Raw genomic sequence first — 115104 nt, 5'->3', positions numbered from 1 at the left:
GGCTGTAGAACACCGGTGATGCCAAAGACCCGAACGTTCTATAAATGGAATGCTGGGAACTCTTTCTGTACCCGGCAGTCCAATAGTTCGACTGCTAAGATGGTGCCTATGAACCAGACTACCTCGACTGCCCTTGTGGCAAACAATCTCCCGATTCCCAGTGCGCTCGGTTCGCTGGACGCCTACATCGGTGCCGTGCACCAGATCCCGGTGCTGTCGGTCGATGAGGAGCAGGATCTGGCCCGTCGCTTCCGCGACGAGCTGGACCTGGACGCCGCGCGCGAACTGGTCCATTCCCACCTGCGCTTCGTGGTGCACGTGGCCCGCGGCTACAACGGCTACGGCCTGCCGCTGGGCGACCTGATCCAGGAAGGCAATATCGGACTGATGAAGGCGGTCAAGCGCTTCGACCCGGACATGGGCGTGCGCCTGGTCAGCTTCGCGGTGCACTGGATCCGTGCCGAGATGCACGAGTTCATCCTGAAGAACTGGCGCATCGTCAAGGTCGCCACCACCAAGGCGCAGCGCAAGCTGTTCTTCAACCTGCGCAAGTCCAAGACCCGTCTGGGTTGGCTCAATGCGTCGGAAGTGACTGCGGTTGCCAAGGACCTGAACGTCTCCGAGCGTGAAGTGATGGAGATGGAGTCGCGCCTGGCCGGTCGCGATATCGGTTTCGACGCGTCGTCGGACGAAGACGACGATCACGGCCCGCCGTCGCCGGTGAGCTATCTGGTCGCCAATGAAGAAGACCCGTCGCAGGCGTACGAGCGTCACGACAGCGAAGACAACCAGCTGCAGCTGCTGCGCGAAGGCATGGCTGGACTGGATGTGCGTTCGCGCGACATCGTCAAGCGCCGTTGGCTGGATTCCGATTCGAAAGTGACGCTGCAGGAACTGGCAGACGAATACGGCGTCTCGGCCGAGCGTATCCGCCAGATCGAAGCCAATGCGCTGAAGAAGATGAAGGCGCTGTTCGTCGCCTGACCCTGTCGGTCTTGCGCGAGTGGTTGTACAGACGGCCCGGTTTTCCGGGCCGTTTGCATATGTGGTGTTACGCGATTGCTACTCCGGCGGGCGCGCCACCGGCAGATGCCAGCCGTAGCGGATGGCCATGAAGCGCAGGCCGAAACACACGCCGGCGCCGGTCGCCAACGACCAGGCCTGCGGCACATCCAGGACGTGCCCGATCGCGACCAGCCCGCCACCGGCGAGCGCGGCGACCGCATACAGTTCGGCCTGCAACACCACCGGCGTGCGTGCCACCAGCAGATCGCGCGCGATGCCTCCGCCGATGCCGCTGAGCATGCCCAGCAGCGTCGCGCTGAGTGGGCTGAGGTGATAGTCCAGCGCCTTGCTGGTGCCGTAGACCGCAAACAGCGCCAATCCGGCCGCATCGAAGAGTTGCACCGGGTTGCGCAGCCGCTCCACCGCTGCATGCCAATAGAACCCGGCCACGCCGGCCAGGCAGGCCACCAGCAGATACTGCGGCTGCACCAGCGCGGCCGGCGGGGTGGCGCCGATCAGCACATCGCGCACGATGCCGCCGGACACCGCTGCCGCGCAGGAGAGCACCAGCACGCCGAACAGGTCCAGGCGGTTGCGCACCGCCAAGGTCGCTCCGCTCAGGGCGAACACGAAGGTGCCGAGCAGATCCAGCAGGAACAGGACAGTTGCCACGATCGGGTCGTCGAATCAGGCCGCACAGCATCGCACGGCCTGCGCCGCTATCACCCGTCCTTGCTGCTGGGCGGCGGGTCGTCGGCGGCGCCGCCGAAGATGATGCGTGCGGCGCGCTGGTAGCTCCAGTACGCCATCGCCCAGTTCACCAGCACCACGAACCGGTTGCGGAAGCCGATCAGAAAGTACACGTGCGCAGCCAGCCAGAACCACCAGGCGACGATGCCGGACAACTTGAGCTTGCCCACATGCACGATGGCGGCCATGCGGCCGATCGTGGCCAGGTTGCCGTAGTCCTGGTAGCGAAACGCCGGGGCGGTCTGGCCGCGCTGCCGCGCCCGGATCGCCTTGGCGATGTGCTTGCCCATCTGCTTGGCGGCCGGCGCCACGCCCGGCACCGGGCGGCCGTCCTGCTGCACCGAGGCCAGATCGCCGCCGACGAAGATGTCCGGGTGGCCCGGTACGCTGAGGTCGGCCTCGACCAGCACGCGGCCGGCGCGATCCAGCGGCACGCCCAGCGTACGCGCCAGCGGCGAGGCGGCCACGCCGGCGGCCCAGACCACGGTGCGTGCCGGCACGAAGGTGTCGCCGAGCTGGTAGCCCAGCGCATCGATCTGCGTGACCGGAGTCCCGGTGTGCACCTCCACGCCCAGACGTTCCAGCTGCTTGCGCGCCTTGGCGGTGAGATCTTCCGGAAACGAGGGCAGCACGCGCGGACCGGCTTCGACCAGGCGCACGCGCGCCTGCCGCGGGTCGATGTGGCGGAACTCGTTCTTGAGCGTGTGGCGGGCGATTTCGGCCAGGGTGCCGGCCAGTTCGACGCCGGTGGGCCCGCCGCCGACCACGGCAAAGCTCAGCCAGGCGGCGCGTGCGGCAGGGTCGGATTCGGCTTCTGCGCGCTCGAAGGCCAGCAGCAGCTTGCGCCGCAGCACCAGCGCGTCGTACAGCGTTTTCAGGCCGGGGGCGTGTTCGGCCCATTGGTCGTTACCGAAATAGGCATGGGTGGCGCCGGTGGCCAGCAGCAGCATGTCGTAGCCGAGCGTGCTGCCATCGGCCAATACCACCTCGCGGCGGTCTGGTGCGATATCGGTGACATCGCCGAGCAGTACTTCGACATTGCGTTGCTCGCGCAGGATGTGCCGGAGCGGCGCGGCGATGTCCGGTGCCGACAGGCCGGCGGTGGCCACCTGGTACAGCAGCGGCTGGAACAGGTGGTGGTTCTGGCGGTCGACCAGGGTGATGCGGATGCCGGGGTCGTCGAGCGCGCGGGTCGCCCATAAGCCGGCGAATCCGCCGCCGACCACAACCAGATGCAGCGGAGCTTGGGAGGGGGGAGAGGTCATCGTGAGGTCCGATGGAGTGCGACGCGGGCCCATCAGGATGCCGCATCGGCAATGAACATGCCGCGTGAGCGCGGCCCGCCTGCGGCATCATGTCGCATCTCCCGCTTCCGGCCAGCCCATGTCCTCGCTCCCGCCGCCGTTGCCGCCGTTGTCGTCTGTGCAACCCGCTGCACCGTCGCCGGCAGCTGTCGCCCCAAAGTCGCTCAGTAGTGTGGCGATCGGGCTGATTGGCGTGGCGACGTGCGTGGTGCTGATGGCGATGCTGGTGTTTGGCGCGCTCATCTGGCTGATGTCGACCGGTTGGTCGTTGTTTGCCGATCAGGCGCGCAGTGCGCTGCAGGCCGATGCCGTGGTGCAGGAACATATCGGGCAGATCCGCGACATGCGGGTGGATCTGTATCGAACCAGTCTGGCACCGGGGAGCGATGAGTTCGTGTTCGATGTGCAAGGCGATCGCGGCACCGGGCGCGTGCACGCCACCTGGGTCAGCGACGGTGCCGAACGCGAGATCCTGAGTACGGGCGTGCTCACGCTGCGCGATGGTACCGAGTACACATTGCCGGCCGAGACCGACGTGGAGGAGAGTGAGATGGACACCGACACCGACACCGACTTCAAGACCGAATCTGCGAACTCCCTGGAGCAATGAGCATGATCGACAACCCCGACAAACGCATCGCGCTGCTGATCGATGCGGACAATGCGCCGGCCGGCAAGATCGACGTGGTGCTGGCCGAAGTGGCGCGCTACGGCGTGGCCAACGTGCGCCGCGCCTACGGCAACTGGAAGAGCCCGCACTTGAAAGGTTGGGAGGCGGCATTGCACGACTACGCGATCCGGCCGATCCAGCAATTTGCCTACAGTTCCGGCAAGAACGCCTCGGACATGGCGATGGTGATCGATGCGATGGACCTGTTGTACGCGCGCAATCTGGATGGATTTGCGATCGTCTCCAGCGATGCCGACTTCACGCCGCTGGTGATGCGGCTGCTGACCGACGGCATGAAGGTCTATGGCTTCGGCGAGAAGAAGACACCGGCGCCATTCGTCAATGCGTGCTCCAAGTTCACCTATGTCGAGGCGCTCGGGCAACAGGCTGCAGCGGCCAGCGAAACGGCTGCCGGTCGCAAGGACGCCACGGCATTACGCAGCGATACGCGTCTGGTCCAAATGCTACGCAATGCGATCGTCAGCGCCTGCGAAGACGATGGTTGGGCGCTGCTGAGTGCGGTCGGCAAGCAGGTGGCCAACCAGGCCTCGTTCGATCCACGCAACTATGGCTATCGCAAACTCAGCGATCTGGTACGCGCGATCGGCTTGTTCGAGATCAGGCAGGACGAACAGGCGTTGTGGGTGCGCGACGCGCCCAAGGGTGGGGGCAGCGGCGCGAAAACCGCAGTGCCTGCCGCAGCGGCGCCGTCACCGGCCAACAAGCGCGCGGCGCGCGCACCCGCCAAGCCTGCTCCGGGGAAATGACGATGACGCATGCAGCCAGCGACCACGCACCGCCGACGATCACGCTGTGGGGGCGGCGCAATTCCAGCAATGTACGCAAGGTGCTGTGGTGCGCCGAAGAAGCCGGCGTGGCCTACGCCTCGATCGAAGTGGGCGGCGCGTTCGGGGGCAACACCACGCCGGAATATCGCGCGCTGAACCCGAACGGGCTGGTGCCGACACTGCAGGATGGCGCGCTGGTGCTGTGGGAATCCAACGCGATCGTGCGCTATCTGGCCGCGCAATATGCGCCGGCGTTGTATCCGCATGCGCCGGCCGAGCGCGCGCTGGGCGACCGCTGGATGGATTGGACCACTTCCACTTTCGCTGGAGTGTTTCGCGACCTGTTCTGGGGCGTTTTGCGCACGCCCGAGGCCGAGCGCGATCACGCACGCATCGCTGCGGCGTTGACCCACTCGGGTGAGTTGCTCGCACGTGCCGATGCGGCATTGGTGCAACAGCCGTACCTGTCCGGCGAGCAGTTCGCGATGGGCGATATTCCGCTGGGCAGCTTCATCTACGCGTGGTTCGAAATGCCGATCGAGCGACCGGAATTGCCGCATCTGCAGGCGTGGTATGCGCGCCTGCGTGCGCGGCCGGCGTACCGGCGCGCGGTAATGACCGCGCTGACCTGAGTGTCGCGCCGACGCTGAGTCAATGCGATTCATGACAGGCACCGCCTGAGCTGCCGACCCGGCACGTTGCTGCAAGCAAGTGGGCCTTGTACATCACGCAGACAGGTAGCCTGCAGTGCTGTAGGAGCGCACCCGGGCGCGAGGGCATTCCCGTCATGCCGCATCGCGCCCGGGTGCGCTCCTACCAAGGATCACGCCACGTGCGCTCAATGACCTGGGCACAGCGCGCAAGACGTGGGTCTGGCTTCTGCTCCATGGTCGATACGCCGTGCGCTAATACAAGTCGATCGGGTCCACATCCAGCGACCAGCGCACACGGCGGGCTTGCGGTAGCGCATAGATGGCCGGCAGTTGGGTGTCGAGCAGGCGATGCAATGCCGCGCGTTGTTGCGCCGACAACAGCAGCTGCGTGCGCTGGAAACCGGCGCGGCGCGGCATCGGTGCCGGCATCGGGCCGTAGCATTCCACTGCGGCAAACGCCGGCGATTGCGTGCCGGGGTCGGCGCTGGTCAAACCGCGCACCGCCAGCAGGAATTGATTGGCTGCGGCCACATCCTTGGCTTCGGCACGGAACAAGGCCAGGTGCGCGAAGGGAGGGAATCCGGCCGCTTCGCGCTGCTGCAGTTCGGCGTCGGCGAAGGCGTGGTAGCCGCCATTGACCAGGGTCTGCAGCAACGGGTGTTCGGGGTGATGGGTCTGCAACCAGACTTCGCCCGGCCGGTCGGCACGCCCGGCGCGTCCGGCCACCTGGATCAACTGCTGGGCCAGTTTTTCGGCGGCGCGGAAGTCGGCCGAGAACAGGCCTTCGTCGATGCCGACCACCACCACCATGGTCAGCCGTGGCAGGTCGTGGCCCTTGGCCAGGATTTGCGTGCCCACCAGGATGCCGGCCTCGCTGCCCAGGCGCGCCAGCTGGGTCTCCAGTGCGTCGCGACGCTGGGTGGTGCTGCGGTCGATGCGCACCACCGGGACGTCCGGAAACGCCTCGGTCAGGCGTTCTTCCAGTCGCTCGGTGCCGATGCCCTGCGGCTGCAGCGCGAGGCTGGCGCAGGCCGGGCAGGCCAGCGGTGCAGGTTGGCGCGCGCCGCAATGGTGGCACTGCAGACGGCGGCCGCCGGCATGCACGGTCATCGGGGTCTGGTGCAGCGGCGTGCTGCAGCGCTGGCAGGCCGCGGTCCAGCCGCAGTCGTGGCACAGCAGCACCGGTGCATAGCCGCGGCGGTTCTTGAACACCAGGACCTGTTCGCCGCGCGCCAGGGTGGCGCCGATACCGGCCAGCACCTCGGGCGACAGGCCGTCCTTGAGCGGGCGCTTGCGCACGTCGAGCACGCGTACGCGCGGCGGGCGCGCTTCGCCGGCGCGCCGCGACAGGCGCAGATGCTGGTAGCGGCCGGAATAGGCGTTGTGCAGGCTTTCCAGCGATGGCGTTGCACTGCCCAGTATCACCGGCACATCCAGCGCCTTGCCGCGTACCAAGGCGAAATCGCGCGCGTGATAGCGGATGCCGTCCTGCTGCTTGTAGCTGCCGTCGTGCTCTTCGTCGATCACGATCAGCCCGGCGTTGGGCAGCGGGGTGAACACCGCCGAGCGGGTGCCGACGATCAGCTTTGCCTCGCCGCGCCAGGCCGCCGCCCACACCCGCGCGCGTTCGCCATCGGACAGACCCGAGTGCAGTGCGTGCACCGGCACGCCCAGGCGGGTACGGAAGCGGCCCAGGGTCTGCGGGGTCAGGCCGATCTCCGGTACCAGCACCAACGCCTGCTTGCCGGCGGCCAGGCAGTCGGCGATCGCCTGCAGGTAGACCTCGGTCTTGCCGCTGCCGGTGACGCCGTCGAGCAGGTAGGTGGCAAAGCCACTATGCGCGCGGATCGCGGTGGCGGCGGCCTGCTGTTCGTCGTTGAGCGGCGGGCCGCTGCCGGGACGGGGCGGGATGCTGTCGGCCGGCACCGCCACGCGCTCGGCGTAGTGGCGTTTGGCCAGGCTGCGCGCTGCCTGCCGCCATTGCGGCAGTAGTGGATCCAGTTGCTCTTCGCCCACTGCGCCGGTGAGCAGCAGGGTCGCCAACAGGGCGGGACGGCTGCCCGCGCGCAGGCTGGCGGCACCGCTGTGGCCGGCTTCGGTCAGCTGCCAGGCCCAGGCGTGGGTGTCGGCCAGCGGTTCGCCGCGGCGCAGCGGGCCGGGCAAGGCGCTGGTCTGGGCCTCGCCGAGCGGAGCGTGGGTGTAGCGGGCCAGCCAGTGCAGCGAGCGGGCCAGTTCATCGACCAGCAGCGGGGCCTGGTCGCACCACGCCAGTGCCGGGCGCAAGCCGTCGGCCGCGGGCAGTTGCCCGATGTCCACCACCACCCCGACCAACTCGCGCGGCCCGAAAGGCACCCGCACCCGGCAGCCGACCCGCGCCGGGTCCGTCAACGGCGCATCGGTCGGAGGCAGATAGTCGAACAACTGGGGCAGCGGCACCGGCAAGGCGACGCGCAGGGTGGCGACGGTCGAAGTCATCCGACCAGTCTACCGACCCTGTCCAGAGGCCGGCGGCCGCCCCCGAATCGGCCCGAATCCAACCCGAGGCAGCGGCCGCGTTTCTGTGACGGAAGTGATAAATACGACGTAAACCTATGTGAGGGTTAAGGAAACGGGTTTATCCACACTGGCTGTGGATAAACCTGTGAATTAGTGTCGTGCTCCACGCTGTGACGATGGATTCACTAGCCTCTGCAACCTCTTGGACATTTTTTAGCCAACATGCATAAGTCAATAAATTTCAATCACTTAGGCGTGAAACACGAATGCAACAAAGAAAAAACAACAGTTGACAGACGCCTGCGTATCGGTATGTCTGCCGCTGTGCACAACCCGCCGCGGCGGCAGGCACGGCCGGTGTGAAGGCGGAGCGGGGCCGGGCCGATCTGTCAAGCCGTCGGCGGGGGCCAATCGCGTCGGTATCATGCCGGCCGATGCTGGAGTTCTCATGACCGTAGTCCCCGACGCCCCCGTGACCCCTGCCGCGCTATCTGCCTTCCTGCGCGGTGTCGAACGCCGGGGTCTGGTGCTCGCACAATTGCAATGCGGCGACGTGGCCGCCGCCGAGCGCGCACTCGCAGCGGCCTTGCGCGCCTTCAGCAGCCAGGCGGCAGGTCGGCCGATGGCAAGCTGGCCGATGCGCTTCTGGAGCCTGCTGGCCACCGCGCCACCGCTGCGGCGCGAGCCGATGCCGGGCACGTGGCTGCCCCCGTTCACCGTCTTGGGCCGGATGCAGACTGCCGACCGCCTGGCGCTGCTGCTGCGGATCGTGGCCGGGCTGGAAGAAGGCGTGGCCAGCGAGGTGCAAGGCGTCGAAGCGGCGGACTACCGGCAGTCGCTGGCGCGTGCCTGCCCGCGCGATGCCGCCGGCAATCCGGATGCCCAGGCCTGGCGGGCCCTGGCAGAAGCGGCGCAAGTGGAACTGCGCGACCTGAGCCCGGCCCAGTTGACCCGGCTGAGCCAGCTCCGCGATTCGGCCCTGGCCGGAATGCCGCTCACTGCCGCGCCGTCCGAGCCGGCACCGGCGCCGCGCCGTCCTGCCGCTGCCCGGGCCCGACGGCAATGGCGGTGGCCGCAGCTGGAGCGCCGCCACGCCGGCATGGCGCTGGGCGTGCTGGCGGTGGCACTGCTGCTGGCGGTGTTGGGCTGGTGGTGGGCCCACCGCCGGCCCGCGCTTCCTCCCGAGCCTGTCTCCCAGGCGCCTGCCGGCGTGCTGCACGTGACCGACGCGGCGCCGGTACTGGTGGAGGAACTCCCGGCGGCCGACCTGCCGGATGCCGTGGCCACGCCGGGCCTGGATCCGCGCGACCAGGCGATGCTGGCCGACCCGGATCTGGAGCTGGCCCGCGCTGCGGACTTCTATGCCTGGTATGCCGCCGGCCACCCGGTGCCGGTTGATGAATCCGGTGCGCATGCCACCGCAGCCGAGCAACCTTCCGCCGCTTTGGAGACGGTCGATGATGAAACCAACTGACTGGTGCGGCCTGCTGCTCTGCGCGTTTGCCGGCGTCGCCGGCGCGCAGCGCTTGCCGACGCCGCTGGAAGAATCGGCCGCTGCGCCGGCCGCGTCCACTTCCGCTGCCGCAGTGCCGAGTACATCGCCGAGCGCCGCGCAGCAACGCGCACGCTGGGCAGCGATGACGCCTGCGCAGCAAGCCGAGCTGCGTGCCCGCTATGCCGCCTGGAAGGGGCTGACGGCCACAGACCGCGTGGTGTTGCGCCAGGCACGCGAGCGGCTGCAGGCCTTGCCGGAGGATCAGCAACGCGCGCTGCGCACCCAGTTCGGCGCGATGGATCGCCTGCATCGCGACGGCTGGCGCCTGGGCTCGCAGGTGGGGGCGTTCTATGCCCAGTTGCAGCCGTTGATCGGCTACGTGCAGCCCGCCCAGCGCGAGGCCATGCTGGCCGCGCTGCGCAGCCTGGACGCCGGCCAGCTGGAGCAACTGGCGGTGCTGGCACAGCGCACCCCGCCCCAGGAGCGCGACAGCCTGCGCGAGGCCTTCCTGGCCGAAGCGCCGGCCACGCGCAGCATCTGGTTGAAGCGCCAACTGGCGCGTTGATCGCTCGCGTGCCGTCGGCGCGCGCAATGCCTTTCAGTGTTGCGCCGGTCATATCCGTTCTAGCGGTGCCTGCCCCATAGCGCCGCTTCAGACGCGCCGCACCCAGGCCCGGCATCGCTGCGTCGCGCTGCAATGTGGCTGTCTTCGCGCAACCGTCTGCGCAGTCAGCGCGTCAAAGACGCGCCAGACTGGCCACCATCAACAGCGCCGCGGCCACCGTCACCAACACCAGATACACCCCGCTCAGGCCGATGTACTTGAGCACGGTGACCAGCCAGGACTGCGCGTACACACGCCGCTGCATCCACAGCAGATACACCGGCATCCAGAGCGTCAGCCCGAACTGCACGACTCCGATACTCCAGGTGATCGGGCTGGCGACGTGCGCCAGCGCATCGCTGAGCAGCGACAACAGCAGTTGCGTGAGCAGGTTCAGGCACAGGAAGGCGTGGCTATACAGCGCCACCACCAGATGCTCCAGATACACCTGCCCGCTGCGCACGTAGAACACCCGCAACAGCAGTGCAAACAGCGGCACCAGCACCAGCAATGCAGACGGCACCGCTGCGAAGAATGCGTTGTAGAGCAGTTGCGGGTCGCTGCGCAGCCGCGGCAGGTTGTCGCGGATATGGCGAAGTTGGGTATTGATCCAGCGGTTGGCGAACTGCGGTAGTGCCGCATAGTGCAGTGGGTTGCTCACCGGGTCCCACGGCTTGCCCATGACCGAAAAGAACGTGCTATCGCTGTCTGCCTCTGCGGTGGGCACGGCGCTGGTCGGACGCGCGTCGGCCTGCAGCTGCGTCAGACGACGTTGCGCTTGCGCATTGGCACGCGCGATGCCGGCGTCCACGCGCTCGCGTGCGATGCCGCTCGGCACGGCCGCGCGCGTTTGCGTCAGCGCGTCGACCAACTGCCTGCGTACCGCTTCCACCTGCGCCGGCGTGCGTGCCTGTGCGAAATCCTTGGGAACCGTGGTCTGGCTGGTGCCGGGCGCGGCGGCGATATCGCTGTCTGCGGCGGACGCATGCACGGCGATGCGCGCGATGAAGAACGTCAACAGGCTCAGTACCAGGAACAGCCGCATCGGCGCCACGTACCGCACGCGTTGGCCGCCCAGGAAGCGTTGGGCCACGCGTCCGGGCACCAGCAGGTCGCGCAGGGTGCGGAAAATGCGCCCATCCAGATGCCAGAACGACTCGAACACTTCTTCCACCGCATGGGCGACGCTGCGCACCGGGTTGTGCGCGCTTTGCCCGCAGGCGTGGCAGTACGCCCCCTGCAAGGCAGAGGCACAATTTTTGCAGTCTGTGGGAGGGTGCGCGGTCGAATGCGGTGACATGAGCCAGGTCCGGTTGGCGAGTCGGGGAAGGCGCGTTGCCGTCGACCTGATCCCGAAAGAACGGCGTTGGCGCACGCGTACAACTGTCTCCCGCGCCGGCCCGGTTGCAGCAGCCTTCGCGTTTTGCCCGCGCGCGCAGTCGCGCAGCGGGCTCTACCCAGCTGCGCGGCAAGGTCGCAGTCGGAAAGTAGGCGTAAGATAGCCGGCCCGCGCGACCCGGTGCCAGCGCCTCCCGGCACGGCCGTAGTCCGCGCAGCGATCGGTTGTCATGTCTGTTTCTTCTGCACCCCCGTCCGCGACGCCAGGCTTCGCCTCGGAAGTGCGCACCACCGGCCTGCTTGCGTTGCCGCTGGTGCTCGGCCACGTTTCCACCGGCCTGATCGGTTTTGTCGACAACGTCATCGCCGGCCACCACGGCACCGCCACGCTGGCTGCAGTCACCATCGGCACCTCGCTGCTGTGGCTGCCGATGCTGGTGCCGATCGGCACCTTGATCTCGTTGACTGCCTCGGTCTCGCAATTGCTTGGCGCCGGCCGCGAGCGCGAGATCGGGCCGCTGTTCCGGCAGGCGCTGTGGCTGTCGCTGGGGCTGAGTGCGCTGATGTTCGTGTTCCTGAGCGTGGTGCCGCCGTTGCTGCCCACCTTCGGGATTGCAGCGGACATCGTGCCCGGCGCCACCGCGTTCCTGCACGCGGTGCGCTGGGGCGTGCCGGCGCTGACCTTCTACTTCTGCATGCGCTATCTCAGCGAGGGCATGCACTGGACGCTGCCGACCATGCTGCTGGGTTTTGGCGGCCTGCTGGTGCTGGCACCGGTGGGCTATGCGCTGACCTATGGCAAGTTCGGCTTCGCCGAACACGGTGCCGAAGGTCTGGGCATCGCCTCGGCCATCACCATGTGGGTGCAGGCGAGCGTGTTTGCGCTGTATCTGTGGCGCGCACGGCGGTTTGCGCATCTGCACTTGTTCGCCCACCTGGAAGGACCGCGCTGGCGCGCCATCGGCGAGTTGCTACGCACCGGCTTGCCGATCGGCATCACCGTGTTGATGGAAGGCGGGTTGTTCATCGTCACTGCGTTGTTGATCGGCCGGCTGGGCTCCACCGAAGCGGCCGCGCACCAGATCGCGATCAACGTCGCGCAGTTGTGTTTCATGATCCCGATGGGCGTGGCCGAGGCCACCACCGTGCGCGTGGGCCACGCAGTGGGCCGCGGCGACCCGCTGGCGATGCGGCGCGCGGCCTGGGCCGGCTATGCGATCGTGCTGGGCACCCAAGCGCTGTCGGCCAGCGCACTGTTGCTGGGCCACGATGCCATCGTCGGCGTCTATACCGACGACGTGGCCGTGGCCGCGCTGGCGTCGGTGTTGCTGCTGTTTGCCGCCACGTTCCAGTTTCCCGACGGCATCCAGGTGCTGTCGGCCGGCGCGCTGCGCGGGCTCAAGGACACCCGCGTGCCGATGTTCCTGGCGATGTTTTCGTACTGGGGCGTGGGCATGCCGATCGGCGCCGGGCTCGGCCTGGGGCTGGGCTGGGGACCGAAGGGCATGTGGGTGGGCCTGATCCTGGGCCTGACGGTGGCCTCGATCCTGATGGGGCTGCGCTTCCGCCAGACCAGCCGGCGGCTGACCGCCACCGTGACACCCTGACTTCCAGCGCATGCCGCGCGCGCTGCGCAGCCGGTATGCTGGGCACCATCGATCTGTATGCAGCGTCTTTCGACGGAGCTTTCCATGAACCACCCCGTGCGTCGCAATCCCATCGCCAGCTTCTTCGTCGGCCTGTGGGATGTGATGAATTTCACCCGGCGCCTGATTTTCAACCTGGTGTTCTTCGGTTTCCTGTTCCTGCTGCTGCTGGTGTTCGTGGTGGCGCTGGCGCGTGGCGATGGCACCAAGCCGCTGGCCGAGCGCACCACCCTGGTGATCAACCCGGAAGGCACGCTGGTCGAACAATTCAGTGCCGACCCGGTCAGCCGGTCGCTGGCCAAGGCGGTCGGCGACAAGAGCGCCGAAGAAGTGCAACTGCGCGACCTGGTGCGCGTGATCGAGGCGGCGGGCAAGGACCGCAAGATCGAGCGCGTGCTGTTGAACCTGGACAAGCTGCAACCGTCCGGATTTGCTTCCCAACGCGAAGTGGCCGTCGCATTGCAGAAGTTGCGCGCCTCCGGCAAGCAGATCGTGGCCTTCAGCGAGAGCATGAGCCAGGGCCAGTACCTGCTCGCCGCACAGGCCAACGAGGTGTATCTGGACCCGATGGGCAGCGTGTTGCTGGAAGGCCTTGGCCGCTATCGCCAGTACTTCCGCGAAGGCCTGCAGGACAAGCTCGGCGTGGACGTGCATCTGTTCCGCGTCGGCGAGTACAAGTCTGCAGCCGAGCCGTACATCCTGGACGCGGCCTCGGCCGATGCCAAGGAAGCGGATTTGTTCTGGATGAACGATGTGTGGCAGCGCTATCTGGCCGACGTGGGCACCGCGCGCAAGCTGAGCCCGGCGCAGCTGGCTGCCGGCATCGACACGCTGCCCGAAGGCGTGGCCGCCGCCGGTGGCGACCTGGCCAAGTTCGCGCTGCAACAGAAGCTGGTGGACGGGCTCAAGACGCGCGAAGAAGTCGATGCGCTGCTGGTCAAGCGCGGTGTGGCCGACAGCGATGCCGACAGCGGTTTCCGCAATATCGGGTTCAACGATTATCTGAGCCAGCTGCAGGCGCAGCGTTCGCCGATGGACAGTCGCCCGCAGGTGGCGGTGGTGGTGGCGGCGGGCGAGATCAGCGGTGGCGAACAGCCGGCCGGACGCATCGGTGGCGAGTCCACGGCGGCGCTGCTGCGCCAGGCGCGCGACGACGAGGAAGTGAAGGCGGTGGTGCTGCGCGTGGATTCGCCCGGTGGCGAAGTCTTCGCCTCCGAGCAGATCCGCCGCGAAGTGGTTGCGCTCAAGCAGGCCGGCAAGCCGGTGGTGGTGTCGATGGGCGATCTGGCCGCGTCCGGCGGTTACTGGATCAGCATGAATGCCGATCGCATCTACGCCGACCCGTCGACCATCAGCGGCTCCATCGGCATCTTCGGCATGGTGCCGAACCTGACCCGCGCGCTGGACAAGATCGGCGTGCACACCGACGGCGTGGCCACCACGCGGTTCGCCGGTGCGTTCGACATCACCCGTCCGCTGGATCCGGCTGCCGGCCAGGTCATCCAGGCGGTGATCAACAAGGGCTACGCCGACTTCACCGGCAAGGTGGCGCAGGCGCGTCACCAGTCGGTGGAGGCGATCGACAAGGTGGCGCGTGGCCGTGTGTGGAGCGGCGCGCAGGCCAAGGAGCGTGGATTGGTGGATGCGTTCGGCGGCATGTCCGAAGCGGTGGCCGATGCGGCCGACCGCGCCAAGCTGAGCCGCGGCAAGTTCCGCGTGCGCTATGTGGAAAAGCCGGCCACGCCGTTCTCGCAGTTCATGAGCGGGTTTGCCGGCAGCCGCATGGGCGCCTGGATGCTGGGCGACTCGGGCATGGCGCGCGCGCTGCTGGCCCGCTCGTTGCCGGAAGTGGATACGCAGCTGCGCTTTGTCGAAAGCGCCGTGCACGACAGCAAGGCAGGCGGCACGCCGGTCAAGTCGCTGGCCTACTGCTTCTGCGGGTTCTGACGCGTTGCGCTCAGTGCGCACTTGATGCATCGACAACGCCGGCGATGTGCCGGCGTTGTTGTGTGCGCGCGGATGATGCGGTGATTTGAACGGCCGAACGAACGAAGCAGGCGGCAAGACCCACGCAGCAATCGTCGAGCGCGCAACCATCGGCCACTCGTATCGCGCATGTCGTGCTGAGTGCAGTTACAGCCTTGGCAGGCGTTCACCGGTGGCTATTGGCACATCCGTGCGCTGATTGGCACCAACTGCAGGCGCTTCAGGGCGCCAGTTCACCGGTTGCCGAGGTTTTGCTACTGCGTGGCGGCATCGATCGCCTTGCGCTGATCGTCGGCCGCCTGGTCGGTTGCGGCCTGCACCGCGTGCGCCTTGTTCAACGGTTGCTGGATGTGGTCGCGCAAGGCGGTGGCTTGCGGATCGGGCTTCTGATCGGTGGGCGCGGGCTGCGGCCGCTGACAGGCGCCCAGCGACAACGCCAGACCAACCGCAAGCATCCAATGCATCTTCATCGTCGTGACCTCGCTTGGGGTGGCGTTATCCTAGAGCGTGTTATGTACGTTGAGGTGATTGCTTCCCGGCGGGTTGGCCGCCAGCGGCATGGAGCAGGCGCCGCGCGGCTTGCCTTGGCGCCAGCCAAGCCGGCGCCGCGCAGCACCCGCTCCGCACCGCTGGCGGCCAACGCATCTCATCTCAACGTGCACAACACGCTCTAACGCCCGGGCCACGCATGCGCGTCAACTGCGTTGCAGCGGCCGTTTCCTGCGCTTTGAAGAGGATTACCACGTGACAACGCACCGTTGGCGGCTGGATGGACAGACCGCCCTCATCACCGGCGCCAGTGCCGGGATTGGTCTTGCCATCGCGCGCGAGCTGCTCGGCTTCGGTGCCGACCTGCTGATGGTGGCGCGCGATGCCGATGCCCTGGCGCAGGCGCGCGATGAGCTTGCCGACGAGTTTCCCGAGCGCGAACTGCACGGGCTGGCCGCCGATGTCTCCGACGATGAAGAGCGCCGCGCGATCCTGGATTGGGTGGAAGACCACGCCGACGGCCTGCATCTGCTGATCAACAACGCCGGCGGCAACGTGACCCGCGCCGCGATCGATTACACCGAAGACGAGTGGCGCGGCATCTTCGAAACCAACGTGTTTTCCGCATTCGAACTGTCGCGTTATGCGCACCCGTTGTTGGCGCAACACGCAGCCTCGGCCATCGTCAACGTCGGCAGCGTCTCGGGCATCACCCATGTGCGCAGCGGCGCGCCGTACGGCATGACCAAGGCGGCGTTGCAGCAAATGACGCGCAACCTGGCGGTGGAGTGGGCCGAAGACGGCATCCGCGTCAACGCAGTGGCGCCGTGGTACATCCGCACCCGCCGCACCTCCGGTCCGTTGTCGGATCCGGACTACTACGAACAGGTCATCGAACGCACGCCGATGCGCCGCATTGGCGAACCGGAAGAAGTTGCCGCGGCAGTGGGTTTTTTGTGTCTGCCGGCTGCCAGTTACATCACCGGCGAATGCATCGCGGTGGACGGCGGCTTCTTGCGCTACGGGTTCTAGCGCAGGCGACACATACCGCCTGGTTCCGAGTGGATGCGCATGGACGCAGAGCCGGCATGTTCATGCACCATGTTCATGCACCCGCCCATGCTGCGCGTCGTCTTTCAGCCAAATGGCGATTGCCCGCCAACCGTCCAGACCCGTTGGCTCATCGCGCGACAGGCGTGCTCAGGGCGTGGCGGCCGGATTGGCGCAACGGCTCTCGTCGAGAACCCGGCGCATCTGCTCATAGCGTTGTTTGCGTTCGGCCGACTGCGCGTCATCGGAGAAGCGCCAGGTGGATTCGGCCTGCTCGGCGCGTTTGCGCCAGGCCTCGCACAGGCTCTGGTCCGGCACCGGCGCGCAGCGGTCGGTGACCACCTCGCAGGCGCTGCCGCCCCCGGTGGCCGGGCCGCCGGCCAGATTGGTGGTCTGCATCGGCAGGCAGCGCGTGGCCGGTTCGCGGTCTTCGGTAAAGTAACGCCCGTTGTCGTGTGCGGTGCACTCGAACAGCGGCGGCGGTGGCAGGGTCGATGTCGAGGTAACCGTCGGTGCTGGCGGTGCGGCGGGCGTGGCCGGTGCGGCGGGTGCCGATGCAGCCGCCTGCGCAGCAGCCCGTGGTTGCGCCGCTGGCATCGCAGGTGCAGGCGCTGGGTTGGTAGCGCCGCCGGGCGCGAATGGCACCGCCGCCGGTGCGGTCATCAGCTTCTTCTGTTGTTGCATGCCCTTCGGGCACGGCATGTTCTGCACCGTCAGTGCGCCAGTCGGATCGGTACAGCGATAGATGGCCACTTCCTGCGCGCCGGCCAGCGAACCGAGCGCCATCATGCTGAGCGTCATTGCGCCCAATAACGGCCAGCGCCTCATGCGCCGCCGCAGTCGCGTTGCTGGCGTGCCTCGATGCCGCGCTGTTCGCGGCTGAGATCCTCGCGCTCGCTCTGCAGCGCGCTGTTGTAGCGGCGGATCAGCTCCCAACGGCGGTCGGCCAGCCGCGCGCAGACTTCCTGTGCGGGCAGGGCGTGGCATTCGTCGCGGATCTGCACGTTGCCGTACGGCACGATGACCGTGCCGCCGTATCCGCCGCCGTTGTAACCGCCCTGATAGCCGCCTTGGTAGCTATCTACGCCGAAGCTTGCGCTGCCGCGAACGCTTCCTCGTCCGGAGCCACCCTGCACCGAGATCGCCGGACGCGGGCTCACCGAGATCGGTGGACGCTGGATGCCGCCACCGCCGCGGACCGGGGGAGCAATGGTGTTGCCCACATAGGCGGGCCCCCAGGTCGGCACCCAGCGCGGATTGCCTTCCGGGCTGTCGCTTGTGTAGCGGTTGCCGTCTTCGGTGGTGCACTCGTACATCGGCTGTGGCGGTTGCACGGTAACGATGCGGACCTCATGCGTGGGCGCTGCGGCGACCGGTGCCGGCGGCTCCACGCGCGCTGGACGCGGCGGCGGGTCTTGCGGCCGTTGCAGATCCAGCACCTGCTGGCGACCGCTGCTGCAGGGTGCATCCTGCAGGGCGACAGTGCCGGTGCTGCTCACGCAGCGATAGACCCGCACATTCGGGTCGGGTTTGCTCGCGGTGGTGGCGGCCGACGCCGGCAGCGCCGCGGCGAGCAGCAGAAGAGTCAGGACGGTACGCATGGCTGCAGTGTGCGCGTCCGTGCGGCCGCCGCAAAGGGGGTGCGGCTGAACGAACGGTGTGCAGGGGCGAGGCGACAACGCACCGGATGGCTGCGGCCTGCTTCCGGAATGCCAGGCAGTGGCCAGGTAGGCCGCCAAGGGCGACGGCCCGGAACATTCGGCGTGGGGATAGACGACCAATGGACCCGCCGCGCGCGCCTCATGGCTGCGCGGCCGTTTCTCGGCCGCACTCAGTCGCGCAGGATCTGCCCGCTGCGTGCGTCGCGGATCTGGGTCGGCTGCGCCAGGGCGCCGGTCTCGCCATCCACCACGCCGTCGATCGTCGCCAGCAATGCCGGATCCAGGGCGGCGCGGCTGCGCGCCGGCGGCTCGCCGGCCAGGTTGGCGCTGGTCGACACCAGCGGCGCCCCCCAGGCCGCGCACAGCGCTGCCACCACGGGATGCGCGCTGATGCGTACCGCTAGCCCGTCATGTTCGCCGGTGACCCAGCGCGGCGCCCGAGCGGTGACCGGCAGGATCCAGGTGTGCGGGCCGGGCCAGCTGGCCAGCACGTCCTGCCGGCGTGCCGGCTCCAGTGCGTCGATGTCGACCCAGTCGCGCAGCAGGTCCACACTCGACGCCACCACGATCACGCCTTTCTCCACCGGGCGCCGCTTGATCTCCAGCAGCCGCAGTACGGCCGCCTCCTGGCGCGGGTCGCATCCCAGTCCCCACACCGCTTCGGTCGGGTAGGCGATCACGCCGCCCTGCGTCAGTGTGGCGACGGCGCGATCCAGGTCGAGTGTGTCGGTCATGCTGCGCCTCTCAGCCTGCGGCCTTGCTCACGGTTTTCTTGACCACGCGCTTGGCGGCCGTTTTGGCAGCGGTCTTCTTGGCCGGCGCCTTCTTGACAGCGGTCTTGCTGGCCGCGGTCTTGGTCGCGGTCTTCTTGACGGCAGGCTTCTTCGGCGCCGAATCCTTGACCGTATTCTTCTTCAGGGTGGCCTTCTTGGCGCCAAAGCCCTTGCGCACGGGCTTGCCGGTGTCGGCCAGCAGCTGCTGCACTTCTTCGAACGTCAACGACGCCGGCTCACGATCCTTGGGGATCTTGCCATTGAGCTTGCCGTCGCTGATGTACGGGCCGAAGCGTCCGTTGAGTACCTGGATGTCGCTGCCGTCGAATTCCTTGATCACCCGGTTGCGTGCGATCTCTTCCTTCTCTTCGATCAGGAAGACCGCGCGCGCCAGGTCGATGGTGTAGGGGTCGTCTTCCTTCTTCAGCGAGGCATAGGTGCTGCCGCGGCGCGCGAACGGGCCGAAACGGCCGATGCCCACGCTGACGTCCTGGTCCTGGTCCTGGCCGAGCAGGCGCGGCATCTTGAACAGTTCCAGCGCGTCTTCCAGCGAGATCGAATAGATGCTCTGGCCAGGACGCAGCGATGCGAAGGTGGGCTTGTCCTCGTCTTCAACCGTGCCGATCTGCACCATCGGGCCAAAGCGGCCGATGCGCGCGCTGACTTCCTTGCCGCTTTTCGGGTCGGTGCCGAGCACGCGCACGCTGCCGGCATCGGTCTTGTCCAGCGAGTCTTTCTTATCTTCGACCAATTCCTTGAACGGGCCCCAGAACTTCTCCATCAACGGGATCCACTCGGCTTCGCCGCGCGACACCGCATCCAGATCGTCTTCCAGATTGGCGGTGAAGTCGTAATCGACGTAGCGGGTGAAATGCCCGGACAGGAACTTGGACACCGCCCGGCCGACGTCGGTGGGGCGGAAGCTGCGGCCTTCCATCTCGACGTATTTGCGGAACTGCAGGGTCTGGATGATCGAGGCATAGGTGGAGGGACGGCCGATGCCGTATTCCTCCAGCGCCTTGACCAGCGCCGCTTCGGTGAAGCGCGGCGGCGGCTGGGTGAAGTGCTGATCGGTGACGATGCGGTCCAGCGGGACGTTGTCGCCGGCCTTCATCAGCGGCAGCTTGCGGCCCTCATCTTCGTCCTCGCTGCTCTTGGTGTCCTTGCCTTCTTCGTACACGGCCAGAAAGCCCGGGACCACCACGGTGGTGCCGCTGGCGCGGAACACGTGCTCGCTGCCGGCCGACAGGTCCACGCTGACCGTATTGAGCGTGGCCGGAATCATCTGGCAGGCCACTGCGCGGCGCCAGATCAGCTCGTACAGGCGGCGCTCGTCCTCGGACAGGAAGCGCGCCACTTGCGCAGGCGTGCGCAGCGCGGAGGTCGGGCGCACCGCTTCGTGGGCTTCCTGCGCGTTCTTGGACTTGGTGGTGTAGGCGTTGGGCTGGTCGGGCAGCGAAGCGGTGCCGAAATCGCGCGCGATCACATCGCGGATTTCCGCCAGCGCGTCCTGCGACAGGTTCACCGAGTCGGTACGCATGTAGCTGATCAGACCGACCGAGCCTTCGTCGCCGAGTGCCACGCCTTCGTACAACTTCTGCGCCACCTGCATGGTCTTGCGGGTGGTGAAGCCGAGCTTGCGCGAGGCTTCCTGCTGCAGCGTGGAGGTGGTGAACGGCGGGGCGGGGCGGCGCTTACGCTCCTTGCTGGCCACGTCGGTGACATGCAGCACGCCTTGCGCGGCCTGCTGGATGCGCAGGCGCGCCGCCTCGGCGGTGTCGCCGTCGGTCACGGTGAACTGCTCGAACTTCTGCCCGTCCAGCTTGATCAGCCGCGCATTGAACGCCTGCGAGGGATGCCGACAGTGCGCATCGATGGACCAGTATTCGCGCGGGATAAAGGCTTCGATCTCTTCTTCGCGCTCGACGATCATGCGCAGCGCCGGCGATTGCACGCGGCCAGCGGACAGTCCGCGCTGCACCTTGCGCCACAGCACCGGCGAGAGGTTGAAGCCGACCAGGTAATCGAGCGCGCGGCGCGCCTGCTGCGCATCCACCAGGTCGCCTGCGATCATGCGTGGCTTTGCCATCGCCTCCTTGATCGCGCGCGGGGTGATCTCGGTGAACACCACCCGCTGCATCGGCTTGTCCTTGAGCAGGCCGCGCTCTTTCAGGATCTCGGCGATGTGCCAGCTGATCGCCTCGCCCTCGCGGTCCGGGTCGGTCGCCAGAAAGATGTCGTCGGCACTCTTGGCGGCACGCGCAATGGCTTCGACGTGCTTCTCGTTCTTCTCGATCAGGTCGTAACGCATCGCAAAGCCGTTGTCCGGATCAACCGCGCCTTCCTTGGGGACCAGGTCGCGCACGTGCCCATACGAGGCCAGGACGGTGAAGTCCTTGCCGAGGTATTTATTGATCGTCTTGGCCTTGGCGGGCGATTCGACGATGAGCAGGTGCTTGGGCATGGTGGCAACTTCTTGGGGCGGAGCCCGGGGGGCGGGTAGCGTGGCCTAATTGGCCGGTCGAGGGAAGCAGATCGACCGTTTCCCACGCGTTAACGCCCGGGAAGGACTCCCGGGCGTTCAGTTCTCTTATTAGAAAGATCACGGCGGACGCCGCCGTGTCAAGCGGCCGGCGCCGCGAATTGCTAGCGCTGGCTCATTCCGATCGCCGCCAGCATGAAGGCGACGGCCACCACCGAGAGCACCAGGATCACCGCGTAAATGGCCAGAACCACGATGGACACGGTATCCAGACCCCTGGATTGCCGCTCCGGATGCTCGGTGAATGCCCAACGGTCCACCACCAGGGTGTCGCAGACCTTGTCGTGCGGAGCCTGCTTGCGCGCGGTCATGCCGGCCATGAAGGCCGCCACGATCACGCCGATGCCCAGGGTGAGCACGCTGATCAGCATGTAGGCCAGATAGCGCAGCACATTGCGCCAGAATCCGACCCGCCCGCCGTTGCTGTCGGCGCGCACCAGCTTGATGCCGCAGGCGAGCTTGCCCAGGCTGGCCTGATGCCGGCTGGACTGCATCCAGGCGAAATACAGCGTCGGGATGGCCAGGCCGATGCCGTAGGACATCACCACGATGGCGATGCCGAGCGCACTGCCGTCGTCCAGCGCCGAACCCGAATCGCCGCGCGTGGTGACCAGCGCCACCACGAACACCAGCGGAATCACGATCAGGTACACCGCAAAGGTGGTGATCAGGCTATCGAGAATGCTGGCGGCCACGCGCCGCCAGAGCCCGGCGTAGACCACTGGCGCATCCTGCAGCGCCGTGTCTGCGGCGGGCGCGGCGAGGGCCGGGGCATCCCAGGCCCCTGGAGGTGGCGTGGTCGCCGCTGCCGCGGTGTAACCCGGTGGCCACGTGGTGCCCGAGGGCGTGGTCGGGCTTGGATCTGACGCCAGCGGCGTGTTGGACCATGCCGAGGTGTCTGATGAAGGGGATTGATCGTGTGGCCGGTGTAATGGGGCGATTGCCGGGCGGTGATCGGCACCGGCAGCCGCGCCGGTATCGCTGGCGCTGGTGCCTGCACCCGCACCCTCAATGCCGCCATCGGCAGCTGCCGGTTGCCAGTGCGATGTCCCCCTGGCGTGGTCATCGATCGGCAGGGTCGCGGTGGGCGAACCTGTCGCCGGCGCGTCGTGGCCGGGATGCGCAGCCGACAATGGTGCATGGCTTGCCGCATCCGCCGGCATCTGCCCGCCGGCTTCCGGGGCCGCGGCCGCCGCCGCGCTGTCCAAGCCCAGCTCGCCCTCGATCTCGTGCAGTGCCACCCACTGCGCCAGACCTTCGCGCCAGACCAGGCTGGAACGGTCGATGATGCCCTGCGACAGGCGCGCGCGAAGCGTGTCCGTGTCCACCGGCCCCTGGCGCTGCCGCTGTGCGTCGGCGTAGTACCACTGCGTCATGTTGTCCCCTTAACGTGTAGCGATCGGCATGCAGCAGGCAGTCAGCCGCGGCAATCCGGTGGAAGTTGGGTGTCGTCGATTTCGGAACTGCAGTGCCAGCTGCCGGCATCCGCATCCAGCTCCAGCCACACGGCCTTGCCGTCGATTCTGGCCGACTTGGGCGCATGGAGCACGGCTTCGATGCCGCATTCGCTGCCCTCGAAACGGCCGATGCGCACGCTGCTCAGCCGCTCGCTCGCGTACTGCTCGGGTGGCTTGAACCCCGCGTCGTCATTGACCGGGCAGCGGCCCTCACTGGCCAGGAATCCGGTGATCTGCGGCTTCAATGCGGCCAGTTCGCCGACCGCCTCGGCGACCTTGGCGCGGCTCAGGTAATCGTTGTAGGCCGGGAACGCGATCGCAGCGAGGATGCCGATGACGCCCACCATCACGAAAACACCGGCCAGCGCACCCAGCACTGCAACCAGCGGCCAGCCGGGGCCATTGCGACGCGGCTGCACTGGTGGCGCGACAGACGACTGGGCAGGCGCAATGTGCGCCGCGGCAGGCGGCAACGGCGGCGGAACCGCGCCCGCACGCACATCCGTGGAGACTGGCGGGCCCAGGGTGTCGGCGCACGCTGACAGCGGCAACCAGTTGTCCAGGCCTTCGCGCCAGACCAGCGTATCCAGGGCGATCACGCGATCGCGATACAGGCCCAGCAAGACGTCGTCGGCCACCGGACCATGCCGATGGCGGTGGCCATCGGCGTAATACCAACTGCGCATCCCCGTTCCCCTGCACGCACATCCGTGGCGGCTTCAACGCTCAGTGTACGGGTTCAGGCTCGTCCAGGAACATCTGGGTTTCCATCCAGGCGTAGGCCGCTTCCGCCCCGGGCTGGTTGAACAACACCATCAGCACCACCCACTTGAGGTCGTCCAGATCCAGTTCGTCCTGATCCAGCGCCATGGCGCGGTCCAGCACCAACTCGCGCTGGTCGGCGTCGAGAATGCGGTGTTGCTCAAGGAACAGCAGAAACCCGCGGCAGTCGACATCGAGCTTGTCCAGCTCCGGCCCGTGATAGATACGCACCGGTCCATCGACATGCGGGCGCGCGACGCTGGGCCGCTGCTCGGAAAGCGCGTCCAGCCAATCGAAGGCCTTGCTGATTTCTGCGGGACTGAAACCGGCCTGGATCAGGCCATTTTGAAGCGAGTCACGGTCACGGACCAGGTCCGCGTCTTCGCTGAAGTAATGTTCAAACAGGTACAGCAGTACATCGAGAATGCTCTCTTTCATTGCCCTCGGCCTGCGTCGCGCGACGCTGTGGAGGTGAAGAAACTAAGGATTGCGGGTATAGCGACCGTGCTCGGTGACCACGTCTCCCTCCAGTTCCATGATGAGCAGCATGGAGGACAGCGCGGCGGCCGTCAATCCGGTGCGCTGCACCAATGAATCCATAGGGGTTGGGTCGTGGCCCAGCGCTTGCCACAAGCGCTGGTAGTCGGGATCGGAGCGGGCGGGACCGGCGCCAGCACTGGTGGTTGCCTTGCTGGGCAATTCAGTGGGGGCGGCCAGGCGCTCGCGCAAGGCGCTGGCCAATTCGCCAGACAGCTGGCCCAGTCCTTCGATGACCTGTGCAGGCTCCTGCGCCAGCGTGGCGCCCTGCCGGATCAGGTGATGGCAGCCGCGCGCGAGCGGATTGTGCAGCGAGCCGGGGAGGGCGAACACCTCGCGCCCTGCTTCGGCCGCCAGCCGGGCGGTAATCAGTGCGCCCGAACGCATCGCCGCTTCGACCACCAGCGTCCCCAGTGCCAGCCCGGCAATGATCCGGTTGCGGGCCGGAAAGTGCGCCGCGACCGGAGCAGTGCCCGGCAGATATTCGCTGACCACCGCGCCGCGTTCGGCGATGCGATCGCGCAAGCCTTGGTGCCGCTCGGGATAGGCGACATCGACACCTGTGCCGACCACCGCCACGGTGATGCCGTCGTGCTGGGCCAATGCGGCCTCGTGTGCGATCGCATCCACGCCGGCGGCCATGCCGCTGACGATGCTCAGCCCGGCGCAGGCCAGGCTGGAGGCGAATGCGCGGGTATGGTCGCGGCCGCCGGCAGTGGCCGAGCGGCTGCCGACCACCGCCACGCCCGGGTGCCAGAGGACATTGGGGTCGCCGTCCACGAACAAGGCCATCGGCGGATTGGCGATATGCCGCAACAGGGCCGGGTAATCCGGATCGCACCAGCCGATCAGGTGGTGGCCGGGCTGTTCGCACCAGCGCAGCCCGGCCTCCAGCGCCTGTGGATCGGGGCCCTGCAGCAGCGCAGCCTGCACCTCATCGCAACCAGCGGCGCGCCACGCCCCAGGCCCGGCTGCCAGCATTTCGGACGCTGACCCGTACGAGGTCAGCAATTTTCGGCGCGGCGGGCTGCGGCCGCCTGCCAGCAGCAGGATGAGCAGTGCGCGCAGGTCGGGAGCGGTTTGGGCCATACACCCAGGCTAGGCCGCAAACGACGACGGCGCCCTCGGGCGCCGTCGCGTTGGTGCATCGGATCTTTCGCTTATTGCGCGTCAGGATGCTTGACGAAATAGCCCAGGCCGGTCGGCTTGACGCTTTCCATCACCAGCGCATAGCTGACCTTGTCGAAGGTGCGGAACACCATCGCATGCGAGGCGTACTCGTCGGGCAGGCCGACGGTGGAGCCGGACGGGCCGCTGAAATCGTCGTCGGTCCGCGAGAAGCGCGAGTGCTTGACGCGGTCGCTGACCGTGCGGCCCTTGCGCCAGATCGAGAACACCGTGCCGTTGTTGATGCCTTCGCGGGCGCCGCCGGAGATGGCGATCACATCGCGCGTGCCGCCGACGGTGAAGGCATCGGAGATGGCCAGCACGCGCAGTTCGGTCTGCAGCGCCTGTTCCGACGGCGGATGCGGGATGAACTGCAGATCGTACGGCTGCGCTTCGACCGCAACGATGCGATCGCCGGCGCGCACTTCGCGGCCGCTGTCCTGCAACAGCAGGGTCGCCGCCTTGGAGTTGCCGCCTGCCGCGCTGCGGGTGATGGTGCCGACATTGACCTGCGCCATCTCGTAGCCGAGGAACTCGCGGCGCGTGCTCGGCGCGATGAAGTTCTTCCAGATGTTGCCCGAGCCGGCGGTGATGTTGCCGGCCATGTCCAGATCTTCGTTGTGCTTGGGCAGGCTGAACTTCACGGTCGGGCGAACCACCGCAAAGCGCTGGCCCGGCTGCGCGTTTTCCAGGCCGACCACGTAGGCGACCTGGCCGGTGGTGGCACGCGTGCGACCGCCTTCCAGACCCACCACATACGGCAACTGGTCGAAGTCGTCGACCACGCGCAGGTTCTTCAGGAACGGCTCGACGTCGGCCAGCGGAATGGCGTTGATCGGCGCTTCCTGGCGCGGGCCGGGCTGGATCGTGCCTTTGCCGACCCGGTCCAGATAGGCCAGGCTGATCACGTCACCCGGATAGATCAGGTGCGGATTCTGAATCTGCGGATTGGCTTGCCAGATTTCCGGCCACAGCCATGGTTTTTGCAGGAAACGCCCAGCGATGTCCCACAAGGTATCGCCCTTGCGGACCACATAGGTGTCTGGATGCTCGCCCACCGCTTGCGCGGCAGCGTAGGTCGCGACGGTCAGCATCGCCGCAGCGACGACCGTACGAAGTCGGTTCAACATAGGTGCCTTCTTGCCTGATTCCCCAACAGGTCTGCGCACTATAGTCTAGAAACCGGGGCGTCACGCAAGCATTGCGCTAGAATGACAGCGTCTTGCCGGCGCCGCGCCGGTGTTTCCAGACGGGTAACCCCATGGCTTTGCTCCCAATTCTTGAGTTTCCCGACCCGCGGCTGCGCACCAAGGCGGTGCCGGTCGATGCTGCCGAGGTCACCAGCCAGGTGTTCCAGACGCTGCTGGACGACATGTTCCAGACCATGTACGAGGCGCCCGGCATTGGCCTGGCCGCCAGTCAGGTGGACGTGCACAAGCGATTCATGGTGATCGACATCAGCGACGAGAAAAACCTGCCGCAGGTGTTCGTCAACCCCGAGATCGTGAGCAAACAGGGCGAGCAGCTGTATCAGGAAGGCTGCCTGTCGGTGCCCGGCATCTATGCCGATGTCAGCCGCGCCGACGCGATTACCGTGCGTTATCTCGACCGCCAGGGCCAGGCGCAGGAACTGCAGGCCGACGGGCTGCTGGCCGTGTGCATCCAGCACGAGATGGACCACCTGGACGGCAAGCTGTTCGTGGATTATCTCTCGCCGCTCAAGCGCGAAATGGTGCGCAAGAAGCTGGCCAAACAGCGCAAGCATGTGGCTTGAGGGCCGGGATTGGGAATTGCGGATTCTGGATTGGCAAAAGCGGGTTTTTGCAGTGTTTTGAATCTGCTGGTGTCGAATCCTCGAATGCGAAGTCTGCTGCGATCTGGCTCGTGGGCTTTGCCCGCGCATCGCGATACCGGCCCGTCTGTAGACGGATGGTCTCAAAGATCGGGATTCGGGATTGGATAAGGCACTGCCGTAGCAGGCATCGAATTGCCGGCTGCGATTCCCGCCTCGCGCTCGATGGTGACGGGCAACGCCGGTTCTGGCGCCAGGTTTCCAAATCCCCCACAAATCTGCTCCTACCTCTCAGCTCCACGCCATTCGCGCCCCGGCCAGCACACCTGCCGTTGCGAATCCCTACTCCCGAATCCCGACTCCCAGCCTTATGAGAATCATCTTCGCCGGTACGCCGGATTTTGCCGTTCCGTCGCTACGTGCCGCCGCGCAGCGGCATGAGGTGGTGGCGGTGTACACGCAGCCGGATCGCCCCGCCGGGCGTGGCCGCGGGTTGACGCCCTCGCCGGTCAAGCTGGAGGCGATCGCGCGCGGCATTCCGGTGTTCCAGCCGCAGACGCTGCGTTCGCCCGAAGCATTGGCGACGTTGCGCAAGCTGGATGCGGACCTGATGGTGGTGGTGGCTTACGGGTTGATCCTGCCAAAGGCAGTGCTGGCCGCGCCGACGCACGGCTGCTGGAATGTGCATGCCTCGTTGCTGCCGCGCTGGCGTGGCGCCGCGCCGATCCAGCGTGCGATCGAGGCCGGCGACACCGAGACCGGGGTGTGCCTGATGCAGATGGAAGCCGGGTTGGACACCGGCCCGGTGCTGCTGTCGCAGCGCATCGAAATTGGCGAGCAGGAAACCGGTGGGCAGCTGCACGACCGGCTGGCCGCGCTGGGCGCGCAAGTGCTGTCCGATGGCCTGGGTCTGTTGCGCGCCGGCATCCGTCCGGTGGCGCAACCGCAGCCGGCCGACGGGGTGACCTATGCGCACAAGCTGGACAAGGCGCAGGCGCGGCTGGATTGGGCGCAGCCGGCGCAGGAACTGGCGCGGCGCGTGCGAGCGTTCAACCCGTGGCCGGTGGCCGAGGCGATCCTGGCTGGCGAGCGCGTGCGCCTGCATGGCGCGGTGGCGCTTGAACTGGCCCATCAACACCCCCCGGGCACCCTGCTGGCGGCCAGCAAGCAGGGCATCGATATCGCCTGCGGTGAGGGTGCGCTGCGGGTGCGCGTGCTCCAGCGCGAGGGCGGCAAGGCGATCACCGCCGCCGATTACCTCAACGCGCGACGCGACCTGCCGGCGCTGCGCTGATGTCGGCCGATACCGCAACCGCCGGCGTTGCCTCGCGCCTGGCCGCCGCACGCGTGCTGACGGCGGTGTTCGATCAGGGCCGGTCGTTGAAGGCCGAACTTGCCGCCACCTTGCCCGGCATCGGCGATCCGCGCGATCGTGCGCTGGTGGAGGCGATCTGCTTTGCGGCCATTCGCCGGCGTCCGGCCTATGACGTCGCGTTGCGGCAATGGCTGGAACGTGCGTTGCCGCCCCGCGATGCCGAACTCAAGGCGCTGCTGATGGTCGGTTTCGCCCAACTCGACGTGCTGCAGCTGCCCGCGCACGCCGCGTTGTCGGCCACGGTGGATGCGTGCCGCGCATTGGGCCGGCCCCGTCAGGCCGGCATGGTCAACGCGATCTTGCGGCGCGCCCAGCGTGAAGGATTTCCGGCGGTGGCCGACGATGCCGGTTGGCCGTCGTGGCTGCGCAAGCAGCTGCGCGCGGACTGGGGCGATCGTGCCGAAGCCATTTTTACCGCCAGTGCGCAGATGGCGCCGATGTGGCTTCGCGTGCAGCGTTCGCGCACCGACCCTGCGAGGTATGTCGCGCGACTGGCCGAACTGGATATCGTCGCGCACACCGACGCGGTACTGCCGGATGCGGTGCGCCTGCACAACGCCGTGCCGGTGAGCCAGTTGCCGGGCTTTGCCGAAGGCGATGTTTCGGTGCAGGACGGCTCTGCCCAGCAGGTGGCCGATGCGTTGACCCTGGCGCCGTCGGCACGCGTGCTCGATGCCTGCGCGGCGCCGGGCGGCAAGGCGGCGCATCTGCTGGAGCGCCACCCCGGCTTGCAGCTCACTGCGCTGGATGTGGATGCGCGCCGCCTGGAGCGCGTGCAGCAGACCTTGCAGCGCACAGTCCCCGATGCGCAGATTGCATTGCAGGCGGCCGACGCCGCCGATCCGGACGCGTGGTGGGACGGCCGGCCGTTCGATGCGGTGCTGCTGGACGCGCCATGTTCGGCCACCGGCGTGGTGCGTCGTCAACCGGATGTGCTGCTGCACCGGCGCGCCGACGATATCGATGCGCTGTGCGCGCTGCAGGCGCGGCTACTGGATGCGACCTGGCGCACGCTGCGCCCGGGTGGACAATTGCTGTACACCACCTGTTCGCTGTTGGCGCGCGAGAACCAGGCGCAGGTCGAGGCATTTCTGCAGCGCACTCCCGATGCACAGGCGCAGCCTTTGGGTGCGCAGTTCGGGCATGCCGCCGGCGCCGGACGTCAGCGGTTTCCAGGCGAGGCGCACTGCGACGGATTTTTCTACGCGCTTTTGCTAAAAGCCTCCTGATCGCGCGAAGTCCAGCGCTCCACCCTCTGCGTCCGACTGCCGCCCGACATGTTCAAGAATCGCGCTTCCACCGATGTCTGGTTGCTGGCCATGACCGCCGTGCTGGTAATTGGAGCCGGCCTGGGGTTGCGTGACCCATGGCCGGCGGACGAGCCGCGCTTTGCGCTGGTGGCCAAGCAGATGGTGTTGAGCGGCGACTGGTTGTTCCCGCATCGCGGCAACGAGCTGTATTCGGACAAGCCACCGATGCTGATGTGGCTGCAGGCGCTGTTCTACACGCTGCTGGGCAATTGGCGGGTGGCGTTCCTGCTGCCGTCGTTGCTGGCCGCGTTGGGCACATTGGCCTGCGTCTACGATCTGGGCCGGCGGCTGTGGACCCGGCGCGTGGGCGTGTATGCGGCCTGGATGCTGCTGTTTACGCTGCACTTCACCTTTCAGGCCAAGAAGGCGCAGATCGACCCGCTGGTGGTGTTCTGGATCACCCTGGCCAATTACGGCTTGTTGCGGCATCTGCTGATGGGTCCTGCCTGGCGCTGGTGGACGCTGGGCTGGTTCGCCGCCGGGTTGGGCGTGATCACCAAGGGCGTTGGCATCATCGCGCTGCTGCTGCTGATCCCGGCCGGGATTGCAGCGGCGCGTGGCTGGCCGGGCGTGCGCGTGCACGTGCGCGACCGGCGCTTCTGGCTGGGGCCGCTGTTCTTCTTCGTGGCGATCGCGCTGTGGTTCGTGCCGATGATGGTGACCGCGCTGACCGCCGGCCAGCCCGAGTACCGCGTGTATCTCAACGACATCCTGCTGCGCCAGACCGCCAAGCGCTACGCCAACTCCTGGGATCATGCGCAGCCGGTCTGGTACCACCTGCAAAGCATGGCCACGATGTGGCTGCCGACCATCCTGCTGCTGCCGTGGGCGATTCCAGCGTGGCGGCGCCGGCTGAAGCGACGCGATCCGCGCTATCTGCTGCTGCTGGCCTGGTGGCTGCTGGTGCTGGTGTTCTTCACCATTCCAAGCGGCAAGCGCGATGTGTACATCCTGCCGGCGCTGCCGATGTTCTGCCTGGGGCTGGCGCCGCTGGTGCCGGGCCTGCTGCGCCGGGCTGGCGTGCAGCGGCTGCTGTTCGGGTTCGGGCTGCTGTTGGCAGTGGCGTTCAGCGCGGGCGGCGTGGCGATGCTGATCGGCCACCCGGGCTTCGAGCAGAAGATCATGGACAGCCGCGGGGTCGGCAGCGAAGCCACCGACCCGCTGGGCTGGCTGCTGCTGGCGGTGGGTAGCTGGGGCATCGTCAGCCTGCTGCTGGTGCGCGTGCGCCGCTCCGCGTTCGCGGTGGTTTCGCTGCTTGGCGCGTGGTGGGTGGCGTTCGGGCTGGTGTGTTACCCGATCTTCAACGATTCCAGTTCGGCCGGTGCGGTGATGCGCGAGGCCGGGCGCCGCATCGGCCCGGATGCGCAACTCGGGCTGGTGGCGTGGAAGGAGCAGAACCTGCTGATGGCCGACCGGCCTGCGCAGACCTTCGGCTTCAAGGTGCCGTGGGAAGCCCAATTGCAGCGCGGCGTGGCCTGGCAGGCAGAGCAACCCGGCCAGCGCTGGCTGATGGCACAGGAGACCGCATTGCTGGCCTGCGTGGATCGCAGCCGCAGCCAGTTGGTGGGCGTGGCCAATCGCCGGCGCTGGTGGTTGGTGCCGGCCGATGCCGTGCGTGGCCCCTGCGTGGCCAGCTCCAGCGAGCGTGCGGTGGAAGCAAAGGAGCAGGGCAACCTGGATACCGAATGAGCCGGCCGACTCCACCGGCACACACGCGTATCAGGTGCCATTGGCACGGCGTCAATGCAGCGGCCGGTCGCTGTCTAGCAGGGATTCATGCGTCGCATCGTTAGCTTGGCCGGCGCTGCCGAAGCCCGCGCACTGCGTCGCCTCCCTTTTCCCACCGATTTGTAGATGAATTCCTTGCGTCCCCAACCCGCGTCACTGTCGCCCTCTGCCCCGACCACCTCGCGGGCAGGCGTGCGCATTGCCGAGCTGGGCGCGTTCGCATTGACTGCGCTGGTGGTGAGCATGCCGAGCGGGTTGCTGCCGTTCGGCCTGTGCCTGCTGCTTAGTTCGTTGATGGGCTGGCGCAGCTTGCGTGAGGCCATTGCCGCGCGCGAGTGGTCGTTGCGCGTGGTGGGCTGGCTGACGGTGGCGGTGATTGCGATGTCGCTGCTGTCGATCGCGTTGTTCGAGCACGGGCTGCGCGATGTGGGCAATCGCTCGCGCTTCCTGGTGCTGCCTTGGGCGGCGCTGTGGGCCTATGCGTTGCAGCCGCGCCAGCTGTGGTTGTGGCGCGGTGCCTTGGTCGGCGTGTTTGCGGCCATGCTGATCGCGCTGCTGCAGGTGATGAACGGTGCCGACCGCGCCGAAGGCTTCACCAACGCCATTGTGTTTGCCGACATCGTGCTGATGTTGCTGGTGGTGGCGGTGTTCTGCCGCCCGCTCGGCAGCGTGCGCTGGCTGGTGGGCGCTGGGGTCGCCAGCGTGGTGGTGATCGTGCTCAGCGGCAGCCGCGGGGTGTGGCTGGCGATGCTGGCCACGCTGGGCGTGCTGATCTGGGGTGCGCCCTGGCACAGCACGCGCGTGCGCCTGCTGACCTTCATCGGCGGCGCGGTGCTGGCGGTGGGCGTCGCGCTCAGCGTGCCGGCGCTGACCGATCAGATGCGCCTGGGCGAATTGCAGCGCGACCTGCAGCGTTACGAAGTGGGCGACACCGATTCGTCGGCCGGTGCCCGTATCGAACGCCTGCATGTGGCTTGGGACACGGTGACGGCGCATCCGCTGACCGGTGTGGGCGTTGGGCGTTTCGACGATGCGATGCACGACCTGCCGGCCTGTGCCGCCGACCCGTCGTTGTTCCGTTGCCAGTTGGGGCATGCGCACAACGATCTGGCCGAATGGAGTGCCACCCAGGGCGTGCCCGGGCTGTTGCTGCTGCTTGCCGTCTACGGCGTGCCGCTGTGGATGTTCGTGCGACTGCATCGGCGCAGCGGGCAGCAGCAGTTCCGCGGCCCGGCGGCGGCCGGGGTGATGCTCGTGATCAGTTATGCCTTGTGCGGCCTGACCCAATCGATGTTCGCGCACCAGGTGGCGGCGAGCTTCTACACGGCCATGGTCGGCGTGCTGGTGGGTCTGTCGGCGCGGCAGGCGCAACAGGTGCAGTCGGACGTGGCACGCGCTCGATAGCGGCGGATGATCCACCGGCTGCATGTGGCGCATGCCCCGGCAGCGCGCTTTCGGTGCCTGGGCACACGCCCGTGCACATACAGAAGGGGGCGGTCGTTGCCGGAGTCGGCATGCGTTGGCTTGCACATGCCGACTTCCACTCGCCGTTGGCGGCGTTCGCAGCAGCGTGCCTGCAGCTCGGAGTTTTTACCGGTTCTTATTCGCTGCGCCGATCCGGCGCCCATGGCGGGTCCTGCACCGGCTGATCGTTTTGCAGCAGCCACAACATGATGGTTTTCTGGCGGACGTAGTTGGCGCGCACATAGGCGTAGATCAGCCCATGCCAGCCATCGCGAAAGCCGCCGCGCAACAGGTAGCCGCGCCAGAAGCGCCAGGCCGGCGCCAGCACCAGCTTGCTCCAGGTGGCGCGTTTGCCGCGTGCATGTTCGTGCTCGGCCATCATCTGCGCGTAGCGCTGGGTCTTGGCCAGCTGCTGCATCAGCGAGCGGTACGGGTAATGGATCAGATCGCCCGCCAAGGTCTCCACGGGGCCATCCACGCTGGCCGCCTCGTGGATCTCGCGCTTGCCGCGCCAGCCGCCGCGACGGCGATCGAACAAGCGCAGCACCCGGTCCGGATACGCATTGCCGTGGCGCAGGAAGCGACCGAAGTAGTCGGACAGGCGTGCGAAGCGGTAGCCGGCCGCCGTGGCGAAACCGGCGTCGCGCGCAGCGATGATCGCCGCGCGCAGGGCATCGCTGACGCGTTCGTCGGCGTCCAGGCACAACACCCAGTCGTGGCTGGCCTGCGCAACGCAGAATGCCTTCTGGCTGCGGTAGCCATCGAAGGTGCGTTGCAGCACGCGCGCGCCGTGTGCGCTGGCGATGGCGGTGGTGGCATCGGTGGAGCCGGAGTCCACCACCACGATCTCGTCGCAGAACGCCAGCGAGGCCAGACAGTCGCGTAGGCGATCGGCCTCGTTGAACGCGATAATGCAGGCGCTGATGCGCGGCCGTTCGTCGGGTGCGGTCGAAGAGGACATGTGATGGCCGATTACCTGCTGTTCGCAACGGAGCGTTACGCGTTGCCTATTCTGGCGCCATTGGCGCAGGCGTTACAGGGCTGCGGGCACGTGGTGTCGGCCTGGTTCGAAAGTGGCGCGCGCGGGCTGGCGCTGCCGGGCGTGCGTGAGGTTGGCCTGCGCGAGGCGCTGGCGCTGCGCCCGCGTGCGGTATTCAGTGCCGCCAACTGGGTGCCACCGTTTGTGTCGGGCGCGAAAGTGCAGCTGTTTCACGGTTTCAATGTGCAAAAGCGCGAGGACAACCGCGGCCATTTCCGGGTGCGTGGCCTGTTCGATCTGTACTGCACGCAAGGCCCCGCCACCACCGCGCCGTTCCGCGCGCTGGCGCAGCGCGAGGGCCATTTTGCCGTGGTGGAAACCGGCTGGCCCAAGCTCGACCCGGTCTTTCGCGACGATGGCGGCCGCAGCGCGGCCTTGCGTGCACCGGCCGCCGGCCGCCCGGTGATCCTGTTCGGTTCCACCTTTACCGAGCGCCTGAGCGCGGCGCCCGCACTCTACGACGAGATCGCCGCCGACATCGCGCGCGGCGCGCATTACTGGTTGCTGACCTTGCACCCGAAGTGCGCGCAGGAATTGTTCGATCGCTATCGCGCACTGGCAGGCGCCAACGCACGCTTCATCGAACCCGAAGAGGTCATGGCCGCGCAACGTGCGGCCGATGTGCTGGTTTCCGATACCTCGTCGATCGTGTCCGAGTTCGTGGTGCAGCACAAACCGGTGGTGACCTTTCGCAACCGTGTGCCGCAGCCGCACATGCTCGACTTCCGGCAGGCAGAGCACTTGCCGCAGCAGCTGGCGCGCGCGCTGGCGCCGGATGCGGCTTTGCGTAGCGCGCTTGCCAGTTATGCCGATGCGATTCACCCGTATCGCGACGGGCATTCTTCCGAGCGGGTGATTGCCGCCACTGAAGACTTCATTGCCGGCAAGCTCGGCGGGCTGCGTCGCAAACCGCTGGGTGCAGTGTGGCGCGGGTTGCAGATCCGTCGCGAGTTGGGCTACTGGGGGCCGGCGCAGCGCTGAGCGCGATCAGCGGCAACGAGCGGGTGGTGATGATCGGCGACGTTTTGCCGAACTTACGTCCTTGTCATTGATCAGACCACTGACCCGGATTGCGACTGACGAGCAGCACAAGGCTGATCGCGGATGTTGATCAGTGCAACTACTGAGCGCTAACGCTGATCACCAGCGCAGCTTGCGCCGTGCCAGCGCGGCACCGAGTTGCGCCTGCAGCGCCTGCGCCTGGGCAAGCGGCACAAAGCGCAGCCGCAATGCCGGGCCGGTGGCACTGGCGCCTGCTGTATCCAGCCATAGCGTGGCGGTGCCGGATAGGCGATCCAGCGGCGAGCGCTGCAGTTGCAGCGCCTGCAACTTGTCCAGCTCGGCCAGCCGCCACCAGCGCTTCCACCAGCCGCCGCGCACCGCAACGTAACGCGCATCCACCGCATAGGCCATGCGCTGCACCTGGCGCTGCGCCTTGAACGCGCTCCACGGCAGCCACACCAGCAACCACAAGGCCTGGCTGCCGAGCTGCCACGCCAGGCCCGCCGTCAGCGGCAGCAGCATCAGCGCGGCAGGCAGACTCAATCGCCACCAGCAATGCGTGGCGATCGTCTGCCACTGCGTCGGCGGCCAGGCGATACCAGTCAGCAGGCGTTGCAGCAAGGCGTCGCACTGCTGCGGGTCGGCAATGGGCGCGAGTTCCTTCAACGCGCTGCCGTGGGTGTCGCCAGTGCCGGCCACTGCGGTGTCCACCCGCAACTGGCGACGGCCGAACAGGCGATGCAGCAGGCCCTCGTACAACGTCCACGACTGGATCCGCCGCAAGGCCACGCTGCTGCGGATGCGCGTCAGCAGCCCGCGCTCCACGGTGAGGCGGCGCTCGGATTCGCTCAGATGGAAGCCGTGGTACTGGGTTACCGCCAGGGCGACCGACAGCGCGCGCATCGCCAGCAACAGGGCGAGCGTGGCGAGGATCGCCAGCGTTGCGGTGACCGCAACGCCGGGATGGATCTGGCTGACGTAGCGATAGGCCAGCTCGCCGTTATGCTCGACGAAGTTGGACACCGTACGGCGTGGAATCATCTGGTAGATCACGCCAAAGCCGGCCGCCACCACCACCATGCCGCGATTGGAGATCAGGCCCAGCCGGATGACCTCGGCCATCGGCAGGCGCAGCAGGCTGCCGCTGTCTTCCTCGATCTGCGGCGCCGGCACGCCTGCCTCGGTTGCACGGCGCCGTATCAGATCTTCCAGCGCAAGCGCCTGATCCAGCCGCAGCACGCGCATTTCCGCTTCCGGCTTGTGCCCACCGGCCGATTCCAGCCGCACCTCGGCCACGCCGGCCAGACGGTGCAGCAGCGATTGATGCACCACCACGTTGTGGATGCGCGCAAACGGAATATCGCGCCGGCTGCGTTCCAGCAGGCCACTGCGAATGGCCACGCTATCGCTGCCGATCCGGTAGCGGTAGGTGAAGTAGCGCAGCACCGAAATCGCCACCAGCACCGCAATCACTACCCCGGTGGCGATCTGGTCGGCAACATCGCGATTGCCGTCGCGGCTGCCGAACAGGATCAGTGCAGCCAGCGGAATCAGGAACTGACGGATCTGCTGCAGCAACACGAACACCCACGACAACGGATGCAGGCGCTGCTCGTCGTTGCCGGGATGTGCAACGGCGCTCATAGCGCGTCGTCGTCGTGATCGAGCTGCCGGGCCAGGCGGTCGCGCAGGCGCTCGGCATCGTGTTGATCCAGCCCCGACAACGCCACCGCGTTGAGCCGGCTGCCGGCGGTGTGCACCACCAACGTGGTCAGGCCGGTCGCGCGTTCGATCGGCCCGCGGCGCAGGTCCACATGCTGCACGCGCGAAATCGGAACGCGCGTATCGCTTTGCCATAGATGGCCGCGCTGTAGCGCCAGGCCGTGCTGATCGAGTTTCCAATGTGTCAGCCGATGCCGTTTGACCGCCAGCCATGCGCCGAGCAGGGCAATGACCGCGGTCACGCCCAGCGCCATCGGCCAGTAACGCCAGGCGTGCAGCCAGACAATCGTGACGCCGGCTGCGATCAGGCCTGCACATCCGCCGCCGAGTGCGCCATTGATCGCCGCCACATACGCACCGCGCCGCGGCAGCGACTGCCACTGGCCGTGCGTCACGGCTGGGGTTTGTGCCGGAGCGGGCTGGACCATGACGTCGGGGTGCGGCGGTGGAGCGTCGTGCACGTGGCTGGCCTGCAGAAGCGGTGCGCAAGCATAGCCGGCTGCCCAGTGCAGGCGCACCCGGCGCCGGGCGCGTTATTGCGCGGCCAGGATCAACGCATCCACATCTAGCGCGTGGCCGGCGCGTGCGGCCTTGGTGCGCAGGTACTGCTCGTTTTCGGCGGTGATGTCGCCGGTGATCGCGATGCGGTCTTCGACCACGATGCCGGCCGCGCGCAGGCGCTCGGCCTTGGCCGGGTTATTGGTCAGCAGCCGGATCCGGCTGATGCCCAGCCCGCGCAGCATCGCCACCGCACTGCCATAGCGGCGCTCGTCCGGACCAAAGCCCAATTGCGCGTCGGCATCGATGGTGTCCAGGCCTGCATGCTGATAGCCGTAGGCGCGCATCTTGGCGGCGATGCCGGTGCCGCGACCTTCCTGGTCCAGATACAGCAGTACGCCGCCACCGAGGTCCTTCAGCTTGGCCAGGCCGTGCCGCAGCTGGTCGCCGCAATCGCATTTGAGCGAGCCGAACAGGTCGCCGGTGAGGCACGACGAATGCACGCGCACGGGCACGGCAGTGCCCAGGTCAGGCTGGCCGACCACGATCGCCACCTGATCACGTTGCGCCACTCCGCCGCGAAACACCACGAACTCGCTCATGCCCAGGCCGCGCAGCGGCACCGGAGTGCGGGTCACCAACTCGTAGCCGGCAGCCGAGGAGGTGGCACAGCCGCGGCTCAGATCGTCCAGCGCCAGCGACTGGCAGCCGGCGAACGCGGCATGGTCGTGCACATCGCGCAGCTCCACCGCCAGCAGCGCCGGCAGCAGCAGGCCAAGCCGCGCGATCTCCACGCCGCCGGCATCCAGCGCATCGCCGGCCGTCCACTGCGCGGGCACCGGGGTGTCGCGCAGGTAGGCCAGCGCGGCGAGCTGGTCGTAGCTGTGATCGAGCAAGCCCACGCGCGCGCCCTGCGGCGCACTCAGCCCCAGCACCTGAGCGCGGGTGGGCGTCACGAAGAGATAGTGGCGGCCCCGCGCGGCGCGGGCGAAAGCCGCATACGACTGCGCCGTGCTGCTATCCAGCGCCAGCACCGCACGCGCCTGCCCATCCGCCGCCGTCAGCAGGACCGGGCGCCCGGCGCGCAGTTCGGAGGCGGCGCGCTCACAGCGAATGGCCGCCGGATCGCCGAAGGCCTGTGCGCTGGGGGAGGGGAGGGGGCTGCTCATGCACGACTCCAAATGGGGATTGCCACGGCCGCTTCAAGGCGGACGCCGCCGCGGTCACTGCCTGATCGCATCTGCCCATTGTCGCGCGCCTGGCAACAGGCAGTCGCCACAACCGGGTAGAACGCTGCATCCAGCCGCTGCCGATTGAGTGGGCGGGCCTGCGCCGCTTGGTTGCCCTGCGGCCCGCGTTGTTCAGGGTGCGGCAATGCTTTCTAATCGGGCCACCTCCATGTTCGTCGGGCCTCATGCACATTGTCGATTGCAGCCACGCGCGCCACGCCAGCGCCATCCTGGACATCTTCAACGAAGCCATCGCCAATTCCACTGCGCTGTACGACTACCGTCCCCGGCCACCGGAGAGCATGGTCGGCTGGTTCGCCACCAAGCAGGCGGGCGGCTTTCCGGTGATCGGCGTGGAGCACGACGACGGCACCCTGATGGGTTTTGCCAGCTACGGCACCTTTCGCGCCTGGCCCGCCTTCAAGTACAGCGTCGAGCATTCGATCTACGTGCATCGCGACCATCGCGGCAAGGGCCTGGGACGTCTGCTGCTGCAGGCCCTGATCGCAGCGGCGCAAGCGCGCGGCGTGCACGTGCTGGTGGGCGGCATCGATGCCAGCAACCAGGCCAGCATCGCGTTGCACGAACAGTTCGGTTTCACCCACGCCGGCACCGTGCGCGAAGCCGGTTTCAAGTTCGGGCGCTGGCTGGACCTGGCGTTCTACCAACGCATCCTGGACACACCTGCCGATCCGCACGACGACTGAGCTCGGTCGCTAGTGCGGATGCCGCTCGGTCGCATACGGGTTGGCCTCGCCGCTGCCCGGCGGACGCAAGGTGTAGCGCTTGTAGGTCCACTGATATTGCGCCGGGTCGCGCCGGGCGATCTGTTCGATGCCGGCGTTGAGCGCGCTGGCCGCACGCACCGGGTCCGCATCGGCCACTGCCGGGTCGGCCGGTTGCACATGCAGCGCGAACTGCAGATCGTCGCCGGCACGCTCGCACCAGCCGTACAACACGATCGCCCCGGTCCGCTCGGCCAGCCGGTTGACCAAGGTCATGGTCAAGGCCGGAATGCCGAAGAACGGCGCGAACACGCCATCGCCCATCTTCGGTTGCTGGTCGGGCAGGATGCCGACCGCGCCGCCGTCCTTGAGCACCTTGAACAACTGCCGCACCGCCGGGCCTTCGGCGCGCACCTGGCGCACGTTGTCGCCACCACGTGCCAACTGCAGGAAGCCATCCACCGCCTCGGACTCCGGCGGCCGGTAGACAATCGCGATCGGCCCGCGTTCGGACAGCCACTGGTTGAGCAATTCCCAGTTGCCGAAATGCGGCGCCGCCACGATGACCCCGCGCCCGGAGGCCAGCGCGGCGTCGTAGAGTTCCTGGCCGTTGCGCTGCAGGCGTGCCAGGTTCTCCGCCGGCGGGCGGGTCCAGGTGCGCAGCACTTCCAGCGTTTGCCGCGCGGTCGATTGCAGGATCTGCGCATGCAAGCGCGCGCGCTGCTCGGCGCTCAGTTCCGGATACGCCAGCTCCAGATTGCGGCGCGCCACGCGTGATTCGCGTGCATTGAGCTTGCGCCAGCTCCAGGCCAGCGTGTCGGCCACGCGCTTGAGCAACGGCCACGGCAAGCGGCCCACGGTGGCGGCGGCGGCATACAACAGGCGAGCGCGAACATCAGGTGTCATCGGCGCAATTCTAAACAGCGCAGACCACGAAGGCCCGCGCGTGACAGTGCCGGCAGCGCTGGGCATGCTGCGCGGCACAGTTTGCCGCCCGAGAATGCCCATGCTTGCACTGATCCAGCGCGTCACCCGCGCCACCGTCACGGTCGATGACCAGATCGTCGGGCAGATCGGCCCCGGGCTGCTGGCGCTGATCGGCGTGGAGCCCGGCGACAGCGACGCGCAGATCCGGCGCCTGGCCGAGCGGCTGCTGAGCTACCGGGTATTCGGCGACGACGCCGGCAAGATGAACCGCTCACTCACCGATACCGGCGGCGGCCTGCTGCTGGTCAGCCAGTTCACCCTGGCTGCGGACACCAGTTCCGGCAACCGCCCAGGCTTCAGCACCGCCGCGCCGCCACTGGAGGCTGAACCGGCGTTCAATCGATTGGTGGCGATCTGCCGCGAAAAACATCGCGGTGGGGTGGAAACCGGGCGTTTCGGTGCCCATATGGTTGTCGACCTGGTCAACGATGGCCCGGTGACCTTCCTTCTTAGACCTTAGATACACCACGTCCACCAGCGGTCCCGTCTTGAATCCGGCAGACCGGGCTTCACGCTGGTATAATGCTAGGTTCTCTTTCCAATCTCAAAGCCGGTGGCGCGAGCACTCATGGCCAACGAACGTCCTGCCCAGCAATCCGACATCAAGCTACTGATCAGCAAGGGCCTGGAACAGGGCTATCTGACCTACGCCGAAGTCAATGACCATCTGCCCGACGACCTCGTCGACCCGGAGCAGATCGAAGACATCATCAGCATGATCAACGGCATGGGCATCGATGTCCATGAAGTTGCACCCGATGCCGAAACCCTGTTGCTCAACGATGGCAACACCGGCAACCGCGAGGTTGACGACACCGCCGCCGAAGAAGCTGCCGCCGCGCTGACCGCGCTGGACACCGAAGGTGGCCGCACCACCGACCCGGTGCGTATGTACATGCGCGAAATGGGCACGGTCGAGCTGCTAACCCGCGAAGGCGAAATCGCCATCGCCAAGCGCATCGAAGAAGGCCTCAGCCAGGTCCAGGCCGCATTGGGCGTGTTCCCGCTGTCGACCGAAATGCTGCTGGCCGATTACGAAGCGCACAAGGAAGGCAAGAAGCGTCTGGCCGAGATCGTGGTTGGCTTCAACGACCTGATCGAAGAAGCCGATGCAGCTGCTGCTGCGCTCGCCGCGGCCGGCCCGGTCGCCGTGTCCGACGATGAAGCGGTCGACGAAGACGACGACGAAGACGGCGATGACGAGGCCGCCGAAGAAGAGGCCGGCCCGACCGGTCCGGATCCGGTGGAAGTGGCCACGCGCATGGAGAACCTGGCCAACGAATACGCCAAGTTCAAGAAGGCCTATGCCAAGAACGGCGCCGAGCACAAGCTGGTGGTCAAGGCCCGCGAAGACATGGCCGCCATCTTCACCACGCTCAAGCTGCCGCTGCCGCTGACCGACGCGCTGGTCACCCAGCTGCGTGGCGTGGTCAATGGCATCAAGGATCACGAGCGCAAGGTGCTGCACCTGGCCACCACCGTGGCACGCATGCCGCGCAAGGACTTCATCCGCTCCTGGGAAGGCAACCAGACCAACCTGGAATGGGTGGAAGACGCACTCAAGCGCAAGCAGAAGTGGTCGTCGGCGCTGCGCGACGTCAAGGACCAGATCATCTCCGAGCAGCAGGGCTCGATCGAGATGGAAAAGGCCAACTACCTGACCCTGGGCGAGATCAAGGAAATCAGCCGTGCGATGGCCTATGGCGAAGCCAAGGCGCGCAAGGCCAAGAAGGAAATGGTCGAGGCCAACCTGCGTCTGGTGATCTCCATCGCCAAGAAGTACACCAACCGCGGCCTGCAGTTCCTGGACCTGATCCAGGAAGGCAACATCGGCCTGATGAAGGCCGTGGACAAGTTCGAATACCGTCGCGGTTACAAGTTCTCGACGTATGCCACGTGGTGGATCCGTCAGGCCATCACCCGTTCGATCGCCGATCAGGCGCGCACCATCCGTATCCCGGTGCACATGATCGAAACGATCAACAAGTTGAACCGCATTTCCCGTCAGATGCTCCAGCAGTTCGGTCGCGAGGCCACGCCGGAGGAGCTGGCCAAGGAAATGGACATGCCCGAGGACAAGATCCGCAAGGTGATGAAAATCGCCAAAGAGCCGATCTCGATGGAAACCCCGATCGGCGACGACGAGGATTCGCATCTGGGCGACTTCATCGAGGACACCAATGTGGAGTCCCCGATCGACAACACCACCAACATCAATCTCTCCGAGACGGTGCGTGACGTGTTGGCCGGCCTCACCCCGCGCGAGGCGAAGGTGCTGCGCATGCGCTTCGGTATCGACATGAACACCGATCACACGCTGGAAGAGGTCGGTAAGCAGTTCGACGTCACCCGTGAGCGGATTCGTCAGATAGAGGCCAAGGCGTTGCGCAAGCTGCGTCACCCTAGCCGTTCGGAACAGCTGCGCTCGTTTCTGGATATCGACTGATGCCGCGGTCGTAACCGTGCAGTGATCACACAGCAGCCCCGCTCATGCGGGGCTGTTGCGTTATGGCGCAGGCAGTTGGCTATGCTTGGTAGCGGGTAGCGGTTGGTCGCATGCAAGGCATGCGTCAGTGAGGTAGCGCCGCGATGTTTCACGTACCGCCGACGAAGCTACACGGCCACGCAACATTAAACCGATGTTTCTGCAAACCTCACGTGGCGTTCTGACCGCGACTTCTAAGTTGGCCGACGAATGGAGACGAGATTGCTTTATGAGCAGGCAAAGCCGCTTTGAAACCACCACGTACCGCGAACACGAGATCCGCGTACGCGCCGAGCAGGCTTCCCCTGATGCCAAGTGGACGCTCTGGGTGGACGTGTACGCGCTCGGCGGCAAGCGCCAGCCGCGTATCGGTTGCAATGGGCTGGCATATGCGACGTACCAGGAGGCCATTGCGCACGGCTTCCGCGCGGGTCGGCAGCTGATTGATGGGCAGTTTGAGACGGCTGATGCGTAAGGGGCGGGGATTTGGGATTGGTGATTCGGGATTGGTAGGTTTGCTGGGTGCGTCTAGATGACGCGATCGCGTGCATCACGCTAGAAATCTGATGCCAAAGCCCAGCCGCCGCTGGGCTTTTCGTTGTAGGCAGCCGACACGGGATCTCGCGGCAGTGAGCGCTGTATTGCTGCAGGCAGAGGGCGCATAGCAGACACGGCAACGTCCACACAGGTAAACTTTCGCGTCCGCGGCACGGCCCGACATGCTCGCCATCTCGCCGCCAGACACACGGGCCTATAGCTCAACGGTTAGAGCAGAGGACTCATAATCCTTTGGTTCCAGGTTCGAATCCTGGTGGGCCCACCAAATTTCAGTTCAAGAACGTCCGATGTAGTCCGGAAAGTGCGTAAAACCCGCTGAAAACCACCAATAATTGGTCTTGCGAGGTCCAGCTGCATCCAGTTGCATCCATGTGTGAAGTGAGTCAGGCTGTGAGTCACCTGCCGCATCTTGCCGGCCTGACTCACAGCTGCCTGACTCACATGCTTACAGATACAAAACTTCGCGCGCTTAAACCTAGGGATGCTGCCTTTCGGGTAGCTGACTCAAATGGCTTGTGCATTGAGGTGCGTACCACTGGTGCAAAAGTTTGGCGGTATCGCTACCGTTATGCAGGCAAGCCAAGCATTGTGACCATCGACGAGTACCCGGCGCTTTCACTGATGCAGGCCCGTGCAGAGCGCGACAAGCTACGCATGCTGCTAAAGGGCGGAGCCAACCCAGCCGGCGTCGCTCGGGTTGAGCGAGCCGTCCAAGCCGAGCGCGTAAACACTACATTCGGAACCATTGCGCTTGAGCTGTTGGCTAAGCGAGCTAGGGAGGGGCTGGGTCCAGGTTCGGTAAAGCGAGAGCGCCGTTTGATCGAAAAGGATTTGGCTTTTATTGCTGACATGCCTATCACTGATGTCAGTGCCCCCATCCTTCTGGCTGCTCTAAGGAAGTTGGAGCAGAGGGGCGTGGTGGAGACTGCCCACCGGGCACGGTCTCATGCAGGACGAGTTTTCCGGTACGCAATTGCGACGGGCAGGGCTCAGCGAAATCCTGCTGAAGACCTTGTGGGTGCATTGGAACAGCCGCAAACCAAGCACTTCGCAAGCCTGACCGAGCCTGCGCGAATTGGCGAGCTTCTGCGCGCGCTGTGGGCCTACCAGGGCTCGCCTGTGACCTGCGCGGCCCTCAAGCTCGCTCCCATGCTTTTTGTACGCCCTGGCGAACTGCGGCAGGCCAAGTGGACGGATATCGACTTGGAAGCCGGTGAGTGGCGCTACGTCACCAGCAAGACCAAGACCGCGCATATCGTTCCTTTGTCCGCACAAGTAGTGGCCGTGCTTGGGGAACTGTGGCCACTAACCAAGCGCAGCGACTACGTGTTTCCCGGCGTACGTAGCGCCGATCGCCCCATGAGTGAGAACACGGTCAATGCTGCGCTCCGCAATTTGGGTTTCGATGGCGAAACTATCGTAGGTCACGGATTTCGTGCAATGGCGCGCACCGTGCTGGATGAAGTTCTGGGGTTCCGCCCAGACTATATCGAGCACCAACTCGCGCATGCAGTGCGTGATCCATTGGGGAGAGCTTACAACCGCACGGCTCATCTCACTGAGCGACGAAAGATGATGCAGGCATGGGCTGATTATTTAGAAGGTTTACGGACACACCGTCTGGCAAGCTGAGATTAGTCGCAAGGACATCTTCACCGTCGATGAGGTCGAATTCAACGGTGCACTGGACATCATTACCGTGCGGACGCGAAGCGCAGATCTGACCGCAGACATGTGCACTTCGCGCCGGCACAGATGGCGCGACACCAGGCCGCGTATTCAACTGCCTGGCCGGCGAGCCTGGGCTTACGCCGCGCATAGCCCCGACGTTGGCGAACACCAAGTTGCCGCATCTGGACCAGGCCAACGAAAGCAATATGAACCTGCTGACCAGCCTGAGGCATCGCTTCGATGCGCCAGCCACGGCATGCCTGCCTGCCAATGGCAGCTTGCGCGTCAATGCATGCATCTACAACTACGGCAGGTGCGGTGCGGACGAAGTGATGTAACTGTATGTGCGCGACCGCAGCGCCAGTGTCACCCGGCCGGTGCGGGAGCTGAAGGATTTCCGCAAGCTCGCGGTGCCAGCTGGCGGCAGCACGTCGGTGGAGCTTACGTTGTGGCGTGCGGACCTGTTGTTCATCGGTCAGGTATTGAAAGCGACCGTGGAGCTGGGTGTGTTCGATGTATGGGTGGCGCCGTCGGCTGAAGCTGCAGGACTGACGGCGAGCTTAGACTTGGTGCAGTGAGGGTAGTCAAGGGGGCGGAGGCCTGCACGGAGATTGGACTGCCATGAGGCCCTTGTGCACTACGGCGCGCGTCATACACGGGTGCTAGCAGAGCTAGCACTCTGCGCGTCCTCTGCCTGTGGCGTCGCCACTACGGTCGGAGTCTGGATAGATTGCTTACCAAGCAGCAGCCTTGTACCAAGCGTGCGCAAAAGCGTATTACCCGGCATCTCGACCAGCCGATACATTGCCCAAGCTGCCACTAGAATGACCGCTGTGACGGGCACTGCCAGCACGGGAGCAGGACGAACGTCCTTCCCCAGTAGCATGACCGCCACATAGATCACCGGGATGTTAATCAGATACATGGAGAAGCTACATTCGCCGCACATGGAGATCAGGCGATTTCCAAATATGCGCTTGCTTAAGCCGGTGTCGAATGAGAACAGGAAGATAAATACTCCTGCGAAAAGTGCTGGGACAAGATTTAAGTACAGTTCGCGCTTGGATCCAAGGTCCATATGAACGCTATCCGCAACAATCAGGCCGATCAACAGCAGTGCGCATGCTTGGAGATAGCCCAAAGATTTAAGGCCAACGGACGCAACTACCTTGATGCGCAACAGGCCGAAGACAACGCCGGTGAAAAAATAATGGATCTTGGAGCCGACAAAGGTCCCGGGCAAAGCGGCTCGTTGTGAAATCAATGCGAAGACGACCGCCAGCGCAACCACCAAGATCGCAGCATTGCCACGGCTCTTCAAAGACCAGAGTGCCAGCCAAATGCCAAGGAAAAGAACATAGAACTGAACTTCGGGAGGAATACTCCACAGCGCTGAGACGTTGCCAGAGAAGAGTAAGTGGCGGATTAAATTTTGATGATCAATTGCATAGACGAAATGCGAGTCCATCATGTTGTAAATCAGGTACGACGCTATAACGACCGTGAGATACGCTGGAGCAATGCGAGAAAAGCGAGAAATCCCGTAGCGAGCAACGTCGGTGTAGTCAAAGGCCTTTCGCCATAGAGGAATGCCATCAAGAAGCCACTCAAGGTAAAGAAGACCATTACTCCAATCTCGCCAGGATGTAGTTGGCTTATGGAAAAAAAGTGTTCTTCTGCCAAGTGTGCATAGACCACTAAAAGTGCAGCCATTCCTCGGATACCAGTGAGAGAATCGATCCGTTGTTCCTGACCCATCAAAGGTGTCTCCTTAAAAAAAGCGAATGAGTCAATTGCATTGTGGACCACAGTTCTGATTGGTAGCGCAAAAGCTGAGAGCGAGGGTACCCCAGGTTTTAGGTGGCGATTTATAAGCCAGGCTAATTAGGCCTTTTATGTAATGCTGGCTAATATTTATCAGTTAAATGGGAGGCAATGCAAAGAATCCATCTGCATTTAGAATATATATTTTCAAGTAACTTACTGCCGTGTACCCATGCCAGTCGCGATCGAATCACTGCGCGCTTCTGGCATAATTCCAACGCATTTGAATTTTTTATCCCTACCTGCGCCGCGCCACTGATTGAAACAAACGTCATGGATAACACGCATTATCTGCGTAGCTTCCTGTTTGTCGTAATGCTTGTGAAAGGTAAGGCTACTACCTTTCGTGGCCAGGCGTGACAGCTATTTGCCGTCGAGACGGCATTAGGCCCCGTGACCCGCATGGTCAATCTCGGTGTGAAGTCATGGTCGGGATTCCATCTTCCAGGCATCCAGCTTGTCCTTTGCGTTGGCAATCTCCGCAAGCCGTCCAGCCATGAACAACTCCCATCAAGGCGAATGCATAGGCCAGCAGTTGTGTCCAGAATGCCGATCTTGGCGTTTTTCGCGCAGGCTAGAGGGACGAAGACTGTCTGTATCTCAATGTCTACCGCGGCGCCACCGCTGCCGATGACGGGAAGTGGTTGCCGTCTTCGTCTGGATTCAGGTCGGTGTGCTCCAAGTCAATCAGGGCGGCGGCTATGATTCCAGCAAAATTGCGATCCTGGTAAAGGCAGCAGTAGGCACGCTAACTTACCGCCTAGGCATATTTGGGCTTCTGACTAAAGCGGCCCTTGTCGCGCGTGTCGAGCGAACCGTTTAGGCCGAGCGCGTGAACACCACGTTCGGCGCCACTGGGCTAAAGCTGCTGATAAGTGTGCGAAGAAAGGCCTAAGTCCCGGTTCGGTCAAGCGCAGTCGCCGACTGATCGAGAAAGATCCAGCGTCCGTTGCCGATATGCCCAGTACCGATGTGAGCGCACCAGTCTTGCTCGCTACCCTGTGGAAGCTTGAGCAGCCGTGCGTCATCGACACTATTCATCGGGCCTGTGCACATACCCGGCCAAGTGTTCCGCTACGCCATCGCTACGAGCCGCGCCGAACATGGCTCATTACGTAGCAGGCAGGGGCCCGACCCAGTCGGGCCCCTGCTGCATCACTGTTGGTATCTTTTTTCCTGAACAATCTGTGTGAGCCATGATTTCACTGCCGCAGTGTCGTTGATGTTTCCATCGAACTCGATCGCTGGCTTCTGCGGCTCATTGTCGTTGCGCGGACGATTGTCGCGTGTCATGTAAGGAACTCCAATTCCGCCATTTCCACTGGGTAGTAACGCATCCTTTGGAGACCCAGTGCGCGAATCGACACCCGTCTCAACGCCTACCTGTATCACGCCAGGGAACCGCTTCAGCTCGTCGACAAAGCCGATACAGGCGCTCTTGCACTCGTAGTCTGTCAACACGAACACGCGTGCTTTGACAGGATTAACTGGCCTTCGTTTCGGCATCGGGACCTTGTAGGCATTGATCGGTGCGTGCAGAACCTTGTCTCCACGTGCGATGGCTGCATCAGCGAGACTGTCGTCCGCGTCAAAGGGAGTACCATCAAGCGGTGCAGCTGCCGGCGCAGAAGGATCTGGACCACTCTCCTGTGGCGATGTAGAACTTGCTACATCATCAGCAAGTCGGTACACAGCGGAGATCTTCAGTCTTTCGCGTGCGTAGTAATCTGCATAGTCATTACCGTACAGAGAACGCAGCACGCCCATGAACCATCCATACGGACCGCCCCCGTTGCCGCGCACATCGAGTATGAGAACTGACTTTTCGCGTAATTCCGCAGCCGACTTGTAGAGTGCTTCAAATTGATCCGATTGCTGTCGGCTGTCTGGGCTGAAGTTGCCTAGACGGATCCAAGCACCGTTGCTGCCAAAGGATGTGACGCTTACATCAGCGCTGAGCTCAGGCTGCAATTTTGATCTGACCTTGCCTAACTGCATCCGAGAGATATCTTTCCATTGCAGATCGATAGTTCGCCCGCCGATAACGCATTGGGTTGGTCGCTTCAAAAAGGGGCTCCCCGCATCGCGGAAAATCAACAACGCCGTAGCCGCTCGCGTGGACTGCAGGCCGGGAATTATATTTTCGTAAGGAGCAATGCGCTCAGACCACTCGCTCATGGGTATGCCGTCGCATTCGGTGACTTCCAAGCCGTTGGCTACGGTGCCATCAGTGCCAGCAACTAAGAAGCGCCTGCCTTGATACACAGCAAGAAAGCCGGGCCATTGGTAGCTCGCCGGAGCTAGCTGCATGTAAACGTATGCATGAGCGTCATTAAAGGTCGAGAAGAAGTGCGACAGTGTCTGACGGTAGCCCTCAAAACTAGTAACGTGTTGTAGGTCGTCATCCGCCTGGCGACGCGCTTTCGCTAGCATCGCAGCAAACGCGGTCGGGTCGGGATACACAGCGAGTATGGATTGGTCCTTGAACCATTGAAGAGAAAAGTTCACATCGTCATCGGCCATCACCGCCCAACCTCGGTTAGCGGTTGCTGAGTGAAGTGACGCTGGTTGAGCCGCTTGGCCCTGCGTAGTAGCGAGCAATGAAAGTGCTGCGAGCGCTGCAGCCCTGACACGAGTGCAGTGAAAAAAAGTTAATCGTTTGTTGCAATTAAACATAACCAGGATGTGCCTGTGTGTTTGGATAATTAAAAAAGCAAGAATCGTGCCAGTGGCGGATCCCAATGATGGTTTTGCGTTCGCAGTGCCTGCGGGCGTCCGCTGAGACCAATTCTCTCACGTCATTTCGGTCTCAGCGGCGTTCGAAGAGCATGTCCTCAGCACACACTCCAGGCCGTGTTGGCGGGCTCGTCACACATATACGAAAGATCATTGAATTTGAAATGGGTTTTGTCGAAATGCTTGCTGATAAAGTTTAACAGGTATTCATCTTTCATCAAGGAAAGCGCAACTTATCTGTGGATACCGAAAGTTTGAGCCGAGCTCCAATTTGTTGATAGGTCGAGGCAATGTTGAGTTGTCTAAGCTGAGCAGCGATACAGCACCTGTAAGTCTGCTCTCACGCAGGACTGTTATGCACAGTCATACAAAATCAGTCATTTTTGTTTGATCGGGCGGTTGACCTGTATTGAGCTCTTGCAATTCCCGAAGAGTTTCACGCAATTTGGTGGCAGTATCTGTTGGTTTTTCCAGGGGGAAGCAATGCCTTCCTTCTAATATTTCAGTTGAGATTAGTGGGTTGACGCGCGATGCGCGATGAGCGGCTGGCGGAATAATGGATATTCCATTCTTGGCACAGATGATACGGGTTGGAGTCTGCAGTGCACGGAGTGTTGCCCAGAGGTCGTCTGGAGCCGAGCAGTACATTTCTGTTTCTCGTTCTCGCGATAGGCGCATTTCAACCTCACCGGTCGCGGTTTTGCAAAAAGCGTGGTGCAGAAAGTCAGTCAATGCTTCAGGGTGCCAATGACGATATGGACCGCGGATTTGGAAGTAATTACGTGCAGTAGCCAAGCTCTCCCAACGAGTCTGCCTCCTGAGTGCCGCTCGGGCCAATGGCGTCCTTTTTGCAAGTCCTAGCAGTTTAACTACTGAGAAAGCCGAGATTGCTAGTGGCGTGGCGATCATGGGATCAAGAAGAACGCATGCCCTGAAGGGGTGCGAGCGGTTATGCGCCATCAAGGCAGTGAGTGCGCCTCCATAGCTATGCCCAACGCCAAAAGCGGGGACGTCTGCGAAAAGATGCCGATGTGCCTGAAACGCTAGGAGTGCAACCTCTGCGTTTCCATCCCAGCCAAGGTATCGTTTTCCGTGCGTGCTTACCCCATGACCTGAAATATCGCTCATAAAAAGATCGAAATCGGCTAATAGGTTTTGCAGAAGCTGAGTGTAGGCGCGGCTACAAAATCCTGTCCCGTGGAGAAAATGGAGAATCGGCTTGCCAGAAGGGACTGACATCCATCCACCTATTTTCAGGTCGGCATCTGTGTACTCGTATGACCAGCTTTGTAAGGGTGGCATAAATTTATCCGATGCGATAATTAAGAAGACTGGACATGTTGCGGTGTTACTCATTTTTTGCGATATAAGTTGCAGGGCTGAAAAAATTTCCGCTATTTGACAGCATATCTGTCAGTAGTTAGAACGACGTGGAGTGCTTAATAATTCGCTCGGTTAAATAATTAATTAGCATGCGCCCAGTAATTTATTTGTCTGTGCAATATTAACTATTGGAAACTAATTTTTTTCTGTCATGTGATCATCAAGTAGCTGGGTGATCACATGGAAGGCCGGGTAGCACGATCAGTACCAGTGAACGCAAGAGAGTGAAGGTCGAACTTGCCGCATTGCAGATGCGGTTTGAATGTGTGCAAATTCGATAGCTGTTTTTATAGAGTTTGAGACTCCAGGTCGAGCTGGTTATATTCCTCATCAGACAAGGTGATGACGCAGGCAGCTACATTTTCTTCTAGATGCGAGACGCGGCTGGTGTCCGGGATCGGCAGCATCACCGGGCTACGCTTGAGTAACCACGCCAAGGCAATCTGGCTTGGTGTCGCTCCTTTCGCCTTGGCAAGTACGTCGACGATCTTGCCAGGCTTTGCCAATTCGCCGGCCGCCAATGGGAACCATGGAATGAAGCCTATGCCATTAGCCTCGCAGTATTTCAGTACGTCCTCGTCGGCGCGGTCGACCAGGTTGTAGCGGTTCTGCACCGTTGCTACGGGGAAGATCTTTCTTGCTGCCTCGATCTCAGCGACCGACACTTGGCTGAGGCCGGCGAAACGGATAAGGCCCTGATCGATGAACGAACGAATCGTCTCGAATTGCTCGACGGCCGGTAGCTTCGGATCGATGCGATGCATCTGCCACAGGTCGAGGCGTTCGACTTTTAGACGGCGTAGGCTCATGCGCAACGCTTGGCCGAGATAAGCACGGTCTCCGAGCTGCGGCCACTGGCCCTCTGTCTGGCCTGGCCGCACCAAGCCACCCTTGGTAGCAATGCTCATGCCTGGATACGGCGCCAAGACTTCGGCGATAAGGTCCTCGCTGACAAACGGTCCGTAGCTGTCAGCCGTATCGATGAAATTAATCCCCAACTCGGGAACACGCCGCAACACACGAACGGCTTCGTCGCGGTCCTGTGGCTCGCCCCAGATACCTGGGCCGGTCAGGCGCATGGCGCCGAAGCCGAGGCGATGAACGGATAGTTCGCCGCCGATGAGGAACTGACCCGAAAGACTGGCATTGATCCATGACATTGTGAAACTCAGTTATTTGCTCGAGGACGGCAGGGCGAAAGCGACGAGCTTGTTGCCCGGTTTTGTGCCGTAGCTTGGCCGCCCGCCTTGGGCGACCACCACGTACTGCCGGCCGCTGTGCGGGCTGCGGTAGGTCATCGGTGTTGCGTTGGCGCTTGTTTCTAAGCGGTTGCTCCACAGCTCGCGACCGGTTGCAGCGTCCAATGCGCGGAAGGTGTGCTCTGCCGCGCCACCAATGAATACCAGGCCGCCGCGGGTCGTCACCGCGCCGCCTGCAGTCGGCGTGCCAATCGTGATTGGCAGCAAGGTGCGGATGCCTAGCTTCAGAGGGCCGATATCACGACCTGTGCCCAGGGGCTTGGACCAGAGCAGTTTGCCGCTAACCAGGTCGACGCCGGCAATTAGCCCCCACGGCGGCGCTGTGCAAGGCGAGCCTAGCGGTGATAGGAACTGCGTACGGTCAGCGCCATACGGAGTACCAAGCATCGGCTGGCCAGTCTGTCCACCACCATCTATGCCTGAGGCGATCTGAATCTTGCGGCGTGTTGCCTCCTCACGTGTGATGAGCTTCAGCCGGTCGGGCACCTGGGTCCAGTTCACGATCATGATGCCGCGGTCGAGGTCCAGCGACACGCTATTCCAATTGACCCCTCCCATTGAGCCAGGCGCAATCACGATGTTCTTGTTGAGAGTGACCGGTGTAAACATTCCTTCGTAGCGCGAACGCTTGAACTCGATGCGGCAGTACAACTGGTCGAGTGGCGTCACGCCCCACATGTCCTTCTCGCGCAAATTGGGTTCGCGGAAAGCCGGTAATTCGCTGGACTCAGGCTGGGTCGGGGACAAGTGCTCACCCTGAGCGATGCCGCCTTGCGGCACTGGCAGCTCCTGCACTGTCTTGATCGGCTTTCCGGTTTCTCGGTCTAGTACGAAGATCTCGCCACGCTTAGTGGGTTGAATCAAAGCGGGCCGCACACCCCGCGGCGTCGGCACATCCGCCAGCGTCGGTTGAGAGGGAACATCGTAGTCCCAGATGTCGTGGTGTGTCGTCTGAAAGCGCCAGCGCAATCGGCCGGTGTCTGCATCCAGCGCAATGACTGCACTGCCAATACTGTCGTCGAACGGCCGCCGTAGTCCGCCGAATGCATCGGGCGTTGCACCGCCCATCGGCAGGTAAACCAGGCCAAGCGCTTCGTCCGCGCTAATTGGCGCCCAACTGTTGGGCGAGGATGGCGTATAAAACTCGCCTTGCGGCGGCGCACCGATCCGCTCTGGCGAACCCGCATCGTACGCCCAGGCCAATTCGCCTGTTACGGCATCGAAGGCGCGGATGACTCCGGAAGGTCCGCCCCAATACTGGCCGTCCGGGACGCCCCCACCGACCACGAGCTTGCCACGGATCACTTGCGGTGCCGAGCTTACGTAGAAGTGCCCGCGTGGATAGGGCGCGATACCGGCCTGCAAATTGACTAAGCCATTGGTGCCAAAACCTGGGCAAAGCTGTCCGCTTTTTGCATCGAGTGCGGTCAACGTGGGGTTATGGCTTGGCGCGTAAATTCGCTCGGCACAAAGACCACTCGCGTTTGGAACCTTGTAATACGCCACACCTCGGCAAGGTTTTCCGGAAGATTGCTCGCCGTTGGAGACATTCTGTCGCCAGCGAACCTCGCCGGTTTCGGCATCAAACGCGTGAACACCATTGTTGCCGTCGCAGCTGTAAAGCGTGTCTCCGATCATGATTGGAGTTACCTCCAACGCGTTCATCTCGCCGGACACAGTCGCCGTCATCTCGGCCTCCCAGACTTTGGTCAGGCCAGAGACGTTGGAAGTGTTGATTTGGTCGAGTGGACTGAAGCGCGTGCCGCCCTGGTTGTTACCATAGGCCTGCCAGTCATCGCGTTCGATGGTCGCCAACGGATGCGGCAGCGCTACTGGCGCGTGCGGCTGCATTCCGCGGCGCAGCACCGGCATTTCAGGAGCGTCGTCAAAGGTGTGGGCAAATCCGCCAAGTACTACCGCCACGATCAACCCGGTTGCGAAGGTTCCCCAACCGTGGTTTCGCCAAGGCGCTGTCTTGCTTGCCGGCAAGCGCCTGATTGATGGCAGCAGCAACAAAACGGCCAAAGCGAAGGGGGCAATGAGCCGCGGTGCGAGTTGCCAGCCACTAAAGCCCACTTCCCAAAGGCTCCAAGCTACGGTCCATATCAGCATCGCGGCGTAGATCCAGATGCCTTGCGCATTACCCCTCCATATCAGGACGCTGCTAAGGATGTACGCCACACCGGTTATCAGGTAGTAGAGCGAGCCTCCGCTGGCGGCCAGTACCATGCCGCCGCCGGCAAGCGCCAGACCGAACGCAAGCAGAAATAGCGCCACGAGCCTTCCAGGCCACGAACGACGCGGCTTCGATGTAGAGCCTTTGGGATTCTTGTTTGCCATGAGATGCATCGCCGTGTGGGGTGGAGTTACAGGAGTTTTTCCGGAGTGATCGGGAGGTTGCGGATGCGCTTGCCGGTGGCGTGGTACACCGCATTGGCGATAGCCGCCGGGATGCCGACCATGCCCAGTTCGCCCATACCCTTGACTCCCAGCGGGTTGACGATGGTGTCATCCTCTTCGACGAAGATGGTCTCGATGGATTGGATGTCGGCATTAACGGGCACGTGGTAGTGCTGCAGGTTCGCGTTCATGAATCGCCCCGATCGATGATCGACTTCTGTCGCCTCTTCCAGCGCCATGCCAATCCCCCACACCACGCCGCCGATCTCCTGACTGTGTGAGGCCAGAGGATTGAGGATCTTGCCGCAGGCAGTGATCTCGATCACCCGCGTCACCCGAATGGTGCCCAAGTCAGGGTCGATCTTGACCTCGACAAACTGTGCGCCATGGGCAAGCGAGGCGTACTTCTCGCGTTCTGGCGACGGTATGGAGTTGTAAACCTCGGTAATCTCAGTCGTGTCGGTGCGCCGCATGACCTCGGCAATATCGGCAGCGCGTGGCAGATCGTTCTTGGCACGCAGGCGACCATCGAGCATCTCCACGTCCTCAGCAGTGAGACCCAGAAGGGGAGAGTCAGCATTCCGGTTCGCCAACTCCAAGAGCTTCGCCGTGATGGTCAACGCCGCACCGCGTACTGCCGAACCAACGCTGGATGTCGTCCACGATCCGCCCTGCGCGGGCGCTTGTGGCTGGAGCGTATCGCCCAACTCGAATTTCACCTGGTCCAGCCGTAGGCCCAAAAACTCAGCGGCAATCATGGTCATCACGGTGTATGTGCCGGGGCCGATGTCACTGGTCGCGCTCTCCACGCTGGCGGTACCATCGGCGCGGAAAGTTACACGCGCGCTCGCGGGCATCTGCATGGCGCCCCAGATGCTCGATGCCATGCCCCAACCGACCAGCAGCTTGCCGTCGCGCATTGATCGCGGCTCGGGGTTGCGGCTTTTCCAGCCGAACTTCTCAGCGCCCAGGCGGTAGCACTCGCGCAAGGCCTTGCTGGAGAAAGGCTTGCCACTGACCGGGTCGACCTCTGCGTAATTGATCAAACGTAGTTGCAGCGGGTCGATCTTCAGTGCATAGGCGAGTTCGTCCATTGCGCTCTCCAGCGCGAACATGCCGCTGACCGCGCCGGGCGCTCGCATCCAGGTTGGCGTGGACAAGTCAGTGGCCGCCACCTTCAACGGCATGTCCAGGTTCGGGCATGCATAGACTTGCTTGAGAAAGCCGGTGGTGTTGTCCGAAAATGCCTCGAAAGACGAGGTGTTGTGGAACGCTTCCTGGATGATGGCTTGCAGCTTTCCACTGCGGTCCGCGCCCAAAGTGACCTTCTGAATCGTCTGCGGCCGATAACCGTGCCCCGTGAACATCTGCGCACGTGTAAAGACCACCTTGACTGGGCGTTTGAGTTCGCGAGCGGCCATGGCGGTCAACGATGGGTAGTAGTTCGGCTTAAGGGACGAGCCGAACGCGCCACCGACGAAGGGCGACACCACGCGAATCTTCTCGGCCGAAACGCCCAGGCCCTCGGCGAGGTGCTTCTGGATGCCGTAGACGTTCTGGGTCTTGTCGAAAATGGTGAGCTGGTCGCCTTCCCAGAAAGCGATAGCTGCGTGCGGCTCGATCGGATTATGGTGGTTGATCGGGATGTGATATTCCGCCTCAACCTTGATTTCTGCTGATTGCAGTGCCCTCGACGGATCGCCGCGGGCAGGAGTGTTCTGTGGTGCAGGCTGCGCCTTGTCCAATACCGTCTCTAGATCGGTGACGTGCGACTCGGCCTGATAGCTTGGCTTGACCAGCCGTGCGGCATACCGGGCCTGTTCGTAGGTCTCAGCGACCACCAGTGCGATCGGCTGCCCGCTGAAAAACACCCGATCCGATTGCAGCGGCCAGGACCATTGCGGCGGAGCGCCGTTTACCGGTGTTTTGCCCAAACGGCCCGCGTTTAGATGGGTGAAGACGCGCACCACGCCTGGGGCCTGTTCGGCCTCACTAGTATTGATTGCGGTGATCAGTCCTTTGGCTATCGTACTCAGTACGATGAAGCCATAGGCAATGTGTGGGATCTGGAACTCAGCGGTGTACTTGGCCTTTCCCGTAACTTTGGCGATTCCATCGACGCGGGTTGTTTCTTTTCCAAGATAGCGTGCCATAGCAATTTTCCTTCCGCTCAAGCCAGTTTCGAAGCACGCATCAGCGCACGCACAACAGATCGCTGTCCCAGTTCTACCTTGTAGGTGTTGTGAGCCAATGGACGGGCATCGCGCAGCGCGGCTTCCGCAGCCTGCCGGAACGTGTCCTCGCCGGCTCGGCGTCCGATCAGCGCAGCCTCTGCTTCGGCGCTGCGCCAAGGTTTGTGCGCAACGCTGCCCAGCACCACTCGCGCCTGGCGAATGGTGTCGCCGTCGAGTTGCAGCGCAGCGGCGACGGAAACCATTGCGAAGGCGTAGGACGCCCGATCGCGCACTTTGAGGTAGTGCGAGTGGCGGGCGAACTCCGCTGTGGCGACCGGCAACTCGATGGCGAGGATCAACTCACCGTGCTCGAGGTTGTTGTCGCGCTGCGGCGTGTCACCCGGAAGGCGATGGAAGTCCACAATCGGGATCAACCGCTCCCGTCCGTCGGTAGCACGCACGCGCACGTTGGCGTCCAACGCGTACAGCGCGTTGGCCATGTCACCCGGATAGGTCGCCACACATGCTTCGCTCCAGCCGAGCACGGCGTGGATCTTGTTCAGTCCTTCGCGCGCGCCGCAGCCGGTGCCGGGTTCGCGCTTGTTGCATGGCGTAGCGGTGTCGTAGAAGTAATTGCACCGAGTGCGCTGCAGGAGGTTGCCGCCATTGGTTGCCATATTGCGTAATTGCCCTGAGGCACCTGCGACGATGGCCTGCGTCAGCAGCGGATAGTTCTCGCGGATCAGTGGATGGTTGGCGGTTTCGGTGTTGGTCGCCAGTGCACCTAAGGAAAGGCCGGCACGGCTGCGATGGATCTGCCGCAGCGGCAACTGGCGGATGTCCACCAGGCGTGTGGGCCGCTCGATGTCTTCCTTCATTAAATCCACGAGGTTGGACCCGCCGGCGAGAAACTTCGCGCCAGGAACGCCCGCCATTGCCGCAGCGCTCGATGCAGCATCGGCCGCGCGTACATACTCAAACGGTCTCATGGCCATCCTCCAATCGTGCCGACGCCAGTTGCATCTCGGTGGCGAATCCCCAGGTTTGGGCAGCCTGGCGGCCCGAGTGCGCCTCCTGTACTGCGGCGACGATGCCGGGGTAGGCGCCGCAGCGGCAGATGTTGCCGCTCATACGTTCGCGGATTTCATCGTCCGTCAGACGTGTGGTCGTCTTGCTAACGTCGGCGGTGACGTGGCTGACGTCGCCGCGACGTGCCTCGCCTAGTAGACCAACGGCCGAGCAGATCTGTCCCGGTGTGCAATAGCCACACTGGAAACCATCGTGCTTGATAAAGGCGGCTTGCACGGGATGCAGTTGGTCCCCTTGAGCCAGGCCTTCGATGGTTGTGACTTCTCGCCCTTCGAGCGTCGCTGCCAGGGTGAGGCAGGACAGCACACGTTGGCCGTCCACCAGCACCGTGCAGGCACCGCACTGGCCCTGATCGCAGCCCTTCTTTGATCCAGTCATCGCTAAGCGCTCTCGCAGCGCGTCGAGCAGAACCACGCGAGAGTCGAGTTCTAAGGTCTGCTGCACGCCGTTGACCCGAAAGGCCACTTTGACGACGTTCTGCGCCTTGATAGGGGCCACGGCAGCACCTTCGGCGAGCGGCAAGTGGGCCAATGCGGCCTCTTGAGCCAGTAAGTTCGCAGCGAACACGCCAACGCCGCCTACGGCGGAGTTGATCATGAAGGTACGCCGCGACTGGCCCACACCATCTAACGCAGGCATTTCTCTCAGAAGTGCTGCTTCGTCAGCGCTCAGCTCGACCGGCGGTTCGGTCTCGATGGGATATTTCATCGTGTGTCCTTTCTGTAACGCTCAAGGCGTTGGCGGTTTGGCATGGCCAAGGGGGGGCAGACTCCCATGCGGTATCAGCTAATTTCGCGTCTTGTGAGTTGCCAGGATCAGATGCGCTTGGATGGAGTCATCCTGCTGAGTTGACCCAATGGTTTTGCTCTCTTCATAGGTCTCGGTCCCGTCGCAGCGTAATGATCGACACCTCGCGTGGCACGCCGATACGCAACGGTAGCCAGTGGCCAAGTCCCGAGCTCACATCGAGATATCCACTCCCTTCCTGATAAATGCCGTGCATGTAGTCGTAGGCGACGATCACCGGCCGCCCGAACAAGCGAACTTGGCCCCCATGTGTGTGGCTGGACAGCGTCAGCATGGCTCCACGCGCCGTGGCGATGGGAAAGAACTCGGGGTGGTGCGAGAGCACAACGAGAGGCTCGCCCGGCATGACCTTCGCAAAAGCGAGGTCGGCGAATCGGTGCATCGCGGCGTCCTGCTCATCGCGGGGGAGCATGTGACGCCCGTCCGCAGCCAGCGGATAGTCCACGCCAGCCACGCGCAGAGGAACGCCTCGCGGATGGACTTGCATGCTGCTATTGATCAGCACCTCGATGCGGGGATTGCGCCGCTTGAGCGCGGCGACGACGGCAGCCTCGTTGGGATATTTGTCGTGGTTGCCGAGGATGGAGAGCACTGGCAGAGCCTCGCTGCGCTCCAGAGCATCCAGCGTCGATTCAAGTTGATCTAGGTCGTCGATCAGGTCGCCGGTGATTGCCAGCAGGTCCACGTTGCGTGCGTTGACGATATCCACTGCGGCAGCCAGATCGGCGGGTTTGATAAAAGGCCCAATGTGGACATCGCCGATGTTGGCGATGCGCAGGCCATCCAGACCGTTGGGCAGACCACTCACCTGGATCACCTCCTCGCGCACGACGGGACCGCCGACGGTGCCGAAGCTCACGGCGATGCCAACCGCTAGTGACAGGCCGATATACATGAGTTGCAGCAGCGGGCCATGCTGCTTCGTCCCAGCGGGCAAGCGGCGACCGAGCAGCCAGCGTCCTGCCTGGAACAGGGCGAAAGGCACAATCAGAAGCACCGCTGTCACCAGCGTGCCGATCCAGGTGCTGACGAGCCAGCGTCCAGCCTCGCTTGAAGCGCCGTTGAGATCGGGCAGGAACCACCAGACTAGGTGCACGAGCGCGGCGGTTGTCCAGAAGGTCGCTTGAGCTCTCGGTCTGCGCGCGGCCGGGCCGCTCGCTATTAAGAACAGGCCAACCACGAGCGTCAGCACTAGGGAGCGAAAGAGAACGAACGTCAGGCTCATAGGGGAATCCGCTTCTGCATCAAAGTGTGCGCATTCATCCGGCGGCGGAAAGGCCGAGACGACGTCGCAGTTCCGGCGCGGTCAGATGGGCGCGGAAGCCCGGCCCGCCGGGCTGGAAGACGGCAGCTGCGGCCAGGTTGCCGACGATCACGGGATCGCAGCCGGCATCGCGCACCAGCGCCGCGGCCACCCGCATGGCCCCGGCATCATCGCTTGCGATGGGCATGCCGATGTGCCCGCTGCGTCGAGAAGCAGAGGTCTCCACTACGGTGGCATCGACCGCACTGAACGCACGGACCAGTCGCGAGCCGGGCATGTATTTGGCAACGGTTTGGGCAGTACCCAGTTCTCGCGCCTCGCGATAGACAGCGCTGCTGTTCGCGCCCCATGCATTGGTCGCGTCCAGGACAATCTTCCCGCTGTAGGCGCTGCGAAGATCGCGGCCGATTTGGGGCAATGCTTCGAAGGGCACGGCCAGCAGGAGCACGACGCCAAACTCAGCTGCCGCCGCTGGAAGGCCCACCGAAGCGCGCGGCCCCAGCTCGCGGGCCATGGCTGTCAGTTGGTCGGGGTTACGGGAGGAGAACATGACCTGATGGCCTGCCTTGACCCACAGGCTGCCTACGGTGCCGCCCAACGAGCCGGCCCCGATCACGCCGATGCGCATCGGCTCGGCCGCGAAGGCGCGAGTCACCGAAATGAGTGCTGGCAACGTGGCCAGCGCGCCGAGAGATTTCAGAACAAGCCTGCGGGAAGAGCTCATGGTCATTGTCTCAGTCAGTGGATGAAGTGATGCAGCCGTCTTGACGCTCTTGCATCTGATGGACCCGCCCTAGCCAGATGCTCAGGCCTAGCCAGACCGCCGACAGGGGCAGCGCGATAAAAGGGATCTGCATAAGGCCCAGGCCAAGGCTCATCAGGGCGGTGTGGCCCCAACTGGCGAGCTGATCGCCACCGCGATAGACCACTGTGTCGATAAAGTTTTTGGCCTTGTAACGGTCCTCGCGCGCGCTGGAGGTAAACAGGATTTCGCGGGCCGGCCGAGCCAGCGCGAAGTTCGCCACACGGCGGGCTACTTGTGCGCCCACGATGAAGGTGACACTGGGGCTAACGGCGAGTGCTGCAAAGCCCGCGAGACTGATCAGGGGCAGGATGCAGAGGGTCACCACGATGCCCACGGTGGCGATTATTCGGCCGGTGACGAAGAGCTGGAAGACCAGCGTGATCGAGTTGACAATCAGATCGATGTTGGCGAAAAACGCGGTGCGTGCCGCCCGGTCTGGGAAGGATGACTGGGCAATGCTGGCCTGTTGGAAATACAGGAAAGTCGAGGTGACTGAGTACAGCAGGATGAACAACGCCAAGCCGCTTAGGTATGGCGAGCGCAGGGTGTGGACCATACCCGAGAAGATGCTGCCGCCCATGGGCGAATCGGGGTTGTTGTGGCGTGGGCGGTGCTGCAACGCAGGGGCGAGCAGGGACAGCCTGCGCGAGGCTAGAACCGCCATCTCCAGGAACATGATAGCGATCGCCATCAGCCAGGCACTGTCGAGGTGTGAGATGAGGCTAGAGGTGATGGCAGAGCCGATGATGCCACCTGTCGTCGCGCCGGCGGCGAACAGCCCGAACAGCCGCTTGCCTTGCTCGCTGTCGAAGATGTCCACCATAAAGGACCAGAACACCGAGACGACGAACAGGTTGAAGACCGAGACCCAGATGAAGAAGGTACGTCCGATCCACACCTGCGCATCGGGATTGGCAAAGTGCATCAGCAGAGCAAACAGCACTAGGTTTGCCGCGAAGAAGCGGTAGGCCAAGGCGATGAACTTGCGCCGCGGCAAGCTACGCACTGTCAGTGCGAACAATGGGCTGGCCACTAACATTGCCAACAGCGTGCCCGAGAACAGCCACGGCAGGTTCTCGATACCACCAGCAACGCCCAGCTCGTCGCGGATCGGGCGCAGCACGTAGTACGCCAGGAACAGCGCGATCACGTACAGCATGGACCACAGGACGGCAGGCGCCTCTTCGGGGCGCACGCCGGCCAAGCGTTGCCACAGTGAGGCGACAGTGGACTGCAGCATTATTTCATCTCCTTGGACTCAGTTGCCGGATGGGGCTGCGTGTTCATAGCGCCGCTTTCCCACCAAGCAGTGAATGATTGCGCGCGGCCGTCTAGATAGACCGGTTGTCCAATCTCAGGCGTCCACAGTGCATAGCCACGTCCCTGGCTGGCTGCGACGATGCGCTTGAAAGGGTCGTCCCAGTCGTGAGGCGCGAGGGAGAAGCGGCCCACGTGCGCCGGCATAAGCACATGGGTGCGCAGGTCCTCGGCCGCCTGCGCAGCTTGCTCCGGGTTCATATGGACGTTTGCCCAGCGCGGGTCGTACTGTCCGGTATCCAGCGCCACCCAATCGAACGGGCCGAGTCGCTGGCCTATCTGGGCGAAATGTGGCCCGTAGCCAGAGTCGCCACTAAGGAAGAGCCGATGCTCTGGAGAGACCAGCGCAAAGCCGACCCAAAGTGACTGGTCTCGGGTGAGGGTACGTCCGGAGAAGTGGCGGGCCGGCGTGACATGAATCTGCAGTTGCGGCGTCAGCGCAACGACCTCGTTCCAGTCGGCCTCGCGCACGCGGCTCATGTCGTAGCCCCAGCGCTCGAAATGTGCCCCGACACCCAGTCCCACGATCACCTGCCGAACCTTGGGCTGCAGTACCCGCATGGTCGGGTAGTCCAGGTGGTCGTAGTGGTCGTGGCTGATTAACAGCGCGTCGATTTCGGGCATGTCGACAGCCGCATAGATGCTGGTGCCCTTGAAAGCTTTGTTCACCGCGGGAACGGGTGCGGCATTGGTGCTAAAGACGGGATCTACCAGAAAGCGTTGCCCGCCCAGTTGCACAAAGTAGGAAGAATGGCCCAGCCAGACGACCAGATCCTGCGCCGGGTCGAGCGCCTTGAGGTCGGTTTTGACGGATGGGAGCGCGCCCGGTGGCCGGGGATGGCCTTTCTCTCCAAGAATGGTTTCCATCCACATCGACCACTCGGACTGATCCGTTGTCTGCATGGGCGTATCGATCTGGTTGAGAAACGCACCATCGATATAGTTGCGCGAGTGGGACATCCGTTCCAGCTGCTTGCCAGTGGGCAACGCTCCGAAAAGGGGACGCTGCAAATAGCCGATGACACCCGCCGTGCCGAGGATGGCAATACCGACAACGGCCATGGCCAGACGAGTCCAGAATCGCTTCATGTAGGGGATCCCTTGGTTGCCATCACGCCAGCTTGGTGCCGGTGGTACGCGCGAGTTCGGTCAACAACTGGTCCTGGAACCGGATATCGCTGACAGCGGGATGCGGCTGTTCACGTCGCTGGTGATGCCAGTAGCCGCCGCTGGTAAGTGCGTCGGGCACGTCGCTGACGGCTAGCCACTCCTGGGTCACATGTCCCAAACGCAGGTCATCGGGCGCGCCCGGACCGCCCATCTTGGTTGGTACCCAACCCGGGTCGACAGCATTGCTAAGGACTTCAGGCCACAGCCGTGCGACCGATGCTGCCAGTGTGGTGACAAACAGTTTGCTGTCCGAGTAGCTGCCCGTTGACGTACGGCCGGACCAGTCCATGTCCACCAGGTTGGCGCGTCCGCTCTTGTGCATGCTGCTACTCAAATAGATCAGGCGCTTGGGGCGCTTGATCAGCGTCGTTAGCAGGTAGGGCGCGACGACGTTGACCATCAGCAATGGCGAGCCAGAAAGGATGCCTGCGTTATGGATGACCGTATCCATCGCGCCAATCGCATTGACCTGGCTAGCGAGATCGCGGGTCTGTGCGAGATCCGACAAGTCTCCGATCGTGGCGATAGCGCCCTGGTCCACCAGTTTCTGCACCGCCGACAGTCGCGCCTGAGAACGCACATGCACGACGACGTCATGGCCCTGGGCCAGTAGGGTCTCGGCTGTGGCATGGCCCAACCCGTCGGCCGAGCCGGTGACGAAAACGCGAGCTTTGCGGCTCACCGTATTGCCTGTGCCTCGTTGCATGCTGGGTATGGGAAACTCCTTTCGACTGTTATTCATCGTTTGCGTCCCGGATGCCGTGACGCTCAATAGCGAATCCGCAACTAGCGCCGAACCTAGTCCGGCGCTGCTGGAGAGAAATTTTCGACGGTCCATAAGAGTTTCCTTTGTCGGCCGCACGACGTGGTGTCGCTTGCGACCATTTGCTCTGTTGAACCCAGCCGCCGCGATGAAAAAGCGAATGGAACAGGCTATTTTTTTACGCTTTCGAATCCAGCCAAATGCTTCCATGCAGTTGCTTGGTTGTGCTCAGAAATACTGAGGAAGGCGTGCCGCAATCACCACGGCTGATTCGCGGGGCCGACCGTGAACTCGTTGATCGTCGTGTCCTCCGGCTGATCGATCGCGAATGCAACGACGCTGGCAATTCGATCCGGGGAAATGCCGAATTTGTCGTAGATGCTTTGCATTTGATCGAGGGACTCTTTGTCGCTGAACGTTGTCAGTAGTTCGGTATTGATGGCTGCGGGGTAGATCGTCGCCGTACGGATGTTGGTTGCTTCCATGGCCGACTCCATGCGCAAGACTTCCATGAAATCGCGCACGAACCACTTCGTACCTCCATAGACCGCGCCGCCCGGATAAGCCTTGAGCCCGGCCACCGATGAAGTGGCGATGACGTGGCCAGATTTTTGTGCCAAGAATTCGGGCAATACGGCTGCCACGCCATTGAGCAGACCCTTAACATTGACATCAACCATCTGATGCCAATCGACGGTCTTGAGCGCGGACAGCGGCGAGTTCGGCATCAGGCCGGCATTGAGGAAAATGGCATCCACGCGGCCAAAGGTGTCCTTGGCCAGCTTGACGATGGCATCGTTCTCGGATTGCTGGGTGACGTCCAGCGCCTGATACGCAGCCTGGCCTCCGCGCTGATTGATCTCGTCAACGATCCGCTTCAGGTTGTCCGCGCGCCGCGCACCGAGAACGATCTTGGCGCCTTTGCTTGCAAGCAGCTTGGCTGTGGCCTCGCCAATGCCTGATGACGCGCCGGTGATGATGACAACTTTGTCTTTAATCATGATGTTTCTTTGCCTTTTTTAAAATACCGGCAAGGTCTGCCAGCGTGAGTTCAGTACATAGGAAATCTGCTGTCTACAGCCAACGCGTCGCTTCTCACGAAGGTCGAGTCCGAGCCGTAAATCCCGGAGCACTGCGTCGGCGATTTCCTCGCCATGGCACAGGTGCTTCATAAGAAGCGTGCAGCAGGTCGTCTATCGACAGCACTTCGTTGTCCAGCGTTAACGAGACCATCGTGTGTCCATCGTGCCGACGCACACGGCGTTGAAGCACACGCCACGCGTTGCGCATTTGAGCGCGGCGCTCTCTTGGATGCTCATGTAAGACTTCGTGATCAGGTGGATCAACCCTTGAGGTTCTTTCCGAAAAATTCGCTGATCTTGTCGAAGGGAATTTTGTCCGCGTGGTCGTACAGATCAACGTGGCTGGCGCCCGGGACGATCACGAGTTCTTTAGGCTCTGCAGCAGCCGCATAAGCGGTTTGGGCGAAATAGAGTGAATGAGCTTTCTCGCCGTGCACGAACAGGATCGGACGCGGCGAGATCTCTTTGATGTAGCTCAAGATCGGCATATTCATGAACGACAGCGGCGTGGTAACCGTCCAGGCGTTGCCGGAGTTGACCGCACGCGGGTGGTAGCCGCGCGGCGTCATGTAATAGTCGTGATAATCGACCATGAACTGTGCTTCGCCGCCCTTTAGTTCTTTGTTGTAAGGCGGTTGGTAGGCCGGCTTTCCGTTCGCAGCGTCTTGCCAGCGCTGCTGGCTCAGTTGCTCCAGTGTCTGCGCGCGCTGTTCACTGGTCACGCTATCGTTGTAGCCCTTGGACATGACGCGTGTCATGTCGTACATGGTGCTGGCGACAACTGCCTTGACGCGTTTGTCAGCAGCCACGGCATTCAGTGCCATGCCTCCCCAACCGCAGATGCCGATCATGCCGATGCGCTCACGATCAACGTAGGTTTGCAGGCCGATGAAATCGACCGCCGCCATGAAATCTTCGGTATTGATGTCCGGTGAAGCGACGTTACGCGGTTCGCCGCTACTTTCTCCGGTATAGGAGCCATCGAAGGCCAGCGTGACGAAGCCGCGCTCAGCCAGGATCTGCGCATAAAGTCCCGAGGACTGTTCCTTCACTGCGCCGAATGGACCACCGACGACGATCGCCGCCAGCCGCTGGTTCGCCCGATTTTTTGGAAGATATAGGTCGGCCGCGAGGGTAATGCCGTAGCGATTCTTGAAGGTGACCTTCTGATGGTCAACCTTCTGGCTCTTGGGAAACACCTTGTCCCATTCTTGCGTTAACCGCACGCTGCCTTCCTTGGCGGTGACAGTAGTATTTGCCGCCAGCACCGTTTGATCGCCGAAAGTCGCGGCCATTCCTGCAAGGAGCGAGCCTTGAACGAAACCTTTGAGGGCTGTCCGCCGCTTGATGCTCGTGATGTTCAGGGTAGCTTCGTTCATGATGTTTTCCCGTGTGTTATTGGTGGTGAGGCCGGTAAATCGGTTTAGGTCTCGTCTATGAGGGTCAGCGGTACGCTGCCGGCCTGTCGCCGTCGGTATTGGGCTGGCTGATGCCCAGATTCTGTTTTGCGTAGCGCTGCGGATCCTTTACGAGGTCGGCCATGAAGCGCCCGATGCTCGCGCCCGAGGTTTCCGTCCCCTTGTAGGTTTCGCCTTTACTGGTCAACTCGAATTCTTCGCTTGGCTTGTTGGTCAGCCACACGGGGCGCAGGACGGTGTAGTCGAGCCCCGACTGCTCGGCGACCTCTGCGGCCTGCAGGTTGATGGGGCGGTACTGGCCGACCATACCTTTGTCCCAGACGTTGAAGGCTGCGGGCAGTTCCTCATAGATGCCGCCTGCGCTGGTGACGACGATGTGGCGTGCGCCGACCTCCTTCATGGCCCGAACGACATTCGCCGTCTTAACGTCCAGGTCTATGCCACCCAGAGTGCTGATGACAATCTCTTGCCGACGGATTGCACGAGTTAGCTCTGCAACGCTGGTGGCATCGCCTTCCACGACACTGACGCGATCGCTTCGCATGCTCTGCATACGGCTTGCGCGGCGCAGTAAAAGGGTTAGCTTCACGTCATCTTGTTTAAGCAGGCGGGGGATGATTTCTCTCGACGTACTGCCATTGGCGCCGATCAGGATTACGTTCTTCATGGTTGAGTTGGCCTTCGTTGTACTCACTGACTTGGCCCTCCGAGAGCATTCGGTGTCGCTACACGTGCTTGACGCGATAGCTTCGGTAACCTCAAAAGCAGCGGCAAGGAGACCGGACAGCAAGACGATCTTTCTTATTTGGGTTGCCTTGCAAGCTGGGAGTCTTCGAGGGTCAGGGGCGTAGGTTGTTCACCCTGTAGCGCAACCACACGGTGCTGTCGTTCAACGGCTTTACGTCGATCAGCGTGAACGAGTACGGCCGGGTTCTGGTCAGTGGTTCTTTGGCCGTGAACAGGCCCGGTGCATCGGGCGAAGCGTCGGATACTGGGGCCAATAACAGGCTCACTTCATCGACTAAGCCGTCCTGCACATACGACCAGTTCAACACGCCACCGCCGCCGATCATCACGCGCCTCATGCCGAACAGCGTCGCGAGCTTGTGCAGCGCCAGGGCGTTGTCCGGTGCATCTTTCCCCGCGATAACGTATGAGATCCCCAGGCGACGTAGCAGCTCCTTATAGGCGTTGCTCGCTTTTTCGGTGAGTACTGACACCACGTGCGAGCGCACATTGCCGTAATCGACGTGGCTATCCTGCCAACCCAGACGTCCGGCAGGGTCGAGCGCTACGTAGTATATCTGCGCGTGCGCCTCTGCCACGAAGTCGCCTTCGGGAACGATCTCCGCCGATGAGTTCAGGTCTGGCTCGCGGTAGCGTGTGAAGTTATCGTCTGTCGAAACCCGGCCATTCAGATAGCCCTGGATGTTCAGGACTTGTCGATCTGCGTGCAGCGCAAGTTGCTCGTATTGAAGCGCTGCCGAATCAAATTCTGGTAATTCAATACCGTGGATTCTTCCGTCCAGCGAAGTCAGCGTGTGGATGATGACATAGGGCTTCTTCAAAGGAGTCTCCTGCATCTAGTTCTTAGAAAACTCGATTCGCACGCTGCCGCCGCCCAGCGCCTGTTCGAGGCCAGCGGGATCGTCTACACGGCCGAGGCGCGTGTACGAATAGGACGAGTTGAAGGTCAGGTAGAAGACCACCAGCGTCTTCGATCCATACAGCATGAGGTCGCCGTTGCGGATCGTGCCGGGCCGACTGGCATTCATAGGCAGCGCCTTCGGCAGCTCGGCGTGCTTCTCGTTGCCGTTGAGGTCAGGCATGTCCATCGAGAGCGGCAGCATTGCAATCAAGGCGCCGGCGGCCTCGGTATCGGCCAGGGTGATGGCGAAGCGGCGTTCGCCGACGGTCATCCACATGCGGGATTCCTTTGGTTGGGTAGTTGCCGGCGCATTGGCGGTGGGAGCGGCTAAAGCACTCGGCTGTGCGGCATCACACCCGCCAAGCAAGAACAGACCGCAAAGCAGACATTGCGCGCGCCTGATCCTTCCCCGCAGGCTGCGCCCAGGGCGTTGTTCAATGACCGTCTTCGTAGAAGTATTGGGGCGCATGGCGATGGTGTCCTCCGGTCGTGAGGTATGGCTCAGTCCGTCTGTCGTACTTGCGAGCGCCAGGTGAGGAACGTAAGGAAAGCCGCTAACAGCAGCACGCCAGCACTCGCCATGAAGGTGCTTTGGTAGCCGGTCGAATCGAACAGCAGGCCGCCGACAGTTGAACCCAGGGCGATAGCCAACTGGATCACGGCCACCATCAGCCCGCCGCCAGCTTCCGCGTTGTTCGGCATGGCTTCGGCAATCCAGCTCCACCATCCGACGGGTGCTGAGGTAGCGACTAGGCCCCACAAGCCCAGCAGCGCACCCACTGCAGGGACCCAGGTACCGAAGGGAACCAGTGCAAGTGCAATTGCCGACATAAAAACGGGGATTACGACCAGCGTCCCGTAGAGGCTGCGCTTGAAGACGTAACCGACTAGCGCTGTACCGATGAAGCCGGCCACGCCGATCACCAGCAGGATCAGTGACAACGTGGATACCTCTACGTGCGTCACTGTCTCCAGGAACGGCCTTACATAAGTGAACAGGGCGAACTGCCCCATGAAGAACGCGCCGCAAGCAGCCATTCCAAGGGCCACCTGTCGGGCGCTTAGCAGCTTGAAGACGTTACCAGAGCTCGGTACGCGCTCCTGGGCCTGCATGGCCGGCAGGCTGATCCACTGCCAGACCAAAGCCAGTGCGGCCACCGGGACTATGCAGAAGAATGCGCCACGCCAGCCCATCAACGAACCGAGATAGCTGCCCAGCGGGGCAGCTATCACCGTCGCCAGTGCGTTGCCGCCGTTGAAGATCGCCAAGGCACGCGGCACCTGATCGGCGGGCACCAAGCGCATGGCTGTGGCCGCCGACATTGACCAGAACCCGCCGATTACCACGCCGATGAGCGCACGGCCCATCATGTAAATCAGATAGCTCGGTGCCAGCGCCACCACGCTGCCGGAGACAGCCATCAGCGCCGTCAGTGCCAGCAACAACATCTTGCGGTTCATGCCACCTGCAAGCCACGAAATCGACAGGCTGGTCAGTACCGCAAATGCGCCGGAGATTGCGATGCCTTGTCCGGCCATCCCCTGCGTGACCCGGAGGTCGGCTGCTATCGGCGTCAGCAGGCTGACCGGCATGAATTCCGAAGCAACGAGCGTGAAGACGCACAGAGACATGGCGAGCACGCCGCCCCAGTGCGCAACCAACGGTCGCTCCCCCAATTTGTGTTTAGAAGAACTTCCCTGGCCCAAGGCTTCAGACATTCGTGCGGTCACGAGGCCACCGACTGAGCAAGACGCTTGCCAGAGGACGAGCTCAACTTGTCCCAAAGAATGAGGTTCGCGCGGTGCGCAGATCGAGCCATGGCAGCAGGCGCCATCGGTGCGGCATTGATCGACGCCGCCGCGCCAGCTACAGTGCTTCCGGTCTTGAGAGAGTACCCTCGACCTGCTTTGGCGCCAGACGCATTTGTGATTTCAGGGTCTGTGATGTTCTGCTTACTCATATTCGATGCCAATCAAGTTGAATTGGTGATAGATGCCAACTGTTTGAAAGTTCGATGGCAGTCAGTCAGCTACGCGTTCGATCCGAACCTCAAATGGTCCAGGGCGCTGCAAGATGGCTAGGCCCGTCTCTACGCGGCCAAGCCGCATCAGGTCGGCTGTGTAATTTCCTGTCCCGTTCTCAACGAAGATCGCTAGATTTCCCCAGGGGGCGTAGTAGGCGAGATCACCACCTCTGACAGGCACCGAACTTTGGGCACGGCTCCGGGGGATTTTCTGGGGAAGAACGGCGATACGTTCGATACGGGCGTAGTCGGTCAGCGTCAGCGTCAACGGCAGCTGTGTCGCGAAATCTCTCGCAGATGGGCTGTCGTCAAGTGTGGCGATGGCTTCCTGCCCAGCGACGCTCAATCGAATCTTCAAGGGCAACTCCTGAGAAAGTCCGGGCGAAGCGCCATCCGTTGCTGCAGCAGAGCTAGAGCCGCCGCATGCCACCAGTCCCAAAATCGAGACTAAGAACAGCATCTGGGTTTGATGCCATAGCCGCTGCCGGGAAATCAGGGATGACTTTTTCATACCCTGAATCATTTCGCGTGGACGCGCGCTTGACTAGCTAATTAATGCTTAAAGGGGATATAAGATCAACTAATTAATCTTCGTGAAAAACTATTGCAATGGTCAAACGCAATCTCAACGATCTTCTGTACTTCGTGACTGTGGCGCGGGAAGCCAGCTTCACGCGCGCGGCGTCGTTGCTAGGGGTCACGCAATCTGCCCTCAGCCAGGCCATCAGCGGTCTGGAGGCGCGGTTGGAGATTCGACTGCTCACGCGCACCACGCGCAGCGTGTCGCCTACGGCCGCTGGAGAGCGCTTGCTCAACGCGATCGGTCATCGCTTTGATGAGATCGAGTCGGAGCTGGACGAGCTCACGGAACTGCGTGACAAGCCGGCTGGCACGGTGCGGATCACTTGTGGTGAACATGTCCTTCGGACCACTTTGCTGCCCAAACTCACTCCGTTGCTACGCGAGTACCCCGACATCAAGGTCGAGTTCGACATCAACTACGGGTTTCGGGACATCGTGGCCGACCGTTTCGATGCCGGTGTGCGTATGGGCGATACCATCGACAAGGACATGATCGCGGCGCCGATCGGGCCGCAGTTGCGTATGGCGGTCGCGGCTTCGCCCGCGTACTTCGAGACCCATTCCATACCCAAGGAACCTAGCGATCTGATCAAGCATAACTGCATCAATATGCGTATGCAGACCGCTGGGGGCCTGTACGTTTGGGACTTTGAGCGCCGCGACAAGCAACTCAACGTGCGAGTGGATGGCCAACTTATTTTCAACACCTCACCGAGTATGGTGGATGCCGCGTTGGCTGGGTTGGGTATAGCGCACCTCCCCGAGGATGAGTTCGCGCCGCACATCGAGGAGGGTCGGCTTGTTCGTGTGCTGCAGGACTGGTGCCCCCCGTTCCCGGGCTACTACCTCTATTACCCCAGTCGCCGGCAGCCTTCGCCGGCATTCACGTTGGTGGTCAAAGCGCTGCGCGTTTCGCCCCCGGCAAGCCCAAAGCGGCGTTGAACCGGTTTGGCTTGTCGCACCGATGACAGCCACCGATAAAGCCGGTTCGCTCGTCCTACCGGCAGCAGATCAATCGAGCCGAGTGCCTCGCACGTATTTCATCAAGCCGTCTGGCCTCCATCGACGACGATGGCTGCGCCGACCGTGAAGGCCGCAAGGTCCGAGCACAGCCACAGAACGGTCGCGGCAATTTCTTCAGGCCGCCCCATCCGCCCGATCGGTTCTTGGGCAATCACGGCGGCGCGACCGTCGTCGGTACCGCCTGAAAAGCGATCCATCATCGGTGTCTCGATAATGCCGGGGCAGACCACGTTCACGCGCAGATTCGACTTGGCGTAGTCCAGTGCGGTCGACTTGCTCATACCGATCACACCGAACTTCGAGGCACAGTAAGCTGCAGAGTTTGGGAAGCCCTTCACGCCCGCACCGGACGAGGTATTCACGATCGCGCCACCCCCGTGCTTCAGGATTTCTGGGACTTCGTGCTTCATGCACAAGAAGACCCCGGTTAGATTGACGCTGATGAGGCGATTCCACTCATCAACGGGCAGGTCGGCCGTAGCGTGGTTGGCTTGCTCTACGCCGGCGTTGTTGAACGCGAAATCGATGCGGCCGAATGCTCGCACCGTGGTCGCGACAGCCGCTTTTACCTGCTCTTCGATCGACACATCGCAATGGACGGCAAGGGCCTTGCCGCCGGCCTCTTCGATCAGGCGCACTGTTTCAAGATTGGTCGCATCGGAGTGTCCGATCACGGCGACATTAGCGCCTGCTCTGGCGAACGCAATTGCGGTCGCTCTGCCGATACCGGTCCCACCTCCGGTCACAAAGGCGACTTTACCCGTATAGTCGAAATGAATTGTCATATGAACTCCGTTGACTGCTTTTGAGTGATGAACATTGAAGGTCTCGAGACTGAAGAGGTGTCCAGTCAGTCGGCTAGCGATCTCTGCTTGATTTTGTAGTAGCGCCTTCGAACGAGTTGGTAGCCGGTAGCGCTCATCTAACCCCGGTGAGAACGAATTTTTGGACCCGTCGTCCAGTGCCGACTTCTGTGACGTAGAGGTTGCCCTGGCTATCGGTGTCGATGGAATGCATCCAGGTGAACTGGCCGGCTTGCCGTCCGATGCGACCAAAAGAGCCAAGAATCTGATGGTTCGCGCGCAGGAGGATCCAGATACGTCCATTCATCATGTCGCCGACATAGAGATACTTTTTATCGGGTGAGAGTGCGACGTCGGTGACGGTGCCCAGTCCACCAGTCTTGCCCTCAATCACGACATTCCGCGCGAACTTCAGCGTTCCGTTCTTGCTAAGGTCGAACAACTGGACGCGGTTGTTCTGCCTGTCGCAGACATAGATCTGCCCGTCGCCGGTCGGCACGAGGCAGTGGACGATCGTGCCGAATTCGGGCGCGTTCGGGTTTGGGGCGTTGCCTGCATTGGACGTCGCCTGACTTTGGTCAAAGGTGCCTTGACGGGTCTGGGCGGTTGGCGCGCCGCCATAGGCACCCCAGACGCCGAAGGCTTTGCCGCTGGACTTATCAAATCCGAGGAAGCGTCGATTGATATAGCCGTCGGCAACCATCACCTGGTCTCCGATGTGGCTGACGTCGGATGGGTTACCAAGATGCTCGGTATCGGCATTGCCGTTAGTCTTTTCCCGCTGCCCGATCTGCCGGATAAACTTGCCGTCTGAGTGTAGTTCATTACGACATGGTCACCGCGGCCTATGCCGGCAAACCAAAGTGTCCTGTCACTGTCGACAAAAATTCCGTGGAGACTGATAGGCCATTGGTTGACGCCGTCGATGGTTGGGGCTGTTTCCGGCCCGCCAAAGCCACCGAGGAATTCACCCTCCGCACTGAAATGCGTGACCGGCGGCGCCGCGCGACAGCACAGGGCAATGGGGGGTGATTGACTGAGTCCGTCATCGGTTTTAGTAAGCGAGTCCGGGCGATGTACAAGCCAGACGCTGTCATCGGCGTCAATGGCAACGCCGCTGACTTCGCCCCAGAGCATTGTTTCAGGCATGTGTGGCCACGAAGGATCGACCGCAAACCGTGGAACTCTCGTTCCGGCAGGAGCTGCGACATGCTCCTGAACCGCGACAAGTAACGGAGGTTGCGACGCGGCAAGACCGAGCGATGGTGCTGTGGCGACGAAGAGCGAAAATAGTGATGCACAAGATGGGAGAATGGGTCGCATTGAATGCTCTAGTTTTGCGGTATCGGTGATGGTTCGAATGGAAAATTGCTTTAACTGAGACTGCTCGCTGATTAGTCTTAGTCATTGTGGTGGCACGACGTGTTTCGGTATCGAGTGGCGGTGGGATTAGAGGCCCAAGACGGACTTGACCTAGATGTGAAAAGCAGACCATCATCGAGGGGGTGGGGCACTATGCAGCCACGAATAGTCGGTTCGAATTCTTATTGTCCGGAGTGGTTGAATTTCTCCTCCCGCCGATCATGGTTAATTTCGGTGAGAATGGGCGGTAATTTCGAAATCTGCCCCCGGCCTCTTCAATGAGCTGCACAGGTCCCTCATCCGCTTTGTCGGAGTGGCCAAAAACAGCAACGCTGTCTTGATTTTTCGAGACGGCTACAGTTGTTAAGCTTCAGTCATGCGGTCAAAGCCGATGTAACGCTGTGCTTAGAGTGTCTTCCGTTCGATCAACATGCAATCGGCGTCGGAAAATGATGAACATGGATTTGGAGACGACGAGTGTAAGCACTCAGCGGTTTGGTAATCCTACCCATAAATAATGCTGGAGGAGCGCGATTAATAATTTCAGGAAGAAAAATTATCGCGCGTACATCGCACGTTTAATAGGTGATTAATTATTAAAGAGCATATTAGTTCTGCTAATAAAAATATGTGTAATTATTGGAGGGTGATGCGCTCGACTTAACGTTGATTTTTTTGATGGCTAAGTCTAGGCTTTGTGCAGAAATTGTTGCGCTTTGACTACACGATAATGATGCAGGCGACGAATCTTATCCAGGAGAGCGTCCGATGCGATAAATTATCTACGGTGGAATATTATGCGCTCCTAATCGGATTTGCCGTCGCGGAAGATTCTGGTAAGAACAATATAAAATGTCATATCAGACCAATAGACAGAACCTGCCGATATTTGGTTTGCTGGCGCTCTCGACGACGGCGTTCCTGACCATAATTACCGAGACCCTGCCCGCAGGGTTGTTGCAGGGAATGGCAAGTAGTTTGGGGAGTTCGTCTTCCGGTATCGGTCAGTTGGTCTCTGTGTATGCTCTGGCCTCGGCTCTCGCAGCAATTCCAATGGTCGCATTGACCCGATCGCTACCTCGTAGAACTCTCTACATTGCCTTGGTGTTGAGCTTCGCCATTGCCAATACGGTCACCGCATTCTCCACTTCGTATGCGCTGACCTTTGCCTCGCGGTTTGTGGCCGGTCTAGCAGCAGGAGTGATATGGCCAGTAATCTGTAGCTATGCAATCCGCCTTGTCGAACCCGGGCACATGGGGCGCGCGGTTGCGATCACGCTGGCGGGTAGCACCTTGGCGATGGTAGCAGGGTTGCCACTAGGGTCCGCGCTGGGGGATCTGCTCGGATGGCGCTACAGCTTTGGTTTGTTGTCATTGCTGAGTTTGTTTGTTATTGCGTGGGTGCTGGTTGCCGTACCTGCAGTTTCCAGCAACCCAAAGCAGCAGCGCATCACAGCTCTTGACGTGTTGCGCACGCCAGGCTTGCGTCCCATTCTGTTTGCAACAGCTTCAGCGATCCTGGCGCATTACACGCTCTACACGTATATGGCGCCTCTCGCACAGACACTGAGCTTGCCTGGGGGTACCGCGCAGGGGCTATTGCTCTTTGGTGCTGGAGCGTTGGTCGGCGTTCTGTTGGCTGGCCGTTTGATCGACCTGCGGCTGCGATGGCTGACCATGACTTCCCAAGTCTGCACGGCAGCAATGATGGTCGTGCTCTGGACGAATCCAACGCTAGCGTTGGCCTGCATCGCATTGTTTGCCTGGGGGACATCGTTTGGCGCCATGCCAACGGTGTTCCAGTCGGCAACGGGAAGAGTTGCTGCAGGAAATGCCGAACTCGCCACCGCCATGCTGACTACCATCTACAACCTAGGAATATTCGGTGGAGGAGTGACGGGCGGGATACTGATCAGCAAAGCGGACGTCGCCGTTCTGCCACTGTTCTCGCTCACCTCCATCCTCCTGTCGCTGCTCGTTGTCGCGAAGAGTTCGCAACACGCTTTTCCCCGAGCCCCCACTTGATTTCAATCTCTGCACTGTCTAAGGATCTCACCATGCAAACCATCGGCTACGCATCGCAAGATGCGCACTCCACACTCGCGCCGTTTTCCTTTCAACGGCGCGATCTGCGGGAGGATGACATCGCCATTGAAATCCTTTACTGCGGCGTGTGTCACTCTGATCTGCACCAGACGCGAGGTGACTGGGCTTGGGCGCCCACGATCTATCCGTGCGTGCCTGGCCACGAAATTGTGGGTAAAGTTTGCGCAGTCGGAAACGCAATCACTCGACACAGTGTTGGCGACAAGGTTGCAGTCGGCTGTTTGGTGGACAGTTGCGGCGACTGCGACCAGTGCCGAGCGCATGAGCAGGCACTATGCCGCCAGGGGGTCACGGTGACCTATAACGGCTACGACCGGCGCGACGGGCAGATCACCTACGGCGGCTATTCCACTCATATCGTGGTGCGCGAGACCTTCGTGCTCAAGTTGCCGGCGAGCCTCGACATCACCCGCGCTGCGCCGCTGCTGTGCGCTGGCATTACGTGCTACACCCCGCTGCGCGCGCTGAACGTGGGACCCGGCACTCGCGTGGGGTAATCGGCCTCGGCGGCCTTGGCCATATGGGAGTCAAACTGGCCAAAGGCATGGGCGCAGCCGTCACGATGATCAGCCGCAGCGCCGAAAAAGTAGCCGACGCTCGTGCACTCGGCGCCGACCACGTACTACTCTCTAGCGACACGCAAGCGATGACCGCGGCGGCGAATGACTTTGACGTCATTATTGATACTATTCCGGTCCAACATGATCTCAAGCCCTATCTGCCGCTGCTGGACCTCAACGCAACGCTGGTGATGGTGGGACAGATTGGTTCGATGGAAGGTTTCGACAGTGCGCCGTTGGTGTTCGGTCGCCGCCACGTTACCGGCACACCAGTTGGCGGCATTGCTCAGACCCAGGAGATGTTAGATTTCTGCGCGGATAAGAACATTCTTCCCGAGTGTGAGGTGATCGACATTCAAGAAATCAACGAAGCATTCGAGCGCATGGAGCGTTCCGATGTGCGTTATCGGTTTGTGATCGACATGGCCTCGCTCAGTGCGCCAAAGACTGCGTGATTTACGAAGCGTGTCGATTTCCCGCAATCCAGTGCAGTATGACGTTGGGTGTCCTCCGTTGATGTTGAATATGGGATTAAGGTCTTAGCTAACCCAGCTGTCGTTCGGCATCTGTTGGTTGTGGTCGTTCGGCTAGTCAACACTTGGTCTGTTCACACATCTTGCTCTTGACCGAGGGCATCGCCTGTTCAATATGCCGTGCCGGTGATTGCCATTGAATAGTTCGATAAAGTAGTTTTGCATTGGGTTCCCCGGCTCAATTAAATCCACTGCAATTCCCTCTCGCCGATATCATTCTGCCAAGGTCAGCGCAAATAATTCCTGATCGTTGTCTAGGCCGAGCTTGCTTGGAGAGCCGTTTCATGCCACAAACTGGTCCAACGGCCGGGTGTCGCGCACAGTAGGAAAGCGCGGGTTGACTTTGATTCATTTAAATTTTTATCAAACCCATATTACCTATACGAGGCAGGACACCCTGCCTCGCGTTCGGCGCTCCGCATTGAAGCGTTAGCTTAGGATGCACGTAATGATGAAGAGCAAGGTCGAACTGATCTACTGCATCATGGTCGTGGCCACAGCCGTCATGGCTGGCATCGTCAAATGCACGGTGGCGGCGACTTGCCCTAACTGCAGTGATTTCTTCGATCACTGATAGGCATAACCAGCGTTACCTCTCACAAGGCCCGGCTCGTCCGGGCCTTGTGCATTTATGGCCTCAACTATTAGGAATCGACAATGCACTTGCTTGAATCAATGGCCTATGTCGGCCAAAAGCCCTGGCACGGGCTGGGTAATCAGCTCGCTCGACAGCAATCTATCGAGACATGGAAGCAACAGGCAGGGATGGATTGGAAGATCGAGGAGTCGGAGGTTCGATACATCAGTGGCGGCCAGAACCTTGGAGCCATCAATGCGTTTCCACGGAATAAGGTTCTCTATCGCTCTGACACCAAGGCGCCTCTGGCAGTGGTTTCAAAGCGCTTCCAGGTCGTCCAGCCAGGGGAGATCCTGGAGTTCTACCGTGACCTCGACGTCCCCCCGCCCTGAGTAGCGGTCGGGTTTAGAGTCCGGGGTTGATGATATCGGTGTTTGCCAGATGTTGGGCATAAGCGGACGGCGTCATGCCGCCAATTGCTTTCTTCGGTCGGTCCTCGTTGTATTCGCGTCGCCAGCGTTCGATCTCGGTGCGCGCGTGCAGCAACGTCGGGAACCAGTGCTCGTTGAGGCATTCGTCGCGTAGTCGGCCGTTGAACGATTCAACATAGGCGTTTTGATTTGGCTTGCCGGGTTGGATTAGCCGTAGTTGCACACCACGGGCATGTGCCCAGACGACCATCGCTTTGCCGCAAAACTCCTTGCCGTTGTCGGTGCGGATCACCTTCGGTAAACCGCGACTGTGTGCCAACCGATCCAGCACGCGCGCAACGCCGTGCCCGGAGATCGCGCGTTCCACCTCGATGGCGACCGCTTCGTGCGTTGCGTCGTCCACGATCACCAGACACTTGATCACTCGGCCGTCGGCGGAGCGGTCGAACACGAAGTCCATCGACCACACCTGGTTGGCCTGCGCTGGCCGCAGCAGCGGCTGACGCTCGCCAACCGGCACCTTCTTGCGCTTGCGGCGCCGCACTTGTAGCTGCTGCTCGCGATACAACCGCTCCACGCGCCTGTAGTTCACCAGGCGTCCTTCCTGTCGCAGCTTGAGATAGATCATCCCCACGCCGTAGCGGCGATGGCGATGCGCCAACGCAAGAATGCGCTCGCGCAGTTCGCCATTGCGGTCTTGGCGTGGGCAATAGCGCAGCGCGCTGGCGCTCATGCCGATCGCCGCCAAGGCGCGACGCTCGCTGGCACCACGCCCGATCCACTCGCGCACCAGCGCACGACGCGCCGGTGCGCTCACCACTTTTTTCGCAACGCATCCTTGATCAGGTCGTTCTCGAACAACTGCTCGGCCAGCAACTTCTTTAGCCGCGCGTTCTCGGCCTCAAGATCCTTGAGCCGCTTGGCGTCGGGCACGCTCATTCCGCCGAACTTGCTGCGCCACAGGTAATACGAGGCCTCGCTGAAGCCATGCCGCCGGCACAGATCCTTGATCGCCACACCGGCATCAGCTTCGCGCAGGAAGCCGATGATCTGTTCTTCAGAAAAACGCTTCTTCACGTCCAATCTCCTTGGGGTAGGGAATTGGACTCCAAACTGAGGTGCTACTCAAAATTGGGGGGACGTCGCCGGCTCTCCACCCCCTTCATTACTAGCAGGCTCACCTGTCGGGCGTAGTGGATCAGGAGACCCGCGGCCCGCTCCTGTTTGGATCATCCTGGCTGTGAGCATGCGCTTGTGCGGTAACCCCCCCACTTCTAGCGGTCGCCAGAAGTGGAGCTAAGCGGCCATCGCCAACTTCATGGCAGGCGTGATGCCGCCGAGCGCCATATTCGGGCGCTCGTGGTTGTACGTCCATAGCCAGCGGGTGGCTTTGTCCTGCACCTGGTCGATGGTGTCGAACAGGGTGCGGGCGAGCCAGGCGTAGCGGATGGTGCGGTTGTAGCGTTCAACGTAGGCGTTCTGCTGTGGCTTGCCCGGCTGGATGTGCTCGACCCGGATGCCAAGCCGCTGTGCCCAGGACAGCAACGCGCCACTGATGTATTCAGGGCCGTTGTCGCAGCGGATCACGGCGGGCTTGCCGCGCCACTCGATGATCTGCTCCAGCGATCGGATCACCCGGGCTGACGGCAGCGACAGATCCACCTCGATCCCCAGCCCCTCGCGATTGAAGTCGTCGAGCACATTGAACAGCCGGAAGCTGCGGCCGTCGGCCAACTGGTCGTGCATGAAGTCCATCGACCAGACCTGGTTGATGGCCTCCGGCACCGCCAGAGGCTCGGGCCGCTCACGCACCAGCCGCTTCTTCGGCTTGATCCGCAGGTTCAACTCCAGCTCGCGGTAGATCCGGTAGACCCGCTTGTGATTCCAGCCAAAGCCCTTCACGTTGCGCAGGTACAGGTAGCACAGGCCAAAGCCCCAGTCGCGATGGGCGGTCGTCAGGCGGACCAGCCAGTCGGCGATCCGGGCGTTCTGCTCGCTGGCCTTGGCCTGGTAGCGGAAGCAGGTCTGGCTCACCGCGAAGGTCTGGCAGGCGTGGCGGATGTTCGTGCGCCCGCTCGTGACTGCCGATTGGGCCATCTCGCGTCGCTGAGATGGCCTCACCATTTTTTTGCGAGCGCTTCCTTCAGCAGGTCGGTACTGAGCTGCGCCTCGGCGTACATCTTCTTGAGCCGGCGGTTCTCCTCCTCCAACTCCTTCATGCGTGCGACCATGGACACGTCCATGCCGCCGAACTTGCTACGCCACTTGTAGAACGTGGCCGAGCTGATGCCGTGCTCGCGGCACAGCTCCGGCACGGGCGCACCGGCCTGGGCCTGCTTGAGCACGGCGATGATCTGGCTGTCGGTAAAGCGGGACTTCTTCATGGAACCTCCTCGGGAAAGGGTACGAGAAAATTCCACTTCTGGCGTCTGCTAATGGGCGGGGGGATTACCGTGCAAGCTCTATAAGTCGCGTTTGCTCTTGCGTGTCGCGTGCCTGATTCGCCGCCAGATACTGTTGTTCGGGAGCCGCCGCCAGTGCCTCGCTGGTCGGCATGTGAGCGCGGTTGGCATACGGATCCGGGGACGCTCCTGGCCTGAGCGCATCACGAACATCGTCACCCCGCCCGGAAGCTTGTCGGTCGGTACGTTCAGTGCGACATCGACCTTGTCGCCAGGCTTGAATCCCGCCTCAACTGCCATTTTGTACGCGCTCGCAGCCATGCGATCGCTGCGCTCATCCCACGGTTTGTTGGCGCTTTCATCGAGCCTTGCGATGGAAGAGCGTAGCTGCTCCACCAATGCAGCATCTTGCGGCTTCGGGCCGGCGTCGCAACAGCGCTCTCGCGCGTGAGCCGATTAAGGTCGCTATGGCGCTGAAATGGAACTCGTTGCAGCCGCACGGTTACCGAGGTCGACCGCGTCGTCAGATGCGGGAGCGTGAACTTGTCCACCCATTTGACGAGCCGGTAAGCATCGTCTTTTGGGAACTCTTCAATGATCGGCACGGACGCTGTGAGCGTGGGGCCTTAGTGACCCCCAACATAACCCGGTCGCTAATTATGTTGGAGACGTCAGCGCGGTCCGCTAGCAGACCAGCTCGCTAAAGCTTAGCGCGGGATCATGATCCGATCCTGCGACCAAGCCTTGCCTCACGCCATTCGAAGAAATCGAGCACCCTGGTTATTTCCTCTGGAGCTTCTGGGTACGCTTCTCTTAGGTGAATCTGCAGCTCGTAGCGATACGCACTATTGTCGTCAGCCGTATACACCGCCCGGAGCCAGTCCTCCAGTTTCCAGTCCTTCGGTGATGTTGCCAATAGGGTACTAACCCTCGATGGCCCCATCTGTTCAAGTGATCTGATGCCGCGGCTGTCGTAGTTTCCGGCCACTTTTCCCCCCGAAAGCACCGTTGTGAAGTCCTAGTTCCCAAAGATACTTGATCCTGAGGTTCTTTCCGCGCCAGCGCCGTGAGATGGGGATCGGGAGCAGTGCGCAGGGACTGTGAGTGTTGGAAGGGTTCTGCCGCAGTCTCAGTAATAGTTGGAAATGCGCGTAATTGGCTGGAATTCACACCATCTGTGGCTGGGATGGCAGGCTGTTAAACTCAGTAAGTCTGCAAGCAGCCGGTTGCAACGACTTTGCCGAGTTGCAACGTCTTTACAAGTTCACAACCGACCAGGGCGACCGCGCTGGCGGTGTGGTGCGGAGCCCGATAGGGCCGCTGTCGCCAGCGGGCGAGATCCAGCCCGCGGCCGCTGATCGAGGTGATCGCGGCGGTTTCCAATGCTTCGGCCTCGCTGGCTTCCGGCAGCAGGCCGGGCAGGCGGGAGGCGAGCAAGGTCTTGCCGCAGCCGGGGCTGCCGACCAGCAGCAGATGGTGGCCGCCTGCGGCAGCGATCTCCAATGCGCGGCGGGCGTGTGGCTGGCCGCGCACATCGGCCATGCCGGGTAACGCACGTGCACCGAGCGCCGGTATCGCCACTTCTGCCGCGGGCGCCTGCTGGGTGCCGTTGAGCGCGGCGCAGACTTCCAGCAAGGTACGTGCGGTAAAGGCTTCGACATGTCCGGCGATCCCTGCTGAATCAGCCCCAGTTCCTTCTGGAGTACGGGATCGGTAAGAACTCTCTCGATCGTCGAGGTTTGTTGACACTCCTGCCGTTGCTCTAGGTGCTGGGCTATGACGGCAATCGAGTGCGTTCGCGTTGCCGGCCGCATCTGCTCAGGAAGAAGACGGGCTGCCGCCGCACTGATGCCTGAACGTGACCGCTGGTGGTTACAGGCAAGCTGGTCCAGATCCAGGCCGCGCTTGATGCCGTCTAGTAGTTCTCCAAGTTCCTCAGGGCTCCAGCGCTGGCCATGCCGAGTGGGCAGTCTAGAGTTCTTGGGCGATGACTTCGTGGACGTAGTCATGCCTCTGCTTCCATGCTCTTCACGCGGTGGTTCAATGCTTCGGCCCGGACGCAGCTCAGGCGCAGCGTGGGAGCTTTTGTCTTATCAACCATCTCATTGGTGGCCTGATCTGTTATCCCACACGGCCATGGCTTGTTGGAAGACTGAATTAGCAAAGAAGGGCCCTTCTGCTTGCCCGTATGCCTTCGCAATGCAGGGCAGCGGTGCACGCAGACGACTATCAGGCCCCCGAGGCTGAGAGGTAGCTTTCGACGTACACAGCCCATACTTCACGTCGAGTGGCGTCGACCGGCTTGTACGGCTCGTAGGCTTGCAGCTGTACAGGGGCCCAAAAGCTCGAGCGAGCCCGTGCGAAGATACGTCCTAGTGTTGCTCGCTCCTCCAGCAGCTTGGGTATCAAACAAGTTAGCGGGTATCAGAGCGGGTATCAGTGAGTAGTTTCGGGCTTTGTCCCTTTTAAAAACAAATATATAGGCCTGATATGTTGCTCATGCTAGATAATGATGATGCGCCGCTCCTTCGACGGATCGAAGAGATTGCGGCCGTCCGGTTTCGCTGTGGTTCTGGCGGATTTACGTGCTGTTGCAGCGGTAAGGCCCACCATAAGCGTGTATATCGGCTGTACTGCCAAGCTTGCCTCAACCTGCGGCGCAAACGTCCACGCAGACGCAAGACTGCGGCATACCGCCTGAAGCGCACGGGTGCTGACCGGTCCCAATAAGGTTGGTGACGCAGTTATTCTTCGGGTCAAGGGCGCGATTATCTCTATTTTTTTAACTGCAAAGCATCCTTCATGTTGTAAAATATCAAGGTCGATTAATCTAGAGGCGAATTGCAGGTGCATACCCTAATAGTCGTAGCGCATCCGAGAAAAGAAGCTTTGACCCATGGTTTGGCACGTATCGTCGCGGATGAAATTTTGCGTTCGGCGCCTAGGCATACCGTGGACCTGCTCGACCTGTATGCAGAAAAATTTAATCCAGTATTTTCTGAGCAGGATGCCGCTTCATATCACGAACAAGCTGAGTTGCCGCCTGACGTTGTGGATCATCAGAAACGTGTCGAAGTTGCTCAAAATTTAGTTCTTGTATTTCCGGTTCATTGGTGGGGCATGCCCGCTATGCTCAAGGGCTGGGTGGATCGGGTTTTCACTAATGGGTGGGCATTCGACTGGTCGCCTCAGGAAGGGATGCGCGGTAAACTTAAAGGGTTGAGAGCTCATGTGCTCTGCCTAGGGGGCTCCAAGTCTGAGACATTTTCGAGGCGCGGCTATGAAGCGTCAATTAAAAAAGTTATTGGAGAGGGGGTTTTTGAATATGTTGGTGCTTCGGTAGAGTCGTTTCAGGTTCTTTGTGATTCAGAGTCGCCGGAACACTATGAAATTATGAGGGAAAAAGCCGAAAAAATATCCCTTTCAATTTGCGGAATTTAATCTGCGGGTAGTGTTGATCTGGATGGCCGGGATATAACCATATCAGCAGGATGGCATTTTTGATCAATATAAATTGTGAAATTATCAACTTCATGTGTAGGATTATTAAATATTAAAATTAATATAATTATAGGATATTTATCAGCCACTCCTTCACTGCGGCTGTATCATTTATATCACCATAAAATCTGATATCAGGCTTCTGTGGTACATTATCCCCGCGTGGACGACCGTCGCGTGTCATATAAGGGACGGCGATGCCGCCATTCCCGCTGGGCAGCCGGGCGCTGATAGGCGACCCAGTGTATGAATCGACAAAAGTCTCGGTGCCAACTTGCATGACGCCGGGAAATTTTTTCAGCTCATCGACAAATCCAATGCACGCGCTCTCACAATCATAGTCGGTCAGAACAAGGACGCGGGCATGCACCGGATTGACTGGTGGACGCTTTGGTTTCGGGATTTTTCCCACATTGGCAGGTGCACGCATGACTTTGTCGCCTCGTGCCATGGCCGCCAGCGAGAGCTTGCCATCTTCGTCGTAGGGAATCCCATCCGGTGGCGCATCTGCTGGTGCGTCTTCTCCAGGGCTTGCGTGAGAGGGGGTTGATGCATCGACCGATTCTTTCGTGATTCGATAGACGGCTGAAATCTTCAGGCGCTCTCTTGCGTAATAGTTGGTGTAATCGGCACCGTAAAGTGAGCGCAACGCGGCCATGAACCACTCATAGGGGCCGCCTTCGTTGCCTCGCACATCAAGGACAATAACTGACTTGTCGCGTAATGATGGCGCAGCCTTGTAGAACGCTTCGAACTGGTCCGACTCTTGCTTGGTTTCAGGGGAGAAATTTCCAAGCCGGACCCACGCCCCAGTTTTCCCGAAAGGACTTATGCCTACGTCCCTGCCAAGGTCGGGTTTGATCACGGACATGACCTTCGTCAACTCTTCTTGGGAAAGACCTTTCCAATCCAGGCTGATGCTACGACCGTTGATTGTGCATTGCTCCGGGCGCTTTAAAAAAGGGCTTCTGCGATACCTGAAAATGATTGGCGCCATTCGTGCCCGTGTGGACTCCAGCCCAGGGATGACTTGTACAGGGATCATGTTTTCGTACAGAGCATTGCGCTCGGACCATGCGCTTATTGGCAGCCCATCACAGGCGGTAATCTCCGCGCCATTTGCCACGCTACCGTCAGAACCAGCGACAACGAAGCGGCCGCCCTGATATACGGTAAGAAATCCTGGCCATTGATAGTGTTTTGGCTGAAGCTGCATCCAGACATACGCGTGAGCATCGTTGAAAGTTGAAAAGAAATGCGCGAGGGTCTGGCGATAGCTGTCAAAGCTATCGACCTGCTTGATGTCTGTATCTGCCTGTCGGCGCGCTTTCTGCAGTGTGACCTCAAAGGCTGCTGGATTGGGATAGGCGGCTAGAATCGATTGTTCCCGAAACCAGCGCAATGAAAATTCGATGTCATTGTTAGCCATCGCTGCCCAACCGTGCAGCGGCGCAGCTGGCGCCTCTTCTGCTGCCAAGCAAGACGACGCAGCGATCAGCGCGAGCGCAAGAAGGTGAGTTCCCATTCGACGTGGGGAGCGGCGCTCAGATGGAGCGCCGGATGACTGGTTAATCTGATGCATGTGCCTTGAGATCCGAAGAGGGTACGTTAAATCAAGCAATTAGCATGCCAGGATCTTCGCTCATAGCGGCCCAGGCTTTGCGTCATGCGGAAGTGTCCGCGGACGTCCGCCGGTGTGTCCGGTGCCGCTTAAGCGGGCAGTTCAACCCACTAACTTCCCTCGCAATTAGCCATATAGCCTGCGCAGTCGCCCTGCATACAAAATCTTTATCGGCCGCAGCGTGTACCCAAGCGTGGTTTGCATGATGTTCCGTGCACTCGGCTGCGAGCACGTAGAAGCGCTGGCCGGTCATCATCAGGCGCGTGTGATAGAGGAAAGCTCCGCCTACACTGGCGCTTCACGCCGAATCAACTGGTCGGCTTGCCGTGGTATGCCTATCGGCTAGTTTGCAGCGGCAAGGCTGATCTGCTGGCTGTCGCTATCCATAGGCGAAGACCCGATGCTCTGTGGCGTGCTGCCATACACACCGAGCCCTTTGCTTTACTCTGTGCGGGGCAGCATGAAAATGCCGCGCCGAAGATTAGGAACAGAGATATCACCGTGTTTTGTTGAGGAGGCTGAGTTCTTGCGCTAGGGTCGCCGTGCACACACTAGCCAATAGGCATTCGCTTGCGATGCTAGCGCTTCGGGTCAGTGCTCGGCCCCGCATGACAAGAGGTGCATGATGATGCGTTTTACCACAGGCGATCGCTGGCATGACTATCATTACGTTGCTGTGTGCACTGGGTGTTGCCTGCACCGCGCTGGCGCCGACGGCTGCGCGTGCAGCGGCCGCACCCAGCCAGGCCACCATGACGGTGGCGGGTCTCGAACAGCCGGCGCAGATCCGCGTCGATCGCTGGGGCGTGGCGCACCTCTATGCAAAAACCGACAACGACGCGTTCTTCGTGCAAGGCTTCAATGTGGCGCGCGACCGCTTGTTTCAGCTGGATCTGCTGCGTCGCAAAGGCCTGGGTCATCTGTCCGAAGCGTTCGGGCCAACCTATGTGGAACAGGATCGCGCCGCGCGGCTGTTTCTGTATCGCGGCGACATGACCCCGGAATGGAAAAGCTACGGGCCCGATGCCCGGCGCGATGTCAGCCGTTTCGTTGCAGGCATCAATGCGTATATCGCATGGCTGGACAGCCACGCGCAGGCACTGCCTTACGAGTTCGACAAACTGGGCTATCGCCCGGAACGCTGGGCGCCGGAGGATGTGCTGCGCATCCGCACCACCGGCCTGAGCCGCAATGTCAAGAGCGAAGTGACGCGTGCGAGTGTGGCCTGCAAGGCCTCGCTGGCGGTCGATGCAGTTCGCCTGAGATTGCAGCCGGCCTGGACCACCACGCTGCCGGATGGGCTGGACCCGTGCCTGCCGAAAGACGTGCTGAAGGTCTACGAGCTGGCGACGCAAAGTCCCAAGCTGAGCGCCGGCACGCAGCTGGCGGCAACCGCATCGGCGCTACCGGCTATCGGTGACCAAGCTTCTGCCGAAGGCAGCAACAATTGGGTCATCGCGCCGCAAAAATCCGCCACGGGTCACGCCGTGCTTGCCGACGACCCGCATCGGGCCTACAGCGTGCCCAGCTTGCGCTATTTCGTACATCTGCATAGCCCAGGTCTGGATATCATCGGTGCCGGTGAGCCCACCGCGCCCGGCATTGCGATCGGGCATAACCGCACCAGTGCGTTCGGCCTGACCATCTTCAACATCGACCAGGAAGATCTCTACGTTTATCGGTTGCGTCCCGACGACAACGCGGCGTACTGGTATCAGGGCAAGTGGGAGCCACTGCACAGCGAGCACCAGCAGATCGCTGTGCGCGGAGGCGCGCCGGTGACGGTGGAGCTGCAATTCACCCGGCATGGGCCGGTACTCTACGTCGATGCCGACAAGCATGTGGCGTACGCGCTGCGCTCGGTATGGAGCCAGCCTGGCACTGCGCCGTATCTGGGCTCGCTGCGCTATCTGCGCAGCAACTCGTTCGCGCAGTTCAAGAGCGCGCTCGCGCACTGGGGCGCGCCGTCGGTCAATCAGGTGTATGCCGACGTCAAAGGCACCATCGGCTGGGCCACCGCCGGCATGACGCCGCGTCGCGATGCTGGCGATGGATTGCTGCCTGTGCCTGGCGATGGCCGCTACGAGTGGAACGGCTTCTGGAACAGTACGGCATTGCCCTGGTCGAAGAATCCGCAAGCCGGTTTCATCACCACCTCCAACGAAATGAACCTGCCCAGCGACTATCCGGTCGCGCAGCGCAAACTCGGTTTCGAGTGGGCCAACGACGCACGCCATGCGCGCATCACCCAGGTGCTCTCGCAGCGGCCCAGGGTGACGCTGGAGGATTCGGAAAAGCTGCAGAACGATCAGGTCTCGTTGCCTGCGCAACGCCTGGTCGCGTTGCTGCAACCGCTGCATTCGCAAGACCCTGACACCCATGCCGCGCTGGCGTTGCTGCGCCCCTGGAATGGCGAAATCAGCGCCACATCGCCCGCCGCCGCGCTGGAAGAAGTCTGGTTCAGTCGCTATCTCGGCGATGCCTACAAGGCGTTGCGATTGCGCCCCTCAGACGCAGCCAGCTTCGGCGTGCCCGATGCCGCAGCCATGCTGGATGCGCTGGAACATCCCGACGCCGCGTTCGGCGCAACGCCGGCCGCACGCCGCGACCAACTGCTGCTGGAGTCGCTACGCAGCGCGTACCAGGCACTGGTCTCATTGCAAGGCGCCGATGCCACGCAATGGCAGTGGGGCAAACTACACACCAACAAGGTCTCGCATCCGATGAGCGCTGTGGCCGATGTCGATCACGCGTTGCTCGATGTCGGCCCGTTCGCCAAGGGCGGCAGCCCGTACACGCCAAATCAATCCAGCTACGAGCCTGCCGATTTCCGCCAGACCATCGGTCCGTCCGCACGCCTGATCGTCGACCTGGGCAACTGGGACAACTCGCGCGCCATGAATTACCCCGGCCAGTCCGGCGACCCGGCCAGCCCGCATTACCGCGACCTTGCACCGCTGTGGCTGCAGGGCCGCTATTTCCCGCTGCTGTACACGCGCGCTGCGGTGGATGCAGCCACCGAACAGATCTTCGACCTAGTGCCGGCGAAGACGCAGTAGCACAACGCCAGACTGACCTGAAGCAGCGCATCGCGTAGCACGCGCGCGAATCTCCGCGCGTGCTACGTCGCAGGCGATCACGCCTTCGCGGTAGCCTCGCGCACGAAGTCTTCATAGGTGCGCAACGGGCGCCCCAGCATGGCCTGCAGTTTTTCCACCGTGCCCTCGGCCGCGTGCATGCCGAAGCGCTGGATGCCGGCCATCATCAGACGCATGTCGTAGGCCAGCCAGGACGGGCCGTACTTCGCCAGCTGTGCTTCGAAGGCCGCCACGTCATCGCCGGCGTAGGCAATCTCGCGGCCAAGTGCTGCGCTCCAGACCTTGGCAACGTCGGTGCCGGTCAGCGCCTGCGGGCCTACCAACTCGAGCGTGATACGCGGGAACGGGGCGTCGGCACGATCGCGGCGCAGCAGCTCGGCCACAGCGATATCGGCGATGTCGCGTGCATCGATCATCGCTATGCCTTTCGCGCCGATCGGCAACGGGTACACGCCGTAGTCGGTGATCGTCTGCTGCACCATGACTTCGTTCTGCATGAAATACGCAGGCCGCAGAATCGTGGCCGGAATCTCCAGGCTTTCGATCATGCGCTCGACTGTGTGCTTGCCGGTGAAGTGCGGCACGTTGGTGTACGTGTCGGCATGAATTACCGACAGGTACACGATCCGCTCGACGCCGGCTTCCTTGGCCAGATTCAAGGCGATCAGCGCCTGCGTCACTTCGTCGGGGGTGACGGCATTCAACAGGAACAGGGTGCGCACCGATGCCAGTGCGGCACGCATCGACGCAACATCGGTAAGGTCAGCCAACACTTCGGTGACACCTGCCGGGAAGGGGCGCTTGCCTTGCTGGCGGACCAGCGCCTTGACCTGCGCGCCGGCGTCGGCCAGGCCTTGGGTAATGAGGGAACCGACGGTGCCGGTGGCACCGGTGACGAGAATGCTCATGGTGAATCTCCTGCTGTGGATGAAGGGATGGATGGATCAGCGCGACATGTCGGCCACGACCTTGCCGGCCCGTGGGGTGGTGCGATTGCGTTCGATGGCCAGGGGAATCTCGGCAAAGCCGACGACCTCGCTGACCCTGGATGTCAGCGCGCCGCTGGCAACCTCTGCGGCCAGCGTTTCCAGCAATGCAACGTCGGGTGTGTTCATGAACCACATGCCACGGCGGCCGGGCGGGGTGCGGGCGAGAATATCCGGCGAGGTGGTGCCGACAATGACGCCGTCCGGTGCCAGTACCTGCCAGGAGCGATCCAGAACCGCGCCGCCGACGTAGTCGAGCACCAGGTCGATGTCGCCGACGAGGTCTTCAAAGCGTTGCGATTGATAGTCGATCACCTGGTCCGCGCCGAGGCTGCGGATGTAGTCCAGGTCTGCAGCGGCAGCAGTGGCGAAGACTTCGGCACCGGCGCGCTTGGCGTATTGCACCGCATAACCGCCCAGCCCGCCGGCCGCGCCATGAATCAGGATCCGCTGGCCCGGACGCACCGGCCCGGCGTGATGGAGGCTCTTCCAGGCGGCGACCGCGGCCACCGGCATGGCGGCCGCGTGGATGTCGTCAAGGCCTTCAGGGGTGTGTGCCAGCGTGTTTTGGTCCAGCGCGATGAACTCGGCATAGGCGCCGAGTCCTCCCACCGCGCCCATGACCCGGTCGCCGACCTGGAAGCGGGTAACGCCCGGCCCGACTGCATCGACGACCCCGGCCAGTTCCGCGCCCAGCGCGGCCGGCAGTTGCAGTTTAAAGACCTCGCGCACCAGGCCTGCGCGGACCTTCCAGTCGATGCCGTTGACGCCGGCGGCGCGGATACGCACCAGTATCTGGCCCGGTCCGGCCTGCGGCTTTGCGATGGTGGACACCTGGGCGGCGTCGGCATCGCCGTATGCCTGGATCATGACAGCGCGTTGGGTGGTGCTCATGGTGGTTTAGTTGGTTCGTTGCGGTGGGGCAACGATATGCCGTTGCTCCTTCAGTACGAAGACGCCAAGATATAGACGCCCCGTTTCAGATGCGGAACACCATGGACCTCAATGCCCTGATCGATTTCGCGCTGGTGGCCGCCAACCAGGGGCTGGGAAAGGCCAGCCGTGCTAGCGGCAGATCGAAGGCGACCCTGTCGCGGCGTATCAGCGAGCTCGAGGAACAGCTGGGCGTGCGGCTGGTCGAGCGCAGCCCGCGCGGGCTCAGGCTCACCGAAGCAGGGCAGCAATTGATGGACCGCACCGAAGTGCCGCTGAGTGAAGTGGCCGAGGCGATGACGGCCGCACGCGAGGGCCTTTCCACACCGCGAGGGCGTCTACGTGTGGCGTCTCCGGTGTTGTTCTCCCAGCTGGCAATGGGACGCATCGGCGCGGACTTCTGTGCGGCTTATCCGGAGATCACGCTTGAGGTGGTGGCCGAGGACCGCACGGTCGATCTGGTGGACGAGCAATTCGATGTCGCCATCCGCATCAACCCAAGTCCGGACAGCAGCCTGGTCGGGCGCTGCTTTGCCAAGGACCGGCTGGTGGTGGTGGCCGCACCGTCCATTGCGATGCCGTCCGGCGATGCAGTGCATCCGGTGCCGGGCGTGGTGATGTCGAGTTTCCAGCCCACCACTTGGTCGCTGGATGACGGGCGCCTGGTGTTGGAGCCAGTTCCGCGGATGCGCTTTTCCTCGTTCCTGATGGTGCGCGATGCGGTAATCGCTGGTGGCGGCATTGCGTTGCTCCCACAGTCGATTGCGTGGGAGCAACTTGCACGCGGCGAGTTGGTGCAGTGGGGCACAATCTCCGGCGTAGAGCCGGCGTTGTGGGTCTTGCATACCTCGAGACGCCTAGCAGCGCCGAAGGTGCGCGCCTTCGTGGATTTCATCTGCGCCCGCTATCCGGAAGTGTCGCTGGTGTTGAAGGGGTAGGCAGTGGCGTTTCTTCGGGTATGCGCGGCTTGGCAGCGCCTGCGGTGGGCGGACAGCGCCGCAGGCGCTCACTGCACCGGCAGGGCTAGCCAAAGCGTTCGATCAGCAGATCCGTCAGTACGCGGATCTTGCGGGCAGGGTGCGCCGCTGGTGGCCTGACGACGTACAGCCCCGCTTCCGGGGGCGGGAAACCGGTCAGCAAGCGGACCAGGGCGCCCGATTCAAGATGCGCAGCAATCAGGAAATCCGGCAGGGCGGCAATGCCCAGTCCGGCCAACACGGCGGCGGTTAGCGCAGTGCCGTTGTCGGCCTTGAAGCGTCCACGTGGATGGATGGTGATCATCTTTGTGCCGTCCATGAACCGCCAGCTCTCGGTGCCTTGCAGGAGCGCTTCGTGCGTCAGCAATGCCTCCGGCGTTGCGGGCTCGCCGTGTTGACGTAGATAGGTGGGCGTTGCAACCAGGCTGCCGCGCATCGGGGCCACGCGGCGCGCCACCAGATTCGAGTCGGTCAGATAGCCGAGCCGGATCGCGCAGTCGAAGCCTTCAGCGACGATGTCGATAAACCGATCGCTGTAGCAGGCATGCACCTGCAGCGCAGGATGGCGGCTCGCCAGTTCAGCCAACACCGGTGCCAGATGCGTGGGGCCGAAGGTCAGCGGTGCCGCAATCCGCAAACGCCCGCGCAGATCGCCGGCCGGCAGCAGGGCTTCACGCGCGCTGTCCATCTCGGCACACATGCGCGCGGCATGCTCGCGAAATGTGGCGCCGGCTTCGGTCACGGCAGCGCCGCGCGTGGTGCGCGCCAGCAACTGGATTCCCAAGGCCTCCTCAAGCCGGATCAGACGTCGACTGACGATCGATTTTGCAACGCCCAGGCGCCTGGCCGCGGGCGAAACGCCGCCCGCATCTGCCACCTCGACGAACGTGCGGAGATCTTCGAATTCCATGGCGTTCCGGATTCTGCGACACGGCATGTCGCTTGGCGTGGCTAGCTTAGCCGTATTCGGAACGTCACAGTCTGCTTCGAGGGCGACGTCAGGGCCGCTCTTTGCGAAGAACGACCGTCTAGATCACTCCGCCGGACCCATTCCCCCCCGCCACGCCTTGCCCACATCCTTTCCGAGAGACACGCCATGAGCACATCCTCCCTCCCTAGCCATCCCGCCTCCGGGCGTTTCGTCCGCGGACTTTCCTGGACCTTGCGCATCTTTGCCGCCGTGGCGTTCTTCGCCGCGGGTGCCGCCAAGCTGGCCGGCGTTCCGATGATGGTCGATGTGTTTAACCACATCGGCCTCGGCCAGTGGTTCCGCATCGTGACAGGTGCCATCGAAATCGTCGGTGCCATCGCGTTGCTGTTGCCGACAACGTTTGCCTTCAGCGGTGCACTGCTCGCAGCCATGATGTTCGTTGCGACCGGTGTGCATCTATTTGTAATTGGCGGCAGCCCGGTGCCTGCGATCGTCCTAATGGTGGTGACCGCAACGATTGCCTGGTTGAATCGCGCGCGTTTTGCAGCGGTGTTGCACTCAACGCGTTCGTCCTGATCGGAGGGTTGCCATGAAAACACTATCGCTGCAACGGTCATCCGTATCTACAGAGGCGACGGTCACCGTGCCGCGCGCAATCGTCCACTGCACACGCGGTAATGGCTCCGGCGGTCCCATCACGCGGCTCATGAGCCCGTCCGATCTCGGCCAGTTGCTCAAACCGTTTGTCTTCCTGGATATCTTTGATGCGCAGGGTTCGATCATCCATACGATGTCGGGCATGCCGTTGCACCCTCATTCGGGGATCGCAACGGTCACGGTCTTTACCGAAGGCAGCATGCATTACCACGACGAGGAAACCGGCCGCGGCACCATTGGCTACGGCGGAGTCGAATGGATGCGCGCCGGTATTGGTGTGTGGCACGGCAAGGAAATGACGCCGCCAGCCGATGCTTCCTGCATCCAGGGATTCCAATTGTGGCTTGCACTGCCTGCAGCGTTGGAACTGGCAGAGCCGCAAAGCCATTACATCGAAGCGCAGCACATGCCCAGGGTCGGCCCCGCGCATGTGGTGATTGGCGGATACGAGGGCGCACACAGCCCGGTTGATGCGCCCGACGGGATCAATTACCTGATGGTCACGTTGAAGCCGGGCGAGCGTTGGACATATCGCCCGCCCGCAGGTCACTTGGTCGGATGGTTGGCAGTTGCCAGCGGCACGCTGGATGCCGGCGCATCGCTGCAATGCGGCGACATGGTGGCTTTTGCCGAAGATGGTGCACCCATCGTGCTGGAAGCGCGTGGGACCACCGATGCAGTCTTCGTACTCGGCTCGGCGATTCCACACCCGCACACATTGCACCTGGGCTACTACTCGGTGCACACCAATCCAGACGCGCTGGCCGTTGGCGAAGAGCGAATTCGCACGCTTGGCAAACAGATGCAATCTGCCGGTGACGGTACCACTGCTTCCGGAACGATCCCGGTCTTTAAGTAACTGCGATCACTTCAATCCATACAGCACGACACACCAGCGCTCAGATCTGCCGTCTCACCTCATACAAAGCCCATTCCGTCATTGATGCCGGCGCCCACTCAATGAGCTACCAGCCAGCTGCGCAATGACCCGGCACCGCCATCTGTTCCCGTTTTGATCAAGCGTCCTACCCATCAATGCCGTGCTCTCTGAATCGTAGCCCGAGTTGCGCGATTCAGCCTTTCACTCTTCCTTCAAATATATCCGGAGACCGTTATGTCTCAACTCTTGAGCTCCGTCCGCGTAGGACGCAATACTCTCTCCAATCGCCTGATAATGGCGCCGATGACACGCTCACGCGCAGCGCCCGACGGGAGCCCAAAGCCGCTGACAGCGACGTACTATGCCCAGCGTGCCAGCTTGGGTCTGATCGTTTCCGAGGGCGCACAGCCCTCCGAGGATGGTCAAGGCTATATGAGCACCCCAGGGATCTATAGCGATGCACATGTTGCAGGCTGGAAGGCCATCACCAACGCAGTCCATGAAAAAGGCGGACGCATCTTCATCCAGCTCATGCACGCCGGGCGCATGTCCCATCCCGACAACACATCGCATCACAGGCAGGCGGTCGCACCCTCAGCCATCGCTCCCGGGGTGCCGATGTTCACCATGACAGGCATGCAGGAGATCCCCGAGCCACGTGCATTGACGATCGACGAGATTCGCCAGACCGTGGCGGACTTCCGGTTAGCTGCTCGTCGGGCCATCGACGCAGGTGCCGATGGAGTCGAGATTCACGGTGCTAACGCGTATCTCATCCAGCAATTCTTTGCCCCAAGCGCCAACATTCGCACAGACCAATACGGCGGGTCGATCGAAAACCGTGCCCGCTTCGCTATAGAGGTGACCACGGCGATTGCCGAGGAAATTGGCGCCGATCGCACCGCCATCCGTTTCTCTCCAGGGGTCAAGCTTTGGGGCATTGACGAAGGCGCCGACACGCCGGCGCTGTATCAACATGTCACTGCCACACTCGCCAAGCTAGGTCTGGCCTACCTACATGTCATGCACCAGGGTGATGAGACAGTGCTGGCAGAAATCCGCAATCTGTGGCCAGGCCCGTTGATCATCAACAGGCCTGGCCGCGTGCGCGAACGGATTGGCTCCGATCTGGCGTCTGGCCTAGCTGACCTGGAATCATACGGCCAGATGGTGCTTGCAAACCCCGATTTCGTTGAACGTTTGAAAGCCAACGCCCCGTTGAATCAGCCAGACTACAACACGTACTACGGCGGTGATGCAACGGGCTATACCGATTATCCGACCCTGGCGGATGTAGCCGCCTGACGAAACGGCGAGCCGAGCCTTCATGCTCGGCTTCACCCAGTGATGCCATCTGGTAGTCCTGCGGTACAAGAAAGCGCTACGGCGCTTAGGCCGTATGGCCCATGCGCCGTAGCACGAGTCGCACGCTATGTGTAGTCGAGCAGGTGATCCTTCCTGGGACGGAAGCGTCCCCCCTAATTTTGAGGGGCACCTCAGTTTGGAGTCCAATTCCCTACCCCCAAGCAGATTGGACGTGAAGAAGCGTTTTTCCGAAGAGCAGATCATCGGCTTCCTGTGCGAAGCCGAAGCGAGCCTAGCGATCAAGGACTTATGCCGGCGGCATGGCTTCAGTGAGGCCTCTTACTATCTGTGGCGCAGCAAGTTCGGCGGCATGAGCGTGCCCGACGCCAAGCGACTCAAGGACCTTGACGCCGAGAACGCGCGGCTAAGGAAGTTGCTTGCCGAGCAATTGTTCGAGAACGATCAGATCAAGTATGCACCGCGAAGACCGTGGTGAGCGCATCAGCACGTCGTACGCTGGTGCGTCAGTGGATCGCGCGTGGTGCTAGCGAGCATCATGCGTCGGCAGTGATCGGTATGAGCACCAGTGCGCTGCGCTATTGCCCACGCGAGGATAAAAATGTCGAATTGGACGGACGCATCCTTGCGTTGGCGCATCGCCATCGTGGCTATGGCGTAGCGATGATCTATCTCAAATTGCTGGACGAGGGACGTCCTGTTAACTACAAACGTTTAGAGTGGTTACACCGCGAGCAGCAGCTGCAGATCCGGCGTCGCAAGCGCAAAAAGTTGCCAATAGGAGAGCGTCAGCCGCTGCTTTAGCCAATGCAGGTCAAGCAGGTGTGGTCGTTGGACTTCTTGCTCGACTGTACCGCCGAAGACCGGGTGATCAAGTGTCTTTTGATTGTAGATCATGCAACAGACAGAGCGATCGCCATCGACTTGGAACGCGCGATCTCGAGCCACGGTGTGACGCGCGTGTTGGACCGATTGGCGTACAGTCGCGGCCTGCCGCAGGTGATCCGCACCGACAACGGTAAGGAGTTTTGCGGTAAAGCAACGGCCGTCTTGGCGCATGCCCGTGGCGTGCAGTTGCGGTTGATCCAACCAGGAGAGTCGAGCTAGAACGCCCACGTCGAATCCTTCAGGGCCGGCCAAGCGACGAGTACCTCGACGAGCATTGGTTCCCGACGTTGCTGCACGAGCATATCAAGATCGAACGTGGGCGACGCGAATACACGAGGACCGACCCAAGAAAGCAATCGGGGGCATGACACCTGCTGGTGCTCCCGAACATCTTGCCAACACCGATATCATTAGTACCAGACTGTAAACCAAACCGCTACTCAGGGCGGACGGCATCGATCAGCGTCTATGACAGTCCCATGGTGCCGTTGGTCTCAGACCCATTGGAGAAAAGAGTGCGATCTCTGTACGGGAATGATCTGCGAAGATTGATGGCTCATGGCCATACAAGTTGAAACCATGGATCAATCATCTGCGCTGGAGTTCAGGCGCACCGTCGGAAAGGGTCTGGACAGTAGCGATGCGAACGCCTGGATGCAGGAAGGGGAAGGGCAGGAAGCCACAGCGCGTTCGATCCGAGCCCGGTGGCTGCGACAGAAGCGGCAGATCAAGGCGGATAGGCCTTTGATGTTGCGACATGCCGAGTGGATAGCACTGACAGGAAATCCCCGTGCATCGGTTCTTCTCATGGGCTACGCCGTCGAGATGTACCTCAAGGCAGGCTTGGCCAAGTGGTTGATGGGCTGCGAGAGAACGCTGCTGGATGGGGATGCGAAGGGTTATGGCCACAAGTACGAGCAGCTGGCGAATGACCTGGAGATCGAGGAGGCTGTCGCGCCCCCGGATCTTCTGCGCTTCCTGAAGAATGCGGTCACATTAGAGGCGAGGTATCCGGCTCAGCCGAATCCGGGAGAGACACCGATCGAGGCCATCAACCGGCGTACAAGCAACCTGTGGAACGAGGAGACGTTCAGGGATATTTGCCGTCTGGCTAAAAGGCTGCGTGACCATGTGAAGCGGATAAATTCGGACCACAGAAACCCAGTGTCGACACAGCGCTTCGAACTATCGGGTGGGGGCTACCTGGTCATGCGTAGGGGAGGTCACCTGCCTTCGCGAGTGACAGTGCGCCCGCCCGATGGGCAGCAATGGGATTATGCGGAGATCACCGACGCACTCCAACGGTGCCCGTCCTTCGAGGTCCAGCAATTTTGGAATCAATGTGCGATCTATCTGCACACCACAAAACTCGACAATAAGAAAAGCGGCTCTCAACAGGTTCCCGCCCCAGGTCCGCGCCCTTGAGCCTCAAGCGTCCCTCGTCCAGCGCACGCTGAGGGGGAAACTCAGAGACTCGTATCCGTACCTCCCTCTTGCACGAATGACATTTCAGGAGCTTCCGAGTGGAGCGAGCTTCCAGCAGGATCACGATCCGTCAGGGAACGACCGCCGGCACCTGGCGCTGGGGGAGCCAGGCTCGATACCCGCCGACGTCCCCCCAATTTTGAGTAGCACCTCAGTTTGGAGTCCAATTCCCTACCCCAAGGAGATTGGACGTGAAGAAGCGTTTTTCTGAAGAACAGATCATCGGCTTCCTGCGCGAAGCTGATGCCGGTGTGGCGATCAAGGATCTGTGCCGGCGGCATGGCTTCAGCGAGGCCTCGTATTACCTGTGGCGCAGCAAGTTCGGCGGAATGAGCGTGCCCGACGCCAAGCGGCTCAAGGATCTTGAGGCCGAGAACGCGCGGCTAAAGAAGTTGCTGGCCGAGCAGTTGTTCGAGAACGACCTGATCAAGGATGCGTTGCGAAAAAAGTGGTGAGCGCACCGGCGCGTCGTGCGCTGGTGCGCGAGTGGATCGGGCGTGGTGCCAGCGAGCGTCGCGCCTTGGCGGCGATCGGCATGAGCGCCAGCGCGCTGCGCTATTGCCCACGCCAAGACCGCAATGGCGAACTGCGCGAGCGCATTCTTGCGTTGGCGCATCGCCATCGCCGCTACGGCGTGGGGATGATCTATCTCAAGCTGCGACAGGAAGGACGCCTGGTGAACTACAAGCGCGTGGAGCGGTTGTATCGCGAGCAGCAGCTACAAGTGCGGCGCCGCAAGCGCAAGAAGGTGCCGGTTGGCGAGCGTCAGCCGCTGCTGCGGCCAGCGCAGGCCAACCAGGTGTGGTCGATGGACTTCGTGTTCGACCGCTCCGCCGACGGCCGAGTGATCAAGTGTCTGGTGATCGTGGACGACGCAACGCACGAAGCGGTCGCCATCGAGGTGGAACGCGCGATCTCCGGGCACGGCGTTGCGCGCGTGCTGGATCGGTTGGCACACAGTCGCGGTTTACCGAAGGTGATCCGCACCGACAACGGCAAGGAGTTTTGCGGCAAAGCGATGGTCGTCTGGGCACATGCCCGTGGTGTGCAACTACGGCTAATCCAACCCGGCAAGCCAAATCAAAACGCCTATGTTGAATCGTTCAACGGCCGACTACGCGACGAATGCCTCAACGAGCACTGGTTCCCGACGTTGCTGCACGCGCGCACCGAGATCGAACGCTGGCGACGCGAATACAACGAGGACCGACCGAAGAAAGCAATTGGCGGCATGACGCCGTCCGCTTATGCCCAACATCTGGCAAACACCGATATCATCAACCCCGGACTCTAAACCCGACCGCTACTCAGGGCGGGGGGACGTCGCAGCGCCTAAGACATCGGTCTCGTCCAGATGGGCATAAGTATCCTTGCGCACGATCCACGGCAGATATGGCGCATCGCGCTTCGAGGCCACCCCGTCGTCTTCGTATATCTGGAGCTGCGGCACATGGGCTTGGAAAGGCCCCTGAGCGGCCAAGTCCTCGGCCAATGCGGCACTCTGGTCTCGCGGCGCCAGCGCTGACATCACCCTGATTTCTACGTTCTCGTTGGAGTGCCAACTGGCATCGACGGTGAGCCAGTCTCCTACCGAATCTCCGATCCCTAGCAACGATTTCAATACGGCCGGATCCGCGGTGAGGTCCATAGTGGTGTCACCCATGACCATTAATGAGACCCAGGTGTCCAAGGGTTGGCGATCCATGCCGTCCGCGAGCCACAAGCCCGCCGGGTGCGTCACCACCTTGTGCGAGAGCCAGTCCTCCCACGGGTCTTCCTCCTCGTAGCCGCGCCAGACTACCGGGTGCGCGGAGAGCAGATCGCCGGCCACCGAGAGCAAGGCGTGCCAGGCCAGCTGCTCGCCGTAGGCTTGGTACTCGGCGTCGATGCCGCGCGTGTAGTGGTCACGCCCCGGTCGCAATCGCCCTTTGCGATCGCCCATGGACTCGATATGGGCGTCGTGTTCACGCACCTTGGCGACGAGGGCATCCACCGTTTCCCAATGCGGCCGTCGGAACAGGCTCGCCAGCTGTGCAACGTCGTCCCTGCTGAAGTCGTAATCCAGATGCAGTTCGGGCTCGGGCTCGGCCATGCCCTTGGGGCGCATGGGGGAGAAGCCGCTTCCATAGTAGTCATCCTCCTTCCGGGCCGCGAAGCTTGATCGATTGATGCGCTGCAGCTTCTGGACCAGCGCCTTCGGTAGGGTCACCTCCCCCGCGTTCATGCAGGCTAGTAGGGCCTGCGCCGCGAAATGCCGGCGAAGCACGTGGCGGTCCGCAGCGTCCAATGCGATCGTTTCGAGGAAATCGGCATGCCGAGCAACGACCTTGGGCGCCTCCAGTGCGATGCGCGCCATCGTGATAAGCAACCAGAGCTGGGCGTGGTGATAGAAGAACGGCAGCTCCGCCGCTTGGAAGGGAGCCGCGTCACGGCGCCGATACTTCGTAACGACCCTATCCAACACATCGGCGCGTCCTAGGCGAACCGCCGTGCGCAGGCTATGGGCAGCTAACCATCGCTGCCGGGTAATGGGCGAGCCGAGTTGGAACCAGGTCAATCCCGCGATGGCCTCGACTGCATCTCCGGTAAAGGTCATCGTTTCCTGCCACGCACCGTCCTCTGTATTGGACGCGAGCTTCGCCGGCCCGCTCTGCAACAGGCGGGTCAGTGCTGCCTCGCCTACGCCATGCGTCGTCTTCCCGTTGAACTCTGCAGCGAAGTTGAGCCACACCGAGGCCGGCACCGCCATCTTGGGACGGGTGAACTCATCGATGAGCAGCATTAGTACGTCGCGGCGCGCCAGACCACAGATATCCTCAAGGGCACGGACGTGCGAACCCGATAGGTAGTCGAAGGAAATGTATTCGCGTGCATTCACCCGTGCGATGACCGGTGCGCATGCTTTGAGCGCTGGGGCTACGGCGAGTGAGGAGCCGGCCCATTGCTCCTTGCAGGTTTGCAGTTCCCGTTCTTTCTCGTACAGATCCAACATCTCAAGCCGCGCTATAAGCAAGAGATAGTCAGGCCATTGTTTGAAAGAAATCTTCCTTCGGAGCGTATCGAGGACATCACTAGAGAAGCGCATGTTCAAGTGATGCGTGCGCGCTGCATCGAGGACGCGCCCCACTGCGAGCTCATCGAGCGGATCGGTGTCCGCGGCGAGTTGCACGAAGTGCGCCTTGGCCATGGCCTGCTCACCTTCCCAGGTTCGAGGCGACGCGTCGGCGCCTTGCGCTCGCCAATTGGCGTGCGTGTTGTGGTCATCGCGCTTGACGTAGAGCCGATCCGCCGCCGCGTCTAAGTAGTGACGTTGCCATGCGTTTTCACCCAGCACCGCGTCGGAGAAGCGGGCGAGTGCCCGAGGCGTCTCAGATCCCAGTGCACCGGGGTTATTCTGCAGATATTGCGCCACGAGCTCAGTGGCTACGCCGGGCACGCATGCGGGCGGCTTGGATTCGAAGGTGGCCACCAGCTCTGTGGTTCCGCATACATAGAGCTCTGCTGGGTTAGACAGTCGCAAAAGCGTCAGGGCGAGCTCGGCGTCGAGTTTGTCATCCTCCAACAAGGCCCTCACATACGGCAACAGCGTGTAGTCCAAAGATATTCGTCCGCGGTCCTGCCACCGCGCCAGCCTAGCGAGCCCCGACACACCTGATACCCGGCTCATCGCCGTGCCGTAAGAACCCCAGCCGAACTTCTGCTCCTCGCCGAAGTTGAGTTCGCAGATGTTGGACAAGGTGTGGCTCTCGCGCTGGCCGAGGCCTTCACCAGTCAACGCGCCGGCGAAGTGCATCAACCCTTCGACGAAGCGGTAGTCGCCCGAGCCAATTGCATCCATCTGCTCGAGACCCTTGCGGAAGTACGCGACCGCTTCGATGGGGCTTGCCAACGCGATCGCCTGCCCGAGTTGCGCGAAGTGTGCAGCCCGGTCTGTGACCTCATGTTCCTTCTCGGTGGCCGCGCTCGCTTTGATCGCAAGCTTACCTGCCATTGCATGGAACGCGGGCCGGGACGCCAGCAAGGCGACGAGCTCGATCAGGTTCGACACGGGCGTGGTGTCCGGTTCGCTGGTGGCTTCGATGTATGCCGCTACTTCGCCCGCGGGAAATGCATCGTTCGCCGCGAGTGCCAGCGCCAGCAAGCGCTCACCGACTGTGTTGTGCTGCTGTTGCGCCCAGCGGCCACCCGAGTGGTAGTCGTCGGTGTTGCGCAGCGTGATCCAGCGGGCCGTCAGCGGTGCCAAGCTAGGTGCAGTGGAACCAAAACCGACAACGGACTGTGCGAAGTCACGCGCGATATCGAGCCAGCGCGAAATGCGTCCTCCGAGAAATTGCATGGCCAATGCATGGCGGGTGTACTCGTGACGCGCATCTTCTTTAGCGTCCTGGGCGGCCTTGACCTTCGCCTGGTGGTCAGCGTCAATTGCCTCCTTGAGCGCGGTCAGGAACTCCGCGTCCGGCAGATTCGGAGTCAAGCTCGCTGCATGCTCGGCTAGTTCGCGCGGCAGCAGGTCGCGAGGCCCAATCTGGGTGCCGGACGCGCAGCAGGTGATGACCTGCCACGCAATGTACGTTGCGACCTCACCGATCCAGTACGACGAGTCCATGAACACGTGCAGGCTGGGCGGCACCAATGGCAGCGCGGCGAGAATCGCGGTGGCCTGGGCAGGCATCCCCAACCTCACGGCCTTCGCCGCGGCCTCCACCATTACCTGTACCACTGGGCGTTCTTCGGGTCGGTAGTGATCCCCAAGCTTCACCGGGCCGACCGCCGTGCATGCCGCCGAGAGCGACTCGAGCTGAGCGCGTTGCTGCTCCGGGCTGCCGGCGGTGTACTGAATTGCCGCGACGATCGGCCCAATCGACGCCAGCGCATCGATGCAGGTTCGAATCACCTCCGGCCGGAGCAAAGTCGCGGCCTCGGGACGGCGCACCAGTTGGAGCATCGTCTTGGCGATGTCGTACCCGTACTCGGCGCTGACCCAACTCGATAGGTCTCGGGCCGCTGCCTTGCCGTCGCCCTTGAGCAGGTAGCAGAACGGGAGAGCCGCTAAGTCCAGGACCGTTGGGTGCGCGCGGTCATGCGCGTCGCACTTCTGGTCAAAATAGTGCTGCAGCCACTCAGCGACCCACTGGGCGTGCGAGATTGCCTCGCCGGTCTCGCCCATCAACCCATGCGCAATTACCAGGCGGGCGTGGCGGGAGCCGGGCCACTGGGTTCGTGCCTCGAAGATGCGCCGAAGTGAATCCTGATCGGCCAAGGCGACCACGAAATCGGGGTAATCCAGCAGATACGTCGTTCCCCGCTGGTCCATCGCGGCGAGGGTCGACAATTCGACCAGCAGCGGCACGAGGTGATCGATGTCGTTGACACGAACGGCGTGCGCCACGGCGGCGCGAAGTCGCGCATGGCGAATTTTCTGCTGGCCCACGGTGCTGGTAATGCTCGCAGGCAGCCGCTGGTCGAAGGCCAACTGGAAGAGCTTCTCGCCATCCTCCAGCTGCAGTAGCAGGTCGGGAAGCGTCGTGGCGGCATAGACCGACTCGCCTTGCGTTGCGAACAGGTTCGTCGCCAGCTCATGTAGCGGCGCCGCGTCGCCGGCATATTTGCGCCGGATGAGAGTTTCTGTGGGCTCGTCGCGGAACATCAGGCCATGCTTGGTCTGCTCCAGCAACGGCGACAGGTCAGCCGCGAAGCTGGCGACCGCGCCTTCGGCCATACCATTGACTTGAGCGAACTCCTTTAGCGGCACGGGCGGCGGCAAAGTGGCCAGACCTGCCAGGAAAGCACGGATGCTGCGATCTGCATTGCCCAGCTTGCGTGCCTCGACCAAGGCCTGGTCGAGGCGGTGCTGGATAAGATCGTCCAGCGCGATCGACTTGTTGATCTCGCTTGGCGCCAGCAGGCAACGTTCTGCGGCCAAATGTTCCAGCACACGAGCATTGCCCTTGGACCGCGCCTGGCCCACCTGGATCATCGTCTCGGTAAGCTTGCCTGCGCGGGTGCGAAGAAACGCAAGTGTCTCAAGCTCGACGAACGGCGCCAATTCGAGTTCCTCGGCGGAGATCTCGCCGGTTGCGGCGAGCAGCCGGTGCGTTCGGGCACTGACGACCACCTGCAGACCGGCGATCGCTGTGCCGTGCTCCAAGCTCTGCAGCAATAGGCGAGGGAACGAATCCTGATTGCGATCGCGTGCGATCTCGCTGGCGTTATCGATCGCGTCGAGCAGCAGGACCAGTTGCCGGTCTGCCGAGCCGCGGCGCAAAGTCGTAACGGCTTGTTCCAGGCGCATGCGGAAGGTGCGAAGGATGTCTTCGCTGGTGCTGGTCGAGGGCAGCATGGCATCGCACAATCCCCGACAGGCGAGCTCATTGGCGATATGCACCAGGCCGCGGCTTGGCAGGTGCCTGCTGTCGTCGGAAGCACGGTATTGGCCCATGCCGAAGCAGTCGAACAGGATCGTCTCGTGCTCGTGGCTCAGGCGGGCGGCCAGCGAGTTCATGAAGACCGTCTTTCCGAACCCGCCTTCGGCATGGACGACCAACGGCCGGGTGAGCAGCGGGATGCGGTGGACTGTGTCGTCCAACTGCACGCGATCAACCACTTTTACGATCGGCGGAAAGCTCGCCGGCGCCGGGAGTAGGTCCTTGTCGTCGGACAGGCCCAACGCAGCCAGCACGTCCGTGCGCACGATGACGTTGCGGTATTGCTTGATCAAACCGGCCTTGTCGCGTGCCATCTCCCGGATGTCCGCGAGACGGCGGCGGGCCATATGGTCCCGCGCGTCTGACCAGTCCACCAAAGTGAGTGCGAGCTGCTGCTTGTTCTCTCGTAGGTCGCCGGTCAGGCCGATCATGTCCAGCCGCGCGGCGAACTCGGCGAGGTCCTTGCCCGTCAGCTTGCAGGCGTCCGTCAGCTGATTCGCCTGCGCTTTCGGGTCTCCCTTGAGCGGGCTTTGCGCCGCCAGACCTTCGATGGCCTCGAGCAGTGCGGGCTCTATGGGCCTGTTGGTGACTAGCTCGAACCGCAACTTAGCCCGCGCTTTTTCGGTCCCAAGCGACGTCTTACAGGCGCGATACGTACGCGCGAACTTCTCGATCGTCTTCTTCGCGTCTGCTGCCCGAAACGGCTTGTGCTCGGCCGCCTTGGAGTACTTAACCTGGACGACAACCACACGCGTGGCCTGCTGCAGGTTGGCGCCACCTCCGAAGTACAGCACCGCGTCGGCAATCTCATTGCCTTCCTTTGAGACGCCGCGCTGGTCCTCGTTGGCGAAACCTTCCACCGCAATACCGACTAACTCGGCCCCTGGCAGAAGCAAGCCCAGGCACTTTCGAGCGACCCAGGCTTCGTGGAACTCGTGGCCATCGCGTGAGGCGCGGACCGTGTCTACCGCTGGGCGTGCTCGGGGATTGGCCTTCATCTTAGGCTTGGGCGACGCCTTGGGCTTCGGCGTGGGCTGCCGCGGGGCTACTACCTTGCGCATCTCTGTGGACTTCTTCTTCATCTTCACCATTGCCCGTTCCACTGAGACCTTACCTAAGGATACGGGGGCAGCACCGTCCAGGATCAACATATCTCTCTTATCTAACGTCCAGTGCGCTCCTTTTGCGGCCCCACAAGAAGTGAGTCATATTGCGAGTCAAGCCCCGTATGTGTCTTCAATTAAACAAATAAATACAATGACTTGTATATCAAATTTGAGTCCTGGTGGGCCCACCAATTGCGCAGGCGTAGCGCTCTCTTCCTGTAAGCATAGTTGGCTTGAGGATCCCCGCTAAGCTCGTTTCCGCCGACGCAAGACCGCCGCGGTTAGCGCGTCGCGCTTGAACGCCACCTACTTCCCTTACACCTGGTGGGCAGAAAACAAGTTCACCACGCTGGCAGGCGAATTGAAGCCGAAGAACTGTGCATGATTGCTCGCACTCTGCTCCGCGAGAGCGGTGCTACGTGGGAACAGCGCATTGTCATAGGCACTCAGTGCCGCCTCGATCTGGCCCGGGTTCTCAATGATCGAACGTGCGAGCTCGGCTCCGTCGTAGATGGCGAGGTTTGCACCTTCTCCCGCAAACGGTGACATCAGGTGCGCAGCGTCGCCGACGAGCGTTACGCCCGGAGTGCGTGCCCAAGCATGTTCGATCGGCAGTGCATAAATCGGGCGAATGATGGGTGCGCTGTCAGTGTGGGTAATCATGGCCAACAGAGCTGGAGCCCAATCTTCGAACTCTTTGGCAATGCGGCGCATCGCGGCTGTAGGCCGACCAAAGTCGAGCTCGCGAAACCATGCTTCGGGCTTGGTCAACGCAATGTAGCTGCGTAGCGCGCCGTCTGCGTATCTGTGGGTAAAGATGCCTTGGCCGGGGGCTAAAGCCATCAATGTGCCGCGCCCGACCATCTTGGCGCTAGCCGGACATTTGGTGCTGGCATCGGTGAGAGATGTCTCGATAAAAGTGGTGCCCACGTATGCGGGGGTGCGGTCGACAGCAACGGCCGAACCTTCGACCATGCGCCGTCCGCTCCGACAACCAGGCCCGCCGTGATCGATGAACCGTCGGCAAAAGTGAGGGCAAGCGCTCCGTCCGCATTGCGTGCTGCCCGTATGAGCTTGCGACCCCAATGAATGGCATCGGAGGGCAGGGAGTCAATCAACAGCCGGCGGAGTGCGCTGCGGTCCACCTCCGGTCTGAGAGAGCCGACAGAGCGTTGTCTGTCGAACAGAATCGTGCCGTGCTTGTCACTCACGCGCTTGGCGTCCTCGCCCGGGAGGACGAGGGCCAGGAAGGCGTCGTAGAGGCCTGCCGCGGTTAAGCCTAGCTGCCCGTTCCATTCGTGTATGTCTAGCAGGCCGCCTTGTGATCTGGCGTTGCGTGAAGCCTCGGCCTCATAGATGGTGGCGGAGATGCCGTTGATGTGGAGGACACGTGCGAGTGTCAAACCGCCCAGACCAGCACCGACGATAGCGATCTGATCAGTTGAAGATAGACGTGGGTTGGTGTTGTTGGCTGTCATGAGCGCTCCAAATACAACGAGCGTTCGCACAGGCGGCAGCTCGAAGAAAGGCCGGGTGATCTCGGCGAGGGGCGCTGGCCAACCTAGCAAGCATGCTGGATGGCGTGTATTCGATCTCTTGGTGCCGACGGCACACAGGCGAACGTTTTTCGCGTCGCGCGCATTCTTGCATTGATCCGCTTCCTCGAACAATCCCTTGGAAGAGCAGGTTCGTAACGCGTCAGCCGCACTCCGAACATGGGCGGATCAGCGCCGCGCCGCGGCAGCTACCGCAAAGCTGTCTTCAAGCATCAGGAAGTGCGAGATCTCGTTCCCCGTGATGGTGAGCACGATCGTAAACGGCGTCTCGATGAGCTTTCCGCTGGCGGTGATGCGGCTGGCGAGCTCGCCCACGATGACAGCGCGGTCGTTGCTGGCCAGTAGGTCATGCACCTCGAACCGGATGCGCTCCATCAGGGTGCCGGAATCACGCACGAACGCTTCTACCGCGCCGCGCCCGCTGCGTCGCCCAATCCACGGCAGTGCGGATGGATCGCCTGGGATATGCCATCGCAGATCCGCACTGAACATCGCCGCAATCGCCTCAGGCGATGCACCGGAGCCGATCTTTTCAAGGAAGTTTTGCGCAATCGCCAAATTGTTTTGCATGCTCATCTTGTTTGTCTCTGGTGGGCTGGAAGTGCACTCACGGTAGCGCGCTGCACGTATGGTCAGATCTGGGTCAGGCCGCCGTCCACTGTCAGCTCGATGCCGGTGATGTAGGAGGCATCGTCCGATGCCAGGAAGGACATCGCCTTGGCCATCTCATCCGGGCTCGCTGCGCGGCCCAGCGGGGCCTTCAGTTGGATCTCGGCCAGGTAGGCGTCGATGTCTTCGTCGCTCATGCCCAATTCGGATTTATAGGCGGGTGTGACCACGACGCCGGGCGCGATCAGGTTGATGCGAATGTCGCGACCTTTCAGTTCGGATGCCCATGTCCTGACGAAAGAGCGCAGTGCCGCCTTCGTTGCGGCATACACGCCGAAATTGGCGACGCCTTGATTGGCCGCGATGGAGCCCGTCACCACGATGGCGCTGCCGGCGCGCATCAGTGGCAGCGCCTTCTGCACGGTCAGCAGGGTGCCCTTGACGTTGATGTCGAAGTACTTGTCGAAGCCTGCTTCGGTAATGGATTCGATTGGCGCAAATTCGCCGCCGCCTGCGTTGGCAAGCAGCAGGTCCAGTCGTCCATGCGCGGTGGCGATGACGTCCATGACGGCGTCAAGCTCTGCACCAACGGAAATGTCGGCGCGTACCGCCGTGGCGCCATGGCCGATCTCGGCGACCGCCCGGTCCAGTTCCTGCTGCCGGCGGCCGCTGATGACCACCGTTGCGCCCTCCAGCGCCAGCCGCTTTGCGGCGGCCAGGCCGATGCCCGAGCTGCCGCCGGTGACCAGGGCAATCTTCCCGGCGTGTTTGGTGGGGTGGATGTTGGCCAGATCCTGGACGTGCATGGTGTTTGCCTCTTGAGCGGAGTTCCCGCGTTGCAGGCAGTCTATTGACCCTCGCCGCGGCGATAAATGGGCGCATTGTTGATTCTTTATTTCCCTGCGGGAATAATCCGGCGCTCTAGACGGAGCGATCAATGGATCACCTGCAGGCAATCCGCGCCTTTGCGCGCGTTGTGGAAACCGGTGGGTTCAACCGTGCGGCGGAATCGCTGCAGATGCCCAATGCCACACTGAGCAAGTCGATCAGCGCGCTGGAAAAACATCTGGGAGTCACATTGCTTGAACGCAGCACGCGCCGCGTGCGTGTCAGCAACGACGGAGCTGCGTATTACGCGCGCGTGCGGCACCTGCTCACGGAGCTGGACGACGTGGAAGCCACGTTGGGGCGTGCCCAGGGCAGCCCCAAGGGCCGGCTTCGTGTAGATACGGGCGGCTCGACGGCGTGCGGATTGTTGATCCCCGCATTGCCGGAGTTCTGTGCGCGCTATCCGGATATCCAGCTGCAGCTCGGCGTCACCGATCGCACGGTGGATGTCATCGGCGAAAACATCGACTGCGCGATCCGCAGCACGGCGGACGACGGCGCGCTGATATCGCGCAAGATCGGCAGCCTTGCCTGGACCACCTGCGCGAGTCCTGACTATCTCGTACGCTACGGTGTCCCGACCCACCCGGAACAGCTGAAAAGCCTGGCGTTTCCCGTGGTGGGCTACTTCTCCGCGCATAGCGGCAAAGCGCCGCCGCTGCATTTCCTGGACGATGGCGCGCCGCTGGAGATCGTTCCCAACTGCAGCGTGATGGTCAACGAGAGCAACGCGCATCTGGCGACCGGATTGGCCGGGCTCGGGCTGATCCACACGCTCGATTTCATGGTGCGGCCGGCCATCGAACGCGGCGCGCTGGTGCCGGTCCTGCAGGACTGGCGCCCGGCGCCATTGGATGTCTTCATCGCCTATGCGCCCAGCCGACAGTTGAGCACCAAGGTGCGTGTGTTTATCGAGTGGGTGAGCGAGATCTATGCCCGGATCGGGCGGACACATTCGGCGGTCGAGCGCTGACGAGCGCAACCTGTGGGGTTCACGTGATGTGCGGCGTTTGCTTCCGGGCGTTGTGGCATCGCATCGGCCCGGGGCCGATTCGCTTTTGTGCCGTGCTCACCGTACTGCGAGGCTGCCGGGCCTGTCCGACAAGGCACGCAGCACACGCCGGACAGGCATCGCCCTCGACGGCGCCCCTCCCCGGAGCGATTGCGTGCAAATATACGTTTCATATACGATTCGTATATCGACGCAAAACGAGAGCCATCATGGGCATCGTCAATATCGACGACGACCTGCACGACCAACTGCGCCGTGCGTGCACGGTGAGTAGCCGTTCGATCAATGCGCAGGCCAATTTCTGGATCAAGGTCGGCATGCTGTGCGAGATGCATCCGGACACGACGTTTCAGCAGATCGTGGCCGAACAATTGCGCGCGGCGGGCGTACGGCCGCAAGCCTTGAAACCGGGCCGGGCGTGATCAAGTCGCCCGATGAGATCGCGCTGATGGCGGTGTCTGGCCAGCTCCTGGCGCAGGTATTCGATGCGCTGGATCGCTTGCCCCTGGAAGGTCGCAGCACGCTGGAACTCAACGGGTTTGTCGAGCGCATGATTGTCGATGAGCTCGACGCACGGCCTGCGAGCAAGGGGCAGTACGGTTTCGAGTTCGTACTCAACGCATCCATCGACGATGTGGTCTGCCATGGCGTGCCATCGGCAGACGACGTGTTGCGCAGCGGGCAGATCGTCAACCTGGACATTACGCTGGAAAAGAACGGCTATATCGCCGATTCCAGTACCACGTACCTGGTGGGCGAGGTCGCTTACCCGGCACGTCGCCTGGTGCAGGCCACGTATCAGGCGATGTGGAAAGGGATTGCAGCGGTGCGCCCTGGCGCGCGCTTGGGCGATATCGGCCATGCCGTTGCGCGGCACGCGCGTGCGCACGGCTATAGCGTGGTCAAGGAATACTGCGGGCACGGCATCGGCCGTGAGATGCATGAAGACCCGCAAATTCTGCACTACGGCCACGCGGGCACCGGCTTGGAACTGCAGGAAGGCATAGTGTTCACCATCGAGCCGATGATCAACCAGGGCCGTGCGGCGATCCGTTCGCAACCGGATCAGTGGCCGGTGCATACGCGCGATGGCAGGTTGTCGGCGCAGTTCGAACATACCGTGGCGGTGACGCGCACTGGCGTACGTGTGTTGACCTTGCGGCCCGCCGAAGTGCCGCTGTGCGTGGTGGAGTGACGCACCGCAACGCATGGCGTCAGGCGGCTGTCAGTCGGCCTGCACGCGCGGCGTCGCCTCTGGTCGGCGCGGAATCAGCGGGGTGGTGTTGGTGTGCAGAAGCATGCGCACGGCCGCTTCGACACTGATGAAACGGCTGCGTTGCAGCAGATAGGACAGCATGAGAAGCCCCGCGAACATCAGCGTGGCCCCTGGCCTGACGACGGTTGCCGGAACCAGGAACCCAACCACCATCATCACTACGGTCCAGTTGCAGAAACCGCTCACGATGATCTCGCGTTGCCGACGGTCGATCACGATGCGCCCGCGCATGATCATCGGATAGACACCGCCGACGAACAGGAAGGTTTCGCGAAACGCATACACGTCTTCGGACAGGCGATGGAACCGCAAGTCGGGCCAGCGCGATGGCTCGACCGCATTTTCTACCTGCGCCAGCGAAAAGCAGGCCAACGCATCGCGGGTCACCGCAATACGCCGTGTAAACACCGGCAGGCCCCAGCTGAAGTAGGGGCGGTTCCAGGTGATCAGCAAGAGGCCTTCGGTGGCAATCAAGCCCAGCAGCAGGTAGAGCATCGTGCATCCCTGTTCGAGTGGCTCAACGATCGCACGCGCAGGTGCGCCGCGTGCCGGCTCCGATTCTGGCGCCTGAATGCCTGGCCCTGCAATCACGCCTGCGGCGCGGCGCGCGTTTCATCGCCGCGCCAGATTGGCTCAGGTCAGCGGCGCTCATGCACACTAGGCCCCACAGCGGACGCCGGCTCTGCCGGTGCCGATCCCGCAATCACTGGTCCCATGCAGCCACTTTCCCACACCTTGCCGGCCGTGCACGCCATGGCGGCGCAACTCCGCCGGCCGCTGGACGGCTTGCGCAGGCAGCTGCGCGCCAACGATCTCTGGTTCATCGCCTTGGCCGCGCTGGTGGGGCTGATCGCGGCTGGATTGATGGTGCTGCAGGCCGGTATCGCGCATGGCCTGCAGAGCTGGCTGTACGCGCTCGCGCCCGAGCAGCGGCTCAGCACGGCCACCTCGATGACGGCAACGCAGTTGCTGGTGTTGCCGCTGGGCGGCTTGCTGGTTGGTCTGGTGACGCTGATGGCGCGGCGGCGCAAGCGGCCCCTCGTGGATGCGGTGGAAGCCAATGCCTTGCATGGCGGGCGCATGTCGATGCGCGACAACCTGATCGTTGCGGTGCAGACCTTGTTGTCCAACGGCTTCGGTGCGTCGGTGGGACTGGAGGCGACCTACACCCAAATGGGGTCGGGTGCCGGCTCGCAGCTGGGGCGCGTGTTGCGGGTGCGGCGTGCCGACATGCGCACGCTGGTGGGCGCCGGCGCGGCCGGTGCGATTGCCGGCGCCTTCGGCGCGCCGCTGGCCGGTGCGTTCTATGCGTTCGAGATCGTCATCGGTGCCTACACGCCATCGGCATTGGCACCGGTGGCCGCCGCCGCATTGGCTGGCGCGTTCATGGCCAATGCCCTGGGCGCAGCGCCGTACTCGTTGCCTGCTGCGGTGGCCTACCAATTGCAGCCGCGCGACTATGCGGTCTACATCGCGCTGGGCCTGGCGTGCGCGTTGATCGGCATTGCGGTGATGCGCCTGGTCGCCGGCATCGAACGCGGCGTGGGCCGCATCAATCTGCCGGTGTGGGGGCGCCCGGTCATCGGTGGGTTGCTGCTGATTCCGCTGGCGCTGTATTCGCCGCAGGTGCTGTCCTCGGGGCATGGCGCATTGCATCTGGACCTGACCAGCAGCAGTACCTTGCAGGTGCTCGCCATCCTGCTGGTGCTCAAGTGCATTGCGTCGGGAATTTCGCTGGGTTTCGGCTTCCGCGGCGGTCTGTTCTTCGCATCGTTGTTCATGGGCTCGCTGGTGGGCAGCCTGTTCGCGGTGAGCCTGAACCTGTTGCTGGGCGCTGCGGTGGTGGACACCACCAGTGCATCGCTGGTGGGCATGGCTGCATTGGCGGCGGCCATCGTTGGCGCGCCGATGACCATGGCCATGTTGATCCTGGAAGGCACGCACGATTTCGTGCTGGCCAGCGCAGTGATGGCGGCGGTGCTGGTGGCCAATACCGTGGTGCGGCAGGTGTTCGGTTATTCGTTCTCCACCTGGCGGCTGCATCTGCGTGGCGAAAACATCCGCAGTGCGCGCGATGTGGGCTGGGTGCGCAATCTGTCGGCTGGCAAGATGATGCGCAAGGATGCCAACCACACCGCGCACGACATCAGCGTGGCCGAATTCCGCCGGCGGTTCCCGTTGGGCTCCACGCAACGCGTGGTGCTGGAAGATGCAGACGGACACTATGCCGGCGTGGTGCCGCTGGCCGTGCTGTACGCCGACAATGTGCAGCTGGACGCCCCGGTCGGCGACTATGCCAAGCACCGCGATGCGGCGCTGCTGGCCGACACCGACATCGTGGCGATCATGAAGGTCTTCGATACGACACAGGCCGATGAGTTGGCCGTGATCGACAGCGATCGCAAGGTACTGGGCGTGCTGTCGGAGGGATTCGTGCGCAAGCGCTACGCCGAAGAACTGGAAAAACGCGAGCGCGAACTGATGGGCGAACGCGTGGCTAGCGACGACTGAGCCGCGTGCTGTCAGCAACGGCTGCGCGCATGCGTGCGCATCGTTGATCTGTGTCTGATGTTCGATGCGCAGACACAGGCGCAGCGTCGGGTTGTTCGGGCTAGCCTGAGCGCGTTAGTATCGCCACTGCTCAAGAACGATCTCCTTGGACACATGACACCACCCTGACCTCAGGCCTTACGCGCTCGCAGTTGCTGCGAAGGTCCAGGTGTTTGACGTGCATGTAATGCGCCGTGTGGTTGCCGGCGCAAGGAGTCGTTCAATGTCCAGAAGTTTCCCGTTGCGCCAGCAATGGCTCGGCAACGTGCGTGGCGATGTGCTCGCCGGCATCGTGGTCGCGCTTGCGCTGATTCCCGAAGCCATCGCGTTTTCGATCATTGCCGGCGTTGATCCCAAGGTTGGGCTCTACGCGGCGTTCTGTCTTGCAGTGGTGACTTCGATCGCCGGTGGTCGGCCAGGCATGATTTCTGCCGCCACCGGTGCCATGGCGTTGTTGATGGTGGATGTGGTCAAGGACCATGGGGTGCAGTACCTGCTGGCGGCGACCGTGCTGGCGGGCGTGCTGCAGCTGATTGCAGCCGCATTGCGTCTGGGCGCATTGATGCGTTTTGTCTCGCGCTCGGTGATCACCGGCTTCGTCAACGCATTGGCAATTCTGATCTTCCTGGCACAGCTGCCGGAGTTGGTCGGCATGCCATGGCCGGTGTATGCGGTGTGTGCAGCGGCATTGGTCATCATCTATCTGCTCCCGCGCGTCACCACGGCGATTCCTTCGCCGCTGGTCGCAATTGTGGTGTTGACGGCGGCATGCGCGTACTGGCACCTCGATCTCCGGCACGTGGGCGACATGGGCCACCTGCCTGATAGCCTGCCGGTATTTTTGCTGCCGGACGTGCCGCTGACATGGGACAGCGTGCGCATCCTGCTGCCGGTATCGACGACGCTGGCGGTGGTCGGCTTGCTGGAGTCGTTGATGACGGCGCAGATTGTCGAAGACCTGACCGATACCCCATCGCAGCGCAACCGCGAATGCGCAGGTCAAGGACTGGCGAACATGGTGGCGGGCTGCTTCGGTGGCATGGCTGGCTGCGCGATGATCGGGCAGTCGGTCATCAATGTGCGCTCGGGCGGACGTGGGCGCTTGTCGTGCCTGGTGGCCGGCGTCGTCCTGCTGCTGATGGTGGTCTATGGCGCGGCCTGGGTGCGCCAGATTCCGATGGCGGCACTGGTGGCGGTGATGATCATGGTCAGCATCGGCACCTTCAACTGGGGATCGCTGCGCGATCTGCGCAGGCACCCGGCAAGTTCGTCGGTGGTGATGTTGGGCACCGTCGTGGTCACGGTCTGGACGCACGATCTGGCGCGCGGCGTGTTGGTCGGCGTCCTGCTGTCGGCACTGTTCTTCGCGCGCAAGGTCGGGCGGATGCTGCAGGTGCAGGCCAGCGATGGCGACGATGGGGTGCGCGTGTATGCGGTGCGCGGCCAGGTGTTCTTCGCATCGGCCGGGCAATTCGTCGCCAGCTTCAATTTCCTCGGCACGCCGCCGAAGGTGCTGATCGATCTGAGCCACGCGCATTTCTGGGACATCAGTGCGGTGGCGGCGCTGGATCGGGTGGTGTTCAAATTGCGCGCGCACGGCGCCGAGGTCGAGGTGGCTGGCGCGAATCAGGCCAGCGACGCGCTGATCGACACCCTAGGAACCCATCGGCGCGATGGCGCGCGGCTGCAGCTCGGTCACTGAGCTGGGCTGCTCGTGCCCAACCAGCGCGGCTGTCGGCGAGGCCGATTGGGGTGCATGCGCGTCCAGCAACGCGGACAGGCGACGGTGGCAATCGCGGAAGGCCAGTGCAGAGGCCGGCATGTCGCAGGCGTCGAAGGTGCGTGCCTCGGCCTTCCAGGAGGCGAGCAGGTCTTCCAGATCGCAGATCAAGCTCGGCATGGTGTTTCCTCGGTAGGCGTCCTGCTGTCTACGGGGAGAGGCGATACGCGGATGCAGGCCGGCGCGGGGCGACCCTGCGCGGAGCCACAATGGTTCAGATACTGCGATGAACGGCGCATTTTTTGGGTGCGGCACACGTGCGCATCACAGGGCCGGGAGGAGGGTGGGCAGGCGGTCTTCTGCCGCGGGAGCTGACCATGAG

Annotated in this window: 97 protein-coding genes, 1 tRNA gene and 4 pseudogenes (1 of these 102 cut by a window edge); 43 read left to right on the top strand and 59 right to left on the bottom strand. The window is 62.5% G+C overall.

What is annotated here, in order from left to right; translation table 11 throughout:
* Positions 1-108: 108 nt before the first annotated feature.
* Positions 109-984 (top strand): RNA polymerase sigma factor RpoH, encoded by an 876-nt coding sequence (rpoH, locus tag ACCQ15_RS19040; protein ID WP_372380941.1) that lies wholly within the window; start codon positions 109-111, stop codon positions 982-984.
* 78 nt (positions 985-1062) lie between these two features.
* On the opposite strand, the gene ACCQ15_RS19035 is transcribed toward rpoH, so the two are convergent.
* Together ACCQ15_RS19035 and ACCQ15_RS19030 are read right to left on the bottom strand one after the other, a co-directional pair.
* Positions 1063-1677, bottom strand: a complete 615-nt coding sequence (locus ACCQ15_RS19035; protein WP_011348802.1) for a trimeric intracellular cation channel family protein — start codon at positions 1675-1677, stop codon at positions 1063-1065.
* Between the two features lie 50 nt (positions 1678-1727).
* Positions 1728-3020 (bottom strand): NAD(P)/FAD-dependent oxidoreductase, encoded by a 1293-nt coding sequence (locus ACCQ15_RS19030; RefSeq protein WP_008577165.1) that lies wholly within the window; start codon positions 3018-3020, stop codon positions 1728-1730.
* Between the two features lie 118 nt (positions 3021-3138).
* On the opposite strand from ACCQ15_RS19030, the gene ACCQ15_RS19025 reads away from it, so the two are divergent.
* Genes ACCQ15_RS19025 through ACCQ15_RS19015 form a run of 3 tightly spaced genes read left to right on the top strand, consistent with a single transcriptional unit; the run spans position 3139 to position 5149 of the window.
* Positions 3139-3669 carry a hypothetical protein gene (locus ACCQ15_RS19025; protein ID WP_029820488.1) on the top strand — a complete coding sequence of 177 codons (531 nt, stop codon included), beginning with the start codon at positions 3139-3141 and terminating at the stop codon, positions 3667-3669.
* Positions 3666-4496, top strand: a complete 831-nt coding sequence (locus tag ACCQ15_RS19020) for an NYN domain-containing protein (protein WP_057680853.1) — start codon at positions 3666-3668, stop codon at positions 4494-4496. Before ACCQ15_RS19025 ends, ACCQ15_RS19020 begins: the two co-directional genes overlap by 4 nt.
* A complete protein-coding gene (locus tag ACCQ15_RS19015; RefSeq protein ID WP_071117689.1) occupies positions 4493-5149 on the top strand; it encodes a glutathione S-transferase family protein in 657 nt (218 codons plus the stop codon). The genes ACCQ15_RS19020 and ACCQ15_RS19015 overlap by 4 nt, the downstream gene beginning before the upstream one ends.
* 273 nt (positions 5150-5422) lie before the next feature.
* Here ACCQ15_RS19015 and ACCQ15_RS19010 read toward each other — a convergent pair whose 3' ends face one another.
* Entirely contained in the window at positions 5423-7645 is a 2223-nt protein-coding gene (locus tag ACCQ15_RS19010) for a primosomal protein N' (protein WP_029820485.1), read from the bottom strand.
* 469 nt (positions 7646-8114) lie between these two features.
* On the opposite strand from ACCQ15_RS19010, the gene ACCQ15_RS19005 reads away from it, so the two are divergent.
* Together ACCQ15_RS19005 and ACCQ15_RS19000 are read left to right on the top strand one after the other, a co-directional pair.
* Positions 8115-9140: a hypothetical protein gene (locus tag ACCQ15_RS19005; RefSeq protein ID WP_218507580.1), complete on the top strand. Its 1026-nt coding sequence runs from the start codon at positions 8115-8117 to the stop codon at positions 9138-9140.
* Entirely contained in the window at positions 9124-9726 is a 603-nt protein-coding gene (locus ACCQ15_RS19000) for a DUF3106 domain-containing protein (RefSeq protein ID WP_033478607.1), read from the top strand. Before ACCQ15_RS19005 ends, ACCQ15_RS19000 begins: the two co-directional genes overlap by 17 nt.
* 172 nt (positions 9727-9898) lie before the next feature.
* Here ACCQ15_RS19000 and ACCQ15_RS18995 read toward each other — a convergent pair whose 3' ends face one another.
* On the bottom strand, positions 9899-11065 hold the full coding sequence (locus ACCQ15_RS18995) for a DUF3667 domain-containing protein (RefSeq protein WP_228734412.1): 1167 nt from the start codon (positions 11063-11065) through the stop codon (positions 9899-9901).
* Positions 11066-11333: 268 nt separating this feature from the next.
* Between ACCQ15_RS18995 and ACCQ15_RS18990 the strand changes: the two genes are divergently transcribed.
* Both ACCQ15_RS18990 and sppA read left to right on the top strand, forming a co-directional pair.
* Positions 11334-12710, top strand: a complete 1377-nt coding sequence (locus ACCQ15_RS18990) for an MATE family efflux transporter (protein WP_029820482.1) — start codon at positions 11334-11336, stop codon at positions 12708-12710.
* 84 nt (positions 12711-12794) lie between these two features.
* A complete protein-coding gene (gene sppA / locus ACCQ15_RS18985; protein WP_014091225.1) occupies positions 12795-14696 on the top strand; it encodes a signal peptide peptidase SppA in 1902 nt (633 codons plus the stop codon).
* Positions 14697-14989: 293 nt separating this feature from the next.
* Here sppA and ACCQ15_RS18980 read toward each other — a convergent pair whose 3' ends face one another.
* Positions 14990-15205, bottom strand: coding sequence for a hypothetical protein (locus ACCQ15_RS18980; protein ID WP_003484467.1), 216 nt, complete (start codon positions 15203-15205; stop codon positions 14990-14992).
* 274 nt (positions 15206-15479) lie between these two features.
* Between ACCQ15_RS18980 and ACCQ15_RS18975 the strand changes: the two genes are divergently transcribed.
* Entirely contained in the window at positions 15480-16256 is a 777-nt protein-coding gene (locus ACCQ15_RS18975) for an SDR family oxidoreductase (RefSeq protein WP_005911403.1), read from the top strand.
* A gap of 168 nt (positions 16257-16424) precedes the next feature.
* On the opposite strand, the gene ACCQ15_RS18970 is transcribed toward ACCQ15_RS18975, so the two are convergent.
* From ACCQ15_RS18970 to ACCQ15_RS18930, 9 genes are all read right to left on the bottom strand, one after another.
* Complete coding sequence (locus ACCQ15_RS18970) at positions 16425-17075, bottom strand: DUF4124 domain-containing protein (protein ID WP_005911401.1); 651 nt, start codon at positions 17073-17075, stop codon at positions 16425-16427.
* Positions 17076-17098: 23 nt separating this feature from the next.
* The gene (locus tag ACCQ15_RS18965) at positions 17099-17875 is read right to left on the bottom strand and encodes a hypothetical protein (protein ID WP_008572028.1); all 777 of its coding nucleotides are present in this window, start codon (positions 17873-17875) and stop codon (positions 17099-17101) included.
* Between the two features lie 230 nt (positions 17876-18105).
* On the bottom strand, positions 18106-18669 hold the full coding sequence (gene tsaC, locus ACCQ15_RS18960; RefSeq protein ID WP_008572029.1) for an L-threonylcarbamoyladenylate synthase type 1 TsaC: 564 nt from the start codon (positions 18667-18669) through the stop codon (positions 18106-18108).
* A 10-nt stretch (positions 18670-18679) separates the two neighbouring features.
* Complete coding sequence (locus tag ACCQ15_RS18955; RefSeq protein WP_011348788.1) at positions 18680-21172, bottom strand: DNA topoisomerase I; 2493 nt, start codon at positions 21170-21172, stop codon at positions 18680-18682.
* Between the two features lie 182 nt (positions 21173-21354).
* On the bottom strand, positions 21355-22626 hold the full coding sequence (locus ACCQ15_RS18950) for an RDD family protein (protein ID WP_014091220.1): 1272 nt from the start codon (positions 22624-22626) through the stop codon (positions 21355-21357).
* A gap of 41 nt (positions 22627-22667) precedes the next feature.
* The gene (locus tag ACCQ15_RS18945; protein ID WP_277574523.1) at positions 22668-23393 is read right to left on the bottom strand and encodes a pilin; all 726 of its coding nucleotides are present in this window, start codon (positions 23391-23393) and stop codon (positions 22668-22670) included.
* Positions 23394-23433: 40 nt separating this feature from the next.
* Positions 23434-23907, bottom strand: coding sequence for a DUF494 family protein (locus ACCQ15_RS18940; RefSeq protein ID WP_003484452.1), 474 nt, complete (start codon positions 23905-23907; stop codon positions 23434-23436).
* Between the two features lie 42 nt (positions 23908-23949).
* Positions 23950-25095 (bottom strand): DNA-processing protein DprA, encoded by a 1146-nt coding sequence (dprA, locus tag ACCQ15_RS18935; protein WP_014091219.1) that lies wholly within the window; start codon positions 25093-25095, stop codon positions 23950-23952.
* 71 nt (positions 25096-25166) lie between these two features.
* Positions 25167-26303, bottom strand: a complete 1137-nt coding sequence (locus ACCQ15_RS18930; protein WP_017157054.1) for a LysM peptidoglycan-binding domain-containing protein — start codon at positions 26301-26303, stop codon at positions 25167-25169.
* A 131-nt stretch (positions 26304-26434) separates the two neighbouring features.
* Between ACCQ15_RS18930 and def the strand changes: the two genes are divergently transcribed.
* From def to ACCQ15_RS18905, 5 genes are all read left to right on the top strand, one after another.
* Positions 26435-26947, top strand: coding sequence for a peptide deformylase (def, locus tag ACCQ15_RS18925; RefSeq protein ID WP_372380940.1), 513 nt, complete (start codon positions 26435-26437; stop codon positions 26945-26947).
* Positions 26948-27335: 388 nt separating this feature from the next.
* A complete protein-coding gene (fmt, locus tag ACCQ15_RS18920) occupies positions 27336-28259 on the top strand; it encodes a methionyl-tRNA formyltransferase (RefSeq protein ID WP_014091217.1) in 924 nt (307 codons plus the stop codon).
* Positions 28259-29569, top strand: a complete 1311-nt coding sequence (gene rsmB, locus ACCQ15_RS18915; RefSeq protein ID WP_218555239.1) for a 16S rRNA (cytosine(967)-C(5))-methyltransferase RsmB — start codon at positions 28259-28261, stop codon at positions 29567-29569. The genes fmt and rsmB overlap by 1 nt, the downstream gene beginning before the upstream one ends.
* Positions 29570-29617: 48 nt before the next feature.
* A complete protein-coding gene (locus ACCQ15_RS18910; protein WP_372380939.1) occupies positions 29618-31339 on the top strand; it encodes an ArnT family glycosyltransferase in 1722 nt (573 codons plus the stop codon).
* A 165-nt stretch (positions 31340-31504) separates the two neighbouring features.
* A complete protein-coding gene (locus ACCQ15_RS18905; RefSeq protein ID WP_011348779.1) occupies positions 31505-32782 on the top strand; it encodes an O-antigen ligase family protein in 1278 nt (425 codons plus the stop codon).
* Positions 32783-32978: 196 nt separating this feature from the next.
* Here the strand turns inward: ACCQ15_RS18905 and ACCQ15_RS18900 are convergent, their stop codons facing one another.
* Positions 32979-33803 (bottom strand): glycosyltransferase family 2 protein, encoded by an 825-nt coding sequence (locus ACCQ15_RS18900; RefSeq protein WP_372380938.1) that lies wholly within the window; start codon positions 33801-33803, stop codon positions 32979-32981.
* Here ACCQ15_RS18900 and ACCQ15_RS18895 point away from each other — a divergent pair, their 5' ends adjacent.
* On the top strand, positions 33804-34862 hold the full coding sequence (locus tag ACCQ15_RS18895; protein WP_074038444.1) for a CDP-glycerol glycerophosphotransferase family protein: 1059 nt from the start codon (positions 33804-33806) through the stop codon (positions 34860-34862).
* Positions 34863-35021: 159 nt separating this feature from the next.
* On the opposite strand, the gene ACCQ15_RS18890 is transcribed toward ACCQ15_RS18895, so the two are convergent.
* From ACCQ15_RS18890 to ribA, 3 genes are all read right to left on the bottom strand, one after another.
* The gene (locus ACCQ15_RS18890) at positions 35022-36527 is read right to left on the bottom strand and encodes a PH domain-containing protein (protein WP_122272264.1); all 1506 of its coding nucleotides are present in this window, start codon (positions 36525-36527) and stop codon (positions 35022-35024) included.
* On the bottom strand, positions 36524-37000 hold the full coding sequence (locus ACCQ15_RS18885; RefSeq protein WP_011348774.1) for a PH domain-containing protein: 477 nt from the start codon (positions 36998-37000) through the stop codon (positions 36524-36526). The genes ACCQ15_RS18890 and ACCQ15_RS18885 overlap by 4 nt, the downstream gene beginning before the upstream one ends.
* A 138-nt stretch (positions 37001-37138) precedes the next feature.
* Positions 37139-38272 (bottom strand): GTP cyclohydrolase II RibA, encoded by a 1134-nt coding sequence (gene ribA, locus ACCQ15_RS18880; RefSeq protein WP_008572805.1) that lies wholly within the window; start codon positions 38270-38272, stop codon positions 37139-37141.
* A 245-nt stretch (positions 38273-38517) separates the two neighbouring features.
* Between ribA and ACCQ15_RS18875 the strand changes: the two genes are divergently transcribed.
* Positions 38518-39039 (top strand): GNAT family N-acetyltransferase, encoded by a 522-nt coding sequence (locus tag ACCQ15_RS18875; RefSeq protein WP_011348772.1) that lies wholly within the window; start codon positions 38518-38520, stop codon positions 39037-39039.
* A 9-nt stretch (positions 39040-39048) separates the two neighbouring features.
* Here the strand turns inward: ACCQ15_RS18875 and ACCQ15_RS18870 are convergent, their stop codons facing one another.
* Positions 39049-40065, bottom strand: a complete 1017-nt coding sequence (locus ACCQ15_RS18870) for a lauroyl acyltransferase (RefSeq protein WP_372380937.1) — start codon at positions 40063-40065, stop codon at positions 39049-39051.
* On the opposite strand from ACCQ15_RS18870, the gene dtd reads away from it, so the two are divergent.
* The 7 genes and pseudogenes from dtd (at position 40064) to ACCQ15_RS18835 (ending at position 45336) form a co-directional block, all read left to right on the top strand.
* A complete protein-coding gene (gene dtd / locus ACCQ15_RS18865; RefSeq protein ID WP_014091209.1) occupies positions 40064-40504 on the top strand; it encodes a D-aminoacyl-tRNA deacylase in 441 nt (146 codons plus the stop codon). The genes ACCQ15_RS18870 and dtd overlap by 2 nt on opposite strands.
* Positions 40505-40612: 108 nt before the next feature.
* Positions 40613-42490 (top strand): RNA polymerase sigma factor RpoD, encoded by a 1878-nt coding sequence (gene rpoD / locus ACCQ15_RS18860; protein ID WP_008572798.1) that lies wholly within the window; start codon positions 40613-40615, stop codon positions 42488-42490.
* Positions 42491-42683: 193 nt separating this feature from the next.
* The gene (locus ACCQ15_RS18855) at positions 42684-43004 is read left to right on the top strand and encodes a hypothetical protein (RefSeq protein ID WP_011348769.1); all 321 of its coding nucleotides are present in this window, start codon (positions 42684-42686) and stop codon (positions 43002-43004) included.
* Between the two features lie 272 nt (positions 43005-43276).
* Positions 43277-43352: transfer RNA gene (locus ACCQ15_RS18850), tRNA-Ile, on the top strand.
* Between the two features lie 176 nt (positions 43353-43528).
* On the top strand, positions 43529-44719 hold the full coding sequence (locus ACCQ15_RS18845; RefSeq protein WP_372381586.1) for a tyrosine-type recombinase/integrase: 1191 nt from the start codon (positions 43529-43531) through the stop codon (positions 44717-44719).
* A gap of 16 nt (positions 44720-44735) precedes the next feature.
* A pseudogene (locus tag ACCQ15_RS18840) lies at positions 44736-45012 on the top strand (phage late control D family protein); the annotation flags it as partial.
* A gap of 90 nt (positions 45013-45102) precedes the next feature.
* Complete coding sequence (locus ACCQ15_RS18835; protein WP_372380934.1) at positions 45103-45336, top strand: fibronectin type III-like domain-contianing protein; 234 nt, start codon at positions 45103-45105, stop codon at positions 45334-45336.
* Positions 45337-45407: 71 nt separating this feature from the next.
* Here ACCQ15_RS18835 and ACCQ15_RS18830 read toward each other — a convergent pair whose 3' ends face one another.
* The 21 genes from ACCQ15_RS18830 to ACCQ15_RS18730 form a co-directional block, all read right to left on the bottom strand.
* The gene (locus tag ACCQ15_RS18830; RefSeq protein ID WP_372381585.1) at positions 45408-46280 is read right to left on the bottom strand and encodes an acyltransferase family protein; all 873 of its coding nucleotides are present in this window, start codon (positions 46278-46280) and stop codon (positions 45408-45410) included.
* Complete coding sequence (locus ACCQ15_RS18825) at positions 46250-46471, bottom strand: hypothetical protein (protein ID WP_506187866.1); 222 nt, start codon at positions 46469-46471, stop codon at positions 46250-46252. The genes ACCQ15_RS18830 and ACCQ15_RS18825 overlap by 31 nt, the downstream gene beginning before the upstream one ends.
* A gap of 1266 nt (positions 46472-47737) precedes the next feature.
* Positions 47738-49105 carry a S41 family peptidase gene (locus tag ACCQ15_RS18820; RefSeq protein WP_372380932.1) on the bottom strand — a complete coding sequence of 456 codons (1368 nt, stop codon included), beginning with the start codon at positions 49103-49105 and terminating at the stop codon, positions 47738-47740.
* Positions 49106-49681: 576 nt separating this feature from the next.
* A complete protein-coding gene (locus ACCQ15_RS18815) occupies positions 49682-50674 on the bottom strand; it encodes an alpha/beta fold hydrolase (protein WP_372380931.1) in 993 nt (330 codons plus the stop codon).
* A gap of 314 nt (positions 50675-50988) precedes the next feature.
* The gene (locus tag ACCQ15_RS18810) at positions 50989-51861 is read right to left on the bottom strand and encodes an aldo/keto reductase (protein ID WP_372380930.1); all 873 of its coding nucleotides are present in this window, start codon (positions 51859-51861) and stop codon (positions 50989-50991) included.
* 12 nt (positions 51862-51873) lie between these two features.
* A complete protein-coding gene (locus tag ACCQ15_RS18805; RefSeq protein ID WP_372380929.1) occupies positions 51874-54237 on the bottom strand; it encodes a membrane-bound PQQ-dependent dehydrogenase, glucose/quinate/shikimate family in 2364 nt (787 codons plus the stop codon).
* Between the two features lie 89 nt (positions 54238-54326).
* On the bottom strand, positions 54327-56513 hold the full coding sequence (locus tag ACCQ15_RS18800; protein ID WP_372380928.1) for a xanthine dehydrogenase family protein molybdopterin-binding subunit: 2187 nt from the start codon (positions 56511-56513) through the stop codon (positions 54327-54329).
* A 17-nt stretch (positions 56514-56530) separates the two neighbouring features.
* Positions 56531-57523, bottom strand: coding sequence for an FAD binding domain-containing protein (locus ACCQ15_RS18795; protein WP_372380927.1), 993 nt, complete (start codon positions 57521-57523; stop codon positions 56531-56533).
* Positions 57510-58262: a 2Fe-2S iron-sulfur cluster-binding protein gene (locus ACCQ15_RS18790; RefSeq protein WP_372381584.1), complete on the bottom strand. Its 753-nt coding sequence runs from the start codon at positions 58260-58262 to the stop codon at positions 57510-57512. Before ACCQ15_RS18790 ends, ACCQ15_RS18795 begins: the two co-directional genes overlap by 14 nt.
* Positions 58263-58494: 232 nt before the next feature.
* Positions 58495-59655 (bottom strand): metallophosphoesterase, encoded by a 1161-nt coding sequence (locus ACCQ15_RS18785; protein ID WP_372380926.1) that lies wholly within the window; start codon positions 59653-59655, stop codon positions 58495-58497.
* A 34-nt stretch (positions 59656-59689) separates the two neighbouring features.
* On the bottom strand, positions 59690-60418 hold the full coding sequence (locus ACCQ15_RS18780) for an NADPH-dependent F420 reductase (RefSeq protein ID WP_372380925.1): 729 nt from the start codon (positions 60416-60418) through the stop codon (positions 59690-59692).
* A 10-nt stretch (positions 60419-60428) separates the two neighbouring features.
* The gene (locus tag ACCQ15_RS18775; protein ID WP_372380924.1) at positions 60429-61739 is read right to left on the bottom strand and encodes an NTP/NDP exchange transporter; all 1311 of its coding nucleotides are present in this window, start codon (positions 61737-61739) and stop codon (positions 60429-60431) included.
* Positions 61739-62905: an MBL fold metallo-hydrolase gene (locus ACCQ15_RS18770; RefSeq protein ID WP_372380923.1), complete on the bottom strand. Its 1167-nt coding sequence runs from the start codon at positions 62903-62905 to the stop codon at positions 61739-61741. Before ACCQ15_RS18770 ends, ACCQ15_RS18775 begins: the two co-directional genes overlap by 1 nt.
* Before the next feature lie 22 nt (positions 62906-62927).
* Entirely contained in the window at positions 62928-63959 is a 1032-nt protein-coding gene (locus ACCQ15_RS18765; RefSeq protein ID WP_372380922.1) for an SDR family NAD(P)-dependent oxidoreductase, read from the bottom strand.
* A 47-nt stretch (positions 63960-64006) separates the two neighbouring features.
* Positions 64007-64750, bottom strand: coding sequence for an SDR family oxidoreductase (locus tag ACCQ15_RS18760; protein ID WP_372380921.1), 744 nt, complete (start codon positions 64748-64750; stop codon positions 64007-64009).
* Between the two features lie 341 nt (positions 64751-65091).
* Positions 65092-66210, bottom strand: coding sequence for an alpha/beta hydrolase (locus ACCQ15_RS18755; protein ID WP_372380920.1), 1119 nt, complete (start codon positions 66208-66210; stop codon positions 65092-65094).
* Between the two features lie 64 nt (positions 66211-66274).
* Positions 66275-66916, bottom strand: a complete 642-nt coding sequence (locus ACCQ15_RS18750; RefSeq protein ID WP_372380919.1) for an NAD(P)H-binding protein — start codon at positions 66914-66916, stop codon at positions 66275-66277.
* Between the two features lie 172 nt (positions 66917-67088).
* Positions 67089-67817, bottom strand: a complete 729-nt coding sequence (locus tag ACCQ15_RS18745) for a dihydrofolate reductase family protein (protein WP_372380918.1) — start codon at positions 67815-67817, stop codon at positions 67089-67091.
* Positions 67818-67832: 15 nt separating this feature from the next.
* Positions 67833-68174, bottom strand: a complete 342-nt coding sequence (locus tag ACCQ15_RS18740; RefSeq protein ID WP_372380917.1) for a cyclophilin-like fold protein — start codon at positions 68172-68174, stop codon at positions 67833-67835.
* Positions 68175-68398: 224 nt separating this feature from the next.
* Positions 68399-69616, bottom strand: coding sequence for an MFS transporter (locus tag ACCQ15_RS18735; protein WP_372380916.1), 1218 nt, complete (start codon positions 69614-69616; stop codon positions 68399-68401).
* A 303-nt stretch (positions 69617-69919) separates the two neighbouring features.
* Positions 69920-70432: a cyclophilin-like fold protein gene (locus tag ACCQ15_RS18730; RefSeq protein ID WP_372380915.1), complete on the bottom strand. Its 513-nt coding sequence runs from the start codon at positions 70430-70432 to the stop codon at positions 69920-69922.
* 98 nt (positions 70433-70530) lie between these two features.
* On the opposite strand from ACCQ15_RS18730, the gene ACCQ15_RS18725 reads away from it, so the two are divergent.
* Positions 70531-71445, top strand: coding sequence for a LysR family transcriptional regulator (locus ACCQ15_RS18725; RefSeq protein ID WP_372380914.1), 915 nt, complete (start codon positions 70531-70533; stop codon positions 71443-71445).
* 101 nt (positions 71446-71546) lie between these two features.
* Here the strand turns inward: ACCQ15_RS18725 and ACCQ15_RS18720 are convergent, their stop codons facing one another.
* Positions 71547-72311, bottom strand: a complete 765-nt coding sequence (locus ACCQ15_RS18720) for a glucose 1-dehydrogenase (RefSeq protein ID WP_372380913.1) — start codon at positions 72309-72311, stop codon at positions 71547-71549.
* Between the two features lie 133 nt (positions 72312-72444).
* Entirely contained in the window at positions 72445-73035 is a 591-nt protein-coding gene (locus ACCQ15_RS18715) for an NHL repeat-containing protein (RefSeq protein WP_372380912.1), read from the bottom strand.
* Positions 73036-74543: 1508 nt separating this feature from the next.
* On the opposite strand from ACCQ15_RS18715, the gene ACCQ15_RS18710 reads away from it, so the two are divergent.
* A complete protein-coding gene (locus ACCQ15_RS18710) occupies positions 74544-75716 on the top strand; it encodes an MFS transporter (RefSeq protein WP_372380911.1) in 1173 nt (390 codons plus the stop codon).
* Between the two features lie 32 nt (positions 75717-75748).
* A pseudogene (locus ACCQ15_RS18705) lies at positions 75749-76812 on the top strand (NAD(P)-dependent alcohol dehydrogenase).
* Positions 76813-76944: 132 nt separating this feature from the next.
* Here ACCQ15_RS18705 and ACCQ15_RS18700 read toward each other — a convergent pair.
* Entirely contained in the window at positions 76945-77055 is a 111-nt protein-coding gene (locus tag ACCQ15_RS18700) for a hypothetical protein (RefSeq protein WP_372381583.1), read from the bottom strand.
* 283 nt (positions 77056-77338) lie between these two features.
* On the opposite strand from ACCQ15_RS18700, the gene ACCQ15_RS18695 reads away from it, so the two are divergent.
* Positions 77339-77464, top strand: a complete 126-nt coding sequence (locus ACCQ15_RS18695; protein ID WP_255171906.1) for a hypothetical protein — start codon at positions 77339-77341, stop codon at positions 77462-77464.
* Between the two features lie 83 nt (positions 77465-77547).
* Positions 77548-77859, top strand: coding sequence for a DUF932 domain-containing protein (locus tag ACCQ15_RS18690; protein ID WP_372380910.1), 312 nt, complete (start codon positions 77548-77550; stop codon positions 77857-77859).
* A gap of 13 nt (positions 77860-77872) precedes the next feature.
* On the opposite strand, the gene ACCQ15_RS18685 is transcribed toward ACCQ15_RS18690, so the two are convergent.
* The 5 genes and pseudogenes from ACCQ15_RS18685 to ACCQ15_RS18665 form a co-directional block, all read right to left on the bottom strand.
* Positions 77873-78975 (bottom strand): IS3 family transposase gene (locus ACCQ15_RS18685; protein WP_506187865.1). Its coding sequence is split into 2 segments (ribosomal slippage): positions 77873-78717 and positions 78717-78975, totalling 1104 coding nucleotides; the frame shifts between segments, so codons are not numbered across the junction.
* A 219-nt stretch (positions 78976-79194) separates the two neighbouring features.
* Positions 79195-80282 (bottom strand): IS3-like element ISXac2 family transposase gene (locus ACCQ15_RS18680; protein ID WP_089504397.1). Its coding sequence is split into 2 segments (ribosomal slippage): positions 79195-80030 and positions 80030-80282, totalling 1089 coding nucleotides; the frame shifts between segments, so codons are not numbered across the junction.
* A 78-nt stretch (positions 80283-80360) separates the two neighbouring features.
* Positions 80361-80696: an XVIPCD domain-containing protein gene (locus ACCQ15_RS18675; protein WP_372381582.1), complete on the bottom strand. Its 336-nt coding sequence runs from the start codon at positions 80694-80696 to the stop codon at positions 80361-80363.
* A gap of 873 nt (positions 80697-81569) precedes the next feature.
* A pseudogene (locus ACCQ15_RS18670) lies at positions 81570-81989 on the bottom strand (ATP-binding protein); the annotation flags it as partial.
* 813 nt (positions 81990-82802) lie between these two features.
* On the bottom strand, positions 82803-83153 hold the full coding sequence (locus ACCQ15_RS18665; protein ID WP_372381597.1) for a hypothetical protein: 351 nt from the start codon (positions 83151-83153) through the stop codon (positions 82803-82805).
* On the opposite strand from ACCQ15_RS18665, the gene ACCQ15_RS18660 reads away from it, so the two are divergent.
* A complete protein-coding gene (locus ACCQ15_RS18660) occupies positions 83148-83741 on the top strand; it encodes an NAD(P)H-dependent oxidoreductase (RefSeq protein WP_506187864.1) in 594 nt (197 codons plus the stop codon). The genes ACCQ15_RS18665 and ACCQ15_RS18660 overlap by 6 nt on opposite strands.
* 127 nt (positions 83742-83868) lie before the next feature.
* Here ACCQ15_RS18660 and ACCQ15_RS18655 read toward each other — a convergent pair whose 3' ends face one another.
* The gene (locus ACCQ15_RS18655) at positions 83869-85383 is read right to left on the bottom strand and encodes a S41 family peptidase (protein WP_372380907.1); all 1515 of its coding nucleotides are present in this window, start codon (positions 85381-85383) and stop codon (positions 83869-83871) included.
* 695 nt (positions 85384-86078) lie between these two features.
* Between ACCQ15_RS18655 and ACCQ15_RS18650 the strand changes: the two genes are divergently transcribed.
* On the top strand, positions 86079-88481 hold the full coding sequence (locus ACCQ15_RS18650; RefSeq protein ID WP_372380906.1) for a penicillin acylase family protein: 2403 nt from the start codon (positions 86079-86081) through the stop codon (positions 88479-88481).
* A gap of 77 nt (positions 88482-88558) precedes the next feature.
* On the opposite strand, the gene ACCQ15_RS18645 is transcribed toward ACCQ15_RS18650, so the two are convergent.
* Entirely contained in the window at positions 88559-89428 is an 870-nt protein-coding gene (locus ACCQ15_RS18645) for an SDR family oxidoreductase (RefSeq protein WP_372380905.1), read from the bottom strand.
* Positions 89429-89464: 36 nt separating this feature from the next.
* Positions 89465-90340 carry an NADP-dependent oxidoreductase gene (locus tag ACCQ15_RS18640; protein WP_372380904.1) on the bottom strand — a complete coding sequence of 292 codons (876 nt, stop codon included), beginning with the start codon at positions 90338-90340 and terminating at the stop codon, positions 89465-89467.
* A 161-nt stretch (positions 90341-90501) separates the two neighbouring features.
* Between ACCQ15_RS18640 and ACCQ15_RS18635 the strand changes: the two genes are divergently transcribed.
* Positions 90502-91377, top strand: a complete 876-nt coding sequence (locus tag ACCQ15_RS18635; protein WP_372380903.1) for a LysR family transcriptional regulator — start codon at positions 90502-90504, stop codon at positions 91375-91377.
* A gap of 85 nt (positions 91378-91462) precedes the next feature.
* Here the strand turns inward: ACCQ15_RS18635 and ACCQ15_RS18630 are convergent, their stop codons facing one another.
* Positions 91463-92326, bottom strand: coding sequence for a LysR family transcriptional regulator (locus tag ACCQ15_RS18630; RefSeq protein ID WP_372380902.1), 864 nt, complete (start codon positions 92324-92326; stop codon positions 91463-91465).
* 270 nt (positions 92327-92596) lie between these two features.
* Between ACCQ15_RS18630 and ACCQ15_RS18625 the strand changes: the two genes are divergently transcribed.
* The 6 genes and pseudogenes from ACCQ15_RS18625 to ACCQ15_RS18600 all read left to right on the top strand — a co-directional run bounded on the left by ACCQ15_RS18625 (position 92597) and on the right by ACCQ15_RS18600 (position 98874).
* Positions 92597-92923, top strand: coding sequence for a DoxX family protein (locus ACCQ15_RS18625; RefSeq protein ID WP_372380901.1), 327 nt, complete (start codon positions 92597-92599; stop codon positions 92921-92923).
* Between the two features lie 13 nt (positions 92924-92936).
* Complete coding sequence (locus ACCQ15_RS18620; protein WP_372380900.1) at positions 92937-93863, top strand: pirin family protein; 927 nt, start codon at positions 92937-92939, stop codon at positions 93861-93863.
* A gap of 255 nt (positions 93864-94118) precedes the next feature.
* The gene (locus tag ACCQ15_RS18615; protein WP_372380899.1) at positions 94119-95189 is read left to right on the top strand and encodes an alkene reductase; all 1071 of its coding nucleotides are present in this window, start codon (positions 94119-94121) and stop codon (positions 95187-95189) included.
* A 232-nt stretch (positions 95190-95421) separates the two neighbouring features.
* Positions 95422-96522, top strand: a pseudogene (locus ACCQ15_RS18610) (IS3 family transposase).
* Between the two features lie 131 nt (positions 96523-96653).
* Positions 96654-97520: a hypothetical protein gene (locus tag ACCQ15_RS18605; protein ID WP_372380898.1), complete on the top strand. Its 867-nt coding sequence runs from the start codon at positions 96654-96656 to the stop codon at positions 97518-97520.
* Between the two features lie 251 nt (positions 97521-97771).
* Positions 97772-98874, top strand: a protein-coding gene (locus ACCQ15_RS18600; protein WP_372166127.1) for an IS3 family transposase whose coding sequence is annotated in 2 segments (ribosomal slippage) — positions 97772-98030 and positions 98030-98874 — 1104 coding nt in all. Because the reading frame shifts where the segments join, the coding sequence is not laid out codon by codon here.
* A gap of 9 nt (positions 98875-98883) precedes the next feature.
* Here the strand turns inward: ACCQ15_RS18600 and ACCQ15_RS18595 are convergent.
* From ACCQ15_RS18595 to ACCQ15_RS18575, 5 genes are all read right to left on the bottom strand, one after another.
* Positions 98884-105096 (bottom strand): NACHT domain-containing protein, encoded by a 6213-nt coding sequence (locus ACCQ15_RS18595; protein ID WP_372380897.1) that lies wholly within the window; start codon positions 105094-105096, stop codon positions 98884-98886.
* Positions 105097-105426: 330 nt separating this feature from the next.
* Positions 105427-105882 carry an FAD-dependent oxidoreductase gene (locus tag ACCQ15_RS18590; protein WP_506187845.1) on the bottom strand — a complete coding sequence of 152 codons (456 nt, stop codon included), beginning with the start codon at positions 105880-105882 and terminating at the stop codon, positions 105427-105429.
* A 71-nt stretch (positions 105883-105953) separates the two neighbouring features.
* Positions 105954-106589 (bottom strand): FAD-dependent oxidoreductase, encoded by a 636-nt coding sequence (locus ACCQ15_RS18585; RefSeq protein WP_011348757.1) that lies wholly within the window; start codon positions 106587-106589, stop codon positions 105954-105956.
* Between the two features lie 246 nt (positions 106590-106835).
* On the bottom strand, positions 106836-107243 hold the full coding sequence (locus ACCQ15_RS18580; RefSeq protein WP_277574791.1) for a nuclear transport factor 2 family protein: 408 nt from the start codon (positions 107241-107243) through the stop codon (positions 106836-106838).
* A gap of 56 nt (positions 107244-107299) precedes the next feature.
* Positions 107300-108082 carry an SDR family oxidoreductase gene (locus ACCQ15_RS18575; RefSeq protein WP_014091194.1) on the bottom strand — a complete coding sequence of 261 codons (783 nt, stop codon included), beginning with the start codon at positions 108080-108082 and terminating at the stop codon, positions 107300-107302.
* 131 nt (positions 108083-108213) lie between these two features.
* On the opposite strand from ACCQ15_RS18575, the gene ACCQ15_RS18570 reads away from it, so the two are divergent.
* The 3 genes from ACCQ15_RS18570 (at position 108214) to map (ending at position 110371) form a co-directional block, all read left to right on the top strand.
* Positions 108214-109137, top strand: a complete 924-nt coding sequence (locus ACCQ15_RS18570; RefSeq protein WP_127167250.1) for a LysR family transcriptional regulator — start codon at positions 108214-108216, stop codon at positions 109135-109137.
* A gap of 248 nt (positions 109138-109385) precedes the next feature.
* The gene (locus ACCQ15_RS18565) at positions 109386-109598 is read left to right on the top strand and encodes a ParD-like family protein (RefSeq protein WP_014091192.1); all 213 of its coding nucleotides are present in this window, start codon (positions 109386-109388) and stop codon (positions 109596-109598) included.
* Positions 109595-110371 (top strand): type I methionyl aminopeptidase, encoded by a 777-nt coding sequence (gene map, locus ACCQ15_RS18560; RefSeq protein ID WP_372380896.1) that lies wholly within the window; start codon positions 109595-109597, stop codon positions 110369-110371. Before ACCQ15_RS18565 ends, map begins: the two co-directional genes overlap by 4 nt.
* A 30-nt stretch (positions 110372-110401) precedes the next feature.
* Here the strand turns inward: map and ACCQ15_RS18555 are convergent, their stop codons facing one another.
* Complete coding sequence (locus tag ACCQ15_RS18555; RefSeq protein ID WP_014091190.1) at positions 110402-110947, bottom strand: hypothetical protein; 546 nt, start codon at positions 110945-110947, stop codon at positions 110402-110404.
* Between the two features lie 258 nt (positions 110948-111205).
* On the opposite strand from ACCQ15_RS18555, the gene ACCQ15_RS18550 reads away from it, so the two are divergent.
* A complete protein-coding gene (locus ACCQ15_RS18550; protein WP_031425045.1) occupies positions 111206-112963 on the top strand; it encodes a chloride channel protein in 1758 nt (585 codons plus the stop codon).
* A 262-nt stretch (positions 112964-113225) separates the two neighbouring features.
* Positions 113226-114704: a SulP family inorganic anion transporter gene (locus ACCQ15_RS18545; RefSeq protein ID WP_372380895.1), complete on the top strand. Its 1479-nt coding sequence runs from the start codon at positions 113226-113228 to the stop codon at positions 114702-114704.
* Here ACCQ15_RS18545 and ACCQ15_RS18540 read toward each other — a convergent pair.
* Entirely contained in the window at positions 114657-114902 is a 246-nt protein-coding gene (locus ACCQ15_RS18540) for a hypothetical protein (protein WP_057680872.1), read from the bottom strand. The genes ACCQ15_RS18545 and ACCQ15_RS18540 overlap by 48 nt on opposite strands.
* A 197-nt stretch (positions 114903-115099) precedes the next feature.
* Here ACCQ15_RS18540 and ACCQ15_RS18535 point away from each other — a divergent pair, with 197 nt between their 5' ends.
* Positions 115100-115104: the beginning of a hypothetical protein gene (locus tag ACCQ15_RS18535; RefSeq protein ID WP_057680873.1), read on the top strand. It continues 178 nt past the right edge of the window; only the first 5 of its 183 coding nucleotides appear in the window; its start codon is at positions 115100-115102; the stop codon falls past the right edge of the window.

The sequence above is a fragment of the Xanthomonas sp. NCPPB 1754 genome, assembly GCF_041475725.2.
Taxonomy (GTDB): Bacteria; Pseudomonadota; Gammaproteobacteria; order Xanthomonadales; family Xanthomonadaceae; genus Xanthomonas; species Xanthomonas euvesicatoria.
Note: the sequence above shows the minus strand (reverse complement) of the source record. Positions and strands in the feature narration are given on the sequence as shown.

What these genes read in the sequence shown, in the direction of transcription:
- ACCQ15_RS18740 (WP_372380917.1), bottom strand. Translation starts at nt 68,174, where the DNA reads ATGTGGATGACCGTCGGCGAACGCCGCTTCGCCATCACCCTGGCCGAT.
- ribA (WP_008572805.1), bottom strand. Translation starts at nt 38,272, where the DNA reads ATGAGCAGCCCCCTCCCCTCCCCCAGCGCACAGGCCTTCGGCGATCCG.
- ACCQ15_RS19030 (WP_008577165.1), bottom strand. Translation starts at nt 3,020, where the DNA reads ATGACCTCTCCCCCCTCCCAAGCTCCGCTGCATCTGGTTGTGGTCGGC.
- ACCQ15_RS18890 (WP_122272264.1), bottom strand. Translation starts at nt 36,527, where the DNA reads ATGAGCGCCGTTGCACATCCCGGCAACGACGAGCAGCGCCTGCATCCG.
- ACCQ15_RS18785 (WP_372380926.1), bottom strand. Translation starts at nt 59,655, where the DNA reads ATGAGCCTGACGTTCGTTCTCTTTCGCTCCCTAGTGCTGACGCTCGTG.
- ACCQ15_RS18570 (WP_127167250.1), top strand. Translation starts at nt 108,214, where the DNA reads ATGGATCACCTGCAGGCAATCCGCGCCTTTGCGCGCGTTGTGGAAACC.
- ACCQ15_RS18580 (WP_277574791.1), bottom strand. Translation starts at nt 107,243, where the DNA reads ATGAGCATGCAAAACAATTTGGCGATTGCGCAAAACTTCCTTGAAAAG.
- ACCQ15_RS18855 (WP_011348769.1), top strand. Translation starts at nt 42,684, where the DNA reads ATGTTTCTGCAAACCTCACGTGGCGTTCTGACCGCGACTTCTAAGTTG.
- tsaC (WP_008572029.1), bottom strand. Translation starts at nt 18,669, where the DNA reads ATGACCGACACACTCGACCTGGATCGCGCCGTCGCCACACTGACGCAG.
- dprA (WP_014091219.1), bottom strand. Translation starts at nt 25,095, where the DNA reads ATGGCCCAAACCGCTCCCGACCTGCGCGCACTGCTCATCCTGCTGCTG.
- ACCQ15_RS18635 (WP_372380903.1), top strand. Translation starts at nt 90,502, where the DNA reads ATGGACCTCAATGCCCTGATCGATTTCGCGCTGGTGGCCGCCAACCAG.
- ACCQ15_RS18700 (WP_372381583.1), bottom strand. Translation starts at nt 77,055, where the DNA reads ATGCAAAACTACTTTATCGAACTATTCAATGGCAATCACCGGCACGGC.
- ACCQ15_RS18750 (WP_372380919.1), bottom strand. Translation starts at nt 66,916, where the DNA reads ATGAAGAACGTAATCCTGATCGGCGCCAATGGCAGTACGTCGAGAGAA.
- ACCQ15_RS18775 (WP_372380924.1), bottom strand. Translation starts at nt 61,739, where the DNA reads ATGCTGCAGTCCACTGTCGCCTCACTGTGGCAACGCTTGGCCGGCGTG.
- ACCQ15_RS18800 (WP_372380928.1), bottom strand. Translation starts at nt 56,513, where the DNA reads ATGGCACGCTATCTTGGAAAAGAAACAACCCGCGTCGATGGAATCGCC.
- ACCQ15_RS18690 (WP_372380910.1), top strand. Translation starts at nt 77,548, where the DNA reads ATGCACTTGCTTGAATCAATGGCCTATGTCGGCCAAAAGCCCTGGCAC.
- ACCQ15_RS18990 (WP_029820482.1), top strand. Translation starts at nt 11,334, where the DNA reads ATGTCTGTTTCTTCTGCACCCCCGTCCGCGACGCCAGGCTTCGCCTCG.
- ACCQ15_RS18970 (WP_005911401.1), bottom strand. Translation starts at nt 17,075, where the DNA reads ATGACGCTCAGCATGATGGCGCTCGGTTCGCTGGCCGGCGCGCAGGAA.
- ACCQ15_RS18645 (WP_372380905.1), bottom strand. Translation starts at nt 89,428, where the DNA reads ATGAGCATTCTCGTCACCGGTGCCACCGGCACCGTCGGTTCCCTCATT.
- ACCQ15_RS18820 (WP_372380932.1), bottom strand. Translation starts at nt 49,105, where the DNA reads ATGGCCGATGACGATGTGAACTTTTCTCTTCAATGGTTCAAGGACCAA.
- rpoD (WP_008572798.1), top strand. Translation starts at nt 40,613, where the DNA reads ATGGCCAACGAACGTCCTGCCCAGCAATCCGACATCAAGCTACTGATC.
- ACCQ15_RS18790 (WP_372381584.1), bottom strand. Translation starts at nt 58,262, where the DNA reads ATGCCTGCGTTAGATGGTGTGGGCCAGTCGCGGCGTACCTTCATGATC.
- ACCQ15_RS19005 (WP_218507580.1), top strand. Translation starts at nt 8,115, where the DNA reads ATGACCGTAGTCCCCGACGCCCCCGTGACCCCTGCCGCGCTATCTGCC.
- rpoH (WP_372380941.1), top strand. Translation starts at nt 109, where the DNA reads ATGAACCAGACTACCTCGACTGCCCTTGTGGCAAACAATCTCCCGATT.
- ACCQ15_RS18545 (WP_372380895.1), top strand. Translation starts at nt 113,226, where the DNA reads ATGTCCAGAAGTTTCCCGTTGCGCCAGCAATGGCTCGGCAACGTGCGT.
- ACCQ15_RS18950 (WP_014091220.1), bottom strand. Translation starts at nt 22,626, where the DNA reads ATGACGCAGTGGTACTACGCCGACGCACAGCGGCAGCGCCAGGGGCCG.
- ACCQ15_RS18910 (WP_372380939.1), top strand. Translation starts at nt 29,618, where the DNA reads ATGTTCAAGAATCGCGCTTCCACCGATGTCTGGTTGCTGGCCATGACC.
- ACCQ15_RS18595 (WP_372380897.1), bottom strand. Translation starts at nt 105,096, where the DNA reads ATGGTGAAGATGAAGAAGAAGTCCACAGAGATGCGCAAGGTAGTAGCC.
- ACCQ15_RS18655 (WP_372380907.1), bottom strand. Translation starts at nt 85,383, where the DNA reads ATGCATCAGATTAACCAGTCATCCGGCGCTCCATCTGAGCGCCGCTCC.
- ACCQ15_RS18630 (WP_372380902.1), bottom strand. Translation starts at nt 92,326, where the DNA reads ATGGAATTCGAAGATCTCCGCACGTTCGTCGAGGTGGCAGATGCGGGC.
- fmt (WP_014091217.1), top strand. Translation starts at nt 27,336, where the DNA reads ATGAGAATCATCTTCGCCGGTACGCCGGATTTTGCCGTTCCGTCGCTA.
- ACCQ15_RS19010 (WP_029820485.1), bottom strand. Translation starts at nt 7,645, where the DNA reads ATGACTTCGACCGTCGCCACCCTGCGCGTCGCCTTGCCGGTGCCGCTG.
- ACCQ15_RS18770 (WP_372380923.1), bottom strand. Translation starts at nt 62,905, where the DNA reads ATGAAGCGATTCTGGACTCGTCTGGCCATGGCCGTTGTCGGTATTGCC.
- ACCQ15_RS18550 (WP_031425045.1), top strand. Translation starts at nt 111,206, where the DNA reads ATGGCGGCGCAACTCCGCCGGCCGCTGGACGGCTTGCGCAGGCAGCTG.
- ACCQ15_RS18575 (WP_014091194.1), bottom strand. Translation starts at nt 108,082, where the DNA reads ATGCACGTCCAGGATCTGGCCAACATCCACCCCACCAAACACGCCGGG.
- ACCQ15_RS19000 (WP_033478607.1), top strand. Translation starts at nt 9,124, where the DNA reads ATGATGAAACCAACTGACTGGTGCGGCCTGCTGCTCTGCGCGTTTGCC.
- ACCQ15_RS18780 (WP_372380925.1), bottom strand. Translation starts at nt 60,418, where the DNA reads ATGAGCTCTTCCCGCAGGCTTGTTCTGAAATCTCTCGGCGCGCTGGCC.
- ACCQ15_RS18585 (WP_011348757.1), bottom strand. Translation starts at nt 106,589, where the DNA reads ATGACAGCCAACAACACCAACCCACGTCTATCTTCAACTGATCAGATC.
- ACCQ15_RS18965 (WP_008572028.1), bottom strand. Translation starts at nt 17,875, where the DNA reads ATGCGTACCGTCCTGACTCTTCTGCTGCTCGCCGCGGCGCTGCCGGCG.
- ACCQ15_RS18555 (WP_014091190.1), bottom strand. Translation starts at nt 110,947, where the DNA reads ATGCTCTACCTGCTGCTGGGCTTGATTGCCACCGAAGGCCTCTTGCTG.
- ACCQ15_RS18540 (WP_057680872.1), bottom strand. Translation starts at nt 114,902, where the DNA reads ATGCCGAGCTTGATCTGCGATCTGGAAGACCTGCTCGCCTCCTGGAAG.
- ACCQ15_RS18845 (WP_372381586.1), top strand. Translation starts at nt 43,529, where the DNA reads ATGCTTACAGATACAAAACTTCGCGCGCTTAAACCTAGGGATGCTGCC.
- ACCQ15_RS18765 (WP_372380922.1), bottom strand. Translation starts at nt 63,959, where the DNA reads ATGGAAGCATTTGGCTGGATTCGAAAGCGTAAAAAAATAGCCTGTTCC.
- ACCQ15_RS18710 (WP_372380911.1), top strand. Translation starts at nt 74,544, where the DNA reads ATGTCATATCAGACCAATAGACAGAACCTGCCGATATTTGGTTTGCTG.
- ACCQ15_RS18755 (WP_372380920.1), bottom strand. Translation starts at nt 66,210, where the DNA reads ATGAACGAAGCTACCCTGAACATCACGAGCATCAAGCGGCGGACAGCC.
- ACCQ15_RS19025 (WP_029820488.1), top strand. Translation starts at nt 3,139, where the DNA reads ATGTCCTCGCTCCCGCCGCCGTTGCCGCCGTTGTCGTCTGTGCAACCC.
- ACCQ15_RS18945 (WP_277574523.1), bottom strand. Translation starts at nt 23,393, where the DNA reads ATGCGCAGTTGGTATTACGCCGATGGCCACCGCCATCGGCATGGTCCG.
- ACCQ15_RS19015 (WP_071117689.1), top strand. Translation starts at nt 4,493, where the DNA reads ATGACGATGACGCATGCAGCCAGCGACCACGCACCGCCGACGATCACG.
- sppA (WP_014091225.1), top strand. Translation starts at nt 12,795, where the DNA reads ATGAACCACCCCGTGCGTCGCAATCCCATCGCCAGCTTCTTCGTCGGC.
- ACCQ15_RS18795 (WP_372380927.1), bottom strand. Translation starts at nt 57,523, where the DNA reads ATGAGACCGTTTGAGTATGTACGCGCGGCCGATGCTGCATCGAGCGCT.
- ACCQ15_RS18565 (WP_014091192.1), top strand. Translation starts at nt 109,386, where the DNA reads ATGGGCATCGTCAATATCGACGACGACCTGCACGACCAACTGCGCCGT.
- ACCQ15_RS18730 (WP_372380915.1), bottom strand. Translation starts at nt 70,432, where the DNA reads ATGAAAAAGTCATCCCTGATTTCCCGGCAGCGGCTATGGCATCAAACC.
- def (WP_372380940.1), top strand. Translation starts at nt 26,435, where the DNA reads ATGGCTTTGCTCCCAATTCTTGAGTTTCCCGACCCGCGGCTGCGCACC.
- ACCQ15_RS18995 (WP_228734412.1), bottom strand. Translation starts at nt 11,065, where the DNA reads ATGTCACCGCATTCGACCGCGCACCCTCCCACAGACTGCAAAAATTGT.
- ACCQ15_RS18870 (WP_372380937.1), bottom strand. Translation starts at nt 40,065, where the DNA reads ATGGGCATTCTCGGGCGGCAAACTGTGCCGCGCAGCATGCCCAGCGCT.
- ACCQ15_RS18815 (WP_372380931.1), bottom strand. Translation starts at nt 50,674, where the DNA reads ATGAGTAACACCGCAACATGTCCAGTCTTCTTAATTATCGCATCGGAT.
- ACCQ15_RS18905 (WP_011348779.1), top strand. Translation starts at nt 31,505, where the DNA reads ATGAATTCCTTGCGTCCCCAACCCGCGTCACTGTCGCCCTCTGCCCCG.
- ACCQ15_RS19020 (WP_057680853.1), top strand. Translation starts at nt 3,666, where the DNA reads ATGAGCATGATCGACAACCCCGACAAACGCATCGCGCTGCTGATCGAT.
- ACCQ15_RS18980 (WP_003484467.1), bottom strand. Translation starts at nt 15,205, where the DNA reads ATGAAGATGCATTGGATGCTTGCGGTTGGTCTGGCGTTGTCGCTGGGC.
- rsmB (WP_218555239.1), top strand. Translation starts at nt 28,259, where the DNA reads ATGTCGGCCGATACCGCAACCGCCGGCGTTGCCTCGCGCCTGGCCGCC.
- ACCQ15_RS18940 (WP_003484452.1), bottom strand. Translation starts at nt 23,907, where the DNA reads ATGAAAGAGAGCATTCTCGATGTACTGCTGTACCTGTTTGAACATTAC.
- ACCQ15_RS18810 (WP_372380930.1), bottom strand. Translation starts at nt 51,861, where the DNA reads ATGTCATGGATCAATGCCAGTCTTTCGGGTCAGTTCCTCATCGGCGGC.
- ACCQ15_RS18875 (WP_011348772.1), top strand. Translation starts at nt 38,518, where the DNA reads ATGCACATTGTCGATTGCAGCCACGCGCGCCACGCCAGCGCCATCCTG.
- ACCQ15_RS18720 (WP_372380913.1), bottom strand. Translation starts at nt 72,311, where the DNA reads ATGACAATTCATTTCGACTATACGGGTAAAGTCGCCTTTGTGACCGGA.
- ACCQ15_RS18665 (WP_372381597.1), bottom strand. Translation starts at nt 83,153, where the DNA reads ATGCACCTGCAATTCGCCTCTAGATTAATCGACCTTGATATTTTACAA.
- ACCQ15_RS18620 (WP_372380900.1), top strand. Translation starts at nt 92,937, where the DNA reads ATGAAAACACTATCGCTGCAACGGTCATCCGTATCTACAGAGGCGACG.
- ACCQ15_RS18760 (WP_372380921.1), bottom strand. Translation starts at nt 64,750, where the DNA reads ATGATTAAAGACAAAGTTGTCATCATCACCGGCGCGTCATCAGGCATT.
- dtd (WP_014091209.1), top strand. Translation starts at nt 40,064, where the DNA reads ATGCTTGCACTGATCCAGCGCGTCACCCGCGCCACCGTCACGGTCGAT.
- ACCQ15_RS18650 (WP_372380906.1), top strand. Translation starts at nt 86,079, where the DNA reads ATGACTATCATTACGTTGCTGTGTGCACTGGGTGTTGCCTGCACCGCG.
- ACCQ15_RS18930 (WP_017157054.1), bottom strand. Translation starts at nt 26,303, where the DNA reads ATGTTGAACCGACTTCGTACGGTCGTCGCTGCGGCGATGCTGACCGTC.
- ACCQ15_RS18825 (WP_506187866.1), bottom strand. Translation starts at nt 46,471, where the DNA reads ATGGCTGCACTTTTAGTGGTCTATGCACACTTGGCAGAAGAACACTTT.
- ACCQ15_RS18695 (WP_255171906.1), top strand. Translation starts at nt 77,339, where the DNA reads ATGATGAAGAGCAAGGTCGAACTGATCTACTGCATCATGGTCGTGGCC.
- ACCQ15_RS18615 (WP_372380899.1), top strand. Translation starts at nt 94,119, where the DNA reads ATGTCTCAACTCTTGAGCTCCGTCCGCGTAGGACGCAATACTCTCTCC.
- ACCQ15_RS18605 (WP_372380898.1), top strand. Translation starts at nt 96,654, where the DNA reads ATGGCCATACAAGTTGAAACCATGGATCAATCATCTGCGCTGGAGTTC.
- ACCQ15_RS18955 (WP_011348788.1), bottom strand. Translation starts at nt 21,172, where the DNA reads ATGCCCAAGCACCTGCTCATCGTCGAATCGCCCGCCAAGGCCAAGACG.
- ACCQ15_RS18735 (WP_372380916.1), bottom strand. Translation starts at nt 69,616, where the DNA reads ATGTCTGAAGCCTTGGGCCAGGGAAGTTCTTCTAAACACAAATTGGGG.
- ACCQ15_RS18725 (WP_372380914.1), top strand. Translation starts at nt 70,531, where the DNA reads ATGGTCAAACGCAATCTCAACGATCTTCTGTACTTCGTGACTGTGGCG.
- ACCQ15_RS18900 (WP_372380938.1), bottom strand. Translation starts at nt 33,803, where the DNA reads ATGTCCTCTTCGACCGCACCCGACGAACGGCCGCGCATCAGCGCCTGC.